The 113976-nt window shown below is 69.0% G+C and carries 103 protein-coding genes and 3 pseudogenes (2 of these 106 running past the window's edge); 62 read left to right on the top strand and 44 right to left on the bottom strand.

The features are described from left to right. On the bottom strand, positions 1 to 460 hold the start of the coding sequence (locus Aco04nite_RS39525; protein WP_213002360.1) for a sensor histidine kinase. 710 nt of this gene lie to the left of the window's left edge; the window shows 460 of its 1170 coding nt (coding positions 1-460); its start codon is at positions 458 to 460; its stop codon lies beyond the left edge, outside the window. A gap of 605 nt (positions 461 to 1065) precedes the next feature. Between Aco04nite_RS39525 and Aco04nite_RS39530 the strand changes: the two genes are divergently transcribed. Beyond that, a complete protein-coding gene (locus tag Aco04nite_RS39530) occupies positions 1066 to 1716 on the top strand; it encodes a transposase (RefSeq protein ID WP_213002361.1) in 651 nt (216 codons plus the stop codon). Positions 1717 to 1839: 123 nt separating this feature from the next. Continuing rightward, entirely contained in the window at positions 1840 to 3420 is a 1581-nt protein-coding gene (locus Aco04nite_RS39535) for a methyl-accepting chemotaxis protein (RefSeq protein ID WP_213002362.1), read from the top strand. A 6-nt stretch (positions 3421 to 3426) separates the two neighbouring features. Here Aco04nite_RS39535 and mftG read toward each other — a convergent pair whose 3' ends face one another. Beyond that, positions 3427 to 4950, bottom strand: a complete 1524-nt coding sequence (gene mftG, locus Aco04nite_RS39540; RefSeq protein ID WP_244876644.1) for a mycofactocin dehydrogenase MftG — start codon at positions 4948 to 4950, stop codon at positions 3427 to 3429. A 125-nt stretch (positions 4951 to 5075) separates the two neighbouring features. Here mftG and mftA point away from each other — a divergent pair, with 125 nt between their 5' ends. Genes mftA through mftF form a run of 6 tightly spaced genes read left to right on the top strand, consistent with a single transcriptional unit; the run spans position 5076 to position 10124 of the window. Next, positions 5076 to 5204, top strand: coding sequence for a mycofactocin precursor MftA (gene mftA, locus Aco04nite_RS39545; RefSeq protein WP_213002364.1), 129 nt, complete (start codon positions 5076 to 5078; stop codon positions 5202 to 5204). Positions 5205 to 5212: 8 nt separating this feature from the next. Then, positions 5213 to 5509 carry a mycofactocin biosynthesis chaperone MftB gene (gene mftB, locus Aco04nite_RS39550; RefSeq protein WP_213002365.1) on the top strand — a complete coding sequence of 99 codons (297 nt, stop codon included), beginning with the start codon at positions 5213 to 5215 and terminating at the stop codon, positions 5507 to 5509. After that, positions 5499 to 6725, top strand: a complete 1227-nt coding sequence (gene mftC, locus Aco04nite_RS39555; RefSeq protein ID WP_213002366.1) for a mycofactocin radical SAM maturase — start codon at positions 5499 to 5501, stop codon at positions 6723 to 6725. The genes mftB and mftC overlap by 11 nt, the downstream gene beginning before the upstream one ends. Further along, complete coding sequence (gene mftD / locus Aco04nite_RS39560; protein ID WP_213002367.1) at positions 6725 to 7909, top strand: pre-mycofactocin synthase MftD; 1185 nt, start codon at positions 6725 to 6727, stop codon at positions 7907 to 7909. Before mftC ends, mftD (Aco04nite_RS39560) begins: the two co-directional genes overlap by 1 nt. After that, positions 7906 to 8622 (top strand): mycofactocin biosynthesis peptidyl-dipeptidase MftE, encoded by a 717-nt coding sequence (gene mftE, locus Aco04nite_RS39565; protein ID WP_213002368.1) that lies wholly within the window; start codon positions 7906 to 7908, stop codon positions 8620 to 8622. The genes mftD (Aco04nite_RS39560) and mftE overlap by 4 nt, the downstream gene beginning before the upstream one ends. Next, positions 8619 to 10124, top strand: coding sequence for a mycofactocin biosynthesis glycosyltransferase MftF (mftF, locus tag Aco04nite_RS39570; protein ID WP_213002369.1), 1506 nt, complete (start codon positions 8619 to 8621; stop codon positions 10122 to 10124). The genes mftE and mftF overlap by 4 nt, the downstream gene beginning before the upstream one ends. Here mftF and mftR read toward each other — a convergent pair. From mftR to Aco04nite_RS39590, 4 genes are all read right to left on the bottom strand, one after another. Then, on the bottom strand, positions 10016 to 10624 hold the full coding sequence (gene mftR, locus Aco04nite_RS39575) for a mycofactocin system transcriptional regulator MftR (RefSeq protein WP_244876645.1): 609 nt from the start codon (positions 10622 to 10624) through the stop codon (positions 10016 to 10018). The two genes, mftF and mftR, sit on opposite strands and share 109 nt — an antisense overlap. An 83-nt stretch (positions 10625 to 10707) precedes the next feature. Next, a complete protein-coding gene (gene mftD / locus Aco04nite_RS39580) occupies positions 10708 to 11886 on the bottom strand; it encodes a pre-mycofactocin synthase MftD (protein WP_213002371.1) in 1179 nt (392 codons plus the stop codon). A gap of 121 nt (positions 11887 to 12007) precedes the next feature. Then, positions 12008 to 12865: a mycofactocin-coupled SDR family oxidoreductase gene (locus tag Aco04nite_RS39585; protein ID WP_213002372.1), complete on the bottom strand. Its 858-nt coding sequence runs from the start codon at positions 12863 to 12865 to the stop codon at positions 12008 to 12010. Positions 12866 to 12891: 26 nt separating this feature from the next. Beyond that, entirely contained in the window at positions 12892 to 14427 is a 1536-nt protein-coding gene (locus Aco04nite_RS39590; RefSeq protein ID WP_213002373.1) for an aldehyde dehydrogenase, read from the bottom strand. Positions 14428 to 14770: 343 nt separating this feature from the next. Between Aco04nite_RS39590 and Aco04nite_RS39595 the strand changes: the two genes are divergently transcribed. Further along, a complete protein-coding gene (locus tag Aco04nite_RS39595; protein ID WP_213002374.1) occupies positions 14771 to 16246 on the top strand; it encodes an MFS transporter in 1476 nt (491 codons plus the stop codon). Between the two features lie 74 nt (positions 16247 to 16320). On the opposite strand, the gene Aco04nite_RS39600 is transcribed toward Aco04nite_RS39595, so the two are convergent. Further along, positions 16321 to 16956 carry a TetR/AcrR family transcriptional regulator gene (locus tag Aco04nite_RS39600; RefSeq protein ID WP_213002375.1) on the bottom strand — a complete coding sequence of 212 codons (636 nt, stop codon included), beginning with the start codon at positions 16954 to 16956 and terminating at the stop codon, positions 16321 to 16323. Positions 16957 to 17073: 117 nt separating this feature from the next. Between Aco04nite_RS39600 and Aco04nite_RS39605 the strand changes: the two genes are divergently transcribed. From Aco04nite_RS39605 to Aco04nite_RS39625, 5 genes are all read left to right on the top strand, one after another. After that, positions 17074 to 18243 carry a cytochrome P450 gene (locus Aco04nite_RS39605; protein WP_213002376.1) on the top strand — a complete coding sequence of 390 codons (1170 nt, stop codon included), beginning with the start codon at positions 17074 to 17076 and terminating at the stop codon, positions 18241 to 18243. Then, positions 18240 to 18443, top strand: a complete 204-nt coding sequence (locus Aco04nite_RS39610) for a ferredoxin (RefSeq protein WP_213002377.1) — start codon at positions 18240 to 18242, stop codon at positions 18441 to 18443. The genes Aco04nite_RS39605 and Aco04nite_RS39610 overlap by 4 nt, the downstream gene beginning before the upstream one ends. Before the next feature lie 85 nt (positions 18444 to 18528). Further along, the gene (fdxA, locus tag Aco04nite_RS39615) at positions 18529 to 18849 is read left to right on the top strand and encodes a ferredoxin (protein ID WP_213002378.1); all 321 of its coding nucleotides are present in this window, start codon (positions 18529 to 18531) and stop codon (positions 18847 to 18849) included. Continuing rightward, a complete protein-coding gene (locus Aco04nite_RS39620) occupies positions 18849 to 20186 on the top strand; it encodes an FAD-dependent oxidoreductase (protein WP_213002379.1) in 1338 nt (445 codons plus the stop codon). Before fdxA ends, Aco04nite_RS39620 begins: the two co-directional genes overlap by 1 nt. A 109-nt stretch (positions 20187 to 20295) precedes the next feature. Continuing rightward, on the top strand, positions 20296 to 21117 hold the full coding sequence (locus Aco04nite_RS39625; RefSeq protein ID WP_213002380.1) for an IclR family transcriptional regulator: 822 nt from the start codon (positions 20296 to 20298) through the stop codon (positions 21115 to 21117). Between the two features lie 71 nt (positions 21118 to 21188). Here the strand turns inward: Aco04nite_RS39625 and Aco04nite_RS39630 are convergent, their stop codons facing one another. Next, entirely contained in the window at positions 21189 to 21512 is a 324-nt protein-coding gene (locus Aco04nite_RS39630; protein WP_213002381.1) for a DUF4286 family protein, read from the bottom strand. After that, positions 21499 to 23172 (bottom strand): flavin-containing monooxygenase, encoded by a 1674-nt coding sequence (locus Aco04nite_RS39635; RefSeq protein WP_213002382.1) that lies wholly within the window; start codon positions 23170 to 23172, stop codon positions 21499 to 21501. Before Aco04nite_RS39635 ends, Aco04nite_RS39630 begins: the two co-directional genes overlap by 14 nt. A gap of 171 nt (positions 23173 to 23343) precedes the next feature. Between Aco04nite_RS39635 and Aco04nite_RS39640 the strand changes: the two genes are divergently transcribed. Next, positions 23344 to 24258: an SDR family NAD(P)-dependent oxidoreductase gene (locus Aco04nite_RS39640; RefSeq protein WP_213002383.1), complete on the top strand. Its 915-nt coding sequence runs from the start codon at positions 23344 to 23346 to the stop codon at positions 24256 to 24258. A gap of 42 nt (positions 24259 to 24300) precedes the next feature. Here the strand turns inward: Aco04nite_RS39640 and pntB are convergent, their stop codons facing one another. The 3 genes from pntB to Aco04nite_RS39655 are packed head-to-tail and all read right to left on the bottom strand — an operon-like array spanning position 24301 to position 28282. Next, the gene (gene pntB / locus Aco04nite_RS39645) at positions 24301 to 25716 is read right to left on the bottom strand and encodes a Re/Si-specific NAD(P)(+) transhydrogenase subunit beta (RefSeq protein ID WP_213002384.1); all 1416 of its coding nucleotides are present in this window, start codon (positions 25714 to 25716) and stop codon (positions 24301 to 24303) included. A 2-nt stretch (positions 25717 to 25718) separates the two neighbouring features. Continuing rightward, entirely contained in the window at positions 25719 to 27251 is a 1533-nt protein-coding gene (locus Aco04nite_RS39650) for a Re/Si-specific NAD(P)(+) transhydrogenase subunit alpha (protein ID WP_213002385.1), read from the bottom strand. A 44-nt stretch (positions 27252 to 27295) separates the two neighbouring features. Further along, positions 27296 to 28282, bottom strand: coding sequence for a cyclase family protein (locus Aco04nite_RS39655; RefSeq protein ID WP_213002386.1), 987 nt, complete (start codon positions 28280 to 28282; stop codon positions 27296 to 27298). 256 nt (positions 28283 to 28538) lie between these two features. Here Aco04nite_RS39655 and Aco04nite_RS39660 point away from each other — a divergent pair, with 256 nt between their 5' ends. From Aco04nite_RS39660 to Aco04nite_RS39680, 5 genes are read left to right on the top strand one after another with little or no spacing between them, the layout of a single operon-like run. Beyond that, complete coding sequence (locus Aco04nite_RS39660; protein WP_213002387.1) at positions 28539 to 29828, top strand: cytochrome P450; 1290 nt, start codon at positions 28539 to 28541, stop codon at positions 29826 to 29828. After that, positions 29825 to 30061, top strand: coding sequence for a ferredoxin (locus Aco04nite_RS39665; protein WP_213002388.1), 237 nt, complete (start codon positions 29825 to 29827; stop codon positions 30059 to 30061). The genes Aco04nite_RS39660 and Aco04nite_RS39665 overlap by 4 nt, the downstream gene beginning before the upstream one ends. Beyond that, positions 30058 to 30450 carry a Zn-ribbon domain-containing OB-fold protein gene (locus Aco04nite_RS39670; RefSeq protein ID WP_213002389.1) on the top strand — a complete coding sequence of 131 codons (393 nt, stop codon included), beginning with the start codon at positions 30058 to 30060 and terminating at the stop codon, positions 30448 to 30450. Before Aco04nite_RS39665 ends, Aco04nite_RS39670 begins: the two co-directional genes overlap by 4 nt. A 17-nt stretch (positions 30451 to 30467) precedes the next feature. Next, the gene (locus Aco04nite_RS39675; RefSeq protein ID WP_213002390.1) at positions 30468 to 31616 is read left to right on the top strand and encodes a thiolase family protein; all 1149 of its coding nucleotides are present in this window, start codon (positions 30468 to 30470) and stop codon (positions 31614 to 31616) included. Further along, complete coding sequence (locus Aco04nite_RS39680) at positions 31613 to 32836, top strand: CaiB/BaiF CoA transferase family protein (RefSeq protein WP_213002391.1); 1224 nt, start codon at positions 31613 to 31615, stop codon at positions 32834 to 32836. The genes Aco04nite_RS39675 and Aco04nite_RS39680 overlap by 4 nt, the downstream gene beginning before the upstream one ends. A gap of 68 nt (positions 32837 to 32904) precedes the next feature. Here the strand turns inward: Aco04nite_RS39680 and Aco04nite_RS39685 are convergent, their stop codons facing one another. Further along, positions 32905 to 34134, bottom strand: a complete 1230-nt coding sequence (locus tag Aco04nite_RS39685; RefSeq protein WP_213002392.1) for an NAD(P)/FAD-dependent oxidoreductase — start codon at positions 34132 to 34134, stop codon at positions 32905 to 32907. A 221-nt stretch (positions 34135 to 34355) separates the two neighbouring features. On the opposite strand from Aco04nite_RS39685, the gene Aco04nite_RS39690 reads away from it, so the two are divergent. Genes Aco04nite_RS39690 through Aco04nite_RS39705 form a run of 4 tightly spaced genes read left to right on the top strand, consistent with a single transcriptional unit; the run spans position 34356 to position 36919 of the window. Next, positions 34356 to 35141 (top strand): SDR family NAD(P)-dependent oxidoreductase, encoded by a 786-nt coding sequence (locus Aco04nite_RS39690; RefSeq protein ID WP_213002393.1) that lies wholly within the window; start codon positions 34356 to 34358, stop codon positions 35139 to 35141. Positions 35142 to 35144: 3 nt separating this feature from the next. After that, positions 35145 to 35741, top strand: a complete 597-nt coding sequence (locus Aco04nite_RS39695) for a carboxymuconolactone decarboxylase family protein (protein WP_213002394.1) — start codon at positions 35145 to 35147, stop codon at positions 35739 to 35741. After that, the gene (locus Aco04nite_RS39700; RefSeq protein ID WP_213002395.1) at positions 35738 to 36205 is read left to right on the top strand and encodes an HtaA domain-containing protein; all 468 of its coding nucleotides are present in this window, start codon (positions 35738 to 35740) and stop codon (positions 36203 to 36205) included. The genes Aco04nite_RS39695 and Aco04nite_RS39700 overlap by 4 nt, the downstream gene beginning before the upstream one ends. Positions 36206 to 36208: 3 nt before the next feature. Then, positions 36209 to 36919 carry a TetR/AcrR family transcriptional regulator gene (locus tag Aco04nite_RS39705; RefSeq protein ID WP_213002396.1) on the top strand — a complete coding sequence of 237 codons (711 nt, stop codon included), beginning with the start codon at positions 36209 to 36211 and terminating at the stop codon, positions 36917 to 36919. 319 nt (positions 36920 to 37238) lie between these two features. Here Aco04nite_RS39705 and Aco04nite_RS39710 read toward each other — a convergent pair whose 3' ends face one another. After that, on the bottom strand, positions 37239 to 37778 hold the full coding sequence (locus tag Aco04nite_RS39710) for an alpha/beta fold hydrolase (protein ID WP_244876646.1): 540 nt from the start codon (positions 37776 to 37778) through the stop codon (positions 37239 to 37241). A 236-nt stretch (positions 37779 to 38014) separates the two neighbouring features. On the opposite strand from Aco04nite_RS39710, the gene Aco04nite_RS39715 reads away from it, so the two are divergent. The 3 genes from Aco04nite_RS39715 (at position 38015) to Aco04nite_RS39725 (ending at position 40590) form a co-directional block, all read left to right on the top strand. After that, entirely contained in the window at positions 38015 to 38221 is a 207-nt protein-coding gene (locus Aco04nite_RS39715) for a hypothetical protein (RefSeq protein WP_213002397.1), read from the top strand. A gap of 180 nt (positions 38222 to 38401) precedes the next feature. After that, on the top strand, positions 38402 to 39190 hold the full coding sequence (locus tag Aco04nite_RS39720; protein ID WP_213002398.1) for a class I SAM-dependent DNA methyltransferase: 789 nt from the start codon (positions 38402 to 38404) through the stop codon (positions 39188 to 39190). Positions 39191 to 39369: 179 nt separating this feature from the next. After that, positions 39370 to 40590 (top strand): MFS transporter, encoded by a 1221-nt coding sequence (locus Aco04nite_RS39725; protein ID WP_213002399.1) that lies wholly within the window; start codon positions 39370 to 39372, stop codon positions 40588 to 40590. A gap of 22 nt (positions 40591 to 40612) precedes the next feature. Here the strand turns inward: Aco04nite_RS39725 and Aco04nite_RS39730 are convergent, their stop codons facing one another. Beyond that, the gene (locus Aco04nite_RS39730) at positions 40613 to 41416 is read right to left on the bottom strand and encodes a sulfite exporter TauE/SafE family protein (RefSeq protein WP_213002400.1); all 804 of its coding nucleotides are present in this window, start codon (positions 41414 to 41416) and stop codon (positions 40613 to 40615) included. Between the two features lie 274 nt (positions 41417 to 41690). Between Aco04nite_RS39730 and Aco04nite_RS39735 the strand changes: the two genes are divergently transcribed. Together Aco04nite_RS39735 and Aco04nite_RS39740 are read left to right on the top strand one after the other, a co-directional pair. After that, complete coding sequence (locus tag Aco04nite_RS39735) at positions 41691 to 43901, top strand: pectate lyase-like domain-containing protein (protein ID WP_438874981.1); 2211 nt, start codon at positions 41691 to 41693, stop codon at positions 43899 to 43901. A 106-nt stretch (positions 43902 to 44007) separates the two neighbouring features. Beyond that, positions 44008 to 44520, top strand: a complete 513-nt coding sequence (locus tag Aco04nite_RS39740; protein WP_213002401.1) for a putative periplasmic lipoprotein — start codon at positions 44008 to 44010, stop codon at positions 44518 to 44520. A 14-nt stretch (positions 44521 to 44534) separates the two neighbouring features. Here Aco04nite_RS39740 and Aco04nite_RS39745 read toward each other — a convergent pair whose 3' ends face one another. The 5 genes from Aco04nite_RS39745 to Aco04nite_RS39765 form a co-directional block, all read right to left on the bottom strand. After that, the gene (locus tag Aco04nite_RS39745) at positions 44535 to 45386 is read right to left on the bottom strand and encodes an LLM class flavin-dependent oxidoreductase (RefSeq protein WP_213002402.1); all 852 of its coding nucleotides are present in this window, start codon (positions 45384 to 45386) and stop codon (positions 44535 to 44537) included. A 29-nt stretch (positions 45387 to 45415) separates the two neighbouring features. Beyond that, positions 45416 to 47707, bottom strand: a complete 2292-nt coding sequence (locus tag Aco04nite_RS39750) for a putative bifunctional diguanylate cyclase/phosphodiesterase (protein ID WP_244876647.1) — start codon at positions 47705 to 47707, stop codon at positions 45416 to 45418. 79 nt (positions 47708 to 47786) lie between these two features. Next, the gene (locus Aco04nite_RS39755; protein ID WP_213002403.1) at positions 47787 to 49358 is read right to left on the bottom strand and encodes a protein kinase domain-containing protein; all 1572 of its coding nucleotides are present in this window, start codon (positions 49356 to 49358) and stop codon (positions 47787 to 47789) included. A gap of 197 nt (positions 49359 to 49555) precedes the next feature. Next, positions 49556 to 49990 (bottom strand): hypothetical protein, encoded by a 435-nt coding sequence (locus Aco04nite_RS39760; RefSeq protein ID WP_213002404.1) that lies wholly within the window; start codon positions 49988 to 49990, stop codon positions 49556 to 49558. 5 nt (positions 49991 to 49995) lie between these two features. Beyond that, on the bottom strand, positions 49996 to 50265 hold the full coding sequence (locus Aco04nite_RS39765; protein WP_213002405.1) for a hypothetical protein: 270 nt from the start codon (positions 50263 to 50265) through the stop codon (positions 49996 to 49998). A 156-nt stretch (positions 50266 to 50421) separates the two neighbouring features. Here Aco04nite_RS39765 and Aco04nite_RS39770 point away from each other — a divergent pair, with 156 nt between their 5' ends. Continuing rightward, positions 50422 to 50781, top strand: a complete 360-nt coding sequence (locus Aco04nite_RS39770; protein ID WP_213002406.1) for a hypothetical protein — start codon at positions 50422 to 50424, stop codon at positions 50779 to 50781. Between the two features lie 121 nt (positions 50782 to 50902). Here the strand turns inward: Aco04nite_RS39770 and Aco04nite_RS39775 are convergent, their stop codons facing one another. After that, on the bottom strand, positions 50903 to 51109 hold the full coding sequence (locus Aco04nite_RS39775) for a VOC family protein (protein WP_213002407.1): 207 nt from the start codon (positions 51107 to 51109) through the stop codon (positions 50903 to 50905). Positions 51110 to 51256: 147 nt separating this feature from the next. Between Aco04nite_RS39775 and Aco04nite_RS39785 the strand changes: the two genes are divergently transcribed. The 7 genes from Aco04nite_RS39785 (at position 51257) to Aco04nite_RS39815 (ending at position 58751) form a co-directional block, all read left to right on the top strand. Next, on the top strand, positions 51257 to 51439 hold the full coding sequence (locus tag Aco04nite_RS39785) for a hypothetical protein (RefSeq protein WP_213002408.1): 183 nt from the start codon (positions 51257 to 51259) through the stop codon (positions 51437 to 51439). 91 nt (positions 51440 to 51530) lie between these two features. Next, positions 51531 to 51992: an EVE domain-containing protein gene (locus Aco04nite_RS39790; protein ID WP_213002409.1), complete on the top strand. Its 462-nt coding sequence runs from the start codon at positions 51531 to 51533 to the stop codon at positions 51990 to 51992. Positions 51993 to 52059: 67 nt separating this feature from the next. Continuing rightward, on the top strand, positions 52060 to 54324 hold the full coding sequence (locus Aco04nite_RS39795; RefSeq protein ID WP_213002410.1) for a catalase: 2265 nt from the start codon (positions 52060 to 52062) through the stop codon (positions 54322 to 54324). 131 nt (positions 54325 to 54455) lie between these two features. Next, positions 54456 to 54833: a hypothetical protein gene (locus Aco04nite_RS39800; RefSeq protein WP_213002411.1), complete on the top strand. Its 378-nt coding sequence runs from the start codon at positions 54456 to 54458 to the stop codon at positions 54831 to 54833. Positions 54834 to 54989: 156 nt separating this feature from the next. Next, positions 54990 to 55370, top strand: coding sequence for a CATRA system-associated protein (locus Aco04nite_RS39805; protein WP_213002412.1), 381 nt, complete (start codon positions 54990 to 54992; stop codon positions 55368 to 55370). Continuing rightward, positions 55357 to 56769 (top strand): CATRA conflict system CASPASE/TPR repeat-associated protein, encoded by a 1413-nt coding sequence (locus tag Aco04nite_RS39810; protein WP_213002413.1) that lies wholly within the window; start codon positions 55357 to 55359, stop codon positions 56767 to 56769. The genes Aco04nite_RS39805 and Aco04nite_RS39810 overlap by 14 nt, the downstream gene beginning before the upstream one ends. Then, complete coding sequence (locus Aco04nite_RS39815; protein ID WP_213002414.1) at positions 56766 to 58751, top strand: CHAT domain-containing protein; 1986 nt, start codon at positions 56766 to 56768, stop codon at positions 58749 to 58751. Before Aco04nite_RS39810 ends, Aco04nite_RS39815 begins: the two co-directional genes overlap by 4 nt. Positions 58752 to 58815: 64 nt before the next feature. Here the strand turns inward: Aco04nite_RS39815 and Aco04nite_RS39820 are convergent, their stop codons facing one another. Then, positions 58816 to 59928, bottom strand: a complete 1113-nt coding sequence (locus tag Aco04nite_RS39820; RefSeq protein ID WP_244876648.1) for an L-dopachrome tautomerase-related protein — start codon at positions 59926 to 59928, stop codon at positions 58816 to 58818. A gap of 144 nt (positions 59929 to 60072) precedes the next feature. Here Aco04nite_RS39820 and Aco04nite_RS39825 point away from each other — a divergent pair, with 144 nt between their 5' ends. Further along, on the top strand, positions 60073 to 60876 hold the full coding sequence (locus Aco04nite_RS39825) for an alpha/beta fold hydrolase (protein WP_280519475.1): 804 nt from the start codon (positions 60073 to 60075) through the stop codon (positions 60874 to 60876). Continuing rightward, positions 60873 to 62102, top strand: coding sequence for a PP2C family protein-serine/threonine phosphatase (locus Aco04nite_RS39830; RefSeq protein ID WP_244876649.1), 1230 nt, complete (start codon positions 60873 to 60875; stop codon positions 62100 to 62102). Before Aco04nite_RS39825 ends, Aco04nite_RS39830 begins: the two co-directional genes overlap by 4 nt. Positions 62103 to 62283: 181 nt before the next feature. On the opposite strand, the gene Aco04nite_RS39835 is transcribed toward Aco04nite_RS39830, so the two are convergent. Genes Aco04nite_RS39835 through Aco04nite_RS39845 form a run of 3 tightly spaced genes read right to left on the bottom strand, consistent with a single transcriptional unit; the run spans position 62284 to position 64672 of the window. Further along, a complete protein-coding gene (locus Aco04nite_RS39835) occupies positions 62284 to 63528 on the bottom strand; it encodes a hypothetical protein (RefSeq protein ID WP_213002416.1) in 1245 nt (414 codons plus the stop codon). Next, positions 63528 to 64109 (bottom strand): RNA polymerase sigma factor, encoded by a 582-nt coding sequence (locus Aco04nite_RS39840; protein ID WP_213002417.1) that lies wholly within the window; start codon positions 64107 to 64109, stop codon positions 63528 to 63530. The genes Aco04nite_RS39835 and Aco04nite_RS39840 overlap by 1 nt, the downstream gene beginning before the upstream one ends. Beyond that, positions 64109 to 64672, bottom strand: coding sequence for a hypothetical protein (locus tag Aco04nite_RS39845; RefSeq protein ID WP_213002418.1), 564 nt, complete (start codon positions 64670 to 64672; stop codon positions 64109 to 64111). The genes Aco04nite_RS39840 and Aco04nite_RS39845 overlap by 1 nt, the downstream gene beginning before the upstream one ends. Before the next feature lie 116 nt (positions 64673 to 64788). Here Aco04nite_RS39845 and Aco04nite_RS39850 point away from each other — a divergent pair, with 116 nt between their 5' ends. Then, the gene (locus Aco04nite_RS39850) at positions 64789 to 65505 is read left to right on the top strand and encodes an SDR family oxidoreductase (RefSeq protein WP_213002419.1); all 717 of its coding nucleotides are present in this window, start codon (positions 64789 to 64791) and stop codon (positions 65503 to 65505) included. 16 nt (positions 65506 to 65521) lie between these two features. Here the strand turns inward: Aco04nite_RS39850 and Aco04nite_RS39855 are convergent, their stop codons facing one another. The 3 genes from Aco04nite_RS39855 to Aco04nite_RS39865 form a co-directional block, all read right to left on the bottom strand. Beyond that, positions 65522 to 66241: a hypothetical protein gene (locus tag Aco04nite_RS39855; protein ID WP_213002420.1), complete on the bottom strand. Its 720-nt coding sequence runs from the start codon at positions 66239 to 66241 to the stop codon at positions 65522 to 65524. A 30-nt stretch (positions 66242 to 66271) separates the two neighbouring features. Beyond that, positions 66272 to 66577: a membrane dipeptidase gene (locus Aco04nite_RS39860; RefSeq protein ID WP_244876650.1), complete on the bottom strand. Its 306-nt coding sequence runs from the start codon at positions 66575 to 66577 to the stop codon at positions 66272 to 66274. Positions 66578 to 66716: 139 nt separating this feature from the next. After that, positions 66717 to 66959 carry a hypothetical protein gene (locus Aco04nite_RS39865; protein WP_213002479.1) on the bottom strand — a complete coding sequence of 81 codons (243 nt, stop codon included), beginning with the start codon at positions 66957 to 66959 and terminating at the stop codon, positions 66717 to 66719. On the opposite strand from Aco04nite_RS39865, the gene Aco04nite_RS50120 reads away from it, so the two are divergent. Next, on the top strand, positions 66849 to 67652 hold the full coding sequence (locus Aco04nite_RS50120) for an RNA polymerase sigma factor (protein WP_369076668.1): 804 nt from the start codon (positions 66849 to 66851) through the stop codon (positions 67650 to 67652). The genes Aco04nite_RS39865 and Aco04nite_RS50120 overlap by 111 nt on opposite strands. A 1206-nt stretch (positions 67653 to 68858) precedes the next feature. Here the strand turns inward: Aco04nite_RS50120 and Aco04nite_RS50390 are convergent. The 5 genes and pseudogenes from Aco04nite_RS50390 to Aco04nite_RS39890 form a co-directional block, all read right to left on the bottom strand. Beyond that, positions 68859 to 69740 (bottom strand): annotated as a pseudogene (locus Aco04nite_RS50390) (AfsR/SARP family transcriptional regulator); the annotation flags it as partial. A 130-nt stretch (positions 69741 to 69870) separates the two neighbouring features. Further along, a pseudogene (locus Aco04nite_RS39875) lies at positions 69871 to 70380 on the bottom strand (transposase); the annotation flags it as partial. 30 nt (positions 70381 to 70410) lie between these two features. Then, a protein-coding gene (locus tag Aco04nite_RS39880; RefSeq protein WP_438874982.1) for an IS3 family transposase occupies positions 70411 to 71645 on the bottom strand; the annotation gives its coding sequence in 2 pieces (ribosomal slippage) (positions 70411 to 71366 and positions 71366 to 71645; 1236 coding nt in all). Positions 71646 to 71697: 52 nt separating this feature from the next. Beyond that, positions 71698 to 72309, bottom strand: a pseudogene (locus Aco04nite_RS39885) (helix-turn-helix domain-containing protein); the annotation flags it as partial. Between the two features lie 212 nt (positions 72310 to 72521). After that, the gene (locus Aco04nite_RS39890) at positions 72522 to 72899 is read right to left on the bottom strand and encodes a peptidase inhibitor family I36 protein (protein ID WP_213002424.1); all 378 of its coding nucleotides are present in this window, start codon (positions 72897 to 72899) and stop codon (positions 72522 to 72524) included. 200 nt (positions 72900 to 73099) lie between these two features. Between Aco04nite_RS39890 and Aco04nite_RS39895 the strand changes: the two genes are divergently transcribed. The 8 genes from Aco04nite_RS39895 (at position 73100) to Aco04nite_RS39930 (ending at position 81649) form a co-directional block, all read left to right on the top strand. Then, positions 73100 to 74722, top strand: coding sequence for a fatty acyl-AMP ligase (locus Aco04nite_RS39895; protein ID WP_213002425.1), 1623 nt, complete (start codon positions 73100 to 73102; stop codon positions 74720 to 74722). A gap of 172 nt (positions 74723 to 74894) precedes the next feature. Beyond that, positions 74895 to 75641 (top strand): GNAT family N-acetyltransferase, encoded by a 747-nt coding sequence (locus Aco04nite_RS39900; protein WP_213002426.1) that lies wholly within the window; start codon positions 74895 to 74897, stop codon positions 75639 to 75641. A 286-nt stretch (positions 75642 to 75927) separates the two neighbouring features. Further along, positions 75928 to 76386 carry a hypothetical protein gene (locus Aco04nite_RS39905; RefSeq protein WP_213002427.1) on the top strand — a complete coding sequence of 153 codons (459 nt, stop codon included), beginning with the start codon at positions 75928 to 75930 and terminating at the stop codon, positions 76384 to 76386. A 451-nt stretch (positions 76387 to 76837) separates the two neighbouring features. Beyond that, positions 76838 to 77356 carry a SigE family RNA polymerase sigma factor gene (locus tag Aco04nite_RS39910; protein WP_244876651.1) on the top strand — a complete coding sequence of 173 codons (519 nt, stop codon included), beginning with the start codon at positions 76838 to 76840 and terminating at the stop codon, positions 77354 to 77356. 2 nt (positions 77357 to 77358) lie between these two features. Further along, positions 77359 to 78345 (top strand): hypothetical protein, encoded by a 987-nt coding sequence (locus Aco04nite_RS39915; protein ID WP_213002428.1) that lies wholly within the window; start codon positions 77359 to 77361, stop codon positions 78343 to 78345. 123 nt (positions 78346 to 78468) lie between these two features. Then, positions 78469 to 78990: a PadR family transcriptional regulator gene (locus tag Aco04nite_RS39920; RefSeq protein WP_213002429.1), complete on the top strand. Its 522-nt coding sequence runs from the start codon at positions 78469 to 78471 to the stop codon at positions 78988 to 78990. 26 nt (positions 78991 to 79016) lie between these two features. After that, positions 79017 to 79700, top strand: coding sequence for an ABC transporter ATP-binding protein (locus tag Aco04nite_RS39925; RefSeq protein WP_213002430.1), 684 nt, complete (start codon positions 79017 to 79019; stop codon positions 79698 to 79700). Continuing rightward, positions 79697 to 81649 (top strand): ABC transporter permease, encoded by a 1953-nt coding sequence (locus tag Aco04nite_RS39930; protein ID WP_213002431.1) that lies wholly within the window; start codon positions 79697 to 79699, stop codon positions 81647 to 81649. Before Aco04nite_RS39925 ends, Aco04nite_RS39930 begins: the two co-directional genes overlap by 4 nt. Before the next feature lie 21 nt (positions 81650 to 81670). Here the strand turns inward: Aco04nite_RS39930 and Aco04nite_RS39935 are convergent, their stop codons facing one another. From Aco04nite_RS39935 to Aco04nite_RS39950, 4 genes are all read right to left on the bottom strand, one after another. Next, positions 81671 to 82225: a TetR/AcrR family transcriptional regulator gene (locus Aco04nite_RS39935; RefSeq protein ID WP_213002432.1), complete on the bottom strand. Its 555-nt coding sequence runs from the start codon at positions 82223 to 82225 to the stop codon at positions 81671 to 81673. Positions 82226 to 82230: 5 nt separating this feature from the next. Then, positions 82231 to 83574, bottom strand: a complete 1344-nt coding sequence (locus Aco04nite_RS39940; RefSeq protein ID WP_213002433.1) for a DHA2 family efflux MFS transporter permease subunit — start codon at positions 83572 to 83574, stop codon at positions 82231 to 82233. Between the two features lie 3 nt (positions 83575 to 83577). Continuing rightward, on the bottom strand, positions 83578 to 84921 hold the full coding sequence (locus Aco04nite_RS39945) for a carotenoid oxygenase family protein (RefSeq protein WP_213002434.1): 1344 nt from the start codon (positions 84919 to 84921) through the stop codon (positions 83578 to 83580). A 111-nt stretch (positions 84922 to 85032) separates the two neighbouring features. Next, on the bottom strand, positions 85033 to 85485 hold the full coding sequence (locus tag Aco04nite_RS39950; protein WP_213002435.1) for an SRPBCC family protein: 453 nt from the start codon (positions 85483 to 85485) through the stop codon (positions 85033 to 85035). 572 nt (positions 85486 to 86057) lie between these two features. Here Aco04nite_RS39950 and Aco04nite_RS39955 point away from each other — a divergent pair. The 4 genes from Aco04nite_RS39955 to Aco04nite_RS39970 all read left to right on the top strand — a co-directional run bounded on the left by Aco04nite_RS39955 (position 86058) and on the right by Aco04nite_RS39970 (position 93381). Next, on the top strand, positions 86058 to 88622 hold the full coding sequence (locus Aco04nite_RS39955; protein ID WP_213002436.1) for an ATP-binding protein: 2565 nt from the start codon (positions 86058 to 86060) through the stop codon (positions 88620 to 88622). A gap of 202 nt (positions 88623 to 88824) precedes the next feature. After that, a complete protein-coding gene (locus tag Aco04nite_RS39960) occupies positions 88825 to 90405 on the top strand; it encodes a serine/threonine-protein kinase (RefSeq protein WP_213002437.1) in 1581 nt (526 codons plus the stop codon). A gap of 44 nt (positions 90406 to 90449) precedes the next feature. Further along, on the top strand, positions 90450 to 93038 hold the full coding sequence (locus tag Aco04nite_RS39965; RefSeq protein ID WP_213002438.1) for an ATP-binding protein: 2589 nt from the start codon (positions 90450 to 90452) through the stop codon (positions 93036 to 93038). A gap of 127 nt (positions 93039 to 93165) precedes the next feature. Continuing rightward, positions 93166 to 93381 (top strand): hypothetical protein, encoded by a 216-nt coding sequence (locus tag Aco04nite_RS39970; protein WP_213002439.1) that lies wholly within the window; start codon positions 93166 to 93168, stop codon positions 93379 to 93381. Between the two features lie 76 nt (positions 93382 to 93457). Here the strand turns inward: Aco04nite_RS39970 and def are convergent, their stop codons facing one another. Further along, positions 93458 to 93997, bottom strand: a complete 540-nt coding sequence (gene def, locus Aco04nite_RS39975) for a peptide deformylase (RefSeq protein WP_213002440.1) — start codon at positions 93995 to 93997, stop codon at positions 93458 to 93460. A 189-nt stretch (positions 93998 to 94186) separates the two neighbouring features. On the opposite strand from def, the gene Aco04nite_RS39980 reads away from it, so the two are divergent. Beyond that, positions 94187 to 96871: an alpha/beta hydrolase family protein gene (locus tag Aco04nite_RS39980; protein ID WP_213002441.1), complete on the top strand. Its 2685-nt coding sequence runs from the start codon at positions 94187 to 94189 to the stop codon at positions 96869 to 96871. Between the two features lie 106 nt (positions 96872 to 96977). Here the strand turns inward: Aco04nite_RS39980 and Aco04nite_RS39985 are convergent, their stop codons facing one another. The 4 genes from Aco04nite_RS39985 to Aco04nite_RS40000 form a co-directional block, all read right to left on the bottom strand. After that, complete coding sequence (locus tag Aco04nite_RS39985; protein WP_213002442.1) at positions 96978 to 97658, bottom strand: response regulator transcription factor; 681 nt, start codon at positions 97656 to 97658, stop codon at positions 96978 to 96980. Continuing rightward, positions 97655 to 98860 carry a sensor histidine kinase gene (locus tag Aco04nite_RS39990; protein ID WP_213002443.1) on the bottom strand — a complete coding sequence of 402 codons (1206 nt, stop codon included), beginning with the start codon at positions 98858 to 98860 and terminating at the stop codon, positions 97655 to 97657. Before Aco04nite_RS39990 ends, Aco04nite_RS39985 begins: the two co-directional genes overlap by 4 nt. A 104-nt stretch (positions 98861 to 98964) precedes the next feature. Next, positions 98965 to 101214: an MMPL family transporter gene (locus tag Aco04nite_RS39995; RefSeq protein WP_213002444.1), complete on the bottom strand. Its 2250-nt coding sequence runs from the start codon at positions 101212 to 101214 to the stop codon at positions 98965 to 98967. 597 nt (positions 101215 to 101811) lie between these two features. Then, on the bottom strand, positions 101812 to 102708 hold the full coding sequence (locus Aco04nite_RS40000; RefSeq protein WP_213002445.1) for an SDR family NAD(P)-dependent oxidoreductase: 897 nt from the start codon (positions 102706 to 102708) through the stop codon (positions 101812 to 101814). A gap of 73 nt (positions 102709 to 102781) precedes the next feature. On the opposite strand from Aco04nite_RS40000, the gene Aco04nite_RS40005 reads away from it, so the two are divergent. Further along, entirely contained in the window at positions 102782 to 103669 is an 888-nt protein-coding gene (locus tag Aco04nite_RS40005) for an AraC family transcriptional regulator (protein WP_213002446.1), read from the top strand. On the opposite strand, the gene Aco04nite_RS40010 is transcribed toward Aco04nite_RS40005, so the two are convergent. Next, a complete protein-coding gene (locus Aco04nite_RS40010) occupies positions 103640 to 103951 on the bottom strand; it encodes a hypothetical protein (RefSeq protein WP_213002447.1) in 312 nt (103 codons plus the stop codon). The two genes, Aco04nite_RS40005 and Aco04nite_RS40010, sit on opposite strands and share 30 nt — an antisense overlap. Before the next feature lie 25 nt (positions 103952 to 103976). Here Aco04nite_RS40010 and Aco04nite_RS40015 point away from each other — a divergent pair, with 25 nt between their 5' ends. Next, entirely contained in the window at positions 103977 to 104684 is a 708-nt protein-coding gene (locus Aco04nite_RS40015; RefSeq protein ID WP_213002448.1) for a glycoside hydrolase family 2 protein, read from the top strand. Between the two features lie 416 nt (positions 104685 to 105100). Further along, positions 105101 to 108100, top strand: coding sequence for a helix-turn-helix transcriptional regulator (locus Aco04nite_RS40020; RefSeq protein ID WP_280519477.1), 3000 nt, complete (start codon positions 105101 to 105103; stop codon positions 108098 to 108100). Here the strand turns inward: Aco04nite_RS40020 and Aco04nite_RS40025 are convergent. Further along, complete coding sequence (locus tag Aco04nite_RS40025) at positions 108032 to 108754, bottom strand: SDR family NAD(P)-dependent oxidoreductase (protein WP_213002450.1); 723 nt, start codon at positions 108752 to 108754, stop codon at positions 108032 to 108034. The genes Aco04nite_RS40020 and Aco04nite_RS40025 overlap by 69 nt on opposite strands. Before the next feature lie 377 nt (positions 108755 to 109131). Between Aco04nite_RS40025 and Aco04nite_RS40030 the strand changes: the two genes are divergently transcribed. The 5 genes in view from Aco04nite_RS40030 to Aco04nite_RS40050 are tightly spaced (at most 14 nt apart) and all read left to right on the top strand, a layout consistent with a single transcriptional unit that may run on beyond the window. Next, positions 109132 to 110499 carry a KamA family radical SAM protein gene (locus Aco04nite_RS40030; protein WP_213002451.1) on the top strand — a complete coding sequence of 456 codons (1368 nt, stop codon included), beginning with the start codon at positions 109132 to 109134 and terminating at the stop codon, positions 110497 to 110499. 14 nt (positions 110500 to 110513) lie between these two features. Then, positions 110514 to 111833 carry a phenylacetate--CoA ligase family protein gene (locus Aco04nite_RS40035; RefSeq protein WP_213002452.1) on the top strand — a complete coding sequence of 440 codons (1320 nt, stop codon included), beginning with the start codon at positions 110514 to 110516 and terminating at the stop codon, positions 111831 to 111833. Then, a complete protein-coding gene (locus Aco04nite_RS40040) occupies positions 111830 to 113521 on the top strand; it encodes a prenyltransferase/squalene oxidase repeat-containing protein (protein WP_213002453.1) in 1692 nt (563 codons plus the stop codon). Before Aco04nite_RS40035 ends, Aco04nite_RS40040 begins: the two co-directional genes overlap by 4 nt. 6 nt (positions 113522 to 113527) lie before the next feature. After that, entirely contained in the window at positions 113528 to 113905 is a 378-nt protein-coding gene (locus Aco04nite_RS40045) for a hypothetical protein (RefSeq protein WP_213002454.1), read from the top strand. Continuing rightward, on the top strand, positions 113902 to 113976 hold the 5' portion of the coding sequence (locus tag Aco04nite_RS40050) for an acyl carrier protein (protein WP_213002455.1). It continues 210 nt past the right edge of the window; 75 of the gene's 285 nt are visible here — the first part of the coding sequence; its start codon is at positions 113902 to 113904; its stop codon lies beyond the right edge, outside the window. Before Aco04nite_RS40045 ends, Aco04nite_RS40050 begins: the two co-directional genes overlap by 4 nt.

Genomic DNA, 113976 nt, shown 5'->3' on the forward strand with positions numbered 1-113976 from the left:
CCGAAGCGGCCACCAGCGCGGCGAACGCGGCGATCGACGCGGAGGGATCGGTGGAAACACCCACCGAGCCGTAGTAGAACCCCACCGCCGCCAGGTTCGCCGCCCCGGTCACCGCGGCGATCAGCAACCCCGGCAGGCCGCGCAGCGCCAGCAGGAACGCTCCGAACACGGCGATCGACCAGAGCGCGGTCGGATTGTGCCCGAGCAGCCCGGCGGCCAGTGGTCCCGCGGCGAAAAGCAGCAGCGACGCCACCCGGAACCGGCGCAGGACCACGACCGCTGCGACGGTCGACGCGAGTGACAGCAGCGCACCGATGTCGTACCCGGCGACGGCGATCGTGCGGAACTCGACCGCCGCGCTAAGCCCGATCACCGTGTATCCCGCAACCGCGAGCACCCGTGACGCCCCCGAGAACGGACGGACGGGAAACCGGTGCGGCGCGGTGTCGGGCAGGGTCACAGGTCGTATTTTCGCAGCCCGGGCCGGGCGGCGAGTACTCCGGACGCAGTAGGCCGGTCCGCGCGGGTGGCTGTACCCGGACCAGCGGGTGTGCTGGAAAGGGCCACGGGTGGTCTCGCGCTTCCGGCTACACCGCGGTGTTGGCCTGGATGCGCGGGTGCGGCCGGCTGGGCCGAGTCGGGATCGAGGGGACCGGCGCCTACGGGGCCGGACTCGCCCACCGGCTGCGCGACGAACACCTCGAGGTGACCGAGGTCGACCGGCCCGACCGCAAGACCCGCCGGTTCCAGGGCAAGTCCGACCCGATCGACGCGATCCAAGCGGCCAAGGCCCGCCCTGGCCGGCGAACGCACCGGCATCCCCAAGCAGCGCGACGGCCGCGTCGAAGCCCGGCGGAACCTATGGGTGGCCCGGCGCAGCGCCTTAGAACTGCGCGCCGACACCCAACGCCAGGTCAAGACACTGATCGTCACCGCCCCGACGAGCTACGCGCCCAGCTACGCGGCCTGACCGTCAAGAAGCTGATCACCGCCTGCGCGAGCATGCGACCTGACCGGGCCGAAGCCGCAACCCCCGTAACCGCCGTCAAAATCACCCTGCGGTCCTTGGCCCGTCGCCACCAACAGCTGTCCGCCGAGATCACCGACCTGGACGAGGTCCTCGAACCCCTCGTCGCCGCCCTCAACCCCGGTCTGCTCACCGCCAACGGCGTCGGCACCGACGTCGCCGGGCAGCTGCTGGTCACCGCAGGCGAGAACCACGAACGACTCGCCTCCGAGGCGGCCTTCGCCATGCTCTGCGGTGTCGCCCCGATCCCCGCCAGCTCCGGCAAGACCAACCGACACCGGCTCAACGGCGGCGGCGACCGCCAGGCCAACGCCGTCCTCTACCGGGTCGTGCTCTGCCGCCTGCGCTGGGACCCATCGCACCCGCGACTACATACAACGCCGCACCAAGGAAGGCCTGTCAAGATCGTATTCGCGCTGGTAAAAGCCGATGGACAGAGCCGCGCCGTACCGTACCCGAGCCGGTCGAACAGCGCCCCGCCACGCGGCGCGACCGGGCCCGCAGTGCCGTCGGGGCTCAGGGTGAGCGACACGTCGGGGTTCCCGTCCAGCGCGACGGTCATCGGGCTGCCCGGCATCGTGACGCCCCGGGAACGGGCTGACGGGAAACCGGGGCGGCGCAGTATCGGGACGGGTCACAGGCCTATTTTCGCAGCCTGGACCGGGCGGCGAGTACTCCGGACGCAGTAGGCCGATCTGCACGGGTGGCCGTACCCGGACCGGCCGATGTGCCAGAAAGAGTGACGGCTATCTCATTATTTTCTGCCCGCTGCCGATTGTTACTTCGCAATCGCCGAAGGAAACGGTACGCACATGGGTGTTGGCCGGGCGTTCGACAACCTATCGCTGCTGAGCAAGATCGGTGCGGCCACGGTGACCGCCACGGCCGCCGGCGTGATCGTGGGGGTCGTGGCGATGACCACGATGCATCGGCTCAACGGCGACGAGGCCGCCGATCAGCGCCAGGAGATAGCTGTCGAGGCCGCGGCGGGTGCTTTCGGCACGAACGTCGAGGCCTACCTCGGCAGCATTACGGCGCTACGGTCGACCCCCGGCTCGGCTGCCAGCATCACTGAGTTGCTCAAGACCGATGACAAGGCCGTCGTCGACGCGCTGAACGTCATGCAGACACAGCTGAAGGACAATCCGTCCGGCTCGGCCGCGGTCGCGCAGGCAGAGCAGGACTGGAAGGCTTTCAAGGATTTCCTGGCCGTTGACCGCAGCCACTGGACCAAGGCTCAGCTCGCCGCGCTGGGCGAGGAGTACAACAAGGTCTACGGCGCACTGCACGCCGACGAGGGCCTGATGCAGACCGCCGCCGCCGAGAACGGTGCGCGTAATGTCGCCGCCGCGCAGAGCACGGTGCGCCGGGCGACCTGGATCATCGCGGTCCTGCTCGGCGCCGGGGTGGTGGCGAGTCTGCTGGTCGGGTTCCGCGTTGCGTTCCAGATCCGGTCCGCGGTGCGCGGTGTCGCGCACCTGGCCGAGGGGCTGGCCGACGGTGACCTCACCCGCACCTCGGGTGTCACCAACCGCGACGAGGTCGGGCAGATGGCGGGGGCGCTCGACCGGGCCGTCGGGCGCCTGCGCGCGGACATCATCAGCCTCGCCGGCAACGCCACCACCCTGGATGCCACCGCGGGACGGCTCACCGTCGTGTCGGGCGACGTCGATCAGGCTGCCTCCGACGCGTCGGGGCAGGCCGGGGCAGTGGCCAGCGCTGCTGACCAGGTGTCCACCAACCTGCAGGTCGTGACCGCGGGCGCGCAGGAGATGGGTTCGGCGATCCGCGACATCAGCGTGTCGACCAGTGAGGCGTCCGAGGTCGCGGTCCAGGCCGTGCAGATGGCCGCGCAGACCAACGCGATCGTGGCGCGTCTGGGTGAGTCGTCGACCGAGATCGCTACGGTGGTCAAGGTGATCACGTCGATCGCCGAGCAGACGAACCTGCTGGCGCTCAACGCGACGATCGAGGCGGCCCGGGCGGGCGAGTCGGGCAAGGGCTTCGCGGTGGTCGCCGGGGAGGTCAAGGATCTGGCTCAGGAGACCGCCAAGGCCACCGAGGACATCGCCCGCCGGGTGCAGGCCATCCAGTCGGACACCGGCGGCGCGGTGACCGCGATCGGCGAGATCTCGGGCATCATCGAGCGGATCAACAGCATCCAGCTGACGATCGCCTCGGCGGTCGAGGAGCAGACCGCGACCACTCAGGAGATGAACCGTACGCTCGTCGGCGCGGCCTCGGGTGCGGGCGAGATCGCGGCCACCATCGGCGGTGTCTCCGCCGCGACCCGGCGCACGACGGCCACCGTCGGCGAGACCAGGGCCGCCGCGGACGAGATGGCGTCGACGGCATCTCAGCTCAAGATGGTGGTCTCGCGCTTCCGCTACTGAAGCGGGTCACGCCCGGTCGTGCCGGATGGCGTCGGCGATCGTTTCGCCGACGAGCACGGCGGTGGCGGCCGGGCCACGCTGCGGGGCGTCCGGCAGCAACGACGTGTCGGCGACGCGCAGTCCGGGTACGCCGTGGACCCGGCCGTACTGGTCGGCGACGCTGCGGGCAGGGTCGTCGGGGTAACCCATCGCAGCGGTGCCGCAGGTGTGCTGCGCCGTGGCGAGGTTGTCGCGGATCCAGTCGTCCAGGGCCCGGTCGTCGCGGAGGATCGCGGGGGCCGGACCGAGCAGGCGTCCGGCCATCGGCGGAGAGCTCACGATGCCGGCGGTGACCCGCACTGCCTCGCGGAGCCGGACGAAGCTCGCCGGGTCACTGAGGTAGCCGTAGTCGATGGCCGGGTGCTGCTCCGGGCCGGCCGAGCGCAGTCGGAGCGTGCCGGTGGGGCTAGGCGCCTGATCGGCGATCAGGAACGCCAAGGCGGCGCCGGGTCGGACGATGCCGTCGGCCAGCGAGCCCAGCGGGACCAATGACTGCAGGATTTCCAGGTCACCGTCGTTGCCGGTCGCGCCGGTGGAGTTCAGGTGCAGACAGCCACCGAGCCAGGAGCCACCCGGATCTCCGGTGTCGTGGCGGGGCTGCCACTCCAGCACGAGCTGCGGGTGGTCGCTGAACCGGCGGCCGACCGCCGGGGCGTCGCGGACGACCGGGATGGCGAGGCGTTCGAGGTCGGCCCGGGGCCCGATGCCGGACAGCAGCAGCAGGTGCGCCGTGGCGAACGCGCCGGCGCAGAGCACGACCGAGCGGGCGGGGACGATGCCGCGCGTGGTGACGACGCCGGCGGCGCGGCCGTGCTCGACGAGGATCCGCGTTGCCCGGCAGCCACCGATGACGGTCAGGTTGGGTCGCGCGCGCACGTCGGTCGTGAGGTAGCTGAGGCCGGTGTTGCGCCGGATCCCGGCCTCGACGTTGCTGGGCACCGGCCCGAACCCTGGCGGCGCGTCGCCGTTCTTGTCCGGGTCCGGCGAGAATCCGAGAGTCTCGGCGGCCTCGAGGAACGCCGCTGTCGCGGGGTGCTCCGGGCCGGTCCGGCGGATCAGGATCGGCCCGTTGTGGCCGTGCAGCGGGCTCTGCGGGTAGTCGAGATCCGTCTCCATGCGCCGCAGGAACGGCAGCACACTGTCGTACGCCCAGGCAGAGTTGCCGCGCCCGGCCCAGCGGGCGAAGTCCTCGGGGCGGGCCCGGATAAAGTAGCCGCCGTTGACCGTCGTCGAGCCGCCGAGGATCCGGCCGCGCGGAACGTCCCAGCGCCGCCCGGCTGTCAGGGTCACCGGATAGCTGACCGTGGCCGGATGTCCGGGTAGGGCCCCGGGGACGCGGCGGGCGTCCAGCACGTCCGCGTCCAGGTGCAGAGGGCCGGCCTCGAGGAGGACCACGCTGCGGTCGTGGTCCTCGCTGAGCCGTGCCGCCAGGGCGGCACCGGCGCCACCGGCACCGATCACGACGACGTCGGCAGGTTCGGACTCCTCCACCCTTCCATTTTGGCACCGCATGCCATTACTCTCAAGCCACCCCGCGGAGAACGGCACCCCACTACCGTCGGGACTGCGCCACACCGCGCGACTCAGCAGAGTTCGCCCTGGCAGAGGAGGAAATCATGGACGAGAAGACCGTTGTCGCCGACCCGGCCGACACCGCCGCCGAGCAGGTTCCGACCGAGAACCTCGTCGAGGCGGACGACCTCGTTGAAGAGGTCTCCATCGACGGCATGTGCGGCGTCTACTAGACCCCCGCATGGCCACCGCAACAGTTCTCGACATCGACCGCGCCTGGGACCTGCACCCGCAGGTCTCGGTGCGGCCCGAGCCCTTCGGCGCGCTGCTGTACCACTTCGGCACCCGCAAGTTGTCCTTCCTGAAGGACCCCGGGCTGCTCCGCATCGTGCAGGCCCTCGCCACGGCGCCGACCGCCCGGGCCGCCTGCCTGGCCGCCGGCGCGAGCGCCGACGACATCCCCCGCTACGCGCGAGCACTCACCGTGCTCGCCCGGTCGTCAATGCTGCTCGAAAGGAGCCCGGCCGATGACCATTGAGCTGCAGAGGCCCCCGGCCCGCGCGGAACGCCTCGTGGACCTGTTCGAACTCGGCCTCGACGCGCCGATCTGCCTGACCTGGGAGCTCACGTACGCCTGCAACCTGTCCTGCTCGCACTGCCTGTCCAGCTCGGGGCGCCGGGACCCGCGCGAGCTGAGCACCGCGCAGGCCAAGGCGGTCATCGACGAGCTGGAGGCCATGCAGGTCTTCTACGTCAACATCGGTGGCGGTGAGCCGACCGTACGCTCCGACTTCTGGGAGCTGCTCGACTACGCCACCGAGCACCACGTGGGCGTCAAGTTCTCCACCAACGGCGTCCGGATCACCCCGGAGGTCGCCCGCCGTCTGGCTGCCAACGACTACGTCGACGTGCAGATCTCGCTGGACGGCGCGACCGCCGAGGTGAACGACGCCGTCCGGGGCCGCGGCTCGTACGACATGGCGCTGCACGCGATGGCCAACCTGCACGACGCGGGCATGACGAACTTCAAGCTGTCCGTGGTCTGCACCCGGCACAACATCTCGCAACTGGACTCCTTCAAGGAGATCGCCGACCGATACGGTGCCCAGCTGCGACTGACCCGGCTGCGCCCGTCCGGCCGGGGGGCCGACGTGTGGGACGACCTGCACCCGTTGCCGGCCCAGCAACGCGAGTTGTACGACTGGCTGGTCGCCCACGGCGACAACGTCCTGACGGGTGACTCGTTCTTCCACCTGTCCGCATTCGGTGACGCCCTGCCGGGGCTCAACCTGTGCGGCGCCGGCCGGGTGGTGTGCCTGATCGACCCGGTCGGCGACGTGTACGCCTGTCCCTTCGCCATCCACGACGAGTTCCTGGCCGGAAACGTCCTCGACGGAGGTGGCTTCGCCGAGGTGTGGCGCCACTCCCCGCTGTTCCTGAGCCTGCGCGAGCCGCAGCAGGGCGGGGCGTGCAGCTCCTGCCAGTTCTTCGACACCTGCAAGGGCGGGTGCATGGCGGCCAAGTTCTTCACCGGGCTGCCCCTCGACGGACCGGACCCGGAATGCGTGCAGGGGTACGGCGAGACGCTGCTCGCGGACCGGGGCGCGGTCCCGCGGCCCTCCGGCGACCACTCCCACCGCACCGAGCCGGCGAAGCGGCCGGTGAGTGTCACCATCGCCCGCCGCGCCGACCTGGCACGCCCTCCGGTCAGTTTCTGTGAGGAGTCACCGCTGGCCGGTGGAAACCTGCGCTGATGCCACGCAACCCGTGGTTCGAGACGATTGCCGAGGCGCAACGCCGCGCCAGGAAACGCCTTCCGTACGCCGTGTACGGCGCGCTGCTGGCCGGCTCGGAACGCGGCAGCACCGTGGCGGACAACGTCGGTGCGTTCGCCGAGCTCGGGTTCGCACCCCGCGTCGCCGGGCATCACGCCGTACGAGATCTGCGCACTTCTGTTCTGGGGATGGACTCGGCCCTGCCCGTGCTGATCTCGCCGACCGGGGTGCAGGCGGTCCATCCCGACGGGGAACTCGCCGTGGCCCGGGCGGCGGCCGCCCGGGGATTGATCATGGGTTTGAGCTCGTTCGCCTCGCAACCCGTCGAGACGATCGTTGCCGCCAACCCGAACACCGCGTTCCAGATCTACTGGAGCGGCGGGCGCGACACGATCGTGCAGCGCATGGAGCGGGCCCGGGCCGCCGGCTGCAGAGCCCTCATCGTCACCCTCGACTGGTCGTTCTCCGAAGGCCGGGACTGGGGCAGCCCTGCGATCCCGGACCGGGTCGATCTGAGAACCATGCTGCGGATGACCCCCGACGTCCTGCCGCACCCCGGCTGGCTGTGGCGGTTCGCGCGGGCCGGGCGAATCCCGGACCTGACCACGCCCAACATGCGCCGGCCCGACGGCGGCGTACCCACGTTCTTCGGTGCCTACCGGGAGTGGAGGGAGTCGATCCCACCCACCTGGGAGGACATCGGCTGGCTCGTACGGCAATGGGATGGACCTCTGCTGCTCAAGGGCGTGAGTCGCGTCGACGACGCCCGGCGCGCGGTCGACGCCGGCGTGACCGCGGTGTCCGTCTCCAACCACGGCGGCAACAACCTCGACACGACCCCGGCGACGATCCGGCTGCTGCCCTCGATCGCCGCGGCGGTGGGAGATCAGATCGAGGTACTGCTCGACGGCGGGATCCGCCGCGGTGGCGACGTGGCCAAGGCCCTGGCGCTCGGTGCCCGCGCGGTGCTGATCGGCCGGGCGTATCTGTGGGGCCTCGCGGCGAACGGCCAGGCCGGCGTCGAGAACGTCCTCGACATCCTGCGCGGCGGCCTCGACTCGGCGGTCCTCGGCCTGGGCCACGCCACGCCCGCCGCCCTGAGCCCGGACGACCTGGTGATCCCGGACGGCTTCACCCGCAGCCCGGGGACGGCACCGCTATGAACGACCTGGCACGCACGGTGTGGCCGCGGGTTCCCGCGACCGGTGCGCTGGTCCTGGTCCCCGTGGGGTCCACCGAACAGCACGGCCCGCACCTGCCGTTCACGACGGACACCGTCATCGCCCGGGCCGTCGCCGGCGGTGCGGCCGAACGGCTGCCCGGCACCCTGGTCGCGCCGGCGATCGCGTTCGGCAACAGCGGCGAACACGCGGGCTTCCCCGGCACGATCTCCATCGGGCACGAGGCGCTGAGGTTCGTGCTCATCGAGACCATGCGCTCGCTGGCGCTGTGGGCCCGGCGCGTGGTCTTCGTCAACGGTCACGGCGGCAACGTCCGCACCCTCGACGACGCGGTCGCGTCGCTGCGGGCCGAGGGCCACGACGTCGCCTGGACACCGTGCGTCTTTCCGGGCGGCGATGCCCACGCCGGCCGGACCGAGACCTCGGTGATGCTCCACCTCGTCCCGCAGGAGGTACGCCGGGAGGCCGCCGCCGCCGGTGACACCCGCCCCTTGGCCGAGCTGATGCCCCTGCTCATCGACGGTGGCGTGCGGTCCGTGGCCGCGAACGGTGTGCTCGGCGACCCCACCGGGGCGTCAGCGGCCGAGGGGCGGACGCTGCTGGGCGCGCTGATCGGCGAGACGGTCCGGCGGATCACCGCGTTCACCCCGGACGCCCGGGGAAGGCTGACGGCCGCCCAGGAGGCAGGCGTATGACCGGACCCGACCCCGCCGGCACCGTCCCGCAGGGCTTCGTCGTCGTCCTCGACCCCCGCACCCGGGTCGTCGACGGCGGGCGTGCCCTGCTGGGCGGGGCGCCCACCACGCACCTGCTGCGGCTGACTCCCAGGGCCCGCGCCCTGTTCACCGGCCGCACGCTGCGGGTGCGCGACGCCGCCGGTGCCAAGCTCGCCGACCGGCTGCTCGACCTCGCCCTCGCGCATCCCCTCGTCGACGAGCTGCCCCCGCTCGCCGATCCCCGGTGCACCTACGTCATCCCCGTGCACGACCGGCCCCAGCCGCTCGACCGGCTGCTGGCCAGCATCGGCCCGGGTAACGAGGTCATCGTGGTGGACGACGCGTCGGCCGATCGGGCGGGCATCGCCGCAGTGGCCGCTCGGCACGGCGCCCGCCTGATCGTCCTGCCGGTCAACGTCGGCCCGGCCGGCGCGCGCAACGCCGGGCTCCGGCAGGTGCGCACACCGTTCGCCGCGTTCGTGGACTCCGACATCGTGCTGGCCCCGGACACGGTTCCCACCCTGCTCAGACACTTCACCGATCCGCGTACGGCCGTGGCGGTCCCGCGCATCACCGGGCTGCGGACGGCGGCGTCGCAGACGTGGGTCGGCCGCTTCGAGAATTCGCGGGGCTCGCTGGACCTCGGTGCGCGCCCCGCGTCGGTCAGGCCCGGGTCGTACGTCTCCTGGGCCTCGACCGCGTGCTCCGTCGCCCGGGTGGCCGCGATCGGCGACGGGTTCGATGAGAGCATGCGTGTCGCCGAGGACGTCGACTTCGGCTGGAGGGTGGTCGCCGACGGCTGGCGGGTGCGGTTCGAGCCGTCGGTCGCCGCAGCGCACGAGCACCGGGCCCGGTTCGGCACCTGGTTCGTGCGCAAGCTCGAGTACGGCACGGGGGCACACCCGCTGGCCGTACGCCACCCGAAGTCGGTGGCCCCGGCGATCATGGCGCCGTGGAGTGCCGCCATGACCGTAGCCCTGCTCGCTCAACGCCGCTGGTCGGTGCCCGTGGCGGCGGCGATCTGCGGCGTGACCGCGGTCCGGATCTCCCGCAAACTCGACGTCGAGGGGTCGGCCGCGCTCGGGGTCCGGCTCACCGCCGGCGGCGCGGCCGGCACACTGCTGCAGACCGGAGCCCTCATCACCCGGCACTGGTGGCCGGCCGCCGCCATCGGCTGCCTGGTCTCCCGGCGGGTACGCCGCGCGACGGTGGTGGCCGCCGTGGCTGACGTCGTGCTGGAGTACGCGACCGGCGGCCGGATCGAGCTCGACCCGCCCCGCTACTGGCTCGCTCACCGCCTCGACGACATCGCCTACGGCGCCGGGGTGTGGTTGTCAGCCTTCCGGGGACGGTCGGCGGCGGCGTTGCTGCCTCAGCTGCGGCGTCCAGGCTCGTCGCGGAAACCGGTCGCCAGCCGCCGGAACAAGGAGTCGAGCAGCGTGGCGATGTCGGCCGAATCGTCATCGAGCCACAGCTCGTAAGCGGTGATGCTGGTCGCCAGCGCGAGGTGACCGATCAACCGCGGCTCCGGCGCGGTCACCGGCTGCCCGGTGCGCTCGGCCACGAACTCGGTGATCAGCGCACGCCAGGAGCGATACCGCAGTGTGGAGTCGGCGCGCAGCGCGGGCACAGTCAGGATGAGTTCCATGCGGCGGCGGTGCCAGGGCACCACATGGGTGTCGAACCGGTTGAACTCGATCACGGCGTCGCGGAGCGCGTCCATGAGCGGCATCCCGGGCGGCGCGGACGCCAGCAACGACCGCAGCCGGACCAGTTGCTCCTCGAAGTCTCCCCAGACGAGGTCGTTCTTGGAGGCGAAGTACCGGAAGAAGGTGCGCCGGCCGATGCCGGCCGACGCGGCGATGTCGTCGATGGTGGTCCGGTCGAAGCCCTGGCCTTCGAACAGCGCGAACCCGACGCGTTCGAGCTCGGCCCGCGACGCGACCCGTGGCCGGCCGCTCCGGACCGCAGGCTCCGTCACGTCCTCGTCCCTCCATCGGTCGCACCCGTACGCTGATCCTCGCATACGCCGGCTGCGTGCCGATGGGGGCGACCCCGCGGTCCTCAGGCCTTGAAGCCGAGAGCGAACCCGTCAGGAACGATGATGTCGTCGCGGGTGACGTCGTGCACCGAGGACCTGCCGAGGCCCAGCAGGGTCTCGTCGATGCCCTGGCGCATGATCTCGAGGACGTTGGTGACGCCGCGCTGGCCGCCCGCGGCCATGCCCCACAGATACGCACGGCCGATCATGACGGCCTTCGCGCCCAGGGCCAGGGCCTTGACGACATCGCCGCCACGGCGGATGCCGCCGTCGAGCAGCACCTCGATCTGATCGCCGACGGCGTCCACCACGCCGGGCAGGTTACGGATGCTGGCGGGTGTGGAGTCCAGGTTGTTGCCGCCGTGGTTCGAGACGGAGATCGCGGAGGCGCCGATGTCCACGGCGCGGCGGGCGTCGTCGGCCCGGCTGATGCCCTTGATCATGAAGGGCCCACCCCACTGCTCGCGCAGCCAGGCGAGGTCCTCCCAGGTCGGCTGGGACGAGCCCATCCACTGCCCGTAGGCGCCGAAGAACGTCGGCACTGCCGCGTCACGGGCACCCAGGTTGGGCACGCCGAGGTCGGGCAGGTGGCCGCTGCGCAGCCACGTCCACAGGTAACCGGGCTTGTGGGCGACCTGGGGGGCGTACCGCATCATGGCGTGGAGGTTGATCTGTTCCGGGATCCACGGGCTGCCCCAGTCGCGGCGGTACCCGAAGACCCAGTCCACGGTCACGATCAGGCCTTTGGCGCCGGCCGCCCGGGCCCGCTCGGCGCGGGCCAGGATGTCGTCGCGCGAGCCCACCCAGTACGACTGGAACAGCAGCTTGTCGTTCTCCTTGCCGACCTCCTCGACCGGCTTGGACGCGAACGAGGAGAGCCCCATGGCCGTGCCGGCGTCGCGGGCGGCCCGCGCCACGGCCAGTTCACCGTCGGGGTGGACCGCCTGCACACCGGTCGGCGAGATGAGCACCGGCATGCTCACGTCCTGGCCCATCACGGTGGTGGCCAGTTTCCGCTCGCCCGGCAGGTCGGCGATGTGCGGGCGGAAGCGCAGCTCGCCGAACGCGGCGACGTTGTCGTCCATCGTCACGCCGGCCTCGGCGCCCGCGACCAGGGCCAGATAGACGCCCCTCGGCAGGCGCTTCTTCGCCCGCCGCTGAGCCTCGGCAACACTCTCGAACCAGTCCCGGGTGCTCGCCATCGCGCTCGTCCCCTCTCGTCCTCAGCAACGTACGTCATTTTGGCACCAGGTGCCATAACTGGATCGGACAAAAGCCGGGACGAGATCCGCCCCGGCGTCTGTCCGCCCGCCGCGCCCGCCGTCAGGCGGGCACCCCGGGATCCGTGACCGGACCGAGCTGCCCGCCGTCGAGCTTCAGCTGCTGGCCGGTGACCCACTTCGCCTCGTCAGAGGCGAAGTACATGACCGCCTCGGACACCTCACTCGGCTCGAGCCACGGCACGCCCATCGGCGACTTGGTCTCCAGCGACGGGATCATTTCTTCCTTGGTCGGGTTCTCGAGATCCGGCCGGAACGCGTGGTACATGAAGTCGTTGTCCATCATTCCGGAGTGGACGTTGGTCGGGTGCACCACGTTGACCCGGATCCGGCGGCTCGCGAAGACCCGGGAAAGATCGTGGCCGAGCCGCGCGACGTGCCGCTTGGCGTGCGCGTAGCCGAGACCGCCGGCGCCGCCCCGATCGACCGTGCCGACGAGCAGCGCGGCCGTCGACCCGGTGAGGATGATCGACGCACCCGGCTGCAGGTGCGGCTCCGCGGCCGCGACGGTGTTGAACACACCGACCAGGTTCACGTTGACCACGTCGAGGAACGCCTTCGGCGTGTCGTTGCCCATCGTCAGGATGCCCGCGTTGGCCACGACGATGTCCAGCCGCCCGAACTCGGCCACACCGGCCTCGACAGCGGCCTCGAGATCGGCCACCAGCCGGACGTCGCCCTGCCGGGCGACGATGCGACGGCCGAGCGCCTCGACCTGACGCACCGTTTCCTCGAGGTCGTCCTTGGTCGCGAGCGGGTACGGCACGGTGTCCATGCCGTCGAGGAGGTCGACCGCGATGATGTCGGCGCCCTCCCGAGCCAGGCGGACCGCGTGGCTGCGACCCTGCCCGCGCGCGGCACCCGTGATGAAGGCGACCTTGCCGTCCAGACGTCCTGACATAACTGTCTCCTGCGCTAGTCGGTTCTTCAGTTGAGGGGGCCGTAGCCGGCGGGGATCTCGTCGAGGATCACGCTCTTGGGCTCCAGGTAGGGCAGCAGGCCGTCGCGGTTTCCCTCGCGCCCGAACCCGGACTGCTTGAAGCCGCCGACCCCCATCCGGGGATCGCTGCGGAAGCCGTTGTGGCCCACGGTGCCCGACCTGATGCGTCGCGCGGCGTGATAGGCGCGGTCGATGTCGTTGGTGAAGACCGAGGCGTTCAGCCCGAAGACGGTCTGGTTGGCCAGCTCGATCGCGTGCTGCTCGCTGTCGGCCGGGATGACGCTGAGGACGGGACCGAAGATCTCCTCCTGAGCGATCGTGGACTGGTTGTCGACGCCGGCGAACACGGTCGGCTCGATATAGAAACCACGGTCGAAGTCCTTCGGCCGGCCGCCGCCGCCGACGAGCCGGGCGCCTTCGGCCAGACCCTTCTGGATGTAGCTCTCGACGCGCTCGCGCTGGCGTTCCATGGCCAGCGGCCCGATCTGCGCGGAGGAGTCGAACGGGTCCCCGATCCTGGCAGCGGTGAAGTAGCCGGCCAGGGCTTCCGCGAACTCGTCGTGGCGGTCCCGGCCGACGATCACCCGGGTGAGCGAGGCACACACCTGGCCGTTGAGCGTGCACTCGGCGGCGGCGAGCGACTTCGCTGCCGCGTCGAGGTCGTAGTCGTCGAAGATGATCGCCGGGGACTTGCCGCCGAGCTCCAGCGTGTATCGGGCCATGCGGCTGCCGCAGATACTCGCGATCCGCTTGCCCACCGCGCTGGAGCCGGTGAAGGCAATCTTGTCCACGCGGGGATCGGTGACGAGCAGCTCCGAGGCGTCCCGATCGGCGGTCACCACGTTGAGCACCCCGGCGGGCAGGCCGATCTCCTCGGCGACCTCGGCCAGCACGTAGGCCTCGCCGGGAGCCTCGGGCGGCGCCTTGACCACGACCGTGCACCCGGCGACCAGAGCGGGGGCGACCTTGTAGGCGATCAGGGACGCGGGGGTGTTCCAGGCCACGATGGCACCGACGACGCCGACCGCCTCGCGGACCACCACACCGAACCCGCCCTGCATCGGCGAGTGTCGCACCTGCCACTCGAAGTCCGCGGCCAGGTCGGCGTAGAAGTCATAGGTCGCGCCGACGCGGGCCATGGCGGCGGAGGCCATCGTGTGCAGGACACCGACCTGCCGCGTCCAGAGCAGTCCCGCATCATCCGCGCGCCGCCGCAGACCCTCGGCGAGCTTATGGACCCATTCGGCGCGCTCGGCGGGCTCCAGCAGCGACCATCCGGTCCGATCGAATGCGGTGCGGGCAGCGGCGATGGCGTGCGACATGTCCGCCTCGCCGGCCAGGGACACGGTGTAGTAGAGCTCTTCCGTGGCGGGATCCACGATGGCGAAGCTGGATGCCGACAACGGCGCCACCCACCGCCCGTCGATGAAGAACCGGTCCGGGTGCCGCAGCGGCACACCGGCTTCCCGGGCGGCGAAGTGCCCGTCCCCTACCGGCCGATCGACGCCGAGCTGACTGGACATCTGATCCTCCGTTCACCGCCACCGCAGCGCGAGCTGACGGCGGCACGCTGTTCTCTGCAGACACCGTTCCCTACAAAAGAACAACTGTTTCATTGTAAACACGAACAGCATCTGACTCTCGACCGCCACTGTCAAGAACATCGGCTTTGTAGGTCGTTTCTCGTAACACGTTCTTGACAGCGTTTGTTACCTCCAACACACTCGGACCACGTTGTAGCGAGCAGGCGTTCCGTACAACAGAACGCTAGCTGCAGGGTCCCCTTCCGCTCGGAAAACCGTGCTCACCGAGGTACCGCAACGCACCGAACGAGGACGGCCATGAGGCCGCATGAAAGAGGCGAACATGCCAGCTACCACCGATCCAGCGACGGCGTCACGGCCGCAGCGCTCCGCGGCGCTGATCATCACGATCCTGATCCTTGCCGCGGTCGTCAGCTCCTTCGAAGCGACGATGATGTACACCGCACTGCCCGGGATCATCGAGCAGTTCCACTCCACGGCCGGCTCCGCCGGATGGATTCTCACCGGGTTCCTGCTGGTCGGCGCCGCGTCGGCTGCCATCAGCGGGCGCCTGGGTGACGCGTTCGGGCGCCGCAACGTCCTGATCGCCGTGCTGCTGCTGTCGGTCGTCGGCTCGGTCGTCAGCCTTTCCGCACACAGCCTGGCCGTCCTCATCATCGGCCGATCGATCCAGGGATTCGCCGGCGGACTGGTACCTCTGTGCGTCGGCATCCTGCGGGAGAACCTGCCCAGGAAGAACCTGCCCGTGGCCGTCGCCGTCGTCGCGGGTGCGGCCATGTGCGGCGGCGCGGCCGGCAACATCGTCGCCGGCAACATCTACGACGCCTGGGGCTGGCACTACATCTTCGTGGTCTCGCTCGCGCTGGCCCTGGTCACGGCTGCCGGCGCCGTCCTGCTGCCACCGGCGGTCAGCCGGACCGGCTTCGTCAAGGTCGACTGGCTCGGCGGCATCCTCTTCGCGCCCGGTATCGCCCTCGCCATGTACGGCATCAACAAGAGCAGCGAGTGGGGCTGGAGCAGCGGCAGGACCTGGGCGTTCGTCGCCGGCGGCATCGTGGTTCTGGCCGCCTGGGTGACCTGGGAGTTCGTCACCGACCACCCGTTGCTCAACGTCCGCTACTTCGCCTCGCGCAAGATCGGTCTGACCCTGATCGCCACCATGCTGGTCTCCTTCGGCACCCTCGGGATCTCGGGCTTCCTCGGCCAGCTGGTCATGCAGATGCCGAAGATCGCCCCGGTCGGCCTCGGCCTCAGCGCCGGCACCGCGGGCGACATCTCCTTCTTCTGCTCCCTGCTCGGCTTCGCCATCGCACCGCTCAGCGGTCGCATCTCGCGGGGCGGCCGTTCCCGCAACGCCTTCCTGGTTGGATGCGCGTTCGGCCTGGCCGCCGCGGTCCTCTCCGCGCTGCTGCTCGGGACGGTCGCGGGGTGGATCGTGTCGCAGCTCGTCCTGACCTGCGCCACGGGCTTCATGCTCAGCTCGCTACCGAACCTCGTGGTCGAGGGTGTGCAGGGCGAGAACACCAGCGAGGTGTCCGGTTTCTACATGGTCACCCAGAACGCCTTCTCGGCCGTGGGCACGTCCATCGGCACGACGATCCTGTCGCAGCACCTGGTGCGGGGCACCCCGTTCAGCACACACGCCAGCTACAACACACTGTTCACGATCATCGCCGTCTGCTCGGTGCTGGCCTTCGGCGTGGCGCTGTTCATCCGCAAGGGGATGGTCGGTGGAGCCGGCGAGGATCTGGAGGCACTCGCGGAGTCCAAGGGCCAACTGACCCACCTCTCCGCCTGAATCGGCCCGACCGTCGCCGGTCCCTCCAATAATTCAGCACATGTGCTCAATTAAGCGGGGGGCGGTGAGGGGTGTCAGCCCTCGCCGCCCAGCTCCGCCAGCGAGACCGGGCTCCCCGGCAGCCGGCTTCCCGGTCTCGCACCGAGCCCGTCGAGCACCAGCCAGAGCGAGCGTTGCGCACGAAGACGCCCGGCGGGATCGGAGACGGGTGGAAGCCGTTCGAGCACGAACGACACCAGGCCCAGCACGTCACCGGAGCCCACGTCCGCACGCAACGAGCCCTCGCGCTGCGCGTCCCGCACGAGCCGGTCGAGCGCGGTCATCATCTCGCGGTAGACGTCGCGGGACTCCTCAGCGGCGTGGACCGGCGTCCAGACCTGCGGAGACGGGAAGGCGAGATGCACGGTGAGGACCAGGTTCTCCGACGTCGTCGCAAGCCTGATGAACGCATCCCAGGCGCTCGCCGTGGCGTCGACGGCGGCACGGAGATCGACCAGCACCGCACGGAAGGTGGACGCGGCAACGGCGGCGATCAGCCCGCCGCGGTCGGGAAAGCGCCGGTACAGCGTGCCGACCCCGACACCGGCGCGACGGGCGATCGCCTCCATCGGCACGTCGAGACCGGACTCGACGAAGATCTCCCGGGCCGTCGCGATGATCTGACGAAGGTTCCGGCGGGCGTCGGCCCGCAACTCGGGTTCTAACACCACTTTTTTAAGTTCTCGTTTCGAAAAGTATGGCCTAAGGCGACATCTTGTGACTAGCCTCGCAGTGATGACCGGACGACGGCCTTCCGCTTACAGCCTATCCGCGCCCAGGAGTACGCAATGACGCCACCGACGATCTCCTTCACCCGCACGGACCCGTACCGGCCACCGGCCGACCACGTCCGGCTGCAGGCTGAGGCTCCGATCAGCCGGGTCCAGCGGCCCGACGGTCGCAAGCTCTGGGTCGTCACCCGGCACGAGGACGTCCGGACCATGCTCATGGACACCCGGTTCAGCTCGGACCGCCGGGATCCCCGGCATCCCGCGCACATGGCGCACATGGGCCCGGACTACAGACCGGGCCTCATCGAGATGGATCCACCGGCCCACACCGCGTTGCGGCGCTCGCTGATCGGCGAGTTCACCGTGTCGCGACTGAGCGCCTGGCGGCCGCGGATCCAGGAGATGGTCGACGAGGCGATCGACGCGATGCTCGCAGGGCCGCCCGAGACCGACCTGGTCGAGGCGCTGTCGCTGCCGATCCCCTCGATGGTCATCTCCGAGATGCTCGGCGTGCCGTACGCCGACCATGACTTCTTCCAGCGGAACAGCGCCGATTTCTCGCGCATCGACACGACCCCCGAGCAGAAGGGGGCGGCCGTCGCGAACCTGCGGAACTACATCGCGGATCTCGTCCAGCAGAAGGTCAAGGAGCCCGGCAACGACCTGCTCAGCCGCCAGCTCGCCGCCGGCGTCAAGCCCGAGGACCTCGGCCCGATCGGATTCCTGCTGCTCATAGCCGGTCACGAGACGACCGCGAACATGATCTCACTGTCGATCGCCACCCTGCTGGACAAGCGCGAGAAGCTGGAAGCCGTCCGCAACGACCCCGCCATCACCGTCGGCGCGGTGGAGGAACTGCTGCGGTACTTCACCATCGCCGAGGTCGGCCATCAGCGCCTCGCCCTCGCGGACATCGAGCTCGGCGGCGTCCTCATCAAGGAGGGCGAGACCGTCTTCGGGCTCGCCAACACGGCCAACCGCGACGCCGAGGTCTTCCCCGACCCCGACGACCTCGACTTCACCCGGCTGGCCCGCAACCACCTCGCCTTCGGGTTCGGCCCGCACCAGTGCCTCGGCCAGAACCTCGCGCGGCTCGAGCTCGAGATCGTGCTGGCGACCGTGCTGCGGCGCATGCCGACGCTGCGGCTCGCGGTCCCGTTCGACGAGATCTCCTTCAAGGAGAACGGACCCAACTACGGAGTCAACAAGCTGGAGGTGGCCTGGTGAGCACGCGCATCATCGCCAACCGCGACCGGTGCGTCGGAGCCGGCCAGTGCGTTCTGGTCGACCCGGACGCCTTCGATCAGGACGATTCCGACGGACTCGTCGTCCTCATCCATTCCGAGCCACATTCCGACGACGAGGTCGCCCGGGCCAGGGAAGCCGTCAACGTGTGCCCCGGCCGCGCCCTCTCGCTCGCCGAATAGCCGTCGGCCATCACGTGCCATGTATCGCTGTAAAGAAAATACGTTCCGTTGAACGGAACTCAGCGCCCAACCCCGAGGAGAACCGATGACATTCGTGGTGACGCAGGGTTGCGTCGACGTCCAGGACAAGAGCTGCGTCCAGGTCTGCCCGGCCGACTGCATCTACGAGGGCGCCCGGATGATGTACATCAACCCCGACCAGTGCATCGACTGCGGCGCCTGTGAAGAGGTGTGCCCCATGTCGGCGATCCGGTTCGACGGCGACCTGGTGGGTGAGGACGAGAAGTTCCTCGACCTCAACGCCGAGTTCTTCGAGGCGACCGGGCCGCTCAAGGGCGGCCGTAAGCTCGGGAAGATAGATCACGACGTCGACTACGTCGCCCAGCTCCCCCACCAGGCGGGCTGATGGCACGCCGGCTCCGCGTCGCCGTCGTCGGCTCCGGTCCGGCCGGACTGTACTGTGCCCAGATCCTGACCGAGGACGCTGACCGCGATGTCACGGTGGACGTGTTCGAACGCCTCCCCACCCCCTTCGGCCTGGTGCGGTACGGCGTCGCACCCGACCATCAGAAGATCAAATCGATCGTCGCCTCCCTGGCCGAGACGTTCGAGTCCCCCCGGGTGCGGTTTCTCGGCAACGTGACCGTCGGCTCCGACGTCACGATCGAGGAATTGCGCGCGCGCTACGACGCCGTCGTGCTGGCCTCCGGCGCGCCGCTGGACCGCCGGCTCGGAGTTGCGGGTGAGGACCTGACCGGCGTCCTCGCGGCGCGCAACTTCGTCTCCTGGTACAGCGGGCACCCGGACGCGGACTTCGACACCTCGCTGCTCGACGTGGAGCGGGCCATGGTCATCGGCGTGGGCAACGTGGCGCTCGATGTGGCACGCATGCTCGTCCGCACGCCGGACGAACTACGCCGGACCGACGTACCCGAGCACGTCATCGAGGTTCTGGCCGGTCACGCCGTCCGCGAGATGCTCGTCGTCGGGCGGCGGGGACCCCAGTTCGCCAAGTTCACCAACAAGGAACTCGTCGAGCTGGCGGCCGTCGACAGCGCCGACGTCATCGTCGCCCCCGAGGAACTGCTGCTGCCCGAGGCCGAGCAGGCCAGGGTGGCAGCACAGCCCGCCGTCAAGCGGCTCCTGGCGTCCTTGCAGAAGATCGCCGGCCGGGAACCGTACGGCCGGGATCGGCGCATCCGGTTCCTCTTCGACCGGACCCCCGTCGAGTTCTTGGGCGACACCACCGTCACGGCGGCGCGGCTGGCCCGTACCACCGATCCCACGATCGTCGAGGACCTGGACACCGGCCTGATCCTACCCGCGGTGGGTTACCGGAGCACCGCACTCAGCGGCGTCCCCTTCGACGACTCGTCCGGCACGATCCCCCATCGCGACTCCCGCGTTCTGGACCGCGATGCCCAGGTCAGCGGCCTGTACGTCGTCGGATGGGCCAAGCGCGGCCCCAGCGGCGTGATCGGCACGAACCGCCTGTGCGCAAGTGAGACCGTCGCCGCCGTCCTGGAGGACGCCGCGACCCTGCTGGAGCGCGACCGGCCGGACGAGCCGATCGACACCCTCCTGCAGGCGCGCGGGGTGACGGTGATCGACTGGCACCGCTGGCAGCTCATCGAGGCCGCCGAGGCGCGGCTGGGCGCGGAACACGGACGCGACCGCGTCAAGCTGTACGACCGGGAGCTCATGCTGACGGCCGCCGGGGTCGGGGGCACTCCGGCCAGTTGACTCCGGTACCCCGCCCGAGGCCCGCCCGCTGACCAGCGGGTGGGCCTTCGTGTATGCCTGCTAGTGTTTTGTTTAAGAGAACTGTCATTCGACTGTGCGGGAGCATGGCGTGAACACGCAGGCAAACGCGGCGGCGACCCCCTCCGACCGCCAGCGGCACCCCCTCGCCCGCGGCATCGAGATCATCACTCTGATGGTCGAGAGCGGCGAGCAGTCCTACGGCGTCCGTGATCTCGGGACCCGCCTCGGGGTCAGCGCCAGCACGGCCCACCGGCTGCTAGGTGATCTTGAGGAACTGGGGATGGTCTCCCGGACCCCGGCGGGCAACTACCGCCTCGGGATGGAGTTCCTGCGCCTGGCCTGGACTGCCAGCGCCCGCTTCCCGATCCGCGAGGCGGCCAACGATGTGCTGGCCGAGCTGAGCGACCAGAGTGGCGAGTCGTCCTTCTTCGCCGTCTACAACGAGCAACGTCGCCGGTTGATGTTCGCGGTCTCGGTCGAGTCCCCGCATCCGCTGCGCTATACGGTGCCCCAGGGCGTCTGGCTGCCTCTGCACGCGGGCGCGAGCGGGCTGGCGATCCTCGCGTTCCTGCCGGAGAAGGTGCAGGACGAGATCGCCCACGGCGCCCTCGAAGCCCTCACGGAGCGCACGCTGGTCGACGCCGGGAAACTCGCTGAGCGGCTGGCCCAGATCCGCCGCGACGGCTACGCCCTGTCCCACGGGGAGCGCATCGACGGTGCGATCGCCATCGCCGCACCGGTGAAGGGGCCGGCCGAGGTCGTGATCGGGGACGTCGGCATCACCATTCCCGAGACGCGCTTCAACGCCACCAAGACCACCGAGCTGACCGAGCTGGTCAAGGAATCCGCGGCGCTGCTCACGCACCGGTTCACCGGTGCCCGGCTCGAGCCGGCGCACATCGGCGCCTGAAACATCACCGGCACGGGCCCAGCCTTCCTGAAGGCTGGGCCCGTGCCGGTTTTCCGGTCCTGTGTGGTCGTTCAGCCCGCCATGACGATGGGCAGGACGACCGCGGTCGTCACGTCGAGCGAGTCGCTCGAGCTGAGGTTCGAGGTGTACAACAGGGTCCGGGCCTCGTCGGCCGAGCCCTCGACCTCGTAGAGCGTCGCATAGCGGTGCGGCACGCCGAGGGTGACGGACTCCGGGACCTGGTAGCGGTGGGCCGCCACGAAACCGGGAAGTGCGAGCAGCTCGGGAATGTGGGTTCCCCAGTACCACTCGCGGAATTCCTCCTCCTTGCCGTCGACCGGGTTGCTGAGGGCCAGCAGCGCTTCGCGTTGCTTCGTGGGGTCAGATGAGGACATCGTTCGAGGCCTTCCTGAATGCGCCGGTGTAGTTCTCGGTCGAGGACATCTCGTCGAGCATTTCGTGCAGCTTGGCCCGTCCGCCGGGGTTGAGGAGAAACTTGCGGACCTTCCCCTCGACGTTGGCGCCGTAGTAATGACTGTGCTCGGCCGAGAAGATCGACCGGGGAGCCAAAGTTTCGATCATCGTCATCCACGCATCCTGCTGCGCCTCGGTGGGCTCGAAGACGTCGAAGCCGTGCTCGCGTGCGTGGATCAGGGTCGTGGTGATCCAGTCGACCTGGTCCTGGGAATAGCGCGGATAGTTGCCGCCGCCGGCACCGTGCGGCCCGCCGGGGAAGAAGAAGTTCGGCAGCAGGTACGCGCTGAAGCCGCCGAAGTCCGCCGGCCCGTCCTCCCAGTCCTTGCTCAGGTCGAGCCCGCCGCGCCCCCTCACCCCCATGCGGGTCAGAGCGCCGGTACCGAAGTCGAAGCCCGTCGCGTACACGATGATGTCGTAGTCGCGGTGCTTCTCGGTGGTCTCGATCCCCGTCGCGTCGACGCGGACGATCGGCGTCTCCTTCAGGGCGATCAGTGATGCGTTCGGCTTGTTGAAGGACTCGTAGTAGTTGGCCACGAACGGCGGCCGCTTCGCACCGAAGAGATGGTCCTTCGGGATGAGCCGCTCCGCGGTGACCGGGTCCTTGACGATCGAGCGGACCTTACGGGCGAGGAAATCGCAGAACTCGAGATTCAGTTCCCGGTTCGTCGTCATGTCGTAGTAGTTCATCGTGAGCTTGCCGAATCCGGGCGCGTTCCACATCGTCTCGTAGAAGGCCTGGCGCTGCTCGGGTGTGTCGACGGTGGAGAACTTCCCGGACGGCTCGTGCAGGAAGCCGGACGGCGAGGTGGTCAGCACGTTGACGACGGTGTCCCAGTTGTCGCCGAGCCATTGGTGGCGCTCGTCGGTGAGCGGGCCGTTGTTCAGCGGGGTGGTCCAGGTCGGCGTGCGCTGGTAGAGGTCCACCGCCTCCACCGTGTCGACGATTGCCGGGAGCAGCTGGGCGCCGCTGGGCCCGTTGCCGATGATGGCGACGCGCTTGCCGGCGAAGTCCACGGGGGTGTGCGGCCAGGCTCCGGTGTGATACGCCTGCCCCGCGAAGTCGTCCAGGCCGTCGAGCTCCGGGTAATGCGGCACCGAGAGCCCCCCTGTCGCCGAGATGACCCAGCGTGCCCGGACGACGGTGCCCGTGCCGGTCGTCACCACCCAGGCGTTGCCCGCCTCGTCGTACACGGCGGAGGTGACCTTCTGGCCCGTGTGGATGTGCCTGCGCAGATCGAAGCGGTCGACGACGTGGTTGAGGTAGCTCTCGATCTCGGGCTGGGTGGCGAACTCCTCCTTCCACTGCCACTCGTGGAAGAGTTCCTTGGAGAAGATGTAGCCGTAGGTGTAGCTCTCCGAGTCGAAGCGCGCTTGCGGGTAGCGGTTGAAGTACCAGACTCCACCGACACCGTCACCGGCTTCGAGCGTGCGCGCCGAGAACCCGGCGTCGATCGCCCGGTAGAGCGCGTAGATGCCGACGACTCCGGCACCGATCACCAGCACCTCGACATCGATGTCGTCGTTGGCCTGCTCCGCCATCAGCTCACTCCCGCTCGGTCCTGGCTGCCGCAGCAGCATCCTGCGATCGAATATAAGCCGATGTGCTCAAAAGTAGAATAGATCTGGCTGTTCTGGTGCATGTTTCGATGTAGATCGCGTTGTAACATCTGAGCAGGGTTGAGGAAATAAAGCGACGCTCACGCGAGGAGACCGATGGACGCCACCCCTGAACTTCGATTCGATGACCGCGTGGCCATCGTGACCGGCGCCGGACGCGGACTCGGCCGGGCGCACGCCCTGCTGCTGGCCGCCCGGGGCGCCAAGGTCGTAGTGAACGATTTCGGCGGCTCGAAGGAGGGCACGGGCAGCGACGCCGGGCCGGCGAACGACGTCGTCGACGAGATCGTCGCCGCCGGCGGGATCGCCGTCGCGGACACCAACACGGTCGGCACGGAGGGCGGCTGCCAGGCCCTGGTCGAGGGCACCGTGCGCCAATTCGGCCGGGTCGACATCGTGGTCAACAATGCGGGGATCTCTCGGTGGGCGGCGCTGCCCGAGGCCGACGCGGAGAATCTGGAGCTGACTCTCGACGTGCACCTGCGCGGCACGTGGCACACCACCCGTGCCGCGTGGCCCCACATGGAGCGACAGGGCTACGGCCGGGTGATCACCACTGCTTCCACCGGGATGCTGGGGCTGGCCGACAACCTGGCGTATGCAACTGCGAAGGGCGCCCTGATCGGTTTCACCCGCAGCCTCGCCTTCTCCAGCGCGGCGAAGGGGATCCTCGTCAACTGTGTCGCCCCCAACTCGGTGACCCGGCCGAGTGAGTCGGCGAGCAAGCCGAACGTGGTGACGGCGAACCGGATGGACGAGGCCCGCGCGGCGGCGATGGCGACCGAGAACGTCGCACCGATGGTCGCCTATCTCGCACACGAGTCGTGCGCGGTCAACGGCGAGATCCTGGTCGCCGGCGCGAGGCGATTCGGCCGCTGGTTCCTCGGTTTCACCCCCGGATGGCTCGACGCGGGCGACGGCGTGCCGGCCGTCGAGGACGTCGCCGCCCATTGGGACGAGATCGTCGACGAGAAGGGCTACTACGTGCCCACGGGCACCATGGACTGGGGCGCCCGCTTCATGTCGCACCTCTACCCCGGCGCCTGAGCGGCGGCTGCGGTGAGGCCCGCACCTCACCGCAGCCGCCGCTCAGACCGGCACGCGGGACAGCGCCCGGACGATCTCCTCCACCCGGTCCTTCGCGTCACCGAACAGCATGTGCGAGTTGTCCCGGAAGAACAGCGGATTCTGCACCCCGGCGTACCCCGCCGCCATCGACCGCTTGAAGACGATGACGTCGCGGGCCTTCCAGACCGTGAGCACGGGCATGCCGGCGATGGGGCTGCCCGGGTCCTCGTCCGCGGCCGGATTCACGGTGTCGTTCGCGCCGATGACCAGCACGACATCCGTACCCGGGAAGTCGTCGTTGATCTCGTCCATCTCCAGCACGATGTCGTAGGGCACCTTCGCCTCGGCCAGCAGGACGTTCATGTGGCCGGGAAGGCGGCCGGCCACGGGATGGATGCCGAACCTGACCTCGACGCCCCTGTCGCGCAGCAGCCGGGTGAGCTCGGCGACCGGATACTGCGCCTGGGCGACGGCCATGCCGTAACCAGGCGTGATGACGACCGATGCGGCTGAGGTGAGCAGCTCGGCGACGTCCTCGGCGAGGATCTCACGATGCTCGCCGTAGTCGGCATCGGCCGCCGGGCCGGCCTCGATGCCGAACCCGCCGGCGATGACGGACAGGAACGAGCGGTTCATCGCCCGGCACATCACGTACGAGAGGTAGGCGCCCGAGGACCCGACAAGCGCACCGGTGACGATCAGAACGTCCTGGTCGAGCAGGAAGCCCGAGGCTGCGGCCGCCCAGCCGGAGTAGCTGTTGAGCATCGAGACGACCACCGGCATGTCACCGCCGCCGATCGACGCGACCAGATGCCAGCCCAGCACGAACGCCAGGGCCGTGACAGCCACGAGCAGCCACAGCGACGGGCTGATCACGAACCACACCGTGAGGGCGCCGAAGAGCACCAGCGCGCCGAGGTTGAGCGCGTTCTTTCCCGGCAGCACCAGCGGGGCCGACTTCATCCGGGCGCTGAGCTTGAGGAACGCCACGATCGAACCGGTGAAGGTAACCGCGCCGATGAAGACCCCGACGAAGACCTCGCCGTGGTGGATCCGCTCCAGGCTGCCGGGCGGGAACGAGATGAGACCCCGGGCCGCTTCGCGATAGCCGTTCCATCCCACCAGAACGGCGGCAAGCCCGACGAAACTGTGCAGCAGAGCGATCAGCTCCGGCATGCCGGTCATCGCGACGGCCCGGGCACGCCACAGCCCGATGGCGCCGCCGGCCACGACACCCGCGATCAGCAGCGGCAGGCCGATGCCGGGGTCGCCGTCGACGACCAGGCCGGCGGTGGCCGCGAGGGCTACGACCATGCCGGCGACGCCGTACGTCCAGCCCTGCTTGGCGGTCTCGTGCTTCGAGAGCCCCGCCAGCGAGAGGATGAACAGCAGGGAGGCGACCAGGCCGGCGGCGAAGGCGATCGAGGAGGCGGTCATCGTCAGGTGCCCTTCTGGAACATGGCCAGCATGCGGCGCGTCACGGCGAAACCACCGAAGACGTTGATCGAGGCGAGCAGGACGGCGACAGTCGCGAGGGTGCGGACGACGACGTCGTGCACACCGATCTGGAACATGGCGCCGACGAGGATGACACCCGAGATCGCGTTGGTCACCGACATCAGCGGCGTGTGCAGGGCATGGTGCACCTTGCCGATGACGTAGTAGCCGATGACCACCGCCAGGACGAGCACGGTGAAGTGCCGCGGGATCGGTTCGGGGGCGAACGCGTTGACGGCGAACAGGGCGGCGACTCCCAGCCCGGTCAGCGTGAGCTTGGCGGCCACGGGGAACGGGCGCCGGGTCACGACCGGTTGCGCGATCGCCGCGGCCGCGGGCGCGGTTGCCGCCGAGACCTGCACCGGTGGTGGCGGCCACAACTTCTCGCCGCCCCTGGTCACGGTGATACCGCGCTGGACGACATCGCCGAGATCGAGGGTCAGCGTTCCGTCCCTGTCCGGCGTGAGCAGCTTCATCAGGTTGACCAGGTTGGTGCCGTAGAGCTGGCTGGCCTGGGCTGCCAGCCGGCCGGCGAGGTCGGTGTAGCCGATGATCGTCACGCCGTGGCCGGTGGTGATCACCTCGCCGGTGACCGAGCCCTCCACGTTGCCGCCCTGGGCCGTGGCCATGTCCACGATGACCGAGCCCGGGCGCATCGCGGCCACGTCGGCCGCGGTCAGCAGCCGCGGCGCGGGCCGCCCGGGTATGAGCGCCGTGGTGATGACGATGTCGACGTCGGCGGACTGCTCGGCGTAGAGCCGGGCGGCAGCCGCGTCGTAGGCCTCGGAGGTCGCCTTCGCGTAACCGTCGGAGGAGTCCATCCGCTCGCCGGCCTCGACCGGCAGGTAGGTTCCGCCCAGGCTCCTGACCTGGTCGGCGACCTCGGGGCGGGGATCGGTGGCGCGCACAACGGCGCCGAGACTGGCAGCGGTGGCGATGGCCGCCAGCCCGGCCACACCGGCGCCGGCGACCAGGACCTTGGCCGGCGGGACCTTGCCCGCGGCGGTGACCTGGCCGGTGAAGAACCGGCCGAAGTGGTGTGCGGCCTCGATGACGGCGCGGTAACCCGCGATGTTCGCCATGGACGAGAGCACGTCCAGCGACTGCGCCCGGCTGATCCGCGGCACGGCGTCCATGGCCAGGACGGTGATCGTCCGCGCGGTCAGCGCGTCGACCAGTTCCGGGTTGAGCGCCGGTGCCAGCATGCAGACGAGAACGGAACCGCTCTTCGGCAGGTCCGTCTCCGGCATGCTGGGCCCGTTGAGCCGCAGGACGACGTCGGCGCCCCAGGCCTGTTCGGCAGCTCCGATACGGGCGCCCGCCCCGGCGTACGCCTCGTCGGCGAAGCTGGCGGCCTCCCCCGCGCCGGTCTCCAGGACGACGTCGTACCCCAGGGCGATGAGCTGTTTGACGGTCACGGGGGTGGCGGCTACCCGCGTCTCCCCCTTGGGCTCGCGAGGGACTCCGATGAGCATCGTCGGACTTGCTCCTTCACAGGACGGATACAAGCGGCGGTGGTTCAGTACAACAGGAGGGGATTGATCAGCACACCCGTCGACCGGTGGATCGCCGTCGGTGCGGCGACGAGCAGACCGGTCGATGTCCCGGCGGCCCGGAGCGCGGCTGCCGCGGGGCCGAGGAGACTGTTGTCGATCAGGCAGAGGCCGATCGCGAAGATCAGGTTGTGGACCTCCAGGGCGAACGCCGGGTTGCTGCGCGCGTCGTGGAAATCCCACAGCACCAGGCCGGGGTCGTGGGCGGCGATCCACTTCGCGCCGCTTTCGCCGATGCCCGGGCGTGCCTGGAACACGGCGCCGGGGGTGTAGCGATTGCCGGCCGCCTCGAAGCGGTCGCGGCCCTGATAGATCAGCAGAGCGTCGCCGGGCTCGCGCGTCACGCCGGTGGCCGCGAGTGCGGCGTCCAGGTCCTCGCCGGTGACGGGCCGGTCCGCGGTCACCCATTCGACCCCGCGGGTCGCCGGGATGTCGAGCAGCACGCCCCGGGTCGCGATGCCGTGCTGGGCCCAGTTGACGATCGTGTCCTCGTCGGTCTCGGAGTTCGCCGCCGGGATGGGGCCGTGCCAGGACGCGTCCGCCCCGAGATGGGCGAGGCCGTCGAGGTGGGTGTTGTGGACGCCGTGGGCGTCGTAGGAGATGACGTCGCCGCCGTGGACGGCGCGGCCGTACAGGCCCACCTTCACCGTGAGCTCGACCGAACCGTGACCGTCGGGCAGTTCCGCCTGGGCCAGCTCCTGCCACTGCCGTTTCTCCTCGGCCGCGGCCTCGGCCAGAGCGGCGAGCTGGGCGGGCCGGGTCTCGACCTCGCGCTCGAGGGAGATGGCCCTGCCCAGCCGGACCTCGGCCACGCCGCGAAGGCGAGCCGCCTCGTCGATCAGAGCGACCGAACCGCGGCATTGCGTGCCGTCGCCATGACGCGCGGCGTCGTGCTTCGCGGCGATCTCGCGCACCCAGGGGGCGAGCCGGTCCGGCCCGAGGTCATCGGCCATCGTTGAATCCCTTCGCTGGAATGTTCCGTACAACAAAACGCGTAAGTTGTACAACGCAATAGATTCGGCAGTCTGCATCGCGGTCCGGGGCCTGTCAATGCTGCTCTCCATGCTTGACAGCGACGCGAAAGGCGGACCATCCTGGTCATGCTGCACAACAGGACGCATGTTCTCTACAATGAAACACCTGGCTTCGCAACACATGGGCGTCGATGACGTTCCCTTGCGCCGAGAGCAGCCAAGGAGAGGGGCAGAGATGAGCACCGTGGAGATCGACCCGGAGCGGATCGACTACTTCACCGACGCCGGGATCGCGGCGGACTCGGCCCCCTATTTCGACTACATGCTGGCCAACCACCCGGTGTGGCGCGAGTCGAAGTACGGGGTCGTCATCGTCACCGGCTACGAGGAAGCGCTGCAGGTCTACCACCAGCCCGAGGTGTACTCCTCGATCAACCGGACCGGCGGCCCGGTCCTCGACCTGCCCGTCGAACTCGCCGGCGACGACCTGACCGATCTCCTCGAGCAGCATAGGCAGTACTTCCCGACCAACGACCAGATCGTCACGTTCGACCCGCCGATGCACACCGATCACCGTGCCCTGCTGATGGGACTGATCACCCCGAAGCGGTTGAAGGAGAACGAGGACTTCCTCAAGGCGACCGCCGACCGCTTCCTCGACGAGTTGCTCCCCGCCGGGAAATGCGAGTTCATCTGGGAGTACGCCAAGCGCTACGCCATCCTCGCAGTCGCGGATCTGCTGGGCGTGCCGGAGGCGGACCGTCCGATGCTCATCGAGCTGCTGGCGACCGAGGCCCCGATGCTGGGCAACCTCGAGCTGAAGAAGACCGGCCACAACAGCCTGGAACGGCTCTACGACTACTTCGTGGGGAAGATCCAGGAGCGTCGCGAGCACCCCGCCGGTGACCTGCTGACCGGCATGGCCGCGGCCACGTTCCCCGATGGGACTCTGCCGGAGCCGATCCAGGTCGCCCGGATCGCGTCCAACCTCTTCGCGGCCGGCAACGAGACGACGGTTCAGCTGCTGGGCATCTCGCTGACCCGGATCGCCGAGGACCCCGAGCTGCAGGATCTGCTGCGGCGCGAGCCCGCGCTGATCCCGAAGTTCATCGAGGAGGTCCTGCGCATCGAGGCCCCGATCCGGGGCTCGTTCCGGCTCACGAAGGTCGCCACCAGCATCGGCGGTCTCGACCTGGCGCCGGGCACGGTCGTCCTGCTGCTCCACGGCGCCGCCGGACGCGACGCACGGGTCTTCGACAACCCCGGCCAGTTCGACGTCACCCGCGCGAACGCGCGCCAGCACCTGGCGTTCGGCCGGGGGATCCACACCTGCCCGGGCGCGCCACTGGCCCGAGCCGAGGCCGTCTACTCCATCCAGCGGTTCCTGGAACGGACCGAGAGCATCCGGGTCTCCGAGAAGCATCACGGACCCGCGGGCGATCGCCACTGGGACCTGATGGAGAGCTACAAGTTCCGTGGCCACACCCATCTGTACCTCGAATACACCGCGCGGGGGGCGCAGTGACGGCCGGCGACCCCGCAGCGGGGGACCTCACCGTCGACCGGGACCGCTGCATGGGCTCGGGTCAATGCACCTTCTACGCCCCGAACACGTTCGATCTCGACGACATCAGCGTCGCGATCGTGATCAATTCCCACGGCGACAGCGACGACAAGATCGACATGGCCATCGGCGTGTGCCCGACCCGGTCGATCGCACGCGTCACGGCCGGCACGACATCCGAAGGAGTGAAGTGAGCGTCACGCCCGAAGCCCCGGTCTCCGTGCCGATCGCCGACCTGGAGAACGACGATCTGCTGGGCGCCTTCCCCGAAGGCCGGCGTCTGGTCGGCACCCGGTGCGCCGACTGCGGCCAGACGATGATCGGCGACCGCGTCGTCTGCAGCGCGTGCGTCTCCCGCGACGTCTCCCGCGTCCCGCTGCCCGCCACCGGCGTCCTCTACTCGTTCACCCGGCTGCACCTCAAGGGCGAAGCAGTCCGCGCGGTCGGCTACGTCGACCTCGACGACAACGTCCGCACCCTGGCGGACCTCCGTGAGGACTCGATCCCGCTGCGGCCGGACGTCCCCGTCGAGCTCGGGTTCGACGGCGATGACTGGTTCTTCACGCCGGCAACCGGCGCCTAGACAAAGGAATTCCACCCATGGCTGAAGACGCGTTCGTCATCTCCGCCTCGATGATCCCGTTCGGCAAGTACCGCAGCTCCTCGTACGTGGGCCTGGCCGTGTCGCCGCTCATCGACGCCCTCCAGCGAGCGGGCGTCCAGAAGTCCGATGTCGATGCGGTCTACGTGGGTCACTCCTACGGCGGCATGATGACCGGCCAGCGGATCACCAAGGAGATCGGTCTGGGCACGGTCCCGACCGTCAACGTCGACAACGCCTGCTCGAGTGGGGCGACGGCGGTGCACGAGGCCGCGACGGCGATCGCCCAGGGCCTCATCGACGTCGCCGTGGTCATCGGCGTGGAGAAACTCACCCAGTTCGGCGGTGGAACGCTCCCGCTCTCCCCGGAGGACCGCGAGGTCAGACAGGGCATCGTGATGCCCGCGGTGTACGCGATGCGCGCCACCCGGTATCTGTACGAGAACGACGCCACCGTCGAGGACCTGGCGCTGGTCAGCGTGAAAGCCCGCCGCCACGGCGCCCTCAACCCGTTCGCGCAGTTCCGCAAGGAGGTCACCGTCGAGGAGGTGCTGGCCGCCCGCCCGGTCGCCGATCCTCTCACCCTGCTGATGTGCTGCCCGACCGGCGACGGCGCGGCGGTCGTCGTGCTCGCCTCCGAACGCGCCCGCAATCGCCTCGGCGCCGGGAAGTCCGCTCGTGTGGCCGCGTCGGTGCTGCACTCCGGCCAGGTCGCGGAGGGTTACCGCGACATGACCAAGCCGGAGATCACGTACCAGTCGGTCCGCGACGCGTACGCCGAAGCCGGCATCGAGCCGTGGGACCTCGACATGATCGAGTTCCACGACGCATTCTCGATCGCCGAACTCGTGTACTACGAGGCTTTCGGGCTCACCGAGAAGCAGAGCGCCGTCAGCCTGCTGCGCGACGGCCGCACCACGTTCGGCGGCGACGTCGTGGTCAACCCCAGCGGCGGCCTGCTCGCCAAGGGCCACCCGGTCGGCGCCAGCGGCGTTGCCCAGGTCGCCGAAGCGTTCTGGCAGGTCACCGGGCAGGCAGGGGCTCGCCAGATCCCGGATGCGCGATGGGCGGCGACCCACGTCACCGGCGGCGGCACCGCGGGCCTGGACCACGGCGCATGCACGGTGCACATCTTCGAGGCGGCATGAACGACCAGCCGCCCCTGGCCGGGGTCCGGGTCGTCGACCTGACCACGTTTCTGTCGGGGCCCTCCGCGACCCAGTTGCTCGGCGACCTCGGTGCCGACGTCATCAAGGTCGAGTCCCTGGACGGCGACTCCAGCCGCGCGATCGTGGGTCCGACCGTTCTCGGCGAGAGCGCCTACTTCCTGGCCAACAACCGCAACAAGCGCAGCATCGCGCTCAATCTGAAGGCGCCCCGCGGGCTCGAGGTCCTCAAGCGCCTCATCGCCGGGGCCGACGTCGTCATCGAGAACTTCCGGCCGGGTGTGACGGCACGACTGGGCCTGGACCCCGAAGCCGTCCTCGCGGAGCACCCGCGCCTGGTCTGGGCGTCGATCAGCGGCTTCGGTCAGGAGGGCGAACTGCGCGACCGCCCGGCCTACGACATGATCGTGCAGGCGATGAGTGGCGTGATGAGCCTCAACGGGCACCCGGGAGCACCGGCCGCGCGGCTCGGGATCCCGGCCGGGGACGTGGTAGCCGGCCTGTACGCCGTGATCGGTGTGCTCGCCGCCCTGCAAGCGCGCCATCAGAGTGGCCGCGGCCGGATCATCGATGTGTCGATGCTGCGCGGGCAGCTCGCGATGCTGTCCTATCAAGCGCTGTACACCAGCCTCAACGGCGTGGCCCCCGAACCCCAGGGCGCCGGCCACGACTCGATCGCCACCTACCGGTCCTTCCGGGCCGGCGACGGCCGTGAACTCGTGGTCACTGCCAACACGCCACGCATGTGGGAAGGCCTCTGCCGGGTTCTCGGCGTCGAGGAGCTCATCACCGACCCTCGTTTCGTGGACGCGGCGAGCCGGCTGCGGAACAAAGTGGCGTTGTGGGCCGTCCTGGAGGCTCAGTTCGCCCGGCGGCCCGCGGCCGAGTGGGTCGACGCGCTCTCCGCGGCCTCGGTTCCGGCCGCACCGGTGAAGAACGTCCTCGAGGCGCTCACCGATGCCCGCGCTGCCGGTGACGGCACCCTGGTCGAGGTGACGAGCGACGAGGCGTCGTTCGAGAACGTCGCGACACCCATCCGGTTCGTGGGTACGCCCACCGCCGCGCCGGCCTATCCGCCGTCGCTCGGCGCCGACACGGCCAGCATCCTGATCAGCGAGCTGGGGTTCGCGGAGTCCGAGGTCGAGTCGATGATCGCGGACCGGGTGGTGTTCGCCGACTCGCTCGCCGAGCGGGTCGCCTGAGAACGGCTCACGACTGCCGCAAGACCCGGGGGTTGTGCACAACGAGGTGCGCAGCCCCCGACCCATCGTCAGAGCAGTTGCCGCAAGGCCCCGACGATGACCGTGCCCGGCTCCCCGGCCAGGAGCCGGCGACGCGCCTGATTCAGCGCGCGTACCCAGTTCACCGTGACCACGCCGCATGCCGCACCCTCGGCGTCCAGGTGGACGACGGCGGTCCTGCCGGACTCCTCGAGGTCCCCGACGACGACCGACGTGCCCCGGGGGTCGCGCCAGCCCACCGCGTTGACCTTCCAGTCGTACTGGTCGGACCAGACGTAGTCGGACGATGCGTAGGCTGCAGCGGTCCCCCGCGCGATCGCAGTGGCGACGTAGCGCGCCTGATCGCCGGCGTTGGTCCAGTGCTCGGCCCGGACCGCCTGGGCACGCCCGGCATGCGGCCAGCGGGCGACATCGCCGATGGCGTACACGTCGGCGGCGCCGACAGCCCGCAGGAACTCGTCGGTCACGACGCCGTTGTCGAGTGTGAGCCCCGAGCCGGCCAGCCATGCGGTCGCCGGGACCGAACCGATACCCACCACGGCGGTGGAGGCCTCGAGGTGCTCGCCGGTGCTCAGCTCGACGCGGAGGTCACCCGCGCGGCCCTCGATCCCGACGACGCCAGCCCCGAACCGTGTCTGCACACCGTTTCGCAGGTGCAGGCCGACCAGGCTGCCGGCGATCTCCGGCCCGACCAGCCTTGCCATCGGCTCCGGGACCGGGTCCACGACGACCACCGGGCATCCGTAGTGGACCGCGGCCGCGGCGATCTCAGTGCCGATGAAACCACCGCCCACGACGACCACGGGCTCCTTCAGCGCCAGGCGACCGGCGATCATGCGCGCGTCGTCCAGGGTCCGCAGCTGGTGGACGCCGGATCCGGGGTCCCAGGGCGAGGGCCGCGCCGCGGCGCCCGTCGCGATGACCAGCACGTCATAACCGACCTCGGAGCCGTCGGCGAGGCGGACGAGCTTGGCCGCGGTGTCCAGGCCGATCGCAGCGGTGCCCGAGCGGTACTCGATGGCGAGGTCCTCGAGCTCCGTGGCGGCAACAAGCCGGACCTCGTCGATTGCGGATGGCGTCCAGTCGCTCGTGAGCAGGGCTTTCGACAGCGGCGGCCGATCGTACGGCAGCCCGCTCTCGGCACCGATGAGGGTGACACGGCCGGTGTGCCCGAGGGTGCGAAGTCCCTGGGCGGTCCGGGTGCCGGCCAGGGAGGCACCGACGATGACGACATGACGGTCAGGGGTGGCGTCGGTCATGGGCTCTGACCCTTCTGTCAGCGACGGTTCGGCACGACGATGGCTGCAGTCTTCCATTGAAGAGAACGAAAAACCGGTACAACGCAACGCCGGATCAATATTGTCAAGAGCAATATCGGGTGTCAATGAGAGTTCTACGGGGTTGCGACCGTGTTACTTGACATCACTTCGGCGCCACGAGATTCTGAGTGCGCCTTGCAACGGAACATCCGTTCTGTTGCATGCAACAGCTGGGAGAGGTGGATGCCCCCATGGCGGGAGCCGGACGCGTCGCGGTGGTCACGGGAGGAGCGGCCGGCATCGGCCGGTCGATCGCTGAGCGCCTGGCCGCGGACGGGTTCAAGGTAGCGGTTCTCGACATCGTCGAGGGCGCGGCCGAGGACGCGGCCGCGCAGATCACCGCAGCCGGCGGTGTCGCCCTCGGACTGCGCGCCGACGTCAGCGACCGCGAGCAGGTCGACGCCGCACTGGCAGCGGCCCGCTCCGAGCTCGGGTCGCTGAGCGTCGTCGTCGCCAACGCCGCCGTCGCCCTGCAACAACCGTTCCTGCAGATGACCCTCGAGCAGTGGAACAGCACGCTGGCGATCAACCTCACCGGCACGTTCAACGTGGTCCAGTCCGCGCTGCCCGACCTCGTCGATGCGGGCTGGGGACGGGTCGTGCTGATCTCGTCCTCGAGTGCTCAGCGGGGCGCCCCGAACATGGCGCACTACGCCGCCTCCAAGGGCGGCCAGATGGCGCTGACCAAGGCTCTCGCCATGGAGTTCGGCAGAAGCGGGGTCACCGTCAACACCGTCGCCCCCTCCGCGATCGACACGCCGAGCGTCCAGAAGAAGCGCGATGCCGGGAAGATGCCGTCGGCCGAGCAGATGGCCACGTTCATCCCCGTCGGGCGTACGGGCACCGGGCACGACATCGCAGCAGCTGTTTCCTACCTCGTCGCCGACGAGGCCTCGTACGTGACCGGCCAGACCGTCAGCGTCAACGGCGGCTCCTTCATAGGGTGATCCATGACCAAGCCTCGCATCACGCCCCGCCCCACCGACGACTGGACCGCTGAGGTCGACGACGCCTTCGCGGTGCTTCGCGCCCACGCACCCGGCGACCAGAGCGGCCCGCCGCAACGTCCGAAGGCCAACATCCTCGGCATCTACGCCTGGCATCCCGGCTTCGTCCGGGGCTGGATGCCCTTCTCCGACCACCTGCGCCACTCGACACTGCCCGATCGGGTACGCGAGATGGCGATCCTGCGGACGACGTGGCTAGGTTACGGCGAGTACGAATGGGCGCAACACGTCTGGATGAGCAAGGCGGCCGGATACCTGACGGAGAACGAGATCGCCGCCCTCTCCGAAGGCCCGGACGCCGCCGAGTGGTCGCCGGCCGACGCCGCGGTGGTGCGGGCCGTCGACGAGATGTGCACGGTGAAGAACGTCTCCGACGCCACCTGGAGTGAACTCGAGGCCCAGTTCACCCGGGAACAACTCATCGACTTCACCTTCACCGTCGGTACGTACGACATGCACTGCACCGCGTTCACCGTGCTCGGCCTCCAGCTCGACGAGGGCCTGACCGGATTCCCCGACGACCACCGGCGGGCCGGTTGAGCCGGCAGCCCGGGGCGCTGCGCTGGGCGGTGAAGCAGTCGTTCGTCCGCTACGTCCGGGTGCTCGCCGCCGGCACCTGCGAGACCTCCGGCGGCGCCGAGCTGCACCCGGGCGAGGTGATCGAGTTCCCACTGCTCGCCGCCGCCCGGGCCGGCGGGCGGTGGGAGCTGAACTTCGCCGGCGGCGTCCGTTTCATCGCCCATCACGGTGCTCTCGACGTCACCCTTTCCGGGCTGCGACTGGACCTCGGCCCCGACGGCGGCAGCATCAGCATCGCGGTGGGTGACAACCGCCTCACCATCGCGTCACTGCCGCCCAGCGAACCGGAAGAACGGGACAGATCACTGCGCTGGCAGGCTCTGCTACCGAGCCTCACCGAGGCGGGGGTCGAGGTCTTCGGCAGCGTGTACGCCGCGGGCATCGAGCTTGCGCCGCTCGACGCCGCCGTACCGATAGATTCTTAGGCTATGTCCCCGACCCCGCCCGAACGAGCAACGCGCACCGGCACCTCGCGGACCGGCGGTGAGCGCAAGAACATCCGGGGCGAAGCGACTCGCCAGCGGATCCTCACCGCCGCCGAGCGCCTGTTCGCCGAGAACGGCATCTCGGTGGTACCCCTCAGGGACATCGGCGTCGCCGCCGGGCAACGCAACCACGCCGCCGTCCAGTACCACTTCGGCGAACGCGACGAGGTCGTCAAAGCCATCATGGAATTCCGCGGCGCCCAGAGCGAGGCCAGTCGCGTGGACCTCGTGGCCGGCCTGATGCTCGGCGTGACCCCACCCACCGTCGTCGACGTGGTCGCCGCCTTCGTCCGGCCGCTCGCCATCCACATCGAGCCCGACAACTACTACCTGGCTTTCCTGTCGCTCTACATCACCGAGGAGGGCGGTTACGAAGGGCTGGGGAACGTCCACACCGGCGCATCGGTCATCACGCTGCGAACGGTCGTGAGCCGGCTCATCCCCGACATCCCCGCCGCGGTCCTCGAGGAACGCTGGTGGGTGACCCTGACCAGCGCCGTCCACGCCCTGGCGCGCTACCACGCCGCCCAGCGCAAACGAGCGTCCCTGCCCGCCCCGATCAACGTCCTCATCGACGACCTCGTGGCCGTACTCAGCGCCGGCCTCACCGCCCCCCTGGTCCAGGGCGACCCACGCACCGACGGGACCGTCTGACCGACCTAACGGCACGAGAGCCGGACGCGGCCCCGATGCGGGTCCGCGTGGGACGGCCCCTCGATATCCCCCACTCGGCCTACGGCTGCCGAGAATGGCCCGGAACGTAGGCCGAGCGAGGGGGTGCCGGTGCTCAGTGGGATCCGGCGGCCTCGCGGATGAGGTCGACGAGCGTGGCCGCCTCCGGGATGGCGACGGTGCGGGAGCCGCCGGCCAGTTCCACCGTGCGGCGGGACCCGGCCCGTTCGGCCATGAACCGGTGGGCGGCGACCGGGATGTTCAGGTCCTCGCTGCCGAACAGGAACCAGGACGGCAGCGACTACCAGGCCGGCTCGCCGGACGCCTCGTTGAGGGCGGCGTCGGTGATCGGCCGCTGGGTCCCCGCCATGACGGCCGCGCGCTCCGGTGACGAGTCGGCCGCGAACTGGTGGTGGTAACGGCCCTGCTGGATGTAAAGGTCGGTGCCGCCGTCGGGCAGCTTGACCGGTGCCAACGCCTCCCCCAGCGAGCTGCCGGGGAACTTCCCGGACAGCTCGGCGGCGCTCTCGCCCGCCACGGGGGCGAACGCCCCGACGAAGACCAGGCCGGTGACGTTCGTGCCGGCCACGGCGACGTTCGAGATCACCATGCCGCCGTACGAGTGGTCGACCAGCACGATGTCACCGTCGATCGCGCTGAGCACCGTACCCAGGTAGTCCGCGTCCTGCCGTACGCCGCGCAGCGGGTTGGCCACCGCCACCGCGGGATAACCGTCGTCCAGCAGCCGGGCGATGACACCGTCCCAGCTGGCCGATTCGGCGAAGGCGCCGTGCACGAGAACGATCGTGGGCTTGCCGGCGCCGGTCGTGGTGATGGTCATGAAAACTCCTCCAGGTTGTGGTTCTGACGACGGGGTCGTGGTTCTGGCGACCAGGCTGTGGTTCTGGCGACCAGGCTGTGGTTCTGGCGACCAGGCTGTGGTTCTGGCGACCAGGTTGTGGTTCTGGCGACTGGAGCCTTCGTGCGTCCGATCGGCGGCCCGGTCCTAAGTCACTCGACTGCCCATGTCACTGCGCGGCGAGGACCTGCGGCAGCTCGCGCCGGAGGGCCACGGCGATGGGCAGCACGGTGGCCGAACTGCCGGACGATCCGTCCATCCTCGACGAGACCGCGACCTACCTGCGGGACTTCAACACACTCGAGAAGCAGACGACCACGGCCGAGCAACTGTACGGCGCGATGCTGGACCGATACCCGAACCGCGCCAATCCCGGCTCACTGTGGGGCGGAGCATCGATCGCCGCCCACGGCCGCCACGGTTGAAAGAGCCGCAAATCGGGTTCGAATACCCCCTCAAAATGCTACGACCAGGCGAAATCCGCGAAGTTCAATCCGGCTCCGATAAAACCTTGTGATGATCTGCACCTTGAATTCCGGATCGCTTGCCGACCATAGTCATGACACAACAGTAAAGCCATTCACTATTGCCGTGGAGGAGGATTCTTGACCACCTCGAATGCCGAAGTGACGTCGGTTCGCGACCTTTACGACGCGGTCGCGGACGAGTACGACCAGATAACCCGTCACAACGACTACGATGAATGGGTTGGTCTCTACGCCGGTCTCATCGAGCGGCACGGCGCGCCGGGTGAACGGCTGCTCGACATCGGGGCCGGCACCGGTCAGGCATCCATCCGGCTGGCGGAAGCGGGCTTCGCGGTCACCGCCGTGGACATCTCCGCCGAGATGCTGCGCCAGGCGCGGGCCAAACCAGGCGCCGACGCGGTTCAGTTCGTCGTCACCGACCTGCGCGAGCTGCCCGACCTCGGAACGTTCGACGTAGCAGTGGCGCTGGGTGAACCGTTCGTCTACCTGGTCGGGGAAACCGAACTGGCCGCGGCGCTTCGCGGTGTCGCGCGCCTGCTGGCGGCCGGTGGTCTGCTCATCTTCGACCTGGTCACGGCGGGCTTCTGCCGCCGTTACCGCACGTACGTGGCGGTCGACGAGACAGCTGACCGGGTCACCGTCATCCGCGGAGCGGAGCCCCGGCAGGATCCCCGCGGCGCCGACTATCTGCTCGATCAATTCACCACGGACGACGGCGTGACATGGCGGCGCACAAGCCAGCGGCATTCATTCTCCTATTTCGCACCGGAGACGGTCGACCGCTTGTTGCGGGAAGCCGGTCTCGAACCGCTCGCGGTCCATGGCCTCCAACGGGGCGAATTGCAGGAAACCGCCGATGACGAAGCGCATCGGAAGCGATTCGTCGTCGCGCGCCGGCCGGCATAAGAGCCGAACCTTCCGGCGACGGTGCGGTTCGCCGGATCTCCGCTGGACAACGGTAGGGAGGTGCCTGATGAAGATCGCTGACTGGAAGGAGTAAACGGCGAGCAGCCGGACACTGTGCCCCTGGCCCGCATCGGCGGGCCAGGGGCACGCCACAGCGCGAGCCGGGAGAATGAGCACCATTGGTCACGAGGTTCTCAGTTCTGCTCGGCGACGCCAGGTTTCGCCGCTACTGGTCCGCCGGGAGTGTTTCGGCCGGCGGCGACGGCGTGTCGTCGGTTGCGGTACCGATGGCCGCAGCACTCCTGCTGCGAGCCGATCCGGCGCAGATGGGCTGGCTGACGGCGCTGACCTGGGTGCCGAGCGTGCTGTTCGCCATCCCGGCCGGCAACTGGGTCGCCCGCCACCACCGTCAACCGCTGGCGCCGATGATCAGTGCCGATCTGGTTCGCTGCGCGGCAATCGCGAGCATTCCCGTGGCCTGGTCGACGGGAGCCTTGAGCCTTACCCTGCTCAGCGTGGTCACGCTGGTCGTCGCCACCGCGTCGGTGTTCTTCTCCGTGGCGGACGCGGCAGTGTTTCCGGCCATCGTCGCCGAGGGCCGGGTCGTCGCCGGCCAATCGCTGGTCTACGGCGCGCGCACCGTGGCCAATACAGCGGGATCGGGAGCGGGTGGCCTGCTGGTGTCCCTGGTGGCGGCGCCGCTCGTGGCCGCCGCGGACGCGTTGTCGTACCTCTGGTCGGCCGTCATGCTGGCACGGGTAGGGCGCCCGCGATCGGTACCGGTCGGGCCGCCCCCTTCGAGGATCTCGGCGGCCGGTATGCGTTTCCTGCTGGCCACTCCACCCCTGCGAGCCGCGCTGGGCGTCACCACCACGGCGAACTTCTTCAACCTCATGTTCCACGCTCTGCTGGTGCTCTTCCTCACCCGTACGCTGCGCCTGTCGCCGGCAGTCACGGGTCTGGTGTTCGCCGCCGAAGCGGCCGGAGCGTTTCTCGGTTCGGCTTTCACCCCGGCCATCGCCGATCGGCTGGGCCGGCTACGCAGCCTGATGGTCGGGAGCCTGGCGATGGGAGTACCACTGCTGGTCTTTCCGTTGTCCCACGGGAGCCCGGCGGTGACGGTGACGGTCCTGGTCGCAGGGTCGTTCGGGTCCGGGATCGGGCGGGCGCTCCAGGACATCAGCGTTGCCGCGATCTTCATGACAACGGTGCCGGAGCCGATGCGTTCCCCGGTGCGGGGCGCCTACCAGGCGATCAGCCACGGTGTGCGGCCGCTCGGCGCGCTGCTCGGCGGATTCGCCGGTCAATGGCTCGGCCTGCGCGCGGCCGTCGCCGTGGCGGTCGCCGGTGGCCTGCTCGCCTTTCTGTGGACGCTGACGAGCTCACGGCACAAGACCTGACCCGGTGACTCGAACCACCGGGTCAGGAGAAGAAGAGCAGGCGGACCAGCGCCGCCAGCCCCACGATCACGATGATCGTGCGCAGCAGCAGGGGGGAGAGGCGTCGCCCGACCCGGGCGCCGGCGACGCCGCCCAGGGCGGAGCCGACCGAGATGAGCAGGACGACCGTCCAGTTCACCGAGTGCCACGAGACCGCCATGAAGGTGATGGCGGCTACCGCGTTGACGACGGTGGTGAGCAGGTTCTTCAGCCCCGTGATCGACTGCAGGGTGGCGGTGGTGAGCACGCTGAGCAACCCGACCAGCAGGACCCCCTGCGCCGCCCCGAAGTAGCCCCCGTAGATCCCGAGCACGTACACCCCGGCGACGATCGCGGCCCGGTAGTGCGGCCCCGGACCGGCCGCTTCCAGCGGGTCGGCCGTCGTCGCGACGGCGGGGAGGCCGGTGCGTCGACGACGCGCGGCCCGCTGGATGGCCGGACCCCAGACGACCATGACCAGGCCCACGACGATCAGGACGGGAACGATGGCCTGGAAGGCCCCGGCAGGGAGGACCAGAAGTAGCAGGGCGCCGGAGATGCCGCCGAGGGCCGAGGCGGGCAGCAGGCGCTTGAGGGTGGCCGCACGACCGGCCAGCTCGGAGCGGTAGCCGAGGGTGCCGGTGATGCCGCCACCGACCAGGCCGATGTTGTTGGAGACGTTCGCGACCAGGGGCGAATAGCCGAACAGCAACAACACCGGGAACGTGACCAGCGTGCCGGAGCCGACGACCACATTGATCATGCCGGCCCAGAAACCGGCGGCCAGGATGGCCAGCGCCTGCAGCACGTACGAATCCTCCTGACTCCGAGCGGTGATCGATGACCGGAGCCCCACCCTAGTAGGCCCGGCGGACGGGGTTGACGGGGTTCTCGGGCAGGTATCGATCCAGATCTTGACAGGAAAGATTGCCGGGGGAAACACTGACGAAACTTGTGGTGAGAGCGCTCTCTTCTCAATGTCTGCGAACCGGGTAAAGCTCACTCCCCCACTATCCAGCTGCGTTCCCCCTGCCCATCCCCTCGTCATTCGGGCAGGCATCAGAGAAGAAGGTAGGACGGCAATGAAAGCTGTCTCTCGACGGCGCCGCCGCGGCATGCTCGCGGCGATGGTGCTGGTCGTAGTCGCGTCGCTCGGTGTGGCCGGCGCCAATCAGTTCGCCTCGGCCGCCACCGTCACGGGTAACACCATCGCCGGGCCGGGCGGCAAGTGCGTCGACGTCAGTGGCGACGACACCGGCGCCAACGGCACGGCGGTCCAGCTCTGGGACTGTCAGACCACCAGCGTCGACCAGCACTGGACCCTCAACGGCACCGCACTCACCACGCTCGGCCGCTGCCTGGACGTGGCCAGCGGTGGCACCGGCAACGGCACGCAGCTGCAGCTCTGGGACTGCAACGGCACCGGCGCGCAGCAGTGGGTCCAGCAGACCAACGGCGCCCTGAAGAACACGCAGTCGAACCGCTGCGTGGACGCGCCGTCCGGTGCCACCGCCAACGGCACGCGTCTGCAGATCTGGGACTGCAACGGTAGTGCCGCCCAGGTTTTCACCCTCACCGCGGGGACGGCCAACCCGGGAACGTGCCCGACGTATTCCGACACGCCGGATCTAGGCCCGAACGTGCACTTCTACGACCATTCGATGTCCGACGCCGCCATTCAGTCGTCGCTGGACAGCATTTTCAACGCGCAGAAAGATACGAACTCGGCGCAATTCGGCACCCGTCGCGACGCGGAGATCTTCAAGCCGAGCACCACGCCGTACAACGTCGGCGCGAACATCGGCTTCAACACCTCGATCCTCGGTGCCGGGCAGAACCCCGATGACGTACGCATCAACGGTGCCGTCACCGTCGACGCGTTCAACGCCAGCGACGCCGGCAACGCGACCCAGAACTTCTGGCGCTCCGCGGAGAACATGTCGATCAACACCCTCGGCGGCGCCGACCGCTGGGCCGTTGCCCAGGCCGCCCCGTTCCGCCGGATGCACGTCATCGGCGGGCTCGACCTCTACCCGGCCAGCTACGGCTGGGCCAGTGGCGGCTACATCTCCGACACGAAGGTCGACGGGACCGCCGAATCCGCCTCGCAGCAGCAGTTCTACACCAAGGACAGCACGCTGGGAGCCTGGAGCGGCTCCAACTGGAACATGGTGTTCTCGGGCACCAACGGCGCCCCCGCGACCAACTTCAACACCGCCGCGGCCGGTCCCCGCTACACGACGCTGGCCACCACACCGGTGTCGCGTGACGTGCCCTACTTCTACATCGACTCCGCGGGCAAGTACCGGGTGTTCCTGCCCGCCCTGCGCACCAACGCCTCGGGTCCGAGCTGGGCGAGCGGAAGCACCCCGGGCAGCTCCCTGCCGATGAGCAACTTCTACGTGGCGCGCCCCGGTGACTCGGCGGCCACGATCAACACGGCGCTGGCCAGCGGGTGCAACCTGTTCTTCACCCCGGGCATCTACCACGTCAACCAGACCCTGCACGTGACCAAGGCGAACACGGTGGTGCTCGGTATCGGCTACCCGACCATCATCCCGGACAACGGGGTCAACGCCATGGACGTCGCTGACGTCGACGGCGTACGACTCAAGGGATTGCTTTTCGACGCCGGGACCACCAACAGCGACACACTGCTCAAGGTGGGCCTCACCAAGTCGGGCACCTCGCACGCCGGCAACCCCACCACCGTGCAGGACGTGTTCTTCCGCATCGGCGGCATGGTGGCCGGTAAGGCCACCAACAGCCTGGTCGTCAACACCAACAACACGATCGTCGACCACACCTGGGCCTGGCGTGCCGATCACGGCGCCGGCATCGGCTGGACGGTGAACACCGCGGACAACGGGCTCACCGTCAACGGTGACAACGTGCTCGCGACGGGGCTGTTCGTCGAGCACTACCAGAAGAACGAAGTCGTCTGGAACGGCGCCAACGGCAGGGTCGTCTTCTTCCAGAACGAGATGCCCTACGACCCGCCGAACCAGGCCAGCTGGATGAACGGCTCACAGAACGGTTACCCGGCACTCAAGGTCGCCGCCGGAGTCAGCACCTTCGAAGGCTGGGGACTCGGCAGCTACTGCTTCTTCAACGTCAACAACGCGGTGTCCTCGGCGCGCGCCTTCGAGGTACCCACGGTTGCCGGAGTGAAGCTGCACGACATGGCGGCCGTGTCGCTCGGCGGTATCGGCACCATCTCGCACATCGTCAACGACACCGGCGCTGCCGCCAACTCCAGCAACAACAACTCCTACCTGGTCAACTTCCCGTAGGTCACCAGCACTTCCGGCCATGAACCGCCGTGGGCGGGCCCGCACGATCGGGCCCGCCCACGGCGCCGTTCTGCCGCTCCCGAGCCGATCCCGATAGGATGGGGCCATGAAAAAGCCCCTCGTCGTCGCGGTCGTCGTCATCGGCCTCGGGGCTGCCGCGTCGCTCAACTCCATCGGGGTCGCGGCCGCGGATCAGCAGCCCGTTCCGGCTGTGGTCGCCTCCACGGCGGTTGCGAGCGTCACCGTGCAAGCACCTCCGGCGATCAAGGACAGCGACCCGTCCCTCACGTACGGGCAGGACGGCCGCATCGTCACCGTCACCCGCAAGTCCACCCCGGTGGCCACCGTGACGCTCGCCTCGGCCACCTGGTCGGCCCACTCCGCCACGGCCGTCCTCACGGTCACCGCCACACGCCCGATCATCGTCGACCCGGCGATGTTCACCCTCTACGACGCCGAGGGCTGGGAGAACCAAGCACAGCAGAGCAAGCCCGTACGGTTCGGCGGCGGCACCGCCTCGCTCACCCTGACCTTCACCGGCACCCCCGCACGACCCGAAGCCCTGGGCTGGGTGCCGCAACCCGACGGGGATGCCGTCGCCGTGTGGGAACGAGGCTGAGACTCCGCCGCCGGTCAGCCCTCTCCGAGCGGCCCGGCGCGAACGATGCGCACGGCCTCTTCCAGCGGCGTCTCCCACGGCAGCATGTCGCGCAGGATCCACGTCACCCCGGCCGATTCGTACGCGGAAACCAGCTCGGTGCGCTCGCGCGGCAGCGCCCGGCTGACGATGACGTCATACGGCCCGTCGCTCGTACGATGCCGGCTGATGTAGTCGATCATCGTGCGCGCGGACTGCGGTGAGGAGGGAAGAATAGAGAAGCCGTCATCACGCAGGTCCATCTCGACGGGTGCGGCACCGTCCCACCGCGCGGCCCGGCGGAACGGCCGCTTGTTCGGCCAGTAACCGGCTATCCACACCGGGATGTGATCCTGCACCGGTCGCGGCAGGAACGTGGTCTCCCGCACGTTGTAGTGCTCACCGGTGAACGCGAAAGGCTCGCCGGTGCAGAGACCACGCACGATGCTCAGGCACTCGTCGAGCTTGCCGGCCCGCACCCGGGCGTCGCCGTCCTCGCCGAACTGCTCGAACTCCGCTTCCCCGGAGAAGCCGAGACCGGCGCCGAGGATCATCCGGCCTCCCGAGAGGTGATCGAGAGCGACGACCTCGCGCGCAACCTTCCAGGGCCGCCGGCGTGCGAGCTGGGCGACCATGGTCCCGATCCTGACCCGCTCGGTTGTCGCCGCGATCGCGGCCAGCACGATCCACGGATCCGTCACCGGAGGCTGGGTCCGCACGTCGAAGACCAACGAGTCCCACACGAACACGGCGTCCCAGCCCGCCCGCTCGGCGTCCTGCGCCAGCTCCACCAGCACACGCGGGTCGGCGTACTCACCGATCACCGGCAGATTGATCGCGTACCGCATGGATCCGACCCTACGCCTGGCCGGCGCACTCAGCGCACCATCGAGAATTGGCGATGGACCAGGGCTGTGGCCTCGGCCGGAGGCAGCGGCCGATAGAAGTAGAAGCCCTGACCCACCGTGCAACCCATGTCGATCAGGGCCGCCGCCTGAGCGGCCGTCTCGATACCCTCGGCCACGACGGACATCTTGAACGCTCCACCCAGGTGAACCACCGCCTCGCACACCGAGCGGGCCTCGGCGTCGTCGGCGATGCCGGTCACGAACGAGCGGTCGATCTTCAGTACGGTGACCGGCAGGCTGCGCAGGTAGCTCAAGGCCGAGAAGCCGGTGCCGAAGTCGTCGACCGCCAACTCGATGCCAAGATCACGCAGAGCCTGCAAGCGGCTGATGGTCGGCGGGTCAGGCTGAAGGATGACACTCTCGGTTATCTCGAGGGTGAGCCGGTCGGCCGGGAAACCGGTCTCGGCCAGGATGTCCTCGACGGTCTGCACCAGGTCGGCCTGAGCCACCTGCTTCGGTGACAGGTTCACCGACATCCGCAACGCGCCGGCGCCGGGGATCGCCGCACGCCAGGCGGAGGCTTCCCGGCAGGCCGCCCGCAGCACCCACGTGCCCAGCGGCACGACCGCGCCCGTCTCCTCAGCCAGATCGATGAACGCGCCGGGGCCCAGCAGCCCACGGGTCGGATGGTTCCAGCGGACCAGTGCCTCGGCGCCGCGCAGGACGCCGGTGGTCAGGGCTACCGCGGGCTGGAAGTACACCACCAGCTCGTCGTTGGCCACCGCGTGGCGCAACTCGGTCTCGCGCGCCTTGGTGTCCAACACATCCGAGTAGTATTCGAAGCGGCCCCGGCCGGCGCGTTTCGCCGCGTACAGGGCGGTGTCGGCCTGTTGCAGCAGCGTCTCACCGGAGGCGTAGGGGTCGTCGCGCACCACCACGCCGATGCTCGCCCCGACCATGAGCACGTGTTCACCGAAGATGACCGGCGTCCGCAACTGCTCCAGCAGGCGATCAGCGACCACGCCCGCGGTCTGCGGGGACGGCAGATCTTGCACGATGACGGTGAACTCGTCGCCACCGAGACGCCCGGCCAGGTCACCGCCGCGCAGCACGGCCCGCATGACGTCGGCTGCGGCGACCAGCACGGCGTCGCCCGCTTCATGGCCGAACGTGTCGTTGATGGGTTTGAACCGGTCGAGGTCGACGAGCATGATCGCGGTGTGCCGCCCCGGACGGATCGGCTGGCCCGCGACCTGATCCAGGCGCTCGCTGACCAGGGTGCGGTTGGCCAGACCGGTCAGCCCGTCGGTCACCGCCATTTCCCGGTTGTCACGCAGCGTGTGCATCTGGCGGGCCATCACCAGCAGAGTGAGCACGGCAGCACCGAGAATCATGCCACCGTACGGGTCGAGCGGCAGGTGCGACGACTGCTCGGCAAGCAGCAGGTACGCGGCGACGCTGGCCGCGTACGGAAGAATGAACACCGCGTTGCGGTCGCGGCGTCTCGGCGCCGGACGTCGTGGCCGGCGATACTGCCGATCGGCCGCCACCACCAACAGGAAGCAGCCGGCCAGCCACAATAGGTCAGGCCAGGAGCCACCGGAGAAACCGCCGTGCAACTGGATCCAGCTGTACGACACATCGGCGGCCACGGTCAGCGCGATCGACCCGGCGAGCAACCGGACCGGCGCGGGCACCTCCGGCTGATGGCGGCGCAGCAGGGCGGTCGACATGGCCAGCACGAGCAGCAGATCGCCGATCGGCAGCGCAGCGGTGAACGAGCGCTCCCAAAGCGTCATGCCGGGCGCGACGAGTATCGGGCCGAGCAGCAGATACCAGATGGCGATGAAACCGCCGGCGCCGACGATCAGCGCATCCAGCGCCAGCCGCTGTCGATCCCGGCGGCGCCGATACTGACCGGGCAGCATCAACAGGCCGGCGAACATGAGCGGTGAGAACAGCAGGAAGCAGTAGTCGGCGGTCGTCGGGTAGCCGGAGACATGGGTGACGTGGCTCTGGATGAACCAGGAACAATGCGCTGCCAGCTGACAGGCGAAGGCCACGGTGATCACCCGCCAGGCCCGCCGGGTCCGAGGTTCCTGCCGTTTCGACCACGCCACCCGGACGGCCAGCACGGTAAAGACGACCGCCAGCGGGATGTACGTGGCGTCGGTGACCAGTGTGCTGACCTCGGGCCCGCCCCATCCCCCGAGAAACCAGGCCTGTTGCACGACGAGCAGGACCGCGCAGGCGAGCACCCCCGCGGCGGCCGCCGGACCGGTCCGGATCCACGTCAACATCACCACCCTGTTCGGCGGCATCGCAGCGATCGTGAGTAGTTTCACGCCGCTGAAACCTCAGGTCACGCTCCTGTACCCGGGAAGGGCGGCTGTTGCGGGACTACCAGGCGACGATGCCTTGGCGGCTGGGCTGCATGGTGCCCAGTTTCAGCGACGACATGGCGATGTCGGGGCGGTTGGGGTCCGGGAAACCCTCCAACGTGACGACCTCGCCCCGGTCGGAGGGCTCGAGGCTGCCACGCATGGTGTTACCGGCCGCGCATTCGTTACGGTCGCACGCCTGCCACTTGATGCCCTGGAACGCGCCGGTGCCCGGCTTGAGCAGGATCTCGACCGGCTCGCCGGGCTCGTTGACAGAGCTGGTCGGCACGTCGATGCGCGAGTCGGTGGGGTCGTAGAGGCTGAGATGTATGCGCCCGTCGACACGGCAGGCGGCGTTCGAGGTGTTCTTGATCGACACGAGGCCCTTCTGCGTGCCGAGCGCCGCCGGGTTCTCGCCCTGCGCGGTGACCGAGACCGAAATGTCGGTGTCGCGGCACTTCGGGGCCGCCGGTGTCCTGCTCACCGCTGGTGCCTCAACCAGACCCGCATCGTCATCGGTCGAGCTTGGTCCGGACGCCGAAGGCGCGGGCCCGGGCGCCGAGGCCGGCTCCTCGCCCAGGACGAGATCGCGCGCCGGAGTGAAGGCGAACACGACGGAGGCGACGGCGAGCACACCGAGCACGGACAACAGGGGCGCGAGCCACCTCGAGACAGTCCCGGTCCGGCGATCTCCTGCTTGATCATGTCCGGTACGCAGCGCCGCCCGGGCCGCCTGCTGCAGTTCTGGCCGGCCGGTCCCGGAAACCGTCGTGGCAGCGCCCGCGGCGACCAGTTCCTCCAGCAGTTCGAAGGCGGTAGGCCGCCGTTCCGGCTCCTTCGCCAGAGCACGCGCGACCAGATCATGAAGTGGTTGCGGCAGACCGTCCAGCTTCGGCGGCCGGGTCAGGATCGCGCCCGCCGTCGCCGCGGCCGTGTCACCTCCGAACGGCGTACGACCCGTACCCGCATAGGTGACGACGACACCCCACGCGAACACGTCCGCTGCGGGCCCGATCCGGCTCGAGTCCGCGTCGAACCGCTCCGGCGCCATGTACGCGACCGTGCCGACCATCTGGTCGGTGCCCGTGTGCTGGCTGGTGGCCTCGAATGCCCGCGCGATTCCGAAATCGATCACCTTCGGGTTGCCCAGGGCGAAGAGTACGTTGGCCGGCTTGAGATCGCGGTGGATCACCCCGGCACCATGGATCGCGGCCAGCGCGGTGGCCACGCCGACCGCCACGCTGTGCAGGCTTCCCCCGCTCAGTGGCCCCTGACCGGCGACGATCTCCTGCAGGCTGGGCCCATCCACGAACTCCGTGACCAGGTAGGGCAACTCGTGGTCGAAATCCGCGTCCAGCAGCTCAGCCGTGCAGAACGGAGGCACCTGGCGAGCACGGTTGACCTCACTGCGGAAGCGGGCACGGAACTCGTCCTCGTACGCGAGCTCAGGTTTGACGACCTTGATCGCAACCGGTCGTCCCTGCGGCCCGTGACCGAGATAGACCGTGCCCATGCCGCCCTGCCCGAGGCGCGCGGAAAGGCGGTAATCGCCAAGAACCCGAGGATCGGAGGGCCGCAGCGGAGTCTTCATCGGACCCGCGTCCGGCTGCCGTCCGCGATACCAATCATCGCCGCGACGATACTACGGGCACGGCGCGGACGCCGGGCTTGACCTCCGTCCAATGAAAACCCTCCGCCGACGACCGACCACCCGGAGAAAGGCGACCGACCACCCGGAGAAAGGCGACCGACCACCCGGAGAAAGGGACGGCGAGGCCGGTGCACCCGTCAAGCAGTTGATCGCCGGCCTCTGTTGATCCGGTGCCGGTTCACGAGGATCGCCGTGGCTGTGGCCACCGTCGCCCAGCCGAGCAGGATCGCCGGCATCAGCATCGCGGCCGGGCCGGCGTCGGCAATCACCGCTACAGCCAGCGGGTGACTCGACGGCGGCGCGGCCAGCCCCACCGTCAGGATGAATGTGGCGGGCTGGAAAACAATGGTCACGACGGCGGTCAGCAATGCGCCTCTGCGAACAAGCTGTCCGATCGCCGTCCCGATGAGTGCCCATAGCGGGAAACAGGCGAGGCTCGCCCCTAAACACCAGAGCACCGCGTGATCGGACAGCATGGTCGGGTCGGGTGCCACACTCGGGTATCCATGGGTACGCATGGCGCGTATGCCGGCGACGATCGCCACCATCTCGTTGCCGACACCGAGCACCACGCCGGTCAGGACCGCCTGGACGGCCGTCGCGGGGCGGTAGGCTCCCGAGCGGGTGAGACCAACCAGGCCCCGGTGACCGCCGCGACGAGTTGCCCGAACCAATGTCCGGCTGTGTAGACGTGCACCGCCAGGTCACGGTGATACTCCAGCCGTTGCGGATCCGACTGCGGGTCGTAGTAGGCGAGGTACTCACCGACAGCGACGTTCAGCGGAGTCGCCAACGCGGTCCACGCCAACAGCCCACCGACGATGGCTACTGCACCCCACCGCGGCATGCCACCCATAGTGACACCGCAACACAAACCGGTCACCGCGCAGGCCGCCGCAATGCGGAGCACGGCGACTCCCCGGCTGCCATCGGTGGGCACCGGCAACACCGATCAGGGGCGGCGGTTACGCTGGGTCAACAGCAACCCGAGGAGCGGCTGCAGATGATCAACGTTCAGGAATTCGCCCGGCGGCTCAGCACCCTCGGAGGCGATGAGTTCACCATCGACGACATCGTGGACCTGGCGACCGCTGCCGAAGTCCGCATCAACGCTGACCTCGAGATCAACGCCGATCTGGCGCAGCGCCTGCTCGACGGCATCTCACCTCCGGTGTCGATCACAGGGGCGCAGATCGTGGCGTCGCAGTGGCCGGTACCGATCTCCTCCCGGCCTGCCGCGCCCACGGTGACGTTCTCCAGTCCCGGTGCCGTGGATGGCCCCTCTGATCAGGTGACCCGAGGCCGCAGCTCGAGGCCTGCGCACAACGGCCGGCGACCAGGCCCTCGACGAACTGGCAGGTAAGACACCTGTCCTCCCGCCGGGATCCGTCCGCTTCGGACAGCCTGACGATGACGGCTCGGGGCACATTTCTTGCCTCCTGTTACGTCGAGCGGAACAGGTGGCCGAGGCCGATCAGGCTCGGTCATCGCCGGTGCAGCAGGCAGAATTCGTTGCCTTCGGGGCCGGCGAGCACCGTGAAGCCCTCGTCGCCGTTCTGGCCGACGTCCGCACGGGTTGCGCCCAGCGCCAGCAGCCGGGCCACCTCCGTCTCGATGTCGCCGTCAGCGGCGATCAGGTCGGGATGGTTGCGGTTCTTGCCGGTTTTCGGCCCGATCTGGACCCCGCTCATCCCGTCCACGATGCCGCCGGAGCAGGTCGCCGAGTTCGCCCCGGCGTACGTGCTGCTGGCCTCCGACGAAGCCAGCTACATCTCCGGCGCTGTGCTCCCGGTGACCGGCGGCAAACCGATCCTCTGACCACCACCCGGGAGGGCTGCATGCGGGCTCAGGTGACCTTCGTCGGTAACGCCACCACTGTTCTGGAACTGGGCAGCTTCACCCTGCTCACCGACACGAGTGGAGCCGCGGCCGGGAACGGCTGCGGGTCACCGCCGTTCCCGGGCGGCACGGTCCCGGTGTCGTCGACAGGCTTCTTCCCGATGTCATGGGCTCGGTCCTGACCCTGGCCCGTGCCGAAGGGCTGACCGGCATCCAGCCGATCGAACGCGGACACACCATCGAACTGCCTCTGCACGCGCGACCGGAGACAGCATGACAAAGCCTGCGACCGCACCCCGGGTGACGACCGCCGGCCTCGGAGCCTGGCTGATCAAGGGCAACGCCGATCAGGCCGACCTGGCCGGGCGGTTCGCCGCCGATCCGCGGGTGACCCGATGGTGCGTCCAGCCCGGTTACCGCGCCCGGCTCATGCAGGCCGGTCAGCCCGTGCTGTTCTGGGCCAGCGGCAGCCGGCGACGAGACCTGGCGTACGGAATCTGGGGGCTCGGTGTCCTGACCGGCCCGGCCCGGCAGGATCCGGACGACGGCCGGTGGAAAGCGTCCCTGGACCTGACCATCGCACCACCCACCGCCTGGGTGAGCAGGCAGACGATCCGGGCCAACGCCGCGCTGGCAGAGCTGGAGGTGTTACGCCAGCCGCAAGCAGCCAACCCCTCCTTCGTCACCGGCGAGCAGTTCACGGTCGTCCGCTGGTATCTGTCCGCCGAATCCTGACGTTTGTCCGGACTGATGCCGGGTAGCCGCTCAAAGTCCGAACAGCTTTGAAGGGAACTCGCGCAGCATGGATCCGCACAAGCCCGTAGAGATTGTCAAGGACATCGTCGAGGCCGCCGCGACCAAGGTCAGTGACGCCCTCACCCCGGACGTCCCGGGGTCGCCCGGCAGCGGCACACCCACTGTCGAGGAGCCGACCACCCCGCAAAGCCCGTTGCCGCCCAAGGCGGAGCAGGGCAGTCCGGACAGGCGTACGCCCACCGGCGCAGCCACCGATGTCCCCGCCCCCGCCGTCGGCCAGCAGGGCGCCTCCCTCACCACGGCGCACGGCGTCCGGCTGCGCGACACCGACCACTCGCTGAAAGCCGGACCGCGGGGCCCCCTGCTGATGCAGGACCACCACTTCCGCGAGAAGATCACCCACTTCGATCACGAGCGCATCCCCGAGCGGGTGGTCCATGCCCGCGGGACCGGCGCCCACGGCGTCTTCACCAGCTACGGCACCGGCGCGGCGGTCACCCGGGCCGGTTTCCTGGCCAAGGGCAAGGAAACCCCGGTGTTCGTACGCTTCTCCACCGTCCTCGGCTCCCGCGGCTCGGCCGACACCGTCCGCGACACCCGTGGCTTCGCGACCAAGTTCTACACCGACGAGGGCACCTTCGACCTGGTCGGCAACAACATCCCGGTGTTCTTCATCCAGGACGCCATCAAGTTCCCGGACATCATCCACGCGGGCAAACCCCACCCCGACCGCGAGATCCCGCAGGCACAGAGCGCCCACGACTCGTTCTGGGACTTCGTCTCCCTGCACACCGAGGCTCAGCACCACACCATGTGGAACATGTCCGACCGCGGCATCCCCCGCTCGTACCGCACGATGGAGGGCTTCGGCGTCCACACCTTCCGGATGATCAACGCGGCCGGGGAGACGGCGCTGGTCAAGTTCCACTGGAAGCCCAAACTCGGCGTCCACTCCCTGACCTGGGAGGAAGCCCAGCTGCTGAGCGGTGTCGACCCCGATTTCCACCGCCGCGACCTCTACGACGCGATCGAGGCGGGCGCCTTCCCCGAGTGGGAGCTCGGTCTGCAGATCTTCCCGGACAACGCCGAGGAGACCTTCGCCGGCATCGACCTGCTCGACCCCACGAAGATCGTCCCCGAGGAACTCGCCCCGGTGCAGCCGGTCGGCAAGCTGGTCCTCAACCGGACACCGACCAACTTCTTCGCCGAGACCGAGCAGGTCGCCTTCCACCTCGGCAACCTGCCGCCGGGCATCGACGTCACCAACGACCCGCTGCTGCAGGGCCGCCTCTTCTCCTATGTCGACACCCAGCTGACCCGGCTCGCCGGTCCCAACTTCCCGCAGATCCCGATCAACCGCCCGCACGCCCCCGTCAACGACATGCTGCGTGACGGCTTCCACCAGCACGCCGTGCACGCCGGCGTGGCACCGTACCGGCCGAACTCGCTCGACGGCGGCAACCCCTTCCTCGCCGGCGACGCCGAGAACGCGTTCCTGGACGTGCCTGTCACCGTCACCGAAGCACCCAAGATCCGCGCGAACCCGGCCTCGTTCGATGACCACTACAGCCAGGTCCGGCTGTTCTGGTTGAGCATGACGCCGGTCGAGAAGCAGCACATCATCAACGCCTACACCTTCGAGCTCAACAAGTGCTACGAACAGGCGATCAAGGAACGCCAGCTGCGGAGCCTGGCGAACATCGACCCCGTGCTCTGCCAGCAGGTCGCCACCGGCCTGGGCCTGCCGACCCCCGAGCCCACCATCGCACTGCCCGACGTCGAGCCCAGCCCCGCACTGTCCCAGCTCGGCCACACCTGGCCGGGCGACGGCCGCACCATCGGCATCGTCGTCGACCCCGACGGCGACCTCGACGGTCTCGGTGAACTCCAGCGAGCGGTGTCCGCCGCCGGCATGGTGCCACTGCTGATCGCCCCGCACGGCGGCCTGGTCGGTGGCCTGCCCGTGCAGCGAACGTTCGCCACGGCCCGGTCCGTGGAGTTCGACGCGGTCCTGTTCGCGGGGGCTCCGGTCCCCGCCCCGGACGCGCTGCCCGGCCGTGACGCCAAGGCCGGCACCGCGACCGTCACGCGCGCGATCGATCCGCGGGTGCTGCTGCTGGCCGACGAGTGCTGGCGGCATGCCAAGACCCTGGGCGCCTGGGGCGCCGGCACCACCGTGCTGCAGGGATCGGGCATCGCCGGCACCCCCGGCGTTGTCAGCGGCGGGACCGGCGTGGAGACGTTCGCCGAGGTGCAGCAGCTGCTGGGCGCACACCGGGTCTGGGAACGGTTCCCGGCCGCGATCGCCTGACCGGCCCGAGGTGCGAGGCCTGCGTCGCCGTCCGATGGCGGCGCAGGCCTCGTACCGGCCCTCACCCGGGACAGCGTTATCGATGATCACCGGGATGCATGCGCGGCCCCTGCTCTGGGTATGGGCTGAATATGAGTTCACCGATCGATGAGGACGCGCCTGCATTGGCGACCGTTGCAGCCAGATCGGTCGGGCTGCTGAGCGACGCGACCGGACCGGAAGTCGGGTATCCGGGTCTGACCGGCACCGATGACGTCGAGGACGTGCTGGCCGCGCTGAACCGGATGGCCGGGGACCTGGAGCAGACCGCGACCCAGCTCACGCACTATCTCGAGGACGAGTTCGCCGCAGGGAACCTCACCCCGGAGCCCGGCTCGATCGACCAGAACGCTCCCACCGTCGCGGCCGCCAGGAAGGCTCTGACCGATGTCCAAGAGAACGCTCAGAACCTGACTCGGCTTCTGACCACGGCCGAGACCGCGATGCTCGCGCTACGGCCCGGCAACTGACGCAGGAGAGCCCAGGTTGAGGATCGGTGTTCAATGCCGATCGCACGGTGTTCCGCAGTAGACGGCCTCCCCCGCGGGGGAGGCCGGTTGCGCTGACCGGCGGACGGGCCGCCACGCGTGTGCCCAGGTTCCGACATCCGTCGTTGGTGACCATTGATGAGATGGCTTACCGTGGTCGGCATGGAACCCGGCGTACGGGAACGTGCCCTGCAGGTCCTTCAGGACGCACTGCTGTGGGACCTGACCGTCACGCAGTGGACCGAGGTCGGGTATGGCCTACGCAGGCTGCGACGCGCCTGTGACGCCGGTGACGACCGCAGGCAGCGCGACGCCGTCGCGGACCTCGAAGTTGCCGGGCCGCACCGGGTCTCCGGCCTGGAGGACGCCGGACGGTTACCCGCGCCACGCGAGGTGCGCGAACGGATCAACGAGCTGATCCACACCCTGGGCCCGCCCGTGCCGTCGGCGCAGCGGGCAGCCGGGCAATCGCGGGAGACCGGGCGCAGCGCGGAGCGGGACAGCGATGCTGGCACGTAGTGCCCTCGTGGTGCACCTGTTCGCCCCCAGCGGCGGCGATCGGCACGACGAGGCGCTCGCACACCTGGCCCGGGTGTGGGAGGACTGCGGGAACGATCTGGGGATGACCGAGGCGGTACCCGGCACCGGAGTGGGCGCGGACTTCCCCGCCGACGGGCCGGCCCTGGGACTGCTTGCCGCCCGTACGGGCTCGGGGCCGGGCCTGTCGCAGGTGGCGCTGCGCCGCGAGCGCGACGCTGTTTGCCTGTCAGCCCTGATGCAACCCGAGGCGTCGGACTGGAGACGGCTCGACGCTCGTTGGTCCGAAGTGCTCGGTCATGACGATCATGGGTTGCTGGGTGCGGCCCGGTTGTTCCTGGCGCTGGGCGAGGCGACGGCTGAGTCCATCCGCATGGCGCCCGCCGACCCCGAGGCGCCCGCCGGGTGGTGGCGGGGCGGTATCACCGTCCCACCCGGTCTCTCGGTGTGGGAGATGTCCGCGGCCGACGACGCCCGGGCCGAGCGTCGCCTCGTGGTCGTCGCGGGGCATGACCAGGACCCCGCGCTGACGGCGTGGGTGTGGACAACCCGCGAGCGCGGCCTGCCTCCGCTCGCCAGGTACCTGTTGCATGCCGCGAAGTTGCGGTACCAGCTGCGTGTGTGGAGCGCGTCCGAGCCGATCGGCTCGTTGCGCTCCAGGACGGACACGGCGATCGGTACGCTGCTGGAGCGGATCACCGTGGCGGAGCGGGGCGCCGGGCCACTGTCCGAACTGATCGCTGCCGGACACGTCGTGCTGGATCTGCAGGCCCGGGAGCGCGGGCTGACGGACCGGTCGACGCGGAACCGGGAGATGGCCCGTACCGTTCGGATCGCCGCGGTGAACCTGACCCAGCTCGGCGACCCGGCCCTGGGCGGGCCCTTCACCGACGACCAAGCCCTCGCCGAATGGCTCGAACAGCGACTCGACGACGAGACCACCTACCTGGATGCCGCCTCACATCGCGCGGAACGGACAGGCGCGCTGGCCGACCAGTTCGTCGAGCGAGCCCTGCAACGCCGGCAACAGGTGATCAACCTTGGGCTCACCGGGGTGATCGGCGCGATCCTGATGAGCCTGGCCGCCGTGCAGTCGCTGGAATACCAGGTGCCGCTGCCGGGGCCGGTCAAACCCGCTGTTGTCGCGGCTCTGGGCGCATTGGCCCTGCTCGCGGCGTTCGTCGTGCTGCGCGCCGTGGCCCCGGATCGCCGGTGGTCGTCGCTGTTGCTGCGCGGCGCCGCGGCCGGCATCGGCGCCACACTCGCCTGGCTCGCGGTGGCCGTCTGCACCGGCGCCGGCCTCCCGGCCGCCGTGACGTGGGCCTGCGCTACCGCCGGGGCCGCGCTCGCGGTCACCATCCAGAGGAGGTGGAGTCCGTGAGCTACGTGATGTTCTACGAGGAACCGGAAAAACGGCGCACACAACAGCAACAGCAGAAGCAGGCGCCCGCGGCGGCGAAACCGGGCGCGGCCGTGGAATCCGTGGAGGACAGCGAAGACGTACGCCTCGCCATGCGAGCCCACCGGCGGTTCACCCGCGAGGACGACCGCCTGTTCCTCGACGACTGCATCATCCGGCTCGACCGGGTCCGGCGGCGAGGACGTGCCGTCGACCCGGCGCTGCTCAACAATCTCGGCGTCGCCCTGCTGGACCGGTTCCGGCTGGACGGCCGGGCCGCCGACCTCGACCTCGCCTGCCGCATCCTCGAACAGGGATACCGGATGGCCGAGCCGGGCAGCCGCGTCCACGCCCGCATCCTGACCCACCTGGCGCAGGCCCGGCGCGAAGACCTCAACCCCGCGCTGCAGCGGCAGGTCGCCGAAACCCCCGGCGTCCCGATCGTGATCCGGATCCGAGCCGCACGGGACAGCGGCCGGGCCGCCGCCAACGACCACGGTCCGGCGGCCGGGTTCCCGCTGCTCGACACCGCCGTGGGCCTCCTGCCCTCGGCGCTGATCGGCGCGCGCGAACAGATGCTGCAGATCCTCGCGGACTTCCCGGGGCTGGCGGGTGAAGCCGCAGCGGCGGCGATCAGCGCCGGTGATCTCCCCCGCGCTGTGGAACTGCTCGACAACGGGCGCGCCATGCTGTGGTGGCAGCACATGCACAGCCGCGAGGCGCGGGACGTCGTCGCCGAAACGTACCCCGACGTCGCCGCTGAACTGGAGCGTACGGCGGCGGCGCTGAAACCTCAGCCCTACACCCCGGGCGGAGATGACCGCATGATCTTCGCGCCGGCTGACGAACGGGCCGACCGCGCCAACCCGCTGGATGTACTGACCATGCGCTACGCCGAACTGGCCGGGAGGACGCCGCTGTCCAACCTCGGCGTGGCAGACATGCCGTACGACGACCTACGCGAAGCAGCGCGTGAGGGTCCCGTGGTGTACGTCAACGTGAGCCCCTGGCGTTGTGACGCCCTGATCGTCCGCGCCGACCGCACGCTGCCGGACCTCGTCCCGCTGCCTCGCCTCACCGCTACCGCAGTCGACCGCCAGGCGCGGCGTTACCTCGAGGCGATGACACACGGCACCGGCCGGGCCCGCGAAGATCAGGTCGCCGGCATCCTCGCCTGGCTCTGGCGTGCCGTCGGCGAGCCCGTCCTGGCCGGCCTGCCCCAGCCACGCCCGAACCGGCGTATCTGGTGGGTGCCCACCGGCGCACTCACCACGCTGCCGCTGCACGCCGCCGGTGCCGTCCTCGACGAGGCGGTGTCTTCCTACACTCCGACCCTGCGAGATCTCCTGCGAGCTCGATCCTCCCGCGTCCGGGCCCGTGACCCCAGGCTCCTTCTCGTCATGCCGCAGCCATCGGAACTGCCGGGCGCCGCCCGGACGCGGGCACTGCTCGACAACCTGTTTCAAGCGCCACCGGCGACCGTACGCGCCGGCCCCGAAGCAACCCTCAACCAGGTTCTGCAGGACCTGACCGACCACTCGTGGGTCCACTTCGACTGCCACGCCGTCCAGGACCTGCGAAACCCCCTCCTGAGCCGGCTCACCCTGCACGACCAGCCACTGACGATCGCCGCCCTCGCCGACCTGCCCGCGACCCAGGCCGAGTTCGCATTCCTCGCCGCATGCGCGACGGCCGCGGGCGGCGACCAGGTCTACGACGAATGGATCAGCCTCACCGCGGCACTGATGAACGCCGGCTTCCCCGCCGTCGTCGGCACACTCTGGCCCGTCGCCGACGCGCCCACGGCCCGCATAACGAAGCGGATCTACGAACACATCATCGTCGGTCAGATCGTCGTGCACACCCTCAGCGCCGCAGCCTTGCACCAGGCAGCGCTCACCGAACGACACGAGTCCCCGAACCATCCGAGCACCTGGGTCTCGTTCGTACACTACGGGCTGTGAAGCTGCCCTGAGCAGCGCTGACTCCCGTCCCGCCACCCGGTCCCCGGTGGCTCGAACGTCTGGCTCAGCGCCGCAGCCGGACCGGACCGGCATCGATCGCGACCCGGAACAACGAGTACGGGTAACGGCGCAGGTCCTTGCCGAGCTGGTACTTGTCCTGCCGGTACAACTGGTTCGCGGTCACGTACACATAGCCGTCTGCGACCGACATGGTGTCCGGCCACAACAGCCTCGGATCATGCACCACGGTCTCGAACGTGCCGTCGGGCAACCGGCGAAGGATCGCATTGTGCTCGCCACTGGTGAGGTACAGCCGCCCCCGGTCATCGGTTTCCAACCCGTCGGACGCGCCGCCTTTGTCGCCTTCGTCGATCACCGTCGCGGCGACCTCGTCATCGCTGACGTCCCGGTCGGCGAGCGCGTCGGCGTCGACGCTGTACCAGCGGCGGGAGGCGAGCGGGCAGTAGTAGACGCGGGAGCCGTCAGCGGCGATGGCGATGCCGTCCGCGCCCATCAGCACCGGTTTCGCCGGGCCGTCGGCGGGGCGTTCCATGAAGACGGCGCCCTCGACGATCGGCAGGAAATCCGGGGGCTCGACCGCCTTCGTGGAGGGATGCTCGTGCAGCCGCCGCCACGCCTCACCAGTCGCGAGATCCACAACGATGAGCGCGTTGGGGCCCTGGTCCGACGAGTCGGTGATGTAGGCGACGCCGGCTTCACCCTTGCGCAGATCGAACCGCACATCATTGAGATAGGTGGTCGGCAGCGCCACGTCCGCGCTGAACGTGATGGTCTGCACGACGGTGTCCGTGCCCAGGTCGACACAGACGAGTTTGGGACCACCGGGCTTCGTCTCCTGGAACATCGGCGCACCGGTGTCGAGGACCCAGAGCCGGTCGTCCGGATCAACCACGATGCTCTGCACGGAGACGAACGCCGTGGCATCGTCATCACCCGACGGGCTGTTCCACGCCTGGTCCGGAAATGCGACCGGTCCACCGTCGCGGATCTCCGCGACGGTGAAGGCCACCTCGTCACCCCACTTCGGGAAATTGACGAAAACCCGCCCCGTCGCCGACACGCTAACCCCCGTCAGCATCGGCCCGTCGTCGAAGGTGTGCACCGTCTCCAACGCGCCGATGCCTTCGTCCTTCGGCTGCATCACGAAGTCCTTCACCAGATCACCCGTCCCCGAACGACACATCGCTGTCACTGAGAAGCGGATACCACGGAACAACCACTCTCCGTGAACGCAGGCATGTTCGACGACAGCGATCAACCGTTATGCGGGAGTGGCTGCTGGTGATGGCAGAATGCGGGAGTGGATGTTCGGGTGCGTAGCAACATCACCTTTACGGGCCGTGACGACGGTCCGGTAGTCATGCTTGCCCACGGCTTCGGATGCGACCAGAACATGTGGCGGCAGATCACAGCCCGGCTCGGTGAGCAGTCGCGGGTGTTGCTCTTCGACCATGTGGGGGCGGGGCGCTCCGACCCTTCAGCGTGGGATCCGGACCGGTACGCGACCCTCGACGGCTACGCCCAGGACGTCCTGGAGATCTGCCGGGACCTTGATCTGCGGGATGTGATCTTCGTCGGGCATTCTGTCAGCGCGATGATCGGGGTGCTCGCGGTGGCCGAGGAGGCGGATCGCTTCGCCGGCCTGGTCCTGGTCACGCCCTCACCCTGTTACATCGACCAGGACGACTACCGGGGCGGGTTCAGCCGCGACGACATCGACGAGTTGCTGGACTCGCTGGACAGCAACTATCTCGGCTGGTCCGCCACCATGGCACCGGTGATCATGGGAAATCCTGACCGGCCGGAGCTGGGCCAGGAACTGACCGCCAGTTTCTGCCGCACCGACCCCACCATTGCGAAGGCGTTCGCCAGGGTGACGTTCCTGTCCGATCAGCGCGCCGACCTGCCCCGGGTGAGCGTGCCCACGCTGGTGCTGCAGTCGGCACAGGACGCGATCGCGCCGCGCGAGGTGGGCGCCTACGTAAATGCTCATATTCCGGGTAGTCGGCTGGTTACCCTGGACGCTACCGGGCATTGCCCGCAGTTGAGTGCGCCACAGGCGACCGCGCAGGCCATCGCGTCATTCGTGGCCGAATGCCGGTGACCGACCCTTCGCCGGGCGCCGGATCGCGCTGCGAGGCGGTGCATGAGTCGGCGTTTCCGGCCATGCTGGAGGACAACATCGACGATCTGTACGACACCGCACCGTGCGGCAACCTGTCGACCTTGCTGGACGGCACGATCGCCAAGGTCAACGCGACGCTGCTCGGCTGGCTGGGCTACAGCCGTGACGAACTCGTCGGCCGGAGACGCTTCAGCGATCTCCTCACCGTCGGTGGCCGGCTCTATCACGAGACCCACTTCGCACCGCTGCTGCAGATGCAGGGTGAGGTCAACGGCATCGCTCTCGAGCTCCGATGCGCGGACGGGTCCCGGCTCCCCGTGCTGGTCACCTCGGCGGTCAAAACCGGCGGCGACGGCCAGCCCCTGCTGATCCGCACCACCATCTTCGACGCCCGTGAACGCCGCGCGTACGAAAAAGAGCTCCTGCACGCCCGCCAGGAAGCCGACGCCGACCGGGAACGTCTGCAGGGCCTGGTCGCTGGGCTGCAGCACAGCCTGCTGCCGGACATGTTGCCGGCACCGCCTCGCATGCAGGTCAGCGCGTACTACCACATGGCCTCCGCCGACCGGATCGGCGGAGACTTCTACGACCTGTTCCCGCTGACAGCCGACCGGTGGGGTTTCTTCCTAGGCGACGTGTGCGGCAAAGGCCTCGCCGCAGCTGCCACCACCGCAGCCGCCCGCTACACCCTGCGCACCGCCGCGGCCTACGAACCCGATCCCACCCTGGTACTGACTCACCTCAACAGCGCCCTGTACCAGAACTATGACAGTCCATCCCACCGCCACTGCACGGTCGTCTTCGGCATCCTCACCCCCACCTCAGCCGGTTACTCGGTCACCATCGCCGGTGGCGGCCACCCCGCCCCCATGCTGCTGCGCGCCGACGGCACCGTCGAGGCGCAGGACGTCGGCGGAACCCTCATCGGCAGCCTCCGGACACCGAACGTCGCAACGCGAACCTTCTCCCTCACGGCCGGCGACACGCTGATCCTCTACAGCGACGGCCTGCTCGAGGCCCGTATCGACCCAAGTACTGACCGCTATGGCGAAGACGCACTGGAAGCCTTTCTCGCCCGGTCGACGCCGAGCACCGCCCCCGCAGCCGTCGAGGCCTTGACCGGAGTCCTGGCGACTTTCGAGCGGCTCGACGACGATGTAGCGCTCATGGCGATGTCATTAAGGCACCCGGCACCCGACAGCTGACCACGCTGAATGCCCTGATGTCGTCCACCTGCTCCGCGGACCAGCAAGCGAGGTCCGAGTCCGCGACGACGTGGTCGACCGCCACGAGCACAGCGCTCCCCGGCGGCCCGGAGGTCGTTCTGCGTGAACCGCGTGGCTTGGTCGATGGTGCCGGTGCTGGTAGAGCTTTCTCAGATGCTTCTCACCCTCCGATCGCGACGGTGGCGACAGTGGCGCCGTCCGACGATGTCAGGGTGAGGACGTATCGGTGTGGGCCGGTGATTCCCGGCAGGACGAACATTCCGTCGGTGACCGCGGCGGAGATCGGCTGGTCGCCGCCCTGCAGGGTGACGCGGTCCACGCGGTCGTCGAGGACCAGGCCGCAGATCAGCTCCGTGCTGCTGCCCCGCTGACCCTGCTCGTCGGTCACGAAGTGGTAGAAGGCGCCAGAGGTGATCACGTACGGGTTGGGGCCGGCCTCACGCGCCGCCGGCGAGACCGGGGTGCGCCCGTCGGTCACCAGCAACCGGGCGGTGCCCTGCTCGTCGTCGACCAGGCAGAACGCGAGCAGTCCGGCGTACCGGGCGGTCTGCACGCGCTCAGTGGCGGTGAGCGTGACGGGGGCGGCGGCCTGCCAGGCGTGCGCGTCGACCAGCGGCGGGCTGCCGGCCTCGGCCCCGCACGAGGTGAGGCCGGTCCGCGTCGGCTGCGGGCGGTCCTTGCGGGGGGCCACCACGGCGGGAAGCGTTCCGGACTTCCCAGCAGTGGGGTTCATGCCTAGCAGCAACTCCAGCTCGGGCGGTCGCGCCGTCACACCGTTGGGGATGACGAACGCGCCGTCGCGGATCTCTGCCGGGATCTCGGAGCCGTACGCGTCGGTGGTCATCTTCGGGTCCTTGACGGACAGGTACTTCTCGCCGTCGGCGACAACGCCCGCGACGGTGCCGTTGGCCGACACATAGGTGACGCGCGCGCCGGACGCGGGCCGACCGGCCGGGGCGGACAGCGCCGCCGTCTCCGGGGTCAGCTCGCAGAATCTCAGCTTGTCGCCGGAGCGCAGAGTGACCAGGGTGACGCCGCCGGACGACGAGGTGAACAGCGGCTTCCAGCCGTCCGCCGCGCAGCGCTCCGTGTCCTCGGCGGTCGCGCTGTCGCGCTGGTCGTACCGCGGCGCCGGGGCGGAAGGCGACTCGGGCGCGTCCTGTTCGACCGGGTGGCTGCTGGGCACAGGGCCGCCGCCCGGACCGGGACCGGGCGAGGCGCCCGTCAGCATCGGGATGCCCACCGCCGTGACGGCAACCGCGGCCGCCGCCACGGCGACGACCATGCCCGTACGGGCAGGGCGGGCGGGCCGGTCGCTGATGCCCACGGCCAGCCGCCGGCGGGCCTCGGCCCGGACACCCAGGGGCAGCTTGCGCGGCGGGGGAAGGTCGTTGAGGTCGAACATCACTGTTCCTCCGGAACGCTTCGGTGTAGACGCGCGCGGGCCCGGCTGAGCCGGGACTGGACGCTGTGGACGGTGATCCCCAGGATCTGGGCGGCGTCCTCGGCCGAGGTGCCACCGAGCAGACACAACTGGACGGCCTCCCGCAGCGCGCGGGGCAATTGGTCGACGGCGGCGAGCACCCGGACCAGACGGGCGGCCGCGGCGTCCCGTTCCACCACCCGCTCGGCGTGGTCGGACGCTTCCCTGCCGAGCAGCCGGGGCAGGGCCTTGACGAATCGCGCCACCCGGCGGCGTTCGCTGCGGCAGACATTGCCGGTGACGACGTAGAGCCAGGGCAGGGCACTGCCGCTCACCAGCCGCAGATCCTGCCGACGCCGCCACGCGGTGAGGAAGACGACGGAGAGCAGTTCGTCAGCCTCGGTCCACGAGCCGGTCAGCCGGTACGCGTAGTTCCACACCCTCTCGCTGTGCTGCTCGTACAACTCGGTGAAGGCAGTCCGATCTCCGGCTAGGACAGCGTCGCGCAACGTCGCATCGTTCGGCGTCTGGTCGGCGGCGGGCGGCGCGCCTTGTTCGGACATCACACCCCCTTGTTGCCGCCCGGCCCCTCCCGTCGCCAATCATGAACAGTGACCTGGACCACACCATGGAGACGCCTTATGCCCGCGCCGGCTTCCGAGAGCGGGCCCATCGCGCTCGAGCGCGCTACGCCATGGCCATCAGGACCGGCCGCGTCGGTCAGCACCGTGCTCACCCTTCGCCAAGATCCGTCAGCCGCCTTTGCGCAGGCGGGCCGTGATGCGCGCGCCGAGCTCCGTGGTGAGTTCGTCGCACTCACCGGCCAGGCCGAGCGCGCGGGCGAGCTGCCGTAGAGGTCCACCGCGGCGTGGGCCAGGTCGGCGAGCGCCGCGACGTCGCGGCGCATCCGCCACCACGCGGTCAGGGTGACCGATACGCCGATCTGGGCCGCCGGCCACCAGGCGATGCCGACGAGCAGATAGAGCAGTCCCCATGCGGCGAGGATGGCGGCAGCGCGGAAGGCGGCCAGTAGACAGATGTTATGCAGCGACTTCCTAAGAACTGATCCACCCGATCCGATGCCCGCCCCCGTCGCCGGACGCGGGCATCGACACGCCATGTCCAACCCGGCGCCCCGAACCGATGCTGGACCGGTGACACCTGACCTGACCCGAGCTATGCGCCTCACCCTGGGTGCGGTTCACCCTGGTTGCCGCACCGGCCGCGGCCCAGGGTGGAGACATGACCGATTCCAAGACCATTCTGATCACCGGCGCCAGCAGCGGCATCGGGGCGGCCACCGCGCGGCGCCTCGCGGCCGAGGGACACACCGTCGTGCTCGGCGCGCGGCGCACCGACCGGCTCGAGGCCATCCGCGCCGAGGGCGGTGACGTGTACGTCGACCGGCTCGACGTCACTGACCGCGCGGACATGGCGCGGTTCGTCGACACCGCCGTACGCACCCACGGCCGCATCGACGTGCTGATCAACAACGCCGGCGTGATGCCGCTGTCCCGCCTCGATGCCCTCCTGGTCGACGAATGGGACCGCATGATCGACGTCAACGTCCGCGGCCTGCTGCACGGTATCGCCGCAGCCCTGCCCCACTTCCAGCAGCAGGGCACAGGTCATTTCGTGACTGTCGCCTCCATCGGCGCGCACCAGGTCTCCCCCACTGCCGCGGTCTATTGCGCCACCAAGTACGCCGCCTGGGCGATCACCGAGGGCCTGCGCCAGGAACTCGACCCGGCCATCCGCGTCACCACGGTGACCCCGGGCGTCGTCGAGTCCGAGCTCGCCGAGTCGATCAGCGACCCGGTGGCCCGCGACGAGATGCGGGTCTACCGCGCCAACTCGATCCCAGCGGACGCTATCGCACGCGCCATCTCGTACGCGGTCGGCGAACCCGCCGGCGTCGACGTCAACGAGATCATCGTCCGGCCGGCAGCCCAGCGCTGACCGCTCGCCTGCCCACCTACCGCCAGAGTTTGACGTTGAGGACGATGCGCCGGCCGTTGGTGTCGTTCACACGGGCCCACGCGACCTCGCGCTGCGACGTGTAGAAGCAGAACTGGTCGCCTGGGGACACGGCGTCGGCGTACAGCACCGTCACGCCGTTGATCGTCTCGTACAACTGGTCCATCAGGCCCGTGCAGCGGTTGCGCGCTTCCTTCTCGTTGGTGTCGACGAAAGCGAAGTCGCTGTTGTTGGCATGCAATTCGGGGACGACGATCCCGGCTGCCAGGAAAAGGTCGACGGCACCGTTCGCGCCGTCGGTGGTGATGACCGTGGGGCGGTCGGTTTCGAGGTCGATTCCCCTGCTTTCCTCGAGTTTGACCTCGATCGCCGGTTCGCCGGCAGGTTTCGTCGATGCGGTTGGCGTGGAGGCCGCGGATATCGAGGGCGTTGCGGCCGATGATGGCTCGCCCGATGCGGTGATCTTCGGAACGAGCACGGCGGTGAGCGTTGACGCGCCCAGGACGGTTCCGGCGATGCCTATCAGGAGCCGGCGCCCGAAGTTCTCATCCCAGCCTCGCACCAGCAGGTAGGCGCCGGTGAGCAGCAACAGTGCAGCGGTCACGGTGATCAGCGTCAGGGAATCCAGGGCGAAGAGGGTGACCACTGCGGTCACGTCGGCCACGACGGCGACGCCGGCCAGCAGGTGCCGCGAACGAGCGATCGGTTGCGAGCTCACCCCGGTCCATCGGCCGGCGGGTGCCGGCGGTTACTGAGGTTCCCTCTGACGTGCGATCAGGGTACGGGGCCAGAGCGGTTCGGCGGCGGCCTCCTCGGCGAGTCGTAGCACGCGCAGAATGTTGCGGCCGGTCAGCTTCTCGAGATCGGCCTGGGTCCAGCCGCGTGCCGCCAGTTCGTCGGGGAGCCGCGGGTATCCGGCGACGTTCTCAAGCCCGATCGGCATCCGGTCACAGCCGTCGTGGTCGCCGCCGAGGCCGATGTGCTCCAACCCGGCCACGGACCGGATGTGTTCCACATGATCGGCGACCTGGGCGACGGACGCTTTCAGCGGCACCCCGCTACCTCGACGCTCACCGGCACGCCGCCAGCGACGCTTGACGCTGCCGTTCAGAGCATGCAGCGTGTGATGGCGGATCCTCGAAGCGATCAAGAGTTCGTTCACCGATGTGGCGGTAGCCTGGGTCTCCATGTTGCTACGTACGCAGTCCTTCGGCGCACTGCCCGACGACGCCGAGTTGGTCCGGGCCGCTCAACGGGGTGAGTTGGAGAGCTTCGCGGCCCTCTACGCCCGGCACTACGCGGGGATGCGCGGAGTTGCGATCCGGTTGCTCGGCGGCGCGCCCGACGCCGAGGACGCCTGCCAGGACGCGGCGATCATCGCGATGGTCCGCATCGGCGACCTGCGTGACCCGGAAGCTGCCCGTGCGTGGCTCCACAGCATCGTGCGCAACAGCTGCAAGATGCTGTTGCGGGCCCGTCGCCCGGTGCCGGTCGGGCTGGCCGGGCAGGATCTGGTCGCGCCGGAAGCCGAAAACCCGGAAGCCGTCATCGACCGTAACGCGAACAGAGACTGGGTGTGGCACGCCATGGGGCAGCTGACCCCCGCCACCCAGCTGGTGGCGATGCTGCGGTACTTCACCGACCGGAGTTCGTACGAGGAAATCGCCACCGCCTGTGGAACACCTGTCGGTACCGTACGCAGCCGCCTCAGCGAAGCGCGCCGCCAACTCGCCGCCTCACTCCCGCAGGCGACCGGCGAGCCACACAGCGATACCGAGGCGCTGACTCTCAACCGCCGGGAGGAAGCAGCGGAGATCCTCGCGGCACCCCGCCGGCTCGCGCCACTGGCCGCGGCCCACCGGCGATGGGCGGACGATCTTGTCTGGTTCTGGCCGGGTGGCGAACGGACGGTAGGTTTTGACCGGCTGTTCGAGGTGTTCCGCCGCGACTACGAACGTGGCGTGACGTACAAGCTGAACGACGTGGTCGCCGCGCCGGGAACCACGATCTGGACAGCGGAGTTCGTCTGTCCGCCGGATACGCCGCGACAATGCCCCCCATCGGCCGTCTGGCTGCTGCGCGAGAAGCAGGGCCGGGTAGCGGAGTGTCGCTTCAGTTACGCGCAATGAAGGTCCTCCAACCAGTTCCCGTCCTCGCGTTGTGGCGGCAGTCTGGTGCTGAAGCATCCGGTTGACCGCCGCCGCGCGCTCGACCGGCGTCTCGGTCACGATGAGCAGTTCTTCGGCGTACGTCCGGACCAGGATGTGTGTCGAATAGCGGCCGCCATCCTCCTCGGTGATCAGCGCTGCTGCGGTGAGCTCGGACAGCGCCGCGTGAACGGCCGGCGCGGCCCTGTCGGCAAGGCTGACGCATGCCTCGGCTGTCAGATCCGGGCCCATCCCCGCCGACATCAATCGGAACAGCCGCGCGGATTCCTCGCTCAGCCGCCGGTACGACGACGAAAAAGCCGATCGGGGATCGCACACGTCCCCGCCGCCGGACAACGCGTCGAGCCGGTCGCCACCCTCACACAACTGGGCATGCACGGTGTCCAGCGAAACAACCGGCCGCGCTGTGAGGCGAGCGGCCAGAACCGCCAGGGCGAGAGGCAACCGGCCGCACAGCTCGATGACATCGTCCACCATCTCCGGCGTCGCCGAGTCATCAACCCGGCCGGCGAGCCGGCGGTTGAACAACGCCCGGGCGGCGCCGAGTTCGGGCACGTCAACGCGCAGCAGATGGGCGCCGTCGAACGCCGCCAGGCCGAGCAGCGGAGATCGGCTGGTCACCAGCACCAGACTGCCGGCGGAGTTCGGCACCAGCGAGCGGACCTGAGCGGCGTTCCGGACGTTGTCCAGCAGAATCAGGATCCGTTTACCCGCGGTCAGACTCCTGAAGGTGCCGGCCCGCTCGTCGAAGGTGTCCGGAATCTCGGAGACGGCAACACCGAGCGCGTAGAGCATGGCTGCCAGGGCGTCACCGGCCGAGAGGCTTTCGTCCTCGTTCCGGTCACCCCGCAGATCGAGATAGAGCTGACCGTCGGTGAAACCGTCGGCGACCCGATGCGCAAAATGCACCGCCAGGGCTGTCTTGCCCACCCCACCCATACCGTCCATCGCCACCACCAGCGGGCTGGTCCGCCGCTGCTCATGCGTCCCCTCCATCATCTGGGTCAGGACAGCCATCTCCCCGGTACGGCCGGTGAAGAGCGGCTGATCCGGCGGCAGCTGGGCCGGACGGACGTGCATGCCAGGCCTGTGAAGCTGCGGTGCGGGTGGGACCTGTGCTGCTGTGGAATCGCTGTCGAGCCACACGCTCTGGGTGAGAACGCCGTGGTACGCCTTCTGCAGATCGCTGCCCGGGTCGATCCCGAGTTCTTCGGCAAGGCGCTCCCGGATGACCTGGTGCAGAGCAAGCGCCTCGGCCTGGTGTCCCGAAGCGGCGAGCACAGTGATGAGTCCGGCGTGCACCAATTCGTTCAGAGGGCTCATCCTGACCGCCAGTCGCAGCGGCGCGAGCATGTCGGCGGCACGCCCCAGCCCCGTGGCGATCCTGGCGGCGTCGACGACGGCGTCGAGGAATTCGTGGTCAACGGCCGCGAAGGTCGCCGCCGCCGAACCGTCGGCCAGCGCCTCACCCACCGGTCCACGCCACATCCGCAGCGCGTCGAGGTAGGAGTCGAGCGCCTCCTCGTCGCGGCCGGTCCCGGAAGCCTCCCTCGCCGAGGCAACGAGCTCACGGAAAGCCGGCAGATCGAGAACATCCTCGCCGGCCGAGAGCAGGTAACCGTTACCGTGCTTCAGGATGTACGACCCGGAGGACCTCGGCACCAGCCCGGGCTCGAGCAGCCGTCGCAGCGCCCCGACGTACTTATGGATGATGTTGACCGCGCTGACCGGAGCATCGTGGCCCCACATCAGGTCGACGAGAGCGGCCGTGCTGGTCGGAGAACCAACCCGAGCAAGTAGCAACGCCAGCAGGCACCGTTGCTGCCGTGGACCCGCCTCCAGTTCGACATCGCCGCGCCAGATCCGCAGCGGGCCCAGAACCGTCAGGCGCAACGCCTCCGCCTTCACCGGATCCGGATGGATCACTGGCCGGGTCCTCCCCCGTGACCTCCCATCCGTGCTACCGGTCGAGTGCTTCAAACCGGTGACAGCAACGCGACCGGACCTTTCCGCTACACCCGTTCGCCCGTTCATCCACACCCCCGTCATCGTGCGCACCACCCCCGGTGCCACCTGGTTCCGACAGGTGGATGCCGCTCATGACGGAGAAGTTCGATCATCTACGCGAAGTTTTCTCCACCCCCGCTAGTGCCGTGACCACAAACGTTGGCCGGGTTGGTTAGGCGGCTTGCGCGGTTTGGCCGCCCCAGCGTTGTTGTCGTTCGCTGCGGACGCGTGCGCGTTCGCGGCGTTGGGCTGCCAGGACGTCGGGGTGGCGGGCGTTGGCGTTGCGCCAGCGCAGGTATTGATGCAGGTGGCGGCCGAGGGCGACATGGTTTTGGTGGTCGGATCCGGCGATGACGAAGGTGCGTAGCGGCCCGAAGTGGGCCTCGATCGGGTTGGCCCAGGATGCGTAGGTCGGTGTGAAACACAGCTCGACTTTGTTCCGGACCGCCCATTGCCTGATCGCGGTGCCCTTATGGGCGGACAAGTTGTCGAGGATGACGTAGATCGGCGCGCCGTCCGGCCGCTTCGCCCGGATTGATTTCAACGCGGCGAGGCTGTTCGCGGCCGATTTCTGCTGGTGGACGACGCCCCACAGGGTGTCGTCGCCGAACGAGTAGCAGCCGTGGAACTGCCGGACGCCGTGCAGCTTGTGGTAGTTCGCGGGCAGCCGGTCGGGATGGTTTGTCAAGCCCCGGGTTTGATGGAGAGTTGGTTAGCTGGTTTCCAGGGTTGCGGTGACCGGGTGGGTCATCGCGTGTAGTGCTTCGTGTTCGGCGGGTGGGACATGTCCGAGTTCGCCGTGCAGGCGGCGGTTGTTGTACCAGTCGATGTACTCGACGGTGGCCATCTCGAGGTCGTCGAGACCGCGCCAGGGACCCTTATTACGGACGAGTTCGGCCTTGTAAAGGGAGTTGAACGCCTCCGCCATCGCGTTGTCGAACGAGTCGCCCTTCGAACCGACCGAGGCGACCGCGCCGGCCTCGGCGAGGCGCTGGCTGTAGCGAATCGCTCGATATTGGACTCCCCGATCGGAATGATGGACTAGTTTCCGCAGGTCAGCGCCCTGGTTCTGGCGGCGCCAGATAGCCATCTTCAACGCGTCGAGTGCCAGATCCGTGTAGAGGCTGGTGGCGACTTGCCAGCCGACGATTAACCGGGAGTACACGTCGAGCACGAACGCGGCATAGACCCAGCCCACGCTCGTGCGCACGTAGGTCAGATCGGCGACCCACAACTGGTTCGGATGCTCTGCGGTGAAGTCACGTTTGACCAGGTCATGAGGTCGTCCGGTCTCCGGCGCGGGCCGGGTCGTGCGCGGTGATCTGTCCCGTAGCAGCCCGCGTAACCCGGCTGCGCGCATGAGCCGTTCGACGGTGCACCGGGCCGCCGGCGCGCCTTGGCGGTGCAGCTCGTGCCAGACCTTGCGGGCGCCGTAGACGCTGTAGTTGTCCTCGTGGATCTGCTCGATCGTCGCGGTCAGCTGTTCGTCGCGTCGTGATCGGGCCGAGGCGGGGCGGGTTTTCGTGGCGTAGTAGGTCGACGGTGCGATCTGCGCCGGCGTGTGTTCAAGCGCCTGCAGGACCGGCTGGACACCGTGTTCGGCCTTCTGGGAGTCGACGAAGGCGACCTTCATCGCGACGGACGGTCCAGCTCCGCCGCGAAGAAAGACGCCGCGGACTTCAGGATCTGATTCGCCCGGCGCAGCTCACGATTCTCCCGTTCAAGGACGGCCAGGTGTTCCGCGTCGCTGCTGGTCGTGCCCGGCCGGTCCCCGGCGTCGACTTCGGCCTTCTTCACCCAGCCCCGCAACGCTTCTGGATGGATCCCGAGTTGATCGGCGACCCTGCGGATCGCCCCGACCGCAGACGCCGGGTCCCGGCGGGCCTCGACCGCCAACCGGGTCGCACGCTCACGCAACTCATCGGGGTACTTCTTCGGTGCCGGCATAGCTAAATCTTCTCCCAGGTTTCGATGTCTCCATCAAACCCGGGGCGAGACAGTTCTTCGGCTGCCAGCCGGATCCGGCCTGCGGGCGGATCGTCAAAGGTCCGAACTCGTCGAACGCGAAGACCCGCTGCGGGAAGTGAGTGGTGACGTGCTCGATACGGGAGAGTTTCGCTTCCCGTTGCGGGTCGTTCGACTCCTTCCAGGTCTTGGTTCGCTGGAAGGTGATCTCGTGTTTGCGCAGCAACTGGCGTAGCCGTTCGCGGCCGACCAGCACTGTCCGGGTGGGGTTGGCGGCGAGGTGGTCGGCGAGTTTGCGGATGCTCCAGCGGGTGAACGGCCGGCCGAGTGCGGTAGGGCGGGTGTTGGCCGTCGTGACGATGAACTGCTCGTCGTCAGGACTGATCTGGCGGGGACGGCCACCCGCCCACTGAGGGTCCAGGCTGGGCATCCCCATCTCGTTGAACCGGTGGATGACACCGCGGACGGAGTCTTCGTCGGCCTGGACCAGCCGAGCGATGACCGGCACGGTGTTGCCGCCGGCGGAGGCCAGCACGACCATCGCCCGACGCAACCGCACTGTCGAACCGGTACCACGACGCACGAGTCGTTGTAGCTTCTGACCTTCTTGATCACTTAATCGGCGCACTCGAACGGGTTCTGCCACCCGCACAGCCTCGACCGATACCGGGTCCGCGAGGCGGACCCGGCCCGGTGTGTCACCCAACCCGGCCAACGTTTGTGGTCAGGGCACTAGCCTGGCTTCGCCGACGACGGGTGGGTCGTCCTTCCCACCCCTGATGATCACCGTCCGGCCGGGCCTCGATCCGGACGGTGATCACCTCGATCAGCCTGTTCTATGAATGAACTCGCGCTGTCCTACCCAGCCGACGTGAACGACGTAATAGTGTCGTTGAACTCACCGATACTTGCGTAGGACATGCCGGCCCTGATGACACCCTTCGCGCCCTTGTAGTTCACGTCAGCACATACGACGATGTCGTGTCCGGTGTTGTTGTAGAACGACGAGATATTATCGTTGATGAACGAGCCATCACTGAATTTCCAAGTCGAGTCGAAGCTGGGGACCTGCGTATTGGCGATGGCCTTGGTCGGCCCGAGGTAGTCGTTGTCCATCCAGACACAGAATTTCCCTGCCGTGCACGTCGCCGCACTGGCCGCCACCGGTACGGCGAACATCCCGGCAATCACACCCACAGCAGCGACCGCCGCCGCGATAACTGGTTTCATCCTCATGGTTCATTCCTTCCTTGTCACCTACGTACGTTCAAGGAACGGTAAACAAGGCAACTTGACCCCGCGTGGACAAGAACTTCATGGCTGCGCCCGCTCCTGCGCCTGGCGATGAGTGAGCATTTTTAAGTAACGATCCGGTCGGCCCGCGAATGCATATTTGATCAAGTCGCTGTCCAGCTCCCGAACCTATCGTGGTCGTAATGACCGACAAGGAGTTTCAGAATCCAGCGGATCTCGTGCAGCTGCTGCGGCGCAATGCAGGCGAGCACCCTGACCGGATCGCCGTGCGGGTGGCCGGGCAACCGGGGCTGACCTGGAGTGAGGTTGACGAGCGCGCGAGCTCGGTGGCCGGCGTGCTCGCGAAGTGCAGCGAACCGGGCGACCGCGTCGCCTTGCAGTTCCCGACTGACGCCGATTTTCTCCCAGCGCTGTTCGGCTGCTGGTATGCGGGCACCGTGGCGGTGCCGGTGCCACCAGGGCGGGCCGGGGAGAAAGCCGTTCAACACGCCGAACCCACGATGATCGTGACCATCGAAGACCATGTGGAACGCCTGGGTGACCGCGGCCTGACCGTCGGGCGGGCGATGGCGCTCGGTTTGACGCACTCCCCCGGGCGGGCCGGCCACGATGTCGCACTGCTGCAGTACACCTCGGGCTCGACCGGCACGCCGAAAGGCGTGGTGATCACCCACCGGAACTATCTGCACAACATGCGGATGGCGGCGGACCTCGTACGTGCCTTCTCACCGGATGTCGAGGTCTCACAGGTGGTCAGCTGGCTGCCCCACTTCCACGACATGGGGCTGGCGTTCCTGTTGTTCGCCGCATGGCAGGGCGGCACGGCAACGATCATCCCGCCGCTGTCGTTCCTCAAGGACCCGGGGGTGTGGCTGCGGACCATCAGCGAGGTCCGGGGCCAGTTCACCGCAGCGCCGAACTTCGCCTTCGACATGTGCACCCGCCGCGTGCCCGCGGCGAAGGTCGCCGAGCTCGACCTCAGCTCACTGGCGGTCGTCCTCAACGCGGCCGAGCCGGTACGCGCCGAAACCGTGGACCGGTTCGCCGGGCACTTCGCGGCCGCCGGTTTCCCCGTGGAGGCCATGGCACCGACCTACGGCCTGGCCGAGGCCACCGTGCTCGTCAGCGGAGTACGCAACGGTGGCCCGCCCAGCACGGTGCGCTTCGACCGGCGGGCCCTGCAGACGGGGACAGCCGTCGAGAACCCGGTGGCGGGGCCGCTGCTGGTCGGTTGTGGCCGCCGCGTCGAAGGACTCAGTGCGCGGATCGTCGACCCGTCAACCGGCGTCGAGCGTACCCCCGGCTGCATCGGTGAGATCTGGTTGCACGGCCCGAATCTGTCCGGTGGCTACTGGCGCGATGAGCGCTCGGCGGACACGTTCGGGGCACGGATCGCGGGATTCGACGACCGGCCTTATGTACGGACGGGCGACCTCGGTTTCCTGTACCGGGACGAGCTGTTCGTGATCGGGCGTGCCGCCGACGTGATCGAGCAGAACGGCCGCTGTCTGCAACCCGAGGACATCGAGTTCACCATCGAGCGCAGCACCCCGGCCCTGAACGGCCGCCGCTGCGCGGTCGTCCCCTACGGCGCCGGCGGTGATCGGCTCGCCGTACTCGCCGAGATCCGGTTGCCCCTTCCCCTCGACCCCGAGCAACGGGTGTTCATCGAAGTGGCGATTCGTGAAGCAGTCCGGGTGGAGCACGACGTCGAGATCGCCCGGATCGAGTTCGTAGCGACCGGAGCCATCCCGGTGACAACCAGCGGCAAGGTACGCCGCACCCAGGCCCGCACGAAGCTCTGACCCTGCCGCGTCAGCAGGGGCCGCGCCGCTGCCATCCGGCACGGCCGGCCCCTTCCGGGAAATCTCGGCTAGGCCGCGGGCGCGCGGTCAACCGGGCCGCCGTGGAGCCGGCGAACTACCGATCCGGACGATCGAACTTTCTCCGGTCCCAGCGACTCTTGAGGGTATGACGATGAACTCCATACGCGACCTGGAGCCACAACTTGCCGCCAACCGCCGCTACTGGTGCGGCTGGGCCGGCGCCGCACCGGATGACGATCTGCCGATCTATCGAACCGACATCCCGCATCCCCTGCTGAACGGGGTCCTCCGTGTCCGCAACCTGCCGATCGGGGACGCGATCGAGGAGGCCAAGAACCGGCTGACCGGTTCCGCCTGGAGCTGGTGGGTGCAGCGGGACAGCGACGAAGGTACGGCTGAGCGCCTGCTTTCCCATGGCGCCGAGCAGGTCGGCCACACGCCGATCATGGCAGTGGACGTCACCACGGTTGCCGAGCCGGTGGTCCCCAAAGGCCTGAGCATCCGCGCCGCCGCAGAACCGGCCGAGATCCAGCGCTATGTCGAGGCATGGGCCGGGCCGCTCGGCGTCACCGGCAACCTCGGCATCGTCGTCGAGCGGGAGCTGAACTTCTACCCCGACATGGTGCGTCTCGCGGGCGTCGTCGACGGCAGGACCGTGGGTACGTGCACGCTGTCCCTCGGCACCGCAGACGTCGGCGGCCTCTACACCATCACCACTGATCCCGACTATCGCCGGCGCGGTATCGCGACCGCGCTGACCTTGGAGGCGTTGCGGATCATCCGCAAAACCGGCCGGCACTTCGCCACCCTCCAGTCCAGCGGTGCCGGGCTCGCGGTCTACGAGAAGATCGGCTTCCGGACCGTGGCCCATTACGATTTCTACCAGCTGCCCGAGTGATCCGGCGAGTGCTCACAATGGGTTCGAAGTGGTTCTGATCTGGCGAGCGCGGCAGTCGAATATGGTCAGGGCCACCAATAGACTGCCCCGGCGCTGCCCATAGGGTCGATCGGTGACCCTGACGGACACGTTTCCCACTCTTCGTCGATGACGGACGAGGATCGGGAACGCGCGGACACCTGGCAGGCTCTTGAATGAGGTCGCGAACTTTCTAATGGCGGCGAGGCCTTCGCGGCTGGTCGCCGGCACCGACCCGGCCATTGACGGTCCCCCTACCATCGCGTGCATGAGAAGAATCCTGGCTGCACTCTTCGCGACGGCAGCGCTGGCCACGACAATGGGTTGTTCGGATGACCCGGATCCTGTCGGCGCGTCGAAGCGTCAGCCCGCCGATGCGGCCGAGGTCGAACACGTAGGAGGAGTTCACCTGCCATCGGGAACCAAGCTGCTTTACGCCGAGTCTGCCGGCTTCGCGGACACTGATCTCTGGGCGGTGTTCCGCTTGCCTACGACCGCACTCGATGGGTTCCTCAGCGACGGAAAACTACCGAAGCCCGTCCCCGGCCTACGGACGGCCGCCGACTCGTTCACCGCCCGCGACGGCTTGGACCCCAAAGCGGCCGTCACGGTGTCCGGCATCGACGAATACACCGATGCCAAACCGGGAACTTACCCCCGCATGATGATGTTCGACCTCGACCAGCCCGGCGAGGTAACCGTCTACCTACGGGCCGAGACCACGTGAGTGCGGTCCACCCCGGATGCGTGGAGTATTCGGCCAGGGGCTGAACGCAGCGATCGTGAGCGTCTCCTGGGGAAGGCGAACCAGTTGGCGATGAGTTTGGCCGCGTCCATCGGCACGACCAGGGCTATCGCGGTGTCCTGCGCGAGTACGGCGCGGCGCCAGCGCTGATCGGGATCTGCTGCGGCTGGGGTGATGAGCCGATCGAGGTCGCCGACACTGCGGCCCATGGACTGCCACGGCTCGGAGTGAATCGGGCCCGGCGGAGATAAGCGCACGGTCTTCCCACATGCCAGACGAGTAGCTGAATCCGGCTGACCCCGGCTGTTTCCGGCCAGGACGGGGACGTCCTGGCCGGACGTCTGACAGGTGTCTCAAGGCGCTGACGAACTCAGCCGGAACGGCGTTGAGTTTCTCTGACATCGATTCTGGCTGTGCGAGGGTCTTGCTGGGTGTGACGACCGTGATGAAGCATCGATCGACCGGGACGGCGGGCGGCGTGGAACCCGAGTTTCGGTCTTTCGTCCTTGAGATGAGCACCTCGCTGCACCGCACGGCGTTCCTGCTGTGCGGGGACTGGCATCTGGCCGACGACCTGGTTCAGGAGGCGCTGGCCAGGACCTATAGCCACTGGCGCAAGGTTCGCCAGGCCGACAACCCCGCCGCCTACGTGCGTCGCATCCTGATCAATGAGTCGCGTCGCCACTGGCGTCGGCACTCCCCCGCGCAGGCCGGCCACGCCGAGACCACCGTCCCAGACCTGTCCGACGGCGTGGTAGACCGCGCTGATCTGCTGCAAGCGTTGCAATCGTTGCCAGCTCGACAACGGGCGACCGTGGTCCTGCGTTTCGTCGAGGGACTCAGCGGGCCGGAGACCGCTGCAGCCCTCGGGTGCTCCGAGGGCACCGTTCGGAGCCAGACCAGCCGGGCGTTGCTCAAACTCAAGTCTGTGCTCAACCGAGGAGACCACTAGCCATGGCGTACGACACCGAAGTCCTCCTGAGCACGGAACTGCACAACATCAACGAACATCGGCCATACACGCCTGACTTTGCCCGGATCGAGAGCCGTGGGCAGCAGCTGAAGCGCCGCCGCTCGGCCATGCGCGCAGGCGCCGGAGCTGGAATCATCGCCGCGGTCACCGTCACCGCGCTGACGCTGGGCGGCAGCGGCGATCCTGGCCCAAGCGCGATTCTCGCCGTGCCGAGTCCCACAGCGAGCACCGGGCCAGCGGCAGTCCAGTCACCACTCTTGCGGCTGGTTGGCGCGCTGTCCACGACTGAGAAAGCGGCTGGGGACGCGACGCTGACGCTGCGGGACCAGAAGGGTAGACATGGGGAACGGGTCAAAATCTGGGACCTGCAGGCCGACAGCGGCGAATATTACTTCGCCCAGTCCCGTGGCGCCCTCCCTGCGCAGGTAAGGGGCAAGCACAACCAGCTGGAAGAAGCGGATGCGAAGGGCCGCAAGAATGCGCTCGCGGCGGCGACTTTCGCCGCTGAAGGTGACCTGGACGAAGCTCGCAAACGGATGGCACTCGCCTTCGCGCCGGACGACCCGTTGGTGGAGCCCACCCTCGAACCCCCGGGCCTTATCCCCTCTGTCTCGGCGAAACTGCCCAAGGAGGTAAGGGATCGGTTGTCGGTCAACGTGACCGACAACTGGGTATGGCATAACTCGCTGGATGCCTTGACTCTGGGCAGCAGTGACCCGGCGGTCCGGGCGGGGGTGCTGCGGTTGCTGGATCAGATGCCCGAGGTCAAGGTTGCTGAAGGCACCCTCAGCGGGGACGCTGTTCTCACGCTGACCGGGGCCACGCCGGCCACCCTGGGTGAAACCGAGATCTTGACTGTCAGCGCCGGCACCGGCACGCCGATCCGGCTGACCAACGTTGGCATCTCCGACACCCGATACACCGTGACCCGCGTCCAACTTGCCGACGTTGCCAAAGGCAAATTCTAAGTCAATGCCGGATACCGGCCGCAGGAGTGTGCACCCAGGCCTGTGTGTCGTCTACCTCTTCGGCATCGCGGGCTCTTCCTCGGATATAAACAGGATGTATACACAGTGTGTATAGTGCTTCGCATGTCAGTCGGTTTCGCCCTGCTGGGGCTCCTGGAGAACGGCCCGCGCCACGGTTACGACCTCAAGCGCTCCTACGACAAGGCGTTCGGCCGGGACCGGGCGCTGCACTACGGCCAGGTCTATACGACGATGGCCCGGCTGCTGAAGAACGGGTTCGTCGAGGTGGAGTCCGAGCCGGGCGAGGGCCCCGAGCGCAAGCGCTACGCGATCACCGACGCAGGGGTCACCGACGTGCGCGAATGGCTTGCCCGGCCGGAGAAGCCCGAGCCCTACCTGCAGAGCACGTTGTACACCAAAGTCGTGCTGGCGCTCATGACCGGCCGTGATGCCGCAGAGGTGCTGGACACCCAGCGCGCCGAGCATTTACGGCTGATGCGGGTGCTGACGAAACGCAAGACCGAAGGCGACTTCGCCGACGAGCTGATCTGCGACCACGCCCTGTTCCACCTCGAAGCCGACCTGCGCTGGCTGGAGCTCGCCGCAGCCCGCCTCGACCGCCTCGCCACCACCCTCCGCCCGTGACCCCCACCCCCAGGGAGCAACTCCCCATGGCCGATCAACCCCTGCTCGCCGCCGACGACGTCCACCTGAGTTTCGGTGAGACCAGAGCACTGCAAGGCGCTTCGCTGCAGGTGTACGCCGGCGAGATCGTGGCGCTGATGGGCCCGTCGGGCTCCGGCAAGTCCAGCCTTCTGCACTGCCTCGCCGGCATCCTGGCACCCGACGCGGGCAGCGTCCGCTACGGCGATCGTGACCTGGCCCAGATGACCGACTCCTGCCGCAGTGCGCTGCGACGCGGCGAGTTCGGTTTCGTATTCCAGTTCGGACAGCTCGTCCCGGAGCTGACCTGCGCCGAGAACGTCGCGCTGCCCTTGCGCCTTGCCGGCACCCGACGCCGGGAAGCGCACCGCAAGGCCGCCGTCTGGCTGGAACGCCTCGAGGTCGCTGACGTCGCCGGCAAACGACCGGGGCAGGTATCCGGCGGTCAGGGTCAGCGCGTCGCGGTAGCCCGTGCCCTGGTCACCCGTCCCAAGGTGATCTTCGCCGACGAGCCGACCGGCGCCCTGGACTCACTCAACGGCGAGCTGGTGCTGAAGCTGCTCGTGTCGGCCGTACGGGAGACGGGCGCCGCCGTCGTGCTGGTGACGCACGAGGTGCGCGTGGCCGCGTACGGCGATCGCGAAGTGGTGGTCCGTGACGGCCGGATCCGTGAGCGGGAGCTGGCTCGATGAGCGTCACACCACGCCGATGGCTGTTCGAGCTGGCCCTCGGCGCGCGGATGAGCGTGGCCGGGGGCGGCGCCGGCTGGGTCAGACTCAGCCTGATCGCGGCCGGAGTGGGCCTGGGTGTCGCCGTGCTGCTGGGCGCGGCCACGGTCCCGGCCGCCCTGGGCGCGAGCAACGCGAGGATCGATACCCGTGTCATCGAGACTTCCCACGATTTGCCGGCTGCCGATGACACCTTGCTCACCGGTCACGTGACCACCACCTACGAAGGCACCTCGATCAGCGGGGAGTTGCTGCGGCCGGAAGGTTCGCACCCGCCGCTGCCGCCCGGGGTGTCGCGGCTGCCAGGACCGGGGCAGATGGTGGCCTCCCCCGCGCTGGCCCGGATGCTGGCGGAGCCGGGCTCGGGTTTGCTGCGCGAGCGCTGGGATGCCGAGGTGGTCGGCGTCATCGGCGCCGAGGGCCTGTCCGGTCCCGCCGAGCTCTTCTTCTATCTGGGCACCGACAAGCTTTCTCCGCCGGGCGCCGGCCGGATCGATGAGTTCGGGACATCGGGCGCCCATGAGGCTGTGCCGATGGCTGTCCTGCTGATCCTGGCGGGCATGGTCGTGCTGTTGATCCCGGTGCTGGTCTTCATGGCCGGAGCCGTCCGGTTCGGTGACCGGACGCGAAACCGGCGACTGGCCGCACTGCGCCTGGCCGGTTCCGACATTGCGATGACCCGCCGTATCGCTGCGGGTGAGACCCTCATCGGTGCCCTGCTCGGGTTGCTGGTCGGCGGGTTGCTCTGGGCGGGCGGCATTCTGCTGGCCCACAGGTACGGTACCGGCCCGCTCAGTTTCTATCCCGCCGATCTGCGCCCCGTACCCCTGCTCGCGGCGGCAATCGTGGTCGCAGTGCCCGTCGCGGCTGTGCTGGTGACCCTCACGGCGATGCGCCGGGTCGTCGCCGAGCCGCTCGGCGTGACGCGGATGAGTACCCCGACTCGCCGCCGGTTCTGGTGGCGCCTGCTCCCCTCAGCTCTGGGCATAGTGCTGCTGTGGCCGCTGTTCGAGGGTGGCTCCTCCGGTGTGGAATTCCAGATCGCCGGCGGCATGGCCCTGTTGCTGATCGGTGTGGCGCTGCTGCTGCCCTGGCTGGTCGAAGCGGTCGTCGACCGGCTCCGGGGCGGTAGTCCCGCGTGGGAACTGGCCGTACGACGCCTGCAGCTCGACAGCGGCACAGCGGTCCGGGCAGTCTCGGGGATCGCCGTCTCCGTGGCCGGAGTGCTCGCCATGCAGGGCCTCGTGACCGGCATCGAGTCCCAGGTCACCGAGCCCTCGACTACCGCCGCCGTACGATACGACGCCGAGATCTTTCCCGAGACCACCCTGCCCACCGGCGTTTGGGCCCGCGCCCTCGCCGCCACCCCCGGCGTCCGTGAAGTCACCGAAGGGCGTCACCTCTCCGTGGCCCTCGACCCCGGCGATCCGGTGGCCATGGAGCAGCTCCGCAACACCGCCGCAGGCCTCGACCCGCAGGCGTACGTGTGGACCACCAACAACGACGCCGCCCGGAACGCCTTGGCCGGCCTACGCGACACCCTGCTGGCGGGCACGACCGCCCTCTTGCTCCTCATCGGTGCGAGCATGATCATCAACATCGCGGAGCAGCTCCGGGAACGCCGCAGAGCCCTCGCAGTCCTCGCCGCCTTCGGCACGCCGCACCGAACCCTGCGCGCCTCGATCCTGTATCAGGTCACCGTTCCTGTCGCTCTCGGCATGCTGCTAGCCATCACGGTCGGCACCGGACTTGCGGCGATGCTCCAGCTGGCCGTCAGCGCTCCGCTCCGCGTCGACTGGCTCGGGATCGGCACGACGTCCGGCATCGGCGTGCTCGTCGTACTCGGTACTACTGCCGCCGGGTTGCCACTGCTGAGAAGCCTCACCAGCCCGGGCAACCTTCGTACCGAGTAACCCCTCGTGGGGTGCGGGTCGTCAGTGCCGGATGCCTGCGGCGAGAGTGTGCACCCAGGGCGCCTGGTCGTCCTCGACACCGATCGACACGACCAGGTGGCACAGCATGCCACGGGCGAAGAACATCTGGACCGGGCCGTCAGCCGCGCCGGACCAGCGACTGACGTCGGTGACCAGGCCCCGGTACGCGGCCCGTACGACGGTCTGGATGGCGGGTTCGGCGGCTGCGGCGGCTTGCGCGTGCAACTGGACGCGGAGCAGCCGCCCATCAGCGATCAGCTCGATGTAGCGCTCCGCCATGGCGTCCAGCAGTTGCTGCGGCGAGGCGTCCCCACGACGCTGGGACGCCTCGCCGAGGGCGTGGCTGATCAGTTCGAAGGCCTGCTCGATAGCCGCGGTGAAGAGCTGTTCCCGGTTGCCGAAAAGCCGATAGACGTACGGCTCGGAGATCGCCGCTCGCCGCGCCACCTCCTGCACGCTCGCACCGTGGTAGCCGCGTTCGGCGAAGACGGAGACCGCAGCATCGAGGACCTCCTGGCGGCGGGCGGCGGCGGTGGATCGGTTACTGGAGGGCACATGACTCAGGGTAGCCGCTCGTGCGGATGTCGCCGGGATGCGGCGATGACCAGCAAAGCAATCACGCTCAGGGCCGCCATGATCACGAAGGGTAGGGTGTAGCCGTTCAACGTGGTGAGGGCGGCGAGGCCGAGCGCGCCACCGATCTGGCGGGTGGCATTGATGAGTCCCCCGGCCGTGCCCGAGTCAGCAGCGGGCACGCCGTTCGCGGACAGGCCGGTGAGCTGGACGAAGACCGCGCCCAGGCCGAGGCCTACCAGAATGGTCGGCGCGACCAGGTCGAGCAGCAGGTCGGCATCAGCGGGGGTGCGCGAGAGCCAGAGGAGTCCTGCGGCGAGCACGGCGAACCCGCCGATCAGTGTGCTCGTGGCGCCGGCCCGGAGCGCGATCCGGGGCGCCACGGAGGAGCTGATCATGATCATGACGGCAAGGGGAAGCTGGGTCAGTCCCGCATGCAGCGGTGAGTAGTGCAGGACCTGCTGCTGGTAGAGCGGCAAGAGGTAGAACAGTCCGATCCAGATGGCACCCAGCAGCAGCATCGTCAGGTTCGCGACGGCCACGTCACGGATCTTGATCAGCGTCGGTGAGATCAGGGGTTGCGTCGCCCGGGTCTGCCACCACACGAACGCGGCGAGCAGCACGGCGCCGCCGAGAAGGGCGACAACCGGCCCGGAGTTGGGTAACCCACCTGCCCCGTACGTGAACGAGAGCAACCCGGCGGTGAGCAGAACGGTGCCCGGCACATCGAGGCGGCGTCCAGGTTCCGGTTTGTCCGGCCGCACCGCGCGGGCGGCGCCGAGGAGAACGGCCAGTCCGAGCGGCACCGTGGCCAGGAAGATCCCTCGCCAACCCCACAGCTGGGTGAGGACACCGCCGAGCAGGACCCCGGCGGCGCCTCCGGCACCGGATACGGCGCCCCAGATCCCGAGTGCCCGGCCGCGTTCGCGGCCCGGCGGGAACGCGGCCAGCACCAGGGCGAGCGCCGCAGGGGCGACCAGTGCCGCGGCGATGCCTTGGACGGCGCGCGCGATGATCAGCAGGACGCCTGAGTTGGCCACGCCCGCGACGGTCACCGCGACGATGAACAGGGTGAGGCCGCCGAGGAAGACCCGGCGGCGCCCGGCCAGGTCGGCGATCCGGCCGCCGGGCAGCAGCAGTGCACCGAAGACCAGGACGTACGCGTTGACCACCCACGCCAGGCCGGACGGCGACAGGTGCAGCCCGTCCCGGAGCTGGGGTAACGCGATGTTCACGATCGAGGTGCTCAGCACGACGAGGAACTGGGCGGCGGCGAGGAACCCCAGTGCTGTCCAGGCTTTGCGTCCGGTGGCCACGCGTACGTCGGTCATCACTCAGCCGAGCCGGGAGTCGGGGATCCAGGATCCGTGGATGCCGCTGGGCACCCGCCGGGGCAGCACGACCGACGCGGTCACCGACAGGTCGTGGGCGTCGAGGACGAGCAGTTCGGAGGCGTCCTCGCGCAGGTCGCTGACGATGGTGAGCAACCAGCCATCGTCCTCGGCGACCCCGTGCTCGGCGGGGACGAATACCGCTTCCCCTGGCTGGCGGCCCGGCCCGGCTGGGCTGACGATCCGGGTCCCGGCCGCGGTGTCGAGCTTGACCAGGGCATACTCGTGCAGGCCCGCGCCGGGGAACGCGGCGTGGTAGCTCAGGTCACTGTGCCGGCCGAGCCGCTCGGGGTTGATCGTCGGGAAGTCGGTGGTCAGATCATCGAGATCGGTACGCCGGGCTGACCCCCGGGCCGGGTCGAGGATCCAGCGAGTCGCAGTCGCTCCGGTCACTGGCACGTCGGGGCATCCGGGTGCGCCGCTCCACCACTTCCACGACGTTTCCCAGCCGGCCCGGTCGTAGCGTGGCCCCTCGAGGACGACCGTGCCGCCCGGCCCGTCATACGCATTCGTCGTGTGCAGCACCGCAGCCGGCTCGACCGGGATCCAGGTGACCTCCGTAGAGCCGTCACGGGGCATCACCCCGATGCGGGCCGGGTAGTCGTCGTGCCACCGGTACGGGATGCCGGAGGTCTCCGACAGGTCGAACACGACCGGCAGGTCGAGCCAGATCACCTTGGTCTCGGTGATCGCGAAGTCGTGCATGAGGCTGGGTCCGGAGCCCTCGACGACCTCGCTGCGCACCAGTGTTCCAGCGGCGTCGGCCACCAGGTAGGTCAGGTACGGCGGGAACGGCGAGTAGCTGAAGAAATAGAGGTTGCCGGTGACCGGGTCCTCCTTGGGGTGCGCGGTCATCGCCGAGGTCAGCTTGCCGGCGAAGTCGAACGGGCCGACGGTGTCGAGCCCGGGTGTGACCTCGAACGGCAGGTTGGCCTCCTGCAGGGCGAGCAGTCGTCCGCCGTGCTCGATGATGTGCGTGCCGGCGACGCTTGCGGTCAGGTCCATCGACCCGTCGGGGCGCATCTCCGGGGCGCCGTCCAGCGCGGGGGTGCGTACCCAGCGGTTGCGATACCACCGTGCCCGGCCTCCGGCGAGCTCAACCCCGTGCAGCATGCCGCTGCCCTTGAACCAGTGCGTCGGCGTGATGCCGGGCTTCGGGTTGTGGCCATTACGTAGGTAGCGCCCGTTCAGCTCGGGCGGAAGAACGCCGGTGACGGCGAGGTCGGTGGCGTCGATCTCGTCTGGCACAGGCACGTAATGGTCACGGATGTACGGCTTGTAGTCCACTGCTTCTCCTTTTTGTGAGTATGTCCTCACACTCACATTTTTCCGGACCTGTCCGTCGGCAAACCACGGACGGGACTCTCGTTTGTTCGTCAGGCCCGCTTCATCGGTCGTTCATGAACGCTGCGAGCGAACCGCAGTAGCAGCGAGGCCTTCCAGCCAGATCCGAATGGAAGCGGTCAGCATCGCCCGTGCCCGATCGGAGTCGGCGATCACCACTGGACCGGCCCAGCTCTCCTCAGTCACGACCCGGGTGCCGCCACCGTCGCGGGTGAACGTCCACATGTGCATGCCCTCGATACCCGCTGCTGGTCCGCCCCATAATGTGCGACGCTGCGGCTCGACAGCGTGGATTCTGGAGTTGATGGACAGCCCACCGGTCTCCCAATGAAACAACGCGCCGGTCACGAACGGACCGTCGAGCCGGGCGACAGTCACATCCGCACGCCATGCGGTCCAGTTGTTGATGTCGGTGTGCAACGTCCACACATCCGCCAACGGCGCATCAACATGGATGGCGTCGCGCACAATGACCGGCGCACTTCTATCGATGTCCTGCGCTGTCATGACAGAGCCTGGATACGGTCGGCCGAGCCGACGACGAACGCTGCGGCCGGTCGTACCGCGAGGACCGCGGAGGCTCCCTCATTGATTTGGGTCATGGGTAACACGCGAGCCCCTCGGAGCTAGGTACAGAAGGCCGGCTTACTCTGAACGCGCTGGCCCCGACGGCATATGCAACCGTCCGTAGTTGCGTTCGGCCAGATCTCCGGCTGAATCCGGCCAGAACCGGCCGGTTCCCGACGAACTCGGCTCGGGGGTACGTCTTGCGTCCGGTCGCAGTGCGGTCGCTTGTCGTCATCCAGCCTTGTGCGGTGGTGATCCGCGCCTGCGGCGGCAGGCGGGTGGGTCACCGCCCCGGAGCGGGCCGGCGTGAAATCAGTGGTGAGGTCGTCGAGATCGGCACGCCCGGCCAAGCCCGGGGCCAGATCGAGGACTCACATTGTGAGTGTATCCTCACACTCACTCGCCTAGCTTCGGACGGTGCACTTGCTTGTCGGTCAGTCCCGCTACGTCGGCCCTGCATGAGCGGCGAAGGCGAACCGCGGCGAGGCTTTCAGTCAGACCAAGGGGATGCGATGGAAACGGACTTCCCGTTACCGGGTAATGCGATGGATGTAGCCGGTTTCGTCGCGGCTCTGCACAACGTGAAGGTATGGGCCGGCAATCCGTCACTGGAGGAATTACGCCGACGCACGGGGGTGGCCAGCAGCACGCTGTCGGATGCGTTCAGTTCGCGGCGCCGTCGCATACCGTCACTGGACATCGTGCGGGCGGTGATCCGCGCCTGCGGCGGTGGGCCGCCCGATGTCGTCGCCTGGGAACGGGCCTGGCGTGCACTCGCGGAACGGATTGATGCGGGGAAGACCACCGACCCCACCTCCGGCATCGGCACGGGAAAAGTCGCGGTGCCTCGGCAACTACCGCCCGACGTTGCGGGTTTCACCGGCCGACGCCAGAGCATGGAAGCCTTGCGCGCCACGCACCCGCGAACACCCGCCACGATCATCGCGGGCACCGCCGGCGTCGGCAAGACCACACTTGCTGTGCATTGGGCACACCACATCGCCGATCGCTATCCCGACGGTCAGCTCTATCTCGACCTACGCGGGCACTCCAGCGACCAGACAATCTCCCCCGTCGAGGCGCTGTCGCTGCTGCTGCAGTCGTTGGGCGTACCGGCGGAAAAGGTCCCGGCTGAACTGTCGCTGCAGACCGGTCTCTACCGCTCGCTGCTGGCCGACCGGCGGGTCCTGGTGATCCTGGACAACGTCGTCGACACCGCGCACGTACGCCCGTTGCTGCCCGGCGGCGCGGGCTGCCACGCGCTGATAACCAGCCGGAATGCCTTGACCGGTCTGGTGGTCCGCGAGAGCGCCGCGCGGATCACCCTTGAAACGCTGGACGCCGCAGAGTCGGTGGAGCTGCTCATCCGTCAGCTCGGCCGGGCACGGGTGGAGGCGGAGCCTGGCACGGCGATCGAACTGGCAACCCTGTGCGCGCACCTGCCGCTGGCCCTGCGCATCGTCGCCGCTAACCTTGCCGCCCGGCCCCGCCAGAGTATCGCCGGTGCGGTGCAGGACCTGCACAAGACCGACCTGCTGGGCCGGTTGCAGGTCATCGGTGATCCAGAGATCGCGGTGACCGCCGCCTTCGATGTGTCATACCGGGCTCTACCGGGCGAGACGCAGCGATTGTTCCGGCTCATCGGCCTGGTGCCCGGCCCCGAGATCAGCCGGGAGACGGCTGCGGTGCTACTCGACCGCGACCTCGACGACCCGGTGCCCGAGCTGGACGAGTTACTGGCCGCGCATCTGATCGCCGAGGCCACACCGAACCGTTTTCGCAGTCACGATCTGCTCGCGTTGTACGCTCGCCGACAAGCTGGCGCCGAGCCGGACGACGTCCGCGAGAAAGCACTCGACAGACTCTTCTCCTGGTATTTACTGAGTTCCGAGGCCGCGGTCGAGATACTCATCCCCGCCGCCTGGTGGCAGCAGAAGCATGCTGACCTGGTTTGCATCGGCGAAGCACACCGCTTCTCCGGGCCGCCGGAAGCGCAGGCGTGGCTCAGGACAGAACTCGCCAACCTGACGGCGGCCGCGTCCCATGCCGCACAGCACGGTCCTGCTCCGTTCGCCTGGTACCTGGCCCATACCCTCGCCGGGTTTCTCTACTCCCGCGGCGACACCGTGGCCCTGCTTTCCGTAGCCCGCGCCGGGTTGCGCGCAGCGGAGTCCGTCGACAACGCTTTCGGCCGGGCGAACGGCCACATGACGATGTCGCTGGCGAACACGCAACTGCGCGATCTGCGCGCGGCGGCGAAGGACTTGGCAGCCGCCCGGGAGCAGTATCGGCGCGCCGACGATCCCCGCAGCGCCCTCGCCGCGTCCAACAATCTGGGCGACCTCCTGGTCCGGCTCGGCGAGATCGACTGGGCCGAACAGCTTCTCGAGAAAATCATCGCCGATCCCCGGGTCCAGCAATGGGTAGGCGGCAACGAGTACAGCAATCTGGCCATGACACGGCGGATCCGCGGCGATTACACGGACGCACAACGGCTGGAAAAGATCGGCCAGCAACTCGCGATCCGCGATGGCAACCTGCGGCTGGCCGCACCCGCCAAAGTCGGCCTCGCCATGACCCATCTCGAGCTGGGCGAGCCGGCTGCGGCCGAGCCTCTTCTCCGATCGGCTTACGCCACGGTGCGCGAGACGAGCAGCGACATCGATCTGTACGACACGGTCGCCGGGCTCCTCCTGGTCTGCGCACGGACCGGGCGGCACGACGAAGCCGCGGACTGGGCAGCCGACCTGGAGGCGTTGCTGGAGCGGGGCATCTGCAGCTACAGCGGTGACGACTGGGCGCATACCGCGCTTGTCGAGGCCCACTTGGCAGCGGGCCGCCCCGAGGAAGCCTTGGCCATCGGCGAGCCAGCGCTCACAGAGAACGAACGAGCGGGGTACCGGCTGCCCGCGATGCGGTTACGCATCCGGCTCGGCCGAGCCCAGGTGAAGCTCGGGAACTCGACGGCTGCCCGTGCCTTCTGGGACGAGGCCCTCGGCTACGCGAAGGAACAAAATCTGCCCGATGGCATTCGCATCGAATCCGAGTTGTCCGCCCTGACGGCGGGATCCGGCTGAATCCGGCTGGATCCGGCCGGCTGGAATCGGTCGCGTACCCACGTGTCTTCAGAGGGGGCGGAGGGAGATGAGGGAGCCGGTTTGTCCCTTCGCCACCTGCGGCGCAGCGGTGCGGGCAGCAGTCATGTCTACCCGGCGAGAGGCCGCCGAGCCACTCGTTCACCGCTCCACGGATTGGTCGTCTGACGTTAGGATCCGCGCCATGTCCACTCCGCTACGCCCCCGAGATCCTCACCGTCTCGGTGGCTACACCCTGCTGTCGCGGCTCGGCGAAGGAGGCATGGGGGCGGTATTCCTCGGCCGCGACGACAGCGGCCGGTTCGCGGCGATCAAAGTCATCCGCTCCGAGTACGCCGCCGATGCCGAGTTCCGCGGACGATTCCGCAGCGAGGTCAACCGTGCACGCCAGGTCCCGCCCTTCTGCACGGCAGCGGTGCTCGACGCCGACCCCGAGCACGAGACGCCGTACCTGGTCGTCGAGTACGTCGACGGCCCCAGCCTGACCGAGGTCGTCGAGGAGAACGGCCCGCTGACCGGCGGCAACCTCTACAGTGTGGCCGTCGGGATCGCCACCGCCATCGCCGCGATCCACGGCGCCGGGGTCATCCACCGCGACCTCAAGCCACGCAACGTGCTGTTCTCGCTGGGAAATCCGAAGGTCATCGACTTCGGCATCGCTCGCGCCGTCGAGATCACCAGCAAACACACCAAGACTGATCAGATGGTCGGCACCGTCGCCTACATGGCACCGGAACGCTTCGACTCCGACGGCTCCCTGACCGGGCCCGCCGCCGACGTGTTCGCGTGGGGTGCCGTCATCTCCTACGCAGGCACGGGCAGGACCCCGTTCGCCGGTGACACCCCCGCCGTCACCGCGGCGAAGATCCTCACCCAGCCACCCGAGCTCGGCGGGCTGCCCGAACAGCTCAAACTGATCGTCGCCCGTACCCTCGCCAAAGACCCGCGCGAGCGTCCCACCGCCCAGCAGTTGCTGGAGATGCTGCTCTCGGGCGAGGCCAGCCAGCCCGCGGCCCTCGCCGAACGGCCCGAACTACGCCAGGCGGCCCAGGCCGTCCGGCGCCCGCCGGTGAAACGGCGAACCTCTCGTGCCACGTACGCCATCAGGGCCGTCGCCGCCCTGGGGTTAGCGGTCGTCGTTGCCGACATGGGAACTCATGCCTTGACGAACAGCGAGGTGCACAGTGACCAGGCACTGATGGAGTTCGACGGGTCGGTAGTGCCGGTGGCGGGCCCGCGAGCCGCACAGCCGAAGACGACGAACCTTCGATCGTGGAAGGAGACCGACGACAATCAGGGCCGATGCGCGTGGGGTGTGGACGGCCTCGAGGTGGTCAACAAGAACTCGACCTCGTACGCCTGCGACGGCCCCACGACGGCGTTCTCCGGGGACCAGGACATAGCCGCCGAGGTGCGACTGGTCGGAGCGCAAGCGTGCTTCCTTCTGCGGTTCCGCTGGGTGAAGAGCGCCCGTTACGAGCTGACCGCCTGCGAGGAGGGCATGACACTGTCGTTCGTCGCCGGCGGTGTGACGACCGAGCTGGGCACTGCAGAGCAGTTGGGCTGGGACGCCGGGACCGACCAGGATCTACGGGTCGAGTTGCGCGGCGCAGAAGCTTTCGTCTTCGACAACGACGTGGGCGTGATCAGGGCTGCGCTCCCCAGCACCGGACCGGCCGAGGGCAGGATTGTCCTCGGCGCGACCGTCCCCGAGGGCACCGGCGGTGGGTTGATTCTGCGTAGCGTGACCGTCGACGAGCAGTAGCGGCCGACGGGGTGAACAGCGAACCAGGTCCTGCACTCACGCGCGTGCAGATCGAAGCGGATCGGAAATTCCCGGTACCGTACGAACCGAGCGGCGTCGCCGAGTTCGTGCGTGCCCTGCGCGATGCCAAGGTGTGGGGTGGCAATCCCTCGCTGGAGGAGCTACGACGGCGTACCGGGATCGCCAGCAGCACGCTGTCGGATGCGCTGAACACCCAGCGCCGGCGGCTTCCACCACTCGACATCGTCCGCTCGCTGGTGCAGGCCTGCGGCGCCGACTCCACGGAGACAGCCCGCTGGGAACAGGCATGGCGGACCCTGTTCGAGCACCTCAGGACTGCTGAGCCGACGACACCCACGGATGCGGCCGGCGAGCTGGACGCTTGGATCCCCCGTCAGCTCCCGTCGGACGTCGCCGGCTTCACCGGCCGTCAGACGGCCCTGACCGAAGTGCTCACCGCCATCGAGGACGCATCGGCGACCGTCATCACCGGCACCGCAGGCGTCGGGAAAACCACGCTGGCCGTCCACGCCGCGCACCACATCGCCGACCGCTTCCCGGACGGTCAGCTCTATCTCGACCTGCGCGGATACTCCAGCGACCCCACGATCTCGCCCGAAGAGGCGTTACCCCTTCTCCTGCAGTCGCTCGGTGTGCCCGTCGACCGGGTGCCGCCGCAGTTCGCCCTGCAAATCGGTCTCTACCGGTCTCTGCTGGCCACCCGCCGCGTGCTGGTCGTGCTGGACAACGTCATCGACACCATCGACGTACGCCCCCTGCTGCCGGGCGGACGGGGCTGCCACGCGCTGATCACGAGTCGTCACGCCCTCACCGGTCTGGTCGTCCGCGAAGGGGCAGCCCGGATCACACTGGACCTCTTCGATCCGGCGGAGTCGAGGGACCTGCTCACCGTGCACCTCGGTGCGACACGGGTACGGGCGGAACCCGACGCCGCGGCGCAGCTGGCTCACTTGTGCGCACACCTGCCGCTAGCGCTGCGGATCGTGGCCGCCAACGTGTCGGCTCGTTGCGGCCATACTCTCGACGCCACCGTCCGCGAGCTTCGCAATGCGGACCCACTCGATCGTCTCAGGGTGGTCGGCGACCCGGAGAGTGCCGTCGCGGCCGCATTCGACGTGTCCTACCACGCGCTGCCAGACTCTGCGCAGCGACTGTTCCGGCTTCTCGGGCTCGTACCCGGCCCGGAGATCGGCCAGGAGGCGGCCGCGGTCCTGCTCGGCCGGCCGCCGATCGACCCGGTCCCGGAGATCGAGGAACTGCTCGCCGCCCATCTCCTGTTCGAAGTCATGCCGGGCCGGTACCGCACCCACGATCTGCTTGCCCGGTACGCCCGCCACCGGGCCGGTGACGAACCGGAAGCCATGCTCAGGCTGTTCTCCTGGTATCTGCTGAGCGCAGATGCCGCGACGGAAGTGCTGTTCCCCGGCCGATCCGTCCGGGACCGGACCGCCCTGGCGCTGACCGGAGAACCACACCGGTGCGCCGATGCCCCGGCCGCAGCCGCCTGGCTGACCCTTGAGATGACCAACATGACTGCCGTCGTGTCCCGAGCAGCCGAGAACAACCTGGCACCGTTCGCCTGGCACCTCGTCCACAGCCTCAGCTGGTTCCTGTACAGCCGAGCCGGCGCGGGCCTGTCCACCATGATGGACATGGCCAAGGCCGGGATCCGCACCGCCGAGGCAGCCGACGACCCCCTCGGCCGCGCCAACTGTCACCTGTCGCTCGCCCTGGCCAGCACCAGGCTGCGCAACTCGGACGCACCAATCGCCGACTTCACCGCGGCCCGGGAACAGTATCTGCGGGCCGGTGACGTCCGCAGCGCGATGATCGCGTCGAACAACCTCGGCGACATCTGCATCCGCACCGGCGACATCACGAAGGCAACGCGCGTCTTCGAGGACATCGTCGCTGACGAGACCACCTCAGCAGAGAGGGATGGCAGCGAGCACGGCAACCTTGCCACCGTGCGGCGTATCCGCGGCGAGTATGCCGACGCGCAGCAGCAGGCCGCGACCTATCACGCGATAGCGGTACACGGAGGCGACCCGCTTCTGGTCGCCAATGCCGAGGTGACGATGGCGATGACCCATGTCGTGCTCGGTGAACCGGAGCTCGCTGAGCCCCTGCTGCGATCTGCCCTCGCGGCGGCAGAAGAAACCGGAAGTGACATCGACCGGTACGACGTACTGGCCGGTCTCGTCCTGGTCTGCGCACGAACCGGACGCCACGACGAGGCGGCGACCTGGTCGGCGCTGCTCAGCGATCTGCTCGACCGCGGCATGTGCAGCTATATCGGCGACGACTGGGCCCACGCCGCAATGGTGGAAGCGCACCTGGCCGCCGCGCGTCCTCGCGCTGCACTGACGACGGGTCTGGCCGCACTGGCAGAGCATCACCGCTCAGGATCCCGTCTCCCGGCGATGCGGCTGCGTATTCTGCTCGGACAGGCGCTGACAACGCTCGGCGACCTGCCGGCGGCACAGGCGATGTGGCAGGCGGCGCTGTCCTATGCTTCGACGCAGAACCTGCCCGACCGCGTTGTCATCGAGAACCTGCTGTCCACCCGCGGTGCGCCGCCCGCGGCTTGCCAGGACATCCGCACTCTATAGAACTCGGCTGCCGAACCCGCGCACACGTCAGCCACAGGTGCGGGTCCGGCTGAATCCGGCTGTACCCGGCCGGTTCCGACGACGAGACGTGGTGCCGGTACCACCAACGGTCCAGCACACTAGGAAGATGCAGATCGCTCTTCTTCTCCTCGGCGGCATAGTTGCTGCCTTCCTCGCCCCCCTCGTTTTCCGAGGAGCCTGGCGCGGCTTCCTCGCCGGTTTCCATGGCGAGGACGACCCTCGGAAGAACGCGGCCACGGCTCCCACGGCCATGGACTGGCTTGGTAGCTCCGCTCGGCGATCGGATGACAGCAGCATCATCGCAGGCAGCGGCAACGACTGACAGCGGCGCCCAGCGACCGCGGGCCAGCAGCAGCGCGATCTACCTCCTCGGTTGATCGCGCTGCTGCGCCGTAGCGTCAGTGCGGACTGACCTTGATAATCGGGGTGTCTTCGCCTTGCCACCAGGCCGCGGCCCGCAGCGTGGTGATCAGCCGCTTCTGCTGCTCGGGGTCTTGCCGGTCGACGAAGAGAACGCCGTCGAGATGGTCCGTCTCATGCTGGATACAGCGGGCCAGTAAGCCTTCACCCACGACCTGAACCGGGTCGCCCTTCTCGGTGAAGCCTTTGGCAACCACATTCTTCCGGCGCTTGGTGTCCAGATAGATTCCCGGGATGGAAAGGCAGCCTTCGGGGCCGAATTGTTCTTCCTCATCGGGGAACTCGAGTTGCGGGTTGATCAGATGGTCGAGATCACCCTCGTGCAACTGAGGTGCGAACACGAAGACGCGCAGGCTCACTCCGAGCTGGGGCGCGGCGAGACCGGCACCGTTTTTATCGGCGAGCGTCTCGCGCAGATCCGCGACCAGATTCTTCAGTTCCGCATCGAAGTCGACTACGGGCTTGGCCGGCTCCCGCAGTACCGGATCGCCAACTAATCGAACGGGAATTATCGTCATTGCCCGATGATACGAGACGGCTATTCTGTCTCCGCCTGGCGCCCTCGCGAACAAATTCTGGTGATTACCGATTCCTGGCGTCATACAACTCCTCATGACGTGGATTTGGCAAGACGTGCAGCCGGCACCGGCTGAACCCGGCTGATTCCGGCCGGGCCGGAATCGGCGTCGGCGACTATAAAGAGGGGCATGCGCATCCAGAGATTGTTTGCTGCGGCGCTCGCTGGGGCGCTCGTATTCGGCGGTGGAACGCAGGCCGTGGCGGCGCCCGAGCCGGGCCCGCCGGTAGCGCAGGCGGTCCTGCCCGGCGGCTGGTCCATCGAGCAGGGACAGCTGGTCTGGCGGGCTGGACGGCAGGTGCCGGCCGGGGACTCCGCGGTGGAATTCTTCTCCGGGGAGCGCCGGCTCGGCGTGCCGCGATTCACCCCCGATCACACGACCTTCCGGCTCGGCCTCAGCCAGGTACCGAGCCTGACCGATCTTTCCGTACGTGCCGCGGGCCGACGCCTCGACCAGACGGAACCGGTACCGCAGGCCAAGGCGAAGCAAGCAGTCAGCCCACCCCCAGTGCTCCCGGCGAGCAACGTCGACCCGGGGGTCAAAGGGCGCTACAAGACGGTCGAAGGCGAGTACCAGCTCCCCGCGATCACCCTGGCCGACTATGCGGAACCGGTCGAGATGCAGGCTGTCGTTGTCGCCCCGGAGAACGCCCCGGGCAAGCGGCCCCTGGCGTTGTTCCTGCACGGGCGGCACGCGACTTGTTACAGCGGCGACGACTGGTTCATGGAGTGGCCGTGCCCCGGTGGCACCCAGCCGATCCCTAGCGACCGTGGCTACCTGCAGGCGCAGCGGCTGCTCGCTTCGCAGGGCTGGATCACCGTGTCGATCTCGGCGAACGGCATCAACGGGCAGGACGACTTACTGGACGACGGTGGGGCGCAGGGCCGGTCATTACTGGTGCGCCAGCATCTCGCACGCTGGGCGGACTGGGCCGGGGCGGGCCGGGCCACCGCGCCCGCGATCGTGCGATCCGCGCCTCGTGCTGACCTGAGCAACGTCTTCCTGATGGGACACTCGCGAGGCGGTGAGGGCGTCAGCCGCGCGGCGATGGATTCGCTGAGCCCACCGGCCGGAGACCCCGTCACCACCCGCTGGACGATCCGCGGGATGCTGCTGATCGGGCCCACGATCTTCGGGCAGAACCCGGTCCCGGACGTCCCGTCGGTCACGATCCTGCCCGGCTGCGACGGCGACGTCACGAACCTGCAGGGCCAGATGTTCATCGACGAGACCCGCGGAGTCAGCGCCGGCACCGCCCTGCACAGTTCCCTGTACGTCGTCGGCGCCAACCACAACTTCTTCAACACCGAATGGACTCCCGGTCAGGCGGCGGCGTTCTCCTTCGACGACTGGGAATTCACCGACCCGAACGACGCGGTGTGCGGCACGGCGGCACCCACCCGGCTGACCGCGGAGCAGCAGCAGGACGTCGGCGCGACCTACATCGCGGCAGCCGCCCGGCTGTTCACCGGCGACGACCGGATGCTGCCGCTGCTGGATGGCAGCGGCGTCCGCGCACCGTCGGCGGACCCGGCGCACGTGCTCAGTCACGCCCTCGGCGGCGCCCGCAAGGCCGCGCTACTACCGGATCCGACGATCCGCACCGGTGGTGGGGCCCGGATCTGCGAGCAGATCACCTACGAACCCGCTGACTACTGCGTCAAGTCGATGGCCGGCCGGAACTGGGCGGTGCACTTCACCACGTTCCGCCAGGTGATCCCGGAACCGGGCCGCTACGCCGCCGAGATGCACTGGTCGGCAGCAGGCACGCCGCTGACCCTCACCCCCGCGCAGCCGGTAGCGCTCGCCGGCTACCAGGATCTCGCGTTACGGCTGATCGTGCCACCGAACTCGACCGGCACCCGGTTCGGGGTCAGCGTGGTGAACCGCTCCGGAAAACGGACATCAATCGGCGAGGTCCGCGTCGACGGGCTGCCCGGCACCGGGCAGACCGTCGGGCTCTGGGCGCAGGAAGTGCGGGTGCCACTGCGCGGACTCCACGGTGAACTGGCAAGCCTCGAACTGACCCCACGCACCGCGAACGGTCAAGCGTGGCTGCTGGACGCCTGGGGCTACCGGCCGGGAACGCCCGATCCGCGGACGAGCTCGCTGCCACGGATCGACCTCGGGGACATCTCGGTGACCGAAGGCGACTCGGGCAGCCGCGCCTACGAACTGCCGGTGCGGGTGACCGGCAACGGAGGCGGGCGCGTGCAGTTGACGCTGCTCGACACATCCACCCTCGAGAGCACCTCCTGGACCGAGACCGTCGCGCCGGGCCAGCGCCTCATCGAGGTGCCGGTCGAGGTCACGGGCGACACCCTGTACGGCGAAGGTGAGGAGATCCGGCTGCTCGCTAAGGCGGAGCGAGGCCTGGTCGTCGGTGACTACCAGGGCACGGTCGAGGTCCGCAACGACGATCCGGCACCACAGATCAGCCTCACTCCGGTCGCGGACACAGTTGCCGAGGGCGGCACGCTGAGCTGGCGGGCAACGCTGTCCACCGAGGCCGAGACGGCGATCCTGGTGATTGGCACGGTCGAGGCGCCCGCCGAGGGCACAGAGCTGTCGACCCTGGACGTCGATCCTGACTGGCTCTTGGAGAACTCCGCCGAACGCCCTGAGCCGGAACGGCCGCTGTCACAGACCGGCGCTGTCGCTTACACCTACGTTTACGGCGGCGAGCTCAGCGCCGACATCGATATACCCACGGTGACCGACACCGTCGTAGAGGGACCCGAGGTGGTGTCCCTGCAGTTCAGCTCTGAAGTGGGCGGGGCCGTCGGAACGGTGACCGACACGCCAGATCAATAGAGTCCAATATTGGCGGTCGGCTCGAGCGGGTCGGCCGCCTCTGCCCTATGTCCAGGGCTTCCACGCACCGTCAGCGCCGCTGTACGCTGATCCGAGCCCGGCGACATCACCACGAGACCAGGCCGGTCCGGTAGGCGATCACCACCAACTGTGCACGGTCGCGTGCTTCTAATTTCGCCATGGCTCGGTGCACGTGGGTGCGGGCGGTGAGCGGGCTGACGAACAGCTTTTCCGCGATCTGAGCGTTGGACAGGCCTTCGGCGACGAGAATCATGACTTCGCGTTCCCGTCCGGTCAGTGCGGCGAGATCGACCGGAACCCGCTGGACAGCATCCAGGTCCGGCGTGCCGGGCTCCGGAGTGTTCAGGAACCGGGTGATGAGTGTGCGGGTGGCTTGCGGGGACAGCAGGGCCTCCCCCGCCGCGACGGTGCGGATACCCGCCAGCAGTGTGCTGGTGCTGACGTCCTTGCCGAGGAATCCGCTGGCGCCGGAACGCAGTGCCTGGGCGACGTACTCGTCGATCTCGAAGGTAGTAAGGATGAGGATCCGGGTGCCTGCGAGCTCGGGGTCGCCGCAGATAGCAGCGGTCGCGGCGAGGCCGTCGGTGCCGGGCATGCGGATGTCCATGACGACGACGTCAGGCCGATGATTGCGGGTGAGCTCGACGGCCTCGGCTCCGTCGGCAGCTTCGGCGACGACCTCCATGTCGTCACAGGAATCGATCAAGATGCGGAACGTGGACCGCAGCAGTTCCTGGTCGTCGGCGAGCAGCACGCGGATGGTCATGACGCACGATCCCCAGTGAGTGGTTGATCCGGCAGGGGTAATTCGGTGATGACCTCGAACCCGCCCGCCGGTCGGTTGCCGGCGCGCAGCAGACCTCCGGCGGACAGTGCGCGTTCACGCATGCCGATCAGCCCAAAGCCTGAGCTGTCCGCGATGCTTGCCGATGACGGGCCGGCGACATCGTTGGTGATGCTGATGGTGACCCGGTTATGGGAGTAGCGGAGCAGTACCTCCGCGGTTGGGGTGCCAGCGTGCTTGGTGACGTTGGTGAGGGCTTCCTGCACGATGCGGTATGCGGTCAGGTCGGCTCCCGCGGCCAGCGGCCGGGGCCGGCCCTCCACCTCGACGGTGACGGTGAGACCCGCGGCGGCGAACGATGCGGTCAGCTCGCCGAGCCGGTCGAGGCCGGGGGCCGGGTCCAGCGGGGTGTCCGGGTCGTCGGCCTGGCGTAGCAGCCCGACGGTGGCTTTCATCTCGCGTAGAGCGGCGGAGGTGGTGCCGGCCAGCTCGGTGACCATCTTCTCGGCCTGCTCGGGGCGGGTCCGGACGAGGTGGGCGACCGTGCCGGCCTGGGCGTTGGCCAGGGCCAGGTGGTGGGCGACGACGTCGTGCAGTTCACGGGCAATGCGCATGCGTTCCTCCATCACCCGGTGCCGGGCCTCCTGGTCGCGGGCACGTTCGGCGTACTCGGCGCGGGCCCGCATCGATTCCAGGTAGGCGCGGCGGAACCGGGCGGTGGAGCCCAAGGCGGCCGGCAGCAGCAGCCAGGCCACAGGGCTGATCGCCTTGAACGCCACCGGTTCGTCGGCGGGCCCGGCGATCAGGGCCGTCACCACGACCAGAACGACCACAACCCCGGTGAACCGCGTGGTGGTGCTGCGATCGGTGCGGTCGGCGAGCGTGAACAACGCTGCCATCAACGGCGCCAACAACAGCACCGTCAGCGTGTACCCCAGCGCGGCCGTGGCCATGGCCACACCGGCTGCGACCAGGACGGTTGCCCGCGGGTGGTGCCGGCGCCACAACAGTGCTGCGCACGAGACACCGGTCAGCACGACGCCGGGCCACCACCTCGGCGGCTGGGGTGCGCCACCTGCGCTGATGGTAGTGCCGGGGACCGAGGCGAGCCACAACAGTGCCGCGCCGACAAAGTCCAGGGCGCGAGGATGCCGCCTGAGTTGCTGCTGCCAAATGCTGATCATCGGGCCTTCCTGCCGCGCCTGTTGTGACCATGGTGAATGACGTCCGGACGATGCACCGGTGGGACCGCTCATATCACTCTCGAGCGGTTCCACCGGTGCATCGGTCAGCGGGCCGGCGTCACCATCCGGGCCGCGTCGTCCGCACCGGTGTGTGTCGAGGCGGCAGTCAGGCCGGTGAGGGTTTGGCCTTCGATGTCGACGTGCGGCAGGATCCGGTCGAGCCAGCGCGGCAGCCACCACGCACGCTCACCGAGCAGCGCGAGCGCAGCCGGCACAATGGTCATGCGTACGACAAAGGCGTCGAAGAGCACGGCGATGGCCATACCGAAGCCGATCGTCTTGATGAACGTCTCACCGGCGCCGACGAAGCCGGAGAAGACCGCGATCATGATCAGGGCGGCGGCGACCACGACCCGGGCGCTGTGATTGAAGCCCGAGACGATCGCGTCGCGAGGGTTCTCACCGTGCGTGTGGGCTTCGCGGATCCGGGCGACGAGGAAGACCTCGTAATCCATCGCCAGACCAAACACGATACCGACCATCACGATCGGCATGGTGTTCATGATCGGACCGGTCTGCTGTACACCGATCAGGGCGGCGAGCCAGCCCCACTGGAACACCGCGACCACTGCGCCGAGCGCCGCGAGCACCGACAGCAGGAAACCCAGCGCCGCCTTGAGCGGGACCAGCACCGACCGGAAGACGACCATCAAGAGCAGGAATGCCAGACCCACCACGATTCCCAGGTACGGCACCAGCGCCCCGAGGACCTTCTGGGAGCTGTCGATGTTGCCCGCCGTGGCGCCGGTGACGAAGAACGTCGTCCCGGTCGCGGCATCGATCGCGGGCCGTTCGTCGCGTAGAACGTGGATCAGGTCAACGGTCCGGTCGTCGTTCGGGGCGGTGAACGGTACGGCGGTGAACAGGGCGGTGTCGCCGGCCTGGTTGAAGCTGGCTGGCGAGACCGACACGATGCCAGTGGTAGCGGCGATACGCTCCGCGGTCGCGGCCACCGCGGCTTTCGGGTCGGTGGCACCCTGGGCGTCGACGACGATGGTCAGCGGGCCGTTGAAGCCGGCTCCGAACCCGTTCGCGAGGTCGTCGTAGGCGCGCCGTTCCCCGGTCGACGTGGGTTTCGACTCGTCTCCGGCCATGCCGAGGTGGATCTTCGTGGCGGGCAAGGCGATCACGGCTAGACCTACGACGGCGAGGAGCAGGATCGGCAGCGGATGGCGCAGCACCAACCGGGCCCAGCGGCTTCCCCGATTGGGCCGGTCCACGACCGTCCGGCTACGGCGCCGTGCCAGCCGTGTCCACCAAGTGGTGGCCGCAGCACCTCGGCGCACCGAGCGGGCCAGGACCAGACGGGGCGCCGTACCCAGCAGAGCGGGCACCAGCGTCAACGCCACGATCACCGAGACCAGCACCGCTCCGGCGGCGGCAAGACCGATCTGGGTCAGCGTGGGAATCCCGACCACGGACAGACCGGCCAAGCCGATCACCACGGTCAGGCCCGCGAACACGACAGCCGAACCGGCGGTCCCGACGGCCAGACCGGCGGCTTCCTCCGGCTCGCGTCCCCGGGCCCGCTCCTCGCGGTAGCGCGAGACGATGAACACCGCATAGTCGATGCCGACCGCCAGCCCGAGCATCAGGGCAAGGGTGCTGGTCGCCGTCGACAAACCCAAGGTGCTTGCCAGGCAGAGGATCGCCGACAGGGCGACACCGACACCGATCAGCGCGCTCAGCAGCGGCATCCCGGCGGCAACCAGCGACCCGAACGTCACCAACAACACGACAGCGGCAATGACAATGCCGATGATCTCGGTGAACCCGCCGGACGGTTGCGCCGCCAGTGCGTTGCCGCCGACATCAATTGTCAGCCCAGCGTCCTGCCCGGTGCGGACGGAGGCTTCCAAGGCCTGCTTGGTGGCGTCCGTGAGCTCCTTGGCCTTCACCGTGTAGGTGATCGTCGCGTAAGCCGTCGAGCCGTCCGCCGACGTGACCGGCTTGCCCGCACCGGCTACCTGAGCGCCTTGACCGGCCTGCTCGACAACCTGTTCGATGGTCGCCTTGTTCGCGGTATCGCTGAGTTTCTGCCCCTGCGGTGCGACGAACACGATCTTCGCGTTGGCGCCACTGCCGCCGGTGACATCGGCACCGGGAAAACGTTCGGTGATCAGGTCGAAGGCGTCCTGCGACTCGGTGCCCGGAATCGACGCCGAACTCTCCGGTCCCGGCGACGACACCATGCTCAAACCGCCGAGCGCACCCAGCACCACCACCCACAGCAGCACCACACGCCAGCGCCACCGGAAGGCCCAACGGCCCAGTCGATACAGAAAAGCAGCCACAGCGGGAATCTCCACATCTGATCTCGGAATCACTCCAATCGTGGCTGCTCAGACCCCTTGCCGTCGTCGTGCAACTACCGACAGAAACGGCTACTGCGAACGCAGTAAGCACCACGGCCCCTACTGCATTCTCAGTAGAGCCACGACCCTGCAGAACCCACGGGAGAACCCCGGACGCGATCTCAGTCCCCGCCGACGACCGCCACAGCTCCAACATCCCGCGAGTGGGGGGTAGCCAGGGTGAGGTCGTGATGCCGGACAGGTGGGTGCCGCCGTTCGGTGTGTTGCGGGCGTAGACGTGCGCAGGGCGCATACTGGCGTTGACCTCGTCGGGGGTTTCGGTCGTGTGTGGTAACTCGATCCGAACCCACGACGAGGTTTTTTACGTCGCTACGTCCCTCTTCCCGAGTGAGTTACGTACAGAAATTTTGGCAGGCGCTTAGACGCGGGCCTCGGGCTTGGCACGGGGAGCTCGCCGAGGGCCGGTGACCGACCGGACCAGATCGAATAAGTGGGCCGACACGGTCGCCGGGTGTATTACGCGATGCTGACACCGACGAGCTGGGCGACCTCCTCGCAGCGAATGAGTTGCCGCTATCAGCGTCGGGCCGGCGACGCGGTGACCGACTCGGACGCGTACGCCCAGAGCCGGTCGGCCGTCGCCGGGTCCAGGGCGTGCGCTGCGGCCTGGTCGGGGCCGGCGATCGCGTTGTCCTCGAAGTATTTGCCGGTGACTCCTGCCACCAGTGGTGACCCGGCCAGCAGGACCGAGGTGGCGGCACCCTCCGAGAGTGTCTTGGAGTACGGCTGCTCGATGATCACCCCGTTGTCGTCCATCGCGCCCATTGCCTTCATGGTGTCGTCGTCGACGTGGCGTTGCAGGCCGGTCATGATCCAGCCCGGGTTGAGCGCGTTGGCGGTGATGCCGTCGGCGGCCCAGCGGCGGGCTGCGCCGACGGCCAGTAGCACGTCGGCTGTCTTGGACTGACCGTAGGCCTGCCAGCGGTCGTACGGGCGGCGCTCGAACTGCGGGTCGTCGAAGTCGAACGGGGCGTCGCGGTGCGCGCCCGAGCTGACCACGACGAGCCGTCCCGCACCGGACGCGGCCAGGTTGTCGTGCAGGCCCAGGGCGAGGGCGAAGTGGCCCAGGTAATTGGTGGCGAGCTGCATCTCCCAGCCCTGAGGGTTGACCTGCCGCTCGGGAATGGCCATGACGCCGGCGTTGGCGATGAGGGCGTCCAGCGGGCCGGTCCAGCCCCGGACGAAGGCGGCGACGGAATCGAGGTCGGACAGGTCCAGCGCGGCGGTCCGGAACGGCGTGCGGGCAGCCTCCGGATGCCGGACTGCGACGGTGACATCAGCACCGGCGTCGGCCAGGACGCGGGCGGTCTCGGCGCCGAGACCGGTGGCGCCGCCGGTCACGATGATGCGGCGCCCGGTCAGGTCGACGCCGTCCAGGATCTCGGTGGCTGTGGTGCGTGCGGTGAAGGTCATACGAGAACGGTAGATCCCTCGTGCTGGACAATCCCTGTTTTCAAGTCCACAAAACTTGTGGGATAGTCCAGATATGGACCCTCTGCAGGACGTGCTGTCGCTGCTCGGTACGACGAGCTACCTCTCGGCCGGCATGGTGGGCGGCGGCTCGTGGGCGGTGAGCTTCCCGCCACCGGCCGGCGTCAAGTTCAACGCCGTCCGCCGCGGCCGATGCCGGCTGAGCGTGGACGGCGTCGACGGCACGATCGAGCTCACCGCCGGCGACTGCTTCCTGCTCACCCAGCCGCGGGCATTCCGGCTGTCGAGCGACCCGGACGCGACAGCCGTACCCGCCGAACAGATCTTCGCCGGCGGCGGTGTCGCCCGGGCCGGCACCGGTGAGGATGTCGACCTGATCGGCGGTGGGTTCACCTTCGGCGACCGGGCCCGCGCACTGCTCCTGGACGCCCTTCCTCCCGTCATACTCTCGCGGGCCGGGAGCCCGGAAGCCACCGCCGTGAGCTGGGCGGTGGAACGAATCGGCGACGAGCTGAACGATCGCCGCCTGGGTGCCGGGCTGGTCGTCGAGCACCTCGCCGTCGTCATGCTCATCCAGATCCTGCGACTGCAGCCGGTCACCCCGAACGGCTGGCTGGCCGGCCTCGCAGACCCGGTGGCGGGGCCGGCCCTACGCGCGGTGCACGCCGACCCGGCCCACCCCTGGACGGTCGCCGAGCTGGCCCGGGTGGCCGCGGTGTCCCGCTCCACCATGGCTGCCCGGTTCCGGGAGGTTGTCGGTCAGGGCCCGTACGAATATCTCACCGGCTGGCGCATCGAACTGGCCGCGAACCGGTTGCGCCACGACCGCGACACCGTCGCCGTCATCGCCCGCGACATCGGATACGGTTCGGAGAGCGCGCTGAGCGTGGCCTTCAAACGGGCGATGGGTGTCTCACCCGCGGCGTACCGCAGAGCCGCCTGACGAGGTGAGGTCGTAGTAGCGGTAGCCGTGCTTCTCGTACATCGCCTGGGCGGGATTGCCCACGTAGAGGAATTCCCGCCCGCCGCGATCGACGCGGGTCTGCGGGCGGCGATCGCGGCCGAGGACCCGGAGATCGCGTACGTCCCGTCGTCGAACGGGGGTGTCGTCAGCGGCTCCGGCCCGTGGCACTGGGGGGAACCGGCCACGTACACCGACCCGGACCTCTACAAGGCCGGCGTGCTGGGCTTCCACACCGAGATCGGCATGCCGGTCATCCCGCACGCCGAGACCATACGCAACCTCGTGGGTGACGAGCCGGAGTGGCCGATCAGCGAGGTCTGGGCGTACCACGACTGGGCCTGGAAGGGTAACCAGCACGTCGACCGCTACCAGAAGGCCATCGAGGACCGGCTCGGCGTCGCGGGCTCCCTGGACGAGTTCACCAGACGCGCCCCGGCACATCCAGGCCGACCCCGGCACCTGGCAGGTCCGCGCGGTCAACCACACCCCGGCGGCGCTGTCCGCGGTCACGGTCACCGCCCGCTGCTACGACCTCTCCGGCCGGCAGCTCGGCCGGACCCAGACCCAGAAGCTCACCGTCGCGCCCTCCTCAACCACACCCGCGTTCCAGGTCCAAGCCGTCGCCGGTTCAGCACTTCATCTCGTACGCCTGGAGCTGCGCGACAACCGCAAGCAGCTCATCTCCGAGAACACGTACTGGCGCTACGCCACCCCGGCCGACATGCGTGCGTTGACGAGGATGCCGCGTACCCGGCTGACTGTTTCCTTTGACGCTTCCTCCGTCGCCACCGTGACCAACCGCGGGTCTGTGGTGGCGCCCCTGGTTCGGCTGGCACTGCGCGACGGCAAGGGCAACCGGGTCCTGCCGGCCACCTACGACGACAACTACTTCTGGCTCCTGCCCGACGAGAGCCGCAAGGTCGCCTTCACGTGGCCGAAGCGACTGGGCCGTCCCCGCGGCCTGACCGTGACCGCGGAGGCCTACAACTCCTGACCCCTGGTGGTGCGCGACGGCCGCGCCCGGTCCGGCCGAAGTGGACGGTCGAATTCGACCAGGCGGTGAAAAGGACCAAAGGCCCTTGTCGACTCGGCCGGCAAGACGGAGTTCACCGCTGGAGATAAATGGCGCCGGGTCGTCCTCGGCATGTCGAGACGATTAACAGAAGCCGGGCGACCTGGCAATTCGTCAATGCGCATCAATGGATCGAGCCTCTGCCAGAAGCTCCATATTAAACCTATTTGATCTAGTTGACGACCACGGGGGGTAGCTCTCATACCAGCGCTGCGTCACCCGCGAAGAGTGGTGGATAGGTACATCCACCGTTCGTACTACCCCATCCCCCATTGCGGTCAGCAAATGGACAAAATCGGACACGCAGCATAGGGACCATTCCGCTAATGTGCGTTGTCATGAATACCCGGGCGGCGTCGCTCATCGGTCGCAGTATGGAACTCAGGCTTCTCGACGAGTCGCTCGCGAATGTCGCGGCGGGTCGGGGCGCGGCCGTTTTCCTGTTGGGCGAGACGGGCATCGGGCGGACCCGCCTGGCCGCCGAGGTTCACCGGCGTGCCGGTGCCGCCGGGATCCAGGTGCTGCGCGGCAGGGGTAGCAGGATCGGCCCCGACGCGCCGCTGCGGGCCTTCACCGAGGCGCTGTTCTCCGGGTTGCGAGAACCCGCGCCGCCCGGACTCACCGAACTCGGCCCGTACCTGTCGGTGCTGGGACGGCTGGTACCGCACTGGCGCGACGATCCCGCGACGCAGCACCCCGGCAGTGACGGAACCTCGGTCATCGTGCTCGCCGAGGCCATCCTGCGGTTCGCCGCGCTGGCCGGGAGGGGCCAGGGTTGCCTGCTGCTGCTCGACGACCTGCAGGACGCGGACCCCCAGACCCTGGCCGTGGTCGAGTACCTGATCGACAACCTCGCCGGGCAGCCGGTCCTGTTGATCTGCACCGTGCGCGACGAGCCCGGGGCGGCGACGGACCTCGCCGAGAGCAGTTGCCGGCGCGCGACGGGCACGTTGGTGCGGTTGTCACCGTTCAACCGCCCTGACCTGCGGCGCATGGCCGCGTCCGTGCTCGGCGCAGACCCTACGGCCGTGCCGGACTCCGTGCTGGACCGGTTGTGGGTGGACAGCGCCGGCAATCCCCTGCTCGCCGAGGAATTTCTCTCGGCCATGGTCTCGTCGGGGACGCTGGTCGCCGAGGAGAGTGGCTGGCAGGTGCACGGGCCGCTGGTGAGCCGTCCCGTCCCGGCCTCCGCCGCCCGGCGCGTCGCCGCGGACGCCGGGCGCCTCGGCCCACTGGGGCTGCAGGTGCTGTCGGCCGGTGCGGTGATCGGCGAGCGGTTCCCTCTGGCCGTCGCCCGGGTCGTCGCCGGGGTGAACGACCATCAGGCGGAGCAATACGCCCGGGCGGCGGTGGACCAGCGGTTGCTGCGGATGGACAACACCGGGTGGTATGCGTTCGTGCACCCCTTCGCAGCCGGGGTGCTGCAGAACAGGCTGCTGCCGAAGGCCCGGGTGGAGCTGGCCCGCCGCGCCGCCGAGGAGATCGAGGCCCGCCGGCCGGGTCTGCCCGGCGAGTGGTGCGAGCTGGTCGCCGGGTTACGGCTGCAGACCGGCGATCGGCCGGCCGCCGGTCGGTTGCTCACCGAGGCGGGCGTACGCATATTGCAGGACATGGGCCCGCACGCCGCGGTGGACAGGTTGGAACGGGCTCGGCAACTCCTGCGCGACGACCCTGATGACGCGGCGCGGCTGCGGGCCCTGGAGGCGCTGCTGCAGGCGCTCACCGACTCCGGCCGGGTGCGGCAGGCGCTGGCGCTCGGGGCCGGCGAGACCGACGGGGACTTCTCGGCCGAGGACCGCGCGCGGTTGTGCGTACGCCAGGCATGGTCTGCCCTTGTCGCGGGACGGTATTCGCTCGGCCTGACCCATCTTGCCACCGCACGCACCCTGCTGGGCCAGGGCGCGACCCCCGCGGCGACGGCGGCGATCGACGCGGCCGAAGCCAATTTGCAGTTGCAGGGCGGCACCGGGGACGCGTTCGCCGCGGCGGAGACCAGCGCACGGCGGGCACTGGCGGCACTGCACGACCCGCAGGAGGCCACCCCGCAGGAGGGTACGGCGGACGTGGCGTGCCAAGCCTGGTACGTGCTCGGCACGGTCCTGCGCGGACGCGAGCCCACCGAAGCCGCGATCTGCTTCGCCCGGATGCGCCGGCTGGCTCCCGACGGCCGCACATCACGATGGCGGGTGTTCACCCAATTGCTGCTGGCGACGGAGGCGTCCACGGCCACCGAGGACGACGTCCCTCTGCGCCGCGTCCTGGAGCACGCCGACCACACCGGTGCGGCGGTGGTCCGCTACCACGCGGACGCGATGCTGGCGCTGCACGAGGTGCGGGCCGGTGACACCACGGCGGCGAGCGTGCGCCTGGACGCGGCACTGGCCGGTGCGGAGAAGCTGGGCCTGGGCCACGCGGTCCGGGAACTGCGCGTCGTCACCGCGGTGCTGGCCGCCCACCGGGGCCGGGGCCGGGATCTCGAGGACGCGCTCGTGCGGCTGCGCGAGGGGGGCCACAAGGCGGATCATCCCCGCAACGCACCGCTGTTGCACGGCATGGCGGGTGTGTTTCTGGCCCTGCTCGACGAGAACCGGGAACGGGCGCTGCAGCAGGTGGAGCGGGCCCGGGCGGCCGGTGACGCGCCGGAGGGCGGCTGGCAGGGCATGGCACGGCTGCTGGCGGTCCTGGACGGCGACGACCCGGGCCCGGCGACGGCCTCGGCCCTCGCCACCCCCTGGAACCGGGCGTTCGCCCTGTTCGCGGACGCCATCCGAGCGGGCCGGGCGGGTGGAGCCGTGCTGGCGCAGGCAGACGCGGGCCGGGCGATGGCGGCGGCGGAGCGGGCGGCCGGGCGGTATCCGACTGCGTTGCATCTGTGCAGGCGGCTGGTCGCGGAGGCAGCCCTGCGGGACGGGTGGGGCGACCCGGAGGCCTGGCTGCGGGAGGCGGAGGACTACTTCCACGGCGCCGGGATGTCGATCGTGGCCGGTGCCTGCCGGGCCCTGCTGCGGCAGGCGGGTGCGCCGGTCCGCCAGCGCCGGTCGGGTTCGACCCGGGTGCCGGCGCCGATGCGGGCGCTGGGCGTCACCGTCCGCGAGTACGAGGTCTTGATGCTTCTCGCCCAGCGCCTGGGCAACCGGTCCATCGCGGCCCGGCTGCACATCTCCCCGCGGACGGCCGAGAAACACGTCGCGAGCCTCATCACCAAGACCGGGGTGGCGGGCCGCGATGCGCTCGGCGACGTGGGTGCCCGTTCGGTGCGTGACGCCGACTCAATGCGAGCGGTAGGCGCCGCCGTTGACGTGCAATACCTGCCCGGTGAGGTGGCCCGCGCCGGGTGAGGCGAGGAAGGTGACGGTTGCGGCGATGTCGGTGGGCGCGCCGGGCCGCTTGTTGAGGGTGGTGGCCACCAGCCGGGCGGTGCGCTCGTCGGTGAGGCGGCCCCGGAAGAACTCGGTCTCCGTGACCAGTCCGGGTGACACTACGTTCGAGGTGATGCCCCGCGGTCCGAGCTCGGTGGCGACCGAGACGCTCCACGACTCCACCGCGGCCTTGGCCGCGCCGTAGCTGCCGGCGCCGTTGGCCGCGGCGATCGAACCGATCGTGACGATCCGGGCGCCGTCCGGGAAGCGGGGCTGCAGCGCCGCCGTGACCAGGACCGCGGAGAGCAGGTTGGCGTCCAGGTTGGCGCGGTAGCTCGCGGCGAGCGCGGCCAGGCTGTCGTCGTCGGGGGCGAGGAAGTCGGTGTTGCCGCCGGCGTTGTTGACCAGCACGTCAACGGTCCCGGGCAGGTCGGCGAGTGCGTTCGAGACCGCGATCGGGTCGGCGGCGTCGAAGCTCACGGCCCGTACCGCCGGTCCGAGCCGGGTGGCCGCCGCCTCGAGCACCTCCTTGCGCCGGCCGGTGATGACGACCTGGTCACCGGCGGTGGCGAAGGCCTCGGCGACGGCGTATCCGATGCCGGTGGCACCACCGGTGACGATCACGTTGCGCATGCGGCGAAGCTCCTCTGGGTCACATTCCGAAAGGGACGGCCGACGGTAACGGGCCGGGCGAAGCGGGCGCAACCCACGATCCTGGGCCGTCGCGAATCGGACAACCGGTTACGCAGCGCTGCGGTTATCACCGGGTCTACCCATTTTCGCGTCCCCTGGTATCAGGGCGGGAAGAGCAGGCAAAACGATGTTTATGCAGAAGTTTCCGAGCCGTCACCTCCGGAGGGTCCGGCATCCGTCAACACGCTCGGTGATCGCTACCCACAAATACGGGTAGCGGCTACGCGTGACCGGAAGACCTGCCGGTGCCGATGCTGATCGAGGTCCCGGCGTCGTCCGGTGCCGACATCGCGAGTGGGGCGGAGGACCGAAGGCACATGTCCGAGCAGAGACAGCGTTACGACTACCGGTACCGCGAACCGGTCGAACCGGACTGGCGCCGGTTCCCGGGCTGGTGGGACGTGACAGCCGCACAATGGCGGGATCCACAGTGGCAGCGCGCCCACTGCGTGAAGAACGTGCGGCAGCTGCGGGCCACGACCGGCGACCTGCTCGACGACGCGTTCTTCGCCGACCTGACCCTCGACCAGGAACGCAGCGCGACGATGTCCCTGCTCCTGCCTCCGCACATCCTCAACACCATGGTCCCGGACCACGTCTGGGACACCGACCGCCTGTATGCCGACCCCGTTCGCCGGTACATGCTGCCGGTCGCCTCCGACCGCCATCCCCGCTGGCCGAGCCACCCGTACGCCACCCGCGACTCCCTGCACGAGGCGGAGATGTGGGTCCGGGAGGGGCTGACCCACCGCTACCCGACCAAGGTCCTGGCCGAGGTGGTGTCGACCTGCCCCCAGTACTGCGGGCACTGCACCCGGATGGACCTGGTCGGCCCCTCGACACCGCAGGTCACGAAGTACCGGTTCGCCCTCAAACCCGCCGACCGGCTCACCGGGATGATCGAGTACCTGCGGGCCACTCCGGGCGTACGCGACGTGGTGGTCTCCGGCGGTGACGTGGCCAACCTGCCCTGGCCCCGGCTCGAGGAGTTCCTCGACCGGCTCCTCGAGATCGACTCGGTGCGTGACATCCGGCTGGCCAGCAAGGCCCTCGCCGGGCTGCCCCAGCACTGGCTCGGCGACGACGTCCGCGCCGGCATGGCCCGGGTCGCCGGGGTGGCCCGCCGCCGCGGTGTCGGCCTGGCGGTGCACACCCACGTCAACGCCGTCCAGCAGGTGACCCCGCTGGTCGCCGAGGCGGCCCGGGCGATGCTCGAGGCCGGGGTGCGCGACGTCCGGAACCAGGGCGTGCTGATGGACGGCGTCAACGCCACCCGCCAGGCGTTGCTCGACCTGTGTTTCGGGCTGCTCGATGGCGCCGGCATCACGCCGTACTACTTCTATCTCTGCGACATGATCCCGCAGTCCGAGCACTGGCGGCTGTCGCTCGCCGAGGCCCAGCGACTGCAGGACTCGATCATGGGTTACCTGCCCGGCTTCGCGACCCCCCGGCTGGTCTGCGACGTGCCGTACGCCGGCAAACGATGGGTGCACCAGGTCACCGACTACGACCGGGAGACCGGCATCTCCCGCTGGACACCCAGCTTCGACACGACGGCCGCCGGCACCCCCGAGCAGGCCTGCCACTACTACGACCCGCTGCACACCCTTCCCGAGTCCGGCCGCCGGCACTGGCTGACCGCGACCGGTGACGACCTGACCCCGGCGCTCAGCGCCCACTCCTGAAGGACGGACCCGCCATGTGGTGGAACGACCCGAGCGCCCGAGCCGCCTTCGACACCGCCGACCGGCAACGCGCGCAACTGGAGGCCGACGGGTTCGCCCCCGCGACCGTGGCCCGCATCCAGCGGCAGAAGCTCGCCGAGCTCTGGGACCGGGCCGCCGCGGTGCCCTACTACCGCGACCTTCCCGGCTTCGCCGCACGTGACCTCGCCACCCTGCCGGTCACCGGTAAGGACGTGGTCAAGGCCCGGCCGATGGACTTCTGCCCGCCCGGGCTCACCGGGACGCTCAAGTACTACGAGAGTTCCGGCTCCACCGGCAACCCCACCCCCACGCCGCGGCTGGCCCGCGACGTGATCGCGAACGTCATCGGGGTCAGCCCCCTGTGGCGGCGGCTGCTGGGCACCGAACCCGCGGGAATCGTGTCGATGCTGCCGTCCGATGTCGTGCCGGTCGGGGACTTCGCCGCCGCCGCGTGCGAATACCTCGGGCATCAACTGCTGCGGGCGTACCCGTTCAGTACCGGCATGTGCGACTTCGATCGGCTCGCCGCGCTGTTCACCGGTTTCCGGCCACGGGCCGTCTTCGCCGCACCCGGCGTGCTGTCGCAGTGGACCCGGCTGCTCAAGACCCGCGGAACCCTGTCCGACGTCAGGGCGAGCGTCGGCACCATCCTGCTGCTCGGCGAGGTCTGCCTCGCGGGCCAACGCGCCAAACTCGCCCGCGACTGGGACGCCGACGTGTTCGACGTGTCGTACGGCAGCACCGAGACCGGCACCATCGCCGCGGCCTGCGAGCACGGGTCGATGCACCTGCTCGAGCACGGGCACATCGTCGAGATCCGTGACAGCGACGGCACCGTCGGCCCGGCGGCACCCGGCGCCGGCGGCGAGCTGGTCACCACGACGCTCAACAACGTCGCCCGGCCGCTGCTGCGCTACGGCACCGGCGACCACGTCGACGTGGCGGCCGAGCCGTGCCGGTGCGGGCTGCCGCTGCCCTCGATCGCGGTCCGCGGCCGGGCCACCGACCAGGTCTCGCTGCACGGCCAGGTGCTCACCGAGCAGCGCGTCGGCACCGTGGTCTACGACGACCACCGGCTCACCGGCTACCTGATCCAGCTACGTGCCGACGGCGGCCGCGGCCGGCTCGTCCTGGAACGCGACGTCGATGTCACCGACCCGGACGAGGACCTGATCACGGCCGCCGCCAAGCGGTTCACCGAGGCCGGGATCGACTGGGACGACATCGTGGTAGTGCACCAGCTCCCGGCGACCAGCAAGTCCGGCGGCAGCCAGAAGAACTGGAAGAGGACGAACCTGGTGACGGTGTCATGACCACCGCGACGGCCGGCACGATGACGCTGTTCACCACCGACGGCGGCGCCCGGGTGCCCGAGGCGGACCTGTGGTGCAGCTACGCCGCGGTCCGCGGACTGCACTGGCTCGGCGCGGTCCCGGCCGACCCGGACGCGGTCGCGACGTTCATGGCGTCCCGGCAGAACGCCGACGGGGGCTTCGCCTGGCAGCGTGGTCTGCCCTCGGACATCTGGGCCACCTACTACTGCACCCAGACGTTGCGGGACCTCGGCCGGCCGGTGCCGCATCGCGACGCGCTCACCGCGTGGCTGCCCGAGCTGCGCAGCGACGGCGGTTTCGGCATGTCGCCAGGCCGTCCCGCCGATGTGTGGGCCACCTACTACGCGGCCCGGACCAGCACGGAGATCCTCGGCCTGCCGGTGCCCGACCTGCCCGGCCTGGGCCGGTGGCTGGCGTCCTGCCAGCACGACGGTGCGGGCGTGGGCTGGCAGCCCGGCAGCGACCAGCCCGACGTGCGGGCCGGCTACTACGCCGCGAACGCCTGGCGGGCGGTGGCCGGGGACGCCCCGGTCCCGCTGCACCGCGACGGTGCGGTGCGCTGGCTGCGGGACCGGCAGGGACCCGACGGCGGGATGGGCTTCACGCCGGGGGCCGAGTCGTGCACCTGGGCGGCGTTCAGGGCCGTCCGCGCCTTGAACGCGCTCGGCGCCACGGTTGCCGGCCCGGACGCCTTGCGCCGCTGGCTGGCCGCCCGGCGGCTGCCCGGCGGGGGCTACGAACGGTGGGACGGCTACGGCAGCGCCGACGTCTGGTCCTGCTTCACGGTCGCCGGCACCCTCGAGGTTCTCGACGGCTGCGTCGGCGACGACCCCGCCACGGTCGAGCTCGTCCGCGGCTTCCAGCAGCCCGGGAGCGGCTTCACCTACCGCGACCCCGGTGCCGCCGGTGACAGCCTGGCCACCGCGGCGGCCCTGCTGAGCCTTCCCGCCGGCGACGCCCGCGCCGGGTCGCTGGTCGGATGGCTGAGGGCTGCCCAGTTGCCGTACGAGGACGGCGTCATGTACATGCCCGGCCGCGGCGCCGAGATCCGCTGCACACTGTGGGCGGCGGCGGCCCTGGCCGCCCACGACCGGCACCTGGACCTGTCCCGGCTGCGGCGCTGGCTGCGCACGCTGCAGAACGTCGACGGCGGGTTCGGGTACTGGCACGGGCGCGGCTCCGACCTGACGTCCACCGTGTCAGCCCTGGAACTCGCCGAGACGGCGGGGATCGACGCCGCCACCACGATCGACCTGGCCGCCCTGCGCCGGTTCGTCGACGCCGAGCGGGCCCGGCAGCCGGTGACGCTGACCGGCACGGCACAGATCGCCCGGGCGCTGGCCCTGCTCGGCGCCACCACGCAAGCGGCAGGTCTCGCCGCGACGATGTCCGGCTGGGCCGGCCCGCTCGGCGGGTACTCCGCCACCCCGCGCGGCATCCCCGACCTGCTCAGCACGTATCAAGGCGTCCTGACCACGCAGGTCTGCGGTGCCTTCACGGACCTGGCGGCGCTGCGCCGCTTGTTGCGCAAGCTCAGAACCGGTGACGGGTACGCGTGGAGCCCGCTCAGCCGCGACCCCGCCGGCCCGCTCGCCAACTGCCTGGGCGCCCTGCTGACCGCGACGGCCGACGGGCGCCTGCCCGTGCTGCCCCGCCTGAACCTGTGAGCGTCCATGCCCACCACGACCATCGAGTCCACACCCCTCGACACGCCGGTGCAGCGCCGCATCGCCAAGCGCCTGACCTTCTGGTGGCGCCGCCACGGCGTCGACGTCAACCACGTGCTGACGGTCTTCCGCCCGGCCCCGGCCCTCTACAGCGGACCCTTCCCCCTGCCCGGCCCGTTCGCCCTGGTCACCTGCGTCGTCGCCGCCGATCGCACCGCGCAGTTCCGCCGCGAGTACGCCCACGCCGTCCGGGACGCGCTCACCCCGGACCTGCCCGCACAGGCCGTGTTCCTGTCGTTCCACCCCACCGATCCCACCGACCACTTCGGACCGCACGTGCCGAATTGGATACCCGAGACACCCGTTCTGGAGGCACCACGATGACCGACACCGAGCTCCGCAACGCGGTCCGGGACACCGTTTCCGGCCTGCTGGAGCAGGTTCTCACCGCAGAG

This window comes from Winogradskya consettensis (genome assembly GCF_018332715.1).
GTDB classification, from domain to species: domain Bacteria; phylum Actinomycetota; class Actinomycetes; order Mycobacteriales; family Micromonosporaceae; genus Actinoplanes; species Actinoplanes consettensis.

What these genes read in the sequence shown, in the direction of transcription:
- Aco04nite_RS39810 (WP_213002413.1), top strand. Translation starts at nt 55,357, where the DNA reads ATGCTGGCACGTAGTGCCCTCGTGGTGCACCTGTTCGCCCCCAGCGGC.
- Aco04nite_RS39805 (WP_213002412.1), top strand. Translation starts at nt 54,990, where the DNA reads ATGAGATGGCTTACCGTGGTCGGCATGGAACCCGGCGTACGGGAACGT.
- Aco04nite_RS39980 (WP_213002441.1), top strand. Translation starts at nt 94,187, where the DNA reads ATGCGCATCCAGAGATTGTTTGCTGCGGCGCTCGCTGGGGCGCTCGTA.
- mftC (WP_213002366.1), top strand. Translation starts at nt 5,499, where the DNA reads ATGACCATTGAGCTGCAGAGGCCCCCGGCCCGCGCGGAACGCCTCGTG.
- Aco04nite_RS39960 (WP_213002437.1), top strand. Translation starts at nt 88,825, where the DNA reads ATGTCCACTCCGCTACGCCCCCGAGATCCTCACCGTCTCGGTGGCTAC.
- mftD (WP_213002371.1), bottom strand. Translation starts at nt 11,886, where the DNA reads ATGGCGAGCACCCGGGACTGGTTCGAGAGTGTTGCCGAGGCTCAGCGG.
- Aco04nite_RS39660 (WP_213002387.1), top strand. Translation starts at nt 28,539, where the DNA reads ATGAGCACCGTGGAGATCGACCCGGAGCGGATCGACTACTTCACCGAC.
- Aco04nite_RS39795 (WP_213002410.1), top strand. Translation starts at nt 52,060, where the DNA reads ATGGATCCGCACAAGCCCGTAGAGATTGTCAAGGACATCGTCGAGGCC.
- Aco04nite_RS39710 (WP_244876646.1), bottom strand. Translation starts at nt 37,778, where the DNA reads ATGACCATCACCACGACCGGCGCCGGCAAGCCCACGATCGTTCTCGTG.
- Aco04nite_RS39985 (WP_213002442.1), bottom strand. Translation starts at nt 97,658, where the DNA reads ATGACCATCCGCGTGCTGCTCGCCGACGACCAGGAACTGCTGCGGTCC.
- Aco04nite_RS39675 (WP_213002390.1), top strand. Translation starts at nt 30,468, where the DNA reads ATGGCTGAAGACGCGTTCGTCATCTCCGCCTCGATGATCCCGTTCGGC.
- Aco04nite_RS39690 (WP_213002393.1), top strand. Translation starts at nt 34,356, where the DNA reads ATGCAACAGCTGGGAGAGGTGGATGCCCCCATGGCGGGAGCCGGACGC.
- Aco04nite_RS40005 (WP_213002446.1), top strand. Translation starts at nt 102,782, where the DNA reads ATGGACCCTCTGCAGGACGTGCTGTCGCTGCTCGGTACGACGAGCTAC.
- def (WP_213002440.1), bottom strand. Translation starts at nt 93,997, where the DNA reads ATGACGATAATTCCCGTTCGATTAGTTGGCGATCCGGTACTGCGGGAG.
- Aco04nite_RS40030 (WP_213002451.1), top strand. Translation starts at nt 109,132, where the DNA reads ATGTCCGAGCAGAGACAGCGTTACGACTACCGGTACCGCGAACCGGTC.
- mftF (WP_213002369.1), top strand. Translation starts at nt 8,619, where the DNA reads ATGACCGGACCCGACCCCGCCGGCACCGTCCCGCAGGGCTTCGTCGTC.
- Aco04nite_RS40020 (WP_280519477.1), top strand. Translation starts at nt 105,101, where the DNA reads ATGAATACCCGGGCGGCGTCGCTCATCGGTCGCAGTATGGAACTCAGG.
- Aco04nite_RS39655 (WP_213002386.1), bottom strand. Translation starts at nt 28,282, where the DNA reads ATGGCCGATGACCTCGGGCCGGACCGGCTCGCCCCCTGGGTGCGCGAG.
- Aco04nite_RS39705 (WP_213002396.1), top strand. Translation starts at nt 36,209, where the DNA reads ATGTCCCCGACCCCGCCCGAACGAGCAACGCGCACCGGCACCTCGCGG.
- Aco04nite_RS39755 (WP_213002403.1), bottom strand. Translation starts at nt 49,358, where the DNA reads ATGAAGACTCCGCTGCGGCCCTCCGATCCTCGGGTTCTTGGCGATTAC.
- Aco04nite_RS39685 (WP_213002392.1), bottom strand. Translation starts at nt 34,134, where the DNA reads ATGACCGACGCCACCCCTGACCGTCATGTCGTCATCGTCGGTGCCTCC.
- Aco04nite_RS39940 (WP_213002433.1), bottom strand. Translation starts at nt 83,574, where the DNA reads ATGACCGACGTACGCGTGGCCACCGGACGCAAAGCCTGGACAGCACTG.
- Aco04nite_RS40025 (WP_213002450.1), bottom strand. Translation starts at nt 108,754, where the DNA reads ATGCGCAACGTGATCGTCACCGGTGGTGCCACCGGCATCGGATACGCC.
- Aco04nite_RS39835 (WP_213002416.1), bottom strand. Translation starts at nt 63,528, where the DNA reads ATGTTCGACCTCAACGACCTTCCCCCGCCGCGCAAGCTGCCCCTGGGT.
- Aco04nite_RS39765 (WP_213002405.1), bottom strand. Translation starts at nt 50,265, where the DNA reads ATGCCGCGGTGGGGTGCAGTAGCCATCGTCGGTGGGCTGTTGGCGTGG.
- Aco04nite_RS39650 (WP_213002385.1), bottom strand. Translation starts at nt 27,251, where the DNA reads ATGCTCATCGGAGTCCCTCGCGAGCCCAAGGGGGAGACGCGGGTAGCC.
- Aco04nite_RS39695 (WP_213002394.1), top strand. Translation starts at nt 35,145, where the DNA reads ATGACCAAGCCTCGCATCACGCCCCGCCCCACCGACGACTGGACCGCT.
- Aco04nite_RS39590 (WP_213002373.1), bottom strand. Translation starts at nt 14,427, where the DNA reads ATGTCCAGTCAGCTCGGCGTCGATCGGCCGGTAGGGGACGGGCACTTC.
- Aco04nite_RS39800 (WP_213002411.1), top strand. Translation starts at nt 54,456, where the DNA reads ATGAGTTCACCGATCGATGAGGACGCGCCTGCATTGGCGACCGTTGCA.
- Aco04nite_RS39740 (WP_213002401.1), top strand. Translation starts at nt 44,008, where the DNA reads ATGAAAAAGCCCCTCGTCGTCGCGGTCGTCGTCATCGGCCTCGGGGCT.
- Aco04nite_RS39895 (WP_213002425.1), top strand. Translation starts at nt 73,100, where the DNA reads ATGACCGACAAGGAGTTTCAGAATCCAGCGGATCTCGTGCAGCTGCTG.
- Aco04nite_RS39905 (WP_213002427.1), top strand. Translation starts at nt 75,928, where the DNA reads ATGAGAAGAATCCTGGCTGCACTCTTCGCGACGGCAGCGCTGGCCACG.
- Aco04nite_RS40035 (WP_213002452.1), top strand. Translation starts at nt 110,514, where the DNA reads ATGTGGTGGAACGACCCGAGCGCCCGAGCCGCCTTCGACACCGCCGAC.
- Aco04nite_RS39630 (WP_213002381.1), bottom strand. Translation starts at nt 21,512, where the DNA reads ATGTCCTCATCTGACCCCACGAAGCAACGCGAAGCGCTGCTGGCCCTC.
- Aco04nite_RS39585 (WP_213002372.1), bottom strand. Translation starts at nt 12,865, where the DNA reads ATGTCAGGACGTCTGGACGGCAAGGTCGCCTTCATCACGGGTGCCGCG.
- Aco04nite_RS39915 (WP_213002428.1), top strand. Translation starts at nt 77,359, where the DNA reads ATGGCGTACGACACCGAAGTCCTCCTGAGCACGGAACTGCACAACATC.
- Aco04nite_RS40045 (WP_213002454.1), top strand. Translation starts at nt 113,528, where the DNA reads ATGCCCACCACGACCATCGAGTCCACACCCCTCGACACGCCGGTGCAG.
- Aco04nite_RS39850 (WP_213002419.1), top strand. Translation starts at nt 64,789, where the DNA reads ATGACCGATTCCAAGACCATTCTGATCACCGGCGCCAGCAGCGGCATC.
- Aco04nite_RS39770 (WP_213002406.1), top strand. Translation starts at nt 50,422, where the DNA reads ATGATCAACGTTCAGGAATTCGCCCGGCGGCTCAGCACCCTCGGAGGC.
- Aco04nite_RS39950 (WP_213002435.1), bottom strand. Translation starts at nt 85,485, where the DNA reads ATGACAGCGCAGGACATCGATAGAAGTGCGCCGGTCATTGTGCGCGAC.
- Aco04nite_RS39990 (WP_213002443.1), bottom strand. Translation starts at nt 98,860, where the DNA reads ATGATCAGCATTTGGCAGCAGCAACTCAGGCGGCATCCTCGCGCCCTG.
- Aco04nite_RS39840 (WP_213002417.1), bottom strand. Translation starts at nt 64,109, where the DNA reads ATGTCCGAACAAGGCGCGCCGCCCGCCGCCGACCAGACGCCGAACGAT.
- mftE (WP_213002368.1), top strand. Translation starts at nt 7,906, where the DNA reads ATGAACGACCTGGCACGCACGGTGTGGCCGCGGGTTCCCGCGACCGGT.
- Aco04nite_RS40040 (WP_213002453.1), top strand. Translation starts at nt 111,830, where the DNA reads ATGACCACCGCGACGGCCGGCACGATGACGCTGTTCACCACCGACGGC.
- Aco04nite_RS39735 (WP_438874981.1), top strand. Translation starts at nt 41,691, where the DNA reads ATGAAAGCTGTCTCTCGACGGCGCCGCCGCGGCATGCTCGCGGCGATG.
- Aco04nite_RS39785 (WP_213002408.1), top strand. Translation starts at nt 51,257, where the DNA reads ATGCGGGCTCAGGTGACCTTCGTCGGTAACGCCACCACTGTTCTGGAA.
- Aco04nite_RS39620 (WP_213002379.1), top strand. Translation starts at nt 18,849, where the DNA reads ATGGCACGCCGGCTCCGCGTCGCCGTCGTCGGCTCCGGTCCGGCCGGA.
- Aco04nite_RS40000 (WP_213002445.1), bottom strand. Translation starts at nt 102,708, where the DNA reads ATGACCTTCACCGCACGCACCACAGCCACCGAGATCCTGGACGGCGTC.
- fdxA (WP_213002378.1), top strand. Translation starts at nt 18,529, where the DNA reads ATGACATTCGTGGTGACGCAGGGTTGCGTCGACGTCCAGGACAAGAGC.
- Aco04nite_RS39680 (WP_213002391.1), top strand. Translation starts at nt 31,613, where the DNA reads ATGAACGACCAGCCGCCCCTGGCCGGGGTCCGGGTCGTCGACCTGACC.
- Aco04nite_RS39715 (WP_213002397.1), top strand. Translation starts at nt 38,015, where the DNA reads ATGGGCAGCACGGTGGCCGAACTGCCGGACGATCCGTCCATCCTCGAC.
- Aco04nite_RS39750 (WP_244876647.1), bottom strand. Translation starts at nt 47,707, where the DNA reads ATGCCGCCGAACAGGGTGGTGATGTTGACGTGGATCCGGACCGGTCCG.
- Aco04nite_RS39900 (WP_213002426.1), top strand. Translation starts at nt 74,895, where the DNA reads ATGAACTCCATACGCGACCTGGAGCCACAACTTGCCGCCAACCGCCGC.
- Aco04nite_RS39745 (WP_213002402.1), bottom strand. Translation starts at nt 45,386, where the DNA reads ATGCGGTACGCGATCAATCTGCCGGTGATCGGTGAGTACGCCGACCCG.
- Aco04nite_RS39955 (WP_213002436.1), top strand. Translation starts at nt 86,058, where the DNA reads ATGGAAACGGACTTCCCGTTACCGGGTAATGCGATGGATGTAGCCGGT.
- Aco04nite_RS39605 (WP_213002376.1), top strand. Translation starts at nt 17,074, where the DNA reads ATGACGCCACCGACGATCTCCTTCACCCGCACGGACCCGTACCGGCCA.
- Aco04nite_RS39930 (WP_213002431.1), top strand. Translation starts at nt 79,697, where the DNA reads ATGAGCGTCACACCACGCCGATGGCTGTTCGAGCTGGCCCTCGGCGCG.
- Aco04nite_RS39970 (WP_213002439.1), top strand. Translation starts at nt 93,166, where the DNA reads ATGCAGATCGCTCTTCTTCTCCTCGGCGGCATAGTTGCTGCCTTCCTC.
- Aco04nite_RS39535 (WP_213002362.1), top strand. Translation starts at nt 1,840, where the DNA reads ATGGGTGTTGGCCGGGCGTTCGACAACCTATCGCTGCTGAGCAAGATC.
- Aco04nite_RS39790 (WP_213002409.1), top strand. Translation starts at nt 51,531, where the DNA reads ATGACAAAGCCTGCGACCGCACCCCGGGTGACGACCGCCGGCCTCGGA.
- Aco04nite_RS39635 (WP_213002382.1), bottom strand. Translation starts at nt 23,172, where the DNA reads ATGCTGCTGCGGCAGCCAGGACCGAGCGGGAGTGAGCTGATGGCGGAG.
- Aco04nite_RS39920 (WP_213002429.1), top strand. Translation starts at nt 78,469, where the DNA reads ATGTCAGTCGGTTTCGCCCTGCTGGGGCTCCTGGAGAACGGCCCGCGC.
- Aco04nite_RS39925 (WP_213002430.1), top strand. Translation starts at nt 79,017, where the DNA reads ATGGCCGATCAACCCCTGCTCGCCGCCGACGACGTCCACCTGAGTTTC.
- mftD (WP_213002367.1), top strand. Translation starts at nt 6,725, where the DNA reads ATGCCACGCAACCCGTGGTTCGAGACGATTGCCGAGGCGCAACGCCGC.
- Aco04nite_RS39595 (WP_213002374.1), top strand. Translation starts at nt 14,771, where the DNA reads ATGCCAGCTACCACCGATCCAGCGACGGCGTCACGGCCGCAGCGCTCC.
- mftB (WP_213002365.1), top strand. Translation starts at nt 5,213, where the DNA reads ATGGCCACCGCAACAGTTCTCGACATCGACCGCGCCTGGGACCTGCAC.
- pntB (WP_213002384.1), bottom strand. Translation starts at nt 25,716, where the DNA reads ATGACCGCCTCCTCGATCGCCTTCGCCGCCGGCCTGGTCGCCTCCCTG.
- mftA (WP_213002364.1), top strand. Translation starts at nt 5,076, where the DNA reads ATGGACGAGAAGACCGTTGTCGCCGACCCGGCCGACACCGCCGCCGAG.
- Aco04nite_RS39890 (WP_213002424.1), bottom strand. Translation starts at nt 72,899, where the DNA reads ATGAGGATGAAACCAGTTATCGCGGCGGCGGTCGCTGCTGTGGGTGTG.
- Aco04nite_RS39775 (WP_213002407.1), bottom strand. Translation starts at nt 51,109, where the DNA reads ATGAGCGGGGTCCAGATCGGGCCGAAAACCGGCAAGAACCGCAACCAT.